Origin of the sequence: Pseudomonas sp. MYb60 (assembly GCF_002979555.1) — a bacterium.
Classification (GTDB): domain Bacteria; phylum Pseudomonadota; class Gammaproteobacteria; order Pseudomonadales; family Pseudomonadaceae; genus Aquipseudomonas.
This window is the reverse complement of record NZ_PCOZ01000006.1, coordinates 57,672-173,014: the sequence shown is the minus strand read 5'-3', so window position 1 is coordinate 173,014 and position 115,343 is coordinate 57,672. Positions and strand designations below refer to the sequence as shown.

Genomic DNA, 115,343 nt, shown 5'->3' with positions numbered 1-115,343 from the left:
AGCTTGCGGCTCTTCTTCTTGCCCTTGCCCATATTGGCAAACAGGCTTTGCAGCTGGTTGGTCATTTCTTCCATGCCCGGTGGGGCAGAGATATCGACACCTGCATGCTCGGCGACTTCGATCTCGATTTCCTTGTCATCCAGCTGGCCTTCACGCAGGCGCTTGCGGAACAGCTGGCGGGTGTTGGAATCCGAGGCCGGTGCGGCATCTTCGTTGAAACCCATGCGCGCCGGTGGCAGCAGGGCATCGAGAATGCGTTCTTCAGCGGCGTCTTCGGCGCGATGGCTGACCTTGGTCACTTCCTGTTCGCGGAACATTTTCAGGGCGGCGTCGGCCAGGTCACGAATGATCGATTCAACGTCACGACCCACATAGCCCACTTCGGTGAACTTGGTGGCTTCGACCTTGATGAACGGCGCGTTGGCCAGTTTGGCCAGGCGACGGGCGATTTCGGTTTTACCCACGCCCGTAGGGCCGATCATCAGGATGTTCTTTGGCGTTACTTCAACGCGCAGTTCTTCGGGCAGTTGCATCCGGCGCCAGCGGTTACGCAGCGCGATGGCAACGGCGCGCTTGGCATCGTCCTGGCCGATGATATGGCGGTTGAGTTCATGGACGATTTCGCGGGGAGTCATGGACATAGTGTTTGGCGGCCTCAAGCGTGAATAAGCCTACGGCTTACTCGGCGAGGTCCTGCTCCTCAATGGTCTGGTTGTGGTTGGTGAACACGCAGATATCGCCAGCGATACCCAGGGCGGTCTCGACGATCTCGCGGGCCGACAGGTCGGTTTTCTTCAACAGCGCGCTGGCAGCCGCCTGGGCGTAGCCACCGCCGGAACCCATGGCGATCAGGCCATGTTCGGGCTCAACCACATCGCCGTTGCCGGTGATGATCAGGGAAGCGTCTTTGTTGGCTACGGCCAGCATGGCTTCCAGACGGCTGAGGGAGCGGTCGGTGCGCCATTCTTTGGCGAGCTCGACAGCGGCGCGCACGAGGTGGCCCTGGTGTTTCTCCAACTGGCCTTCGAAGCGTTCGAAGAGGGTGAAGGCGTCGGCGGTAGCGCCGGCAAAGCCTGCGAGAACCTGACCGTGGTACAGGCGACGCACTTTCTTGGCGTTACCTTTCATCACGGTGTTGCCAAGGGAAACCTGGCCGTCGCCGCCCATGACGACTTTGCCGTGGCGACGTACTGAAACGATGGTGGTCAAGGGGAGAGTCTCCACGCAGCGGGGCGAAAATGCCCTGGTGGAAGTAGATATGGGGGTGGTGGGGATGATTTCAACTGCAGGGGTTTATGGCGGACGAGTGGTGCTCAATGTTCTGACGCGCATTTCAGAGCGCTGCAAAACAAAATGTGGGAGGGGCAAGCCCCTCCCACATCGGTATTGCTGTGTTCTCAGAGTCAGCGGCTCTGGCGTTGTTGTAACAACAGGTTGCTAAAGCCCGCGCCGGCCAATTGTTTCTGCGCCACGGTGAGCTGTTCACGGTTGCTGAACGGCCCCACCAACACGCGGTACCAGGTCGCGTCCTTCACGGTGCCGGACTCTACTGTCACGGTCTGGCCCAGCAGGATGATCTGCGCACGTACACGATCGGCGTCCGCCTGTTTCGGGAACGAGCCCGCTTGCAGGAAGAACTTGGTCACCGGTGCGGCCTTGGTTTCGGCCACTGGCGGTGCGGGCGGCGGCGTGATGCCGGCCAGCGCGGCCTGGGCGCGCGCGGTGTCGATCTTCGCGGCTTCGGCTGGAGTGACCGGGGTGGTCGGCACTTGCGGCGTCGGCAGGGTTTTCTCCGGCACGGCGTCAGGCGGCACGATCACTTCCGATTCCGGCAGCAGGGTGTAGAAGTCGTACTTCGGCTTCACCGGTGCAGTAGGGCTCGGCGCGGTCTTGTTGGCTTCGGCCATTTTCGTGGCCTTCTGCTGCTCCTGCTTGACCCGCTTGACGTCATCGCCCTTGCCCGGGTCCAGCTTCATCAGGAACACGATAAACGCGCCGACCGTAAGGCCGATCGCCATCCACAACCAGCCCGGAATCGGCTTCTTCGCCGGGGCCTGATAGCGGCTGGCGCCGCGCTTGGGTGCAGGTTTTTTCTTGGCAGCCAACTTACATACGCTCCAGAGTTTCCAGGCCCAACAATTCCAGGCCTTGCTTTAGGGTCCGTCCAGCCAGTGCGGCAAGGCGCAGGCGGCTTTGCTTCTGGGCTTCGTCGTCGGCACTGAGGATGGGGCAGTTCTCGTAGAAGCTGGAGAACAGGCCGGCGACTTCGTACAGGTAGGTGCACAGGATGTGCGGCGTGCCTTTCTCGCCAACGCTGTTCAGCACTTCGCCGAATTGCGCCAGTTTGGCGGCCAGTTCCTGTTCGTGCGGGGCGTCCAGCACGATTTTGCCTTCGACTTCGCTGAAGTCCTTGCCCAGCTTGCGGAACACACCGGCCACGCGGGTGTAGGCGTACAGCAGGTACGGCGCGGTGTTGCCTTCGAAGTTGAGCATCAGTTCGAAGTTGAAGCTGTAGTCGCTGGTGCGGTGCTTGGACAGGTCGGCGTATTTCACCGCGCCAATGCCCACCACGCGGGCGATGTTGCGCAGGTCGGCCTCGGCCAGCTCCGGGTTCTTTTCCTTCACCAGGTTGTAGGCACGGTCCTGGGCTTCATTGAGCAGGTCGATCAGCTTCACGGTGCCGCCGTCACGGGTCTTGAACGGGCGGCCATCGGCGCCGTTCATGGTGCCGAAGCCCATGTGTTCCATGTGCATCGGGTGGGTGACGAAACCGGCGCGACGGGCGACTTCGAACACCTGCTGGAAGTGCAGGGCCTGGCGCTGGTCGACGAAGTACAGCGCACGATCCGCCTTGAGCACGCCGCTGCGGTAGCGCACGGCCGCCAAGTCAGTGGTGGCATAGAGGTAGCCACCATCGGCCTTGACGATGATCACGGGCAACGGCTCGCCATCAGCGGTCTTGAATTCTTCGAGGAACACGCACTGTGCGCCGTTGCTCTCCACCAGCAGGCCCTTGGCCTTGAGGTCATTGACCACATTGATCAGGTCGTCGTTGTAGGCGCTTTCGCCCATCACGTCGGCCATGGTCAATTTGACGTTGAGCAGCTCGTAGATTTCCTGGCAGTGGGACAGGGAAATGTCGCGGAAACGGTTCCACAGGGCCAGGCACTCGGCGTCACCGGCTTGCAACTTGACCACCAGGCCACGGGCGCGATCGGCGAATTCTTCGGATTCATCGAAGCGCTTCTTGGCGGCGCGGTAGAAGTTTTCCAGGTCCGACAGCTCGTTGCTGGTGATCGGGTTCTCTTGCAGGTAGGCCATCAGCATGCCGAACTGGGTGCCCCAGTCGCCCACGTGGTTCTGGCGGATCACGGTGTCACCGAGAAACTCCAGGACCCGCGCCACGCCGTCGCCGATGATGGTGGAGCGCAGGTGGCCCACGTGCATCTCTTTGGCCAGGTTCGGCGCCGACAGGTCGATGACCACACGCTGGGCGGCGCCGGCCTTGTGCGCGCCAATGTTGGCATCGGCCAGGGCAGCGTCCAGACGGGCAGCCAGGGCCTGGGTGTTCTGGAAGAAGTTGATAAAGCCCGGGCCGGCGATTTCGGCCTTGGTGACGCTTTCGTCAGCCGGCAGCGCGGCGATGATTTTTTCCGCCAGGTCGCGGGGCTTCATGCCGGCAGGCTTGGACAGCATCATTGCGATGTTGCTGGCGAAGTCACCGTGGGTCTTGTCGCGCGTGTTTTCCACCTGGATCGCCGGCGTCAGGCCTTCAGGCAACACACCTTCGTTGACGAGTTGGGTGAGGGCTTGCTGGATCAGCTGGCGAATGGTGTCTTTCATGGTGTTCTCTGTGTACCGCAAGCGGCTGCGCGTGATGCGCAGGTGGAAAAACTGGGCATTATCCGTGGCGAGGGCGGGCTTGCCAACCTTCGAGGGACCTATGGCCAGGCTTAATACAAATCTACCGGGTCTACATCCAGCGACCATCGCACCTGTCGGCCGCTGGGCATTTGCTCCAGGGCAAGCAACCAGCTACTTAATAGTCGATGCAGCGGTGCGCGAGACGTCGCCTGCAAAAGTAGCTGAGCGCGGTAGCGGCCAGCGCGGCGCTCCATGGGGGCCGGTACCGGACCAAGCAGCTCGATGCCGCTCAGACCCAAGTCGCGGAGCAATCCTTCGGCGGTGCTGCACGCCTGATCCAGAAAACTTTCGGCCTGCCCCGGTTTGTGCGCTTCGGCGCGTAGCAGGGCCAAATGGGAGAACGGCGGCAGGCCGGCGGCGCGGCGTTCGCTCAGCGCCTGTTCGGCGAAGGCAAAGTAGCCTTGTTCGGTCAGCTGAATCAGCAGCGGATGGTCGGCCAGGTGCGTCTGGATAATCACCCGGCCCGGCTCCTCGGCCCGGCCTGCGCGGCCGGCGACCTGCACGATCAACTGCGCCATGCGTTCGCTGGCGCGGAAGTCGCCGGAGAACAGTCCGCCGTCGGCATCGAGGATCGACACCAGCGTCACCCGTGGGAAGTGGTGGCCTTTGGCAAGCATCTGCGTGCCGATCAGGATGCACGGCTGCCCCTTCTGGATGGTGGCGAACAGCTGGTTCATCGCGTCTTTACGCGACGTGCTGTCGCGGTCGACCCGCAGCACCGGGAAATCCGGGAACAGAATGCCCAGGCGTTCTTCAGCCCGCTCCGTACCTGCACCCACCGGGCGCAGATCGACTTTGCCGCATTGCGGGCAATGGCGCGGTACCCGTTCCACATGGCCGCAGTGATGGCAGCGCAACTCACCGTAGCGCTGGTGCACAGTCATGCGTGCATCGCAGCGTTCGCACTCAGACATCCAGCCGCAGTCATGGCACAGCAGCGTCGGTGCAAAGCCACGGCGATTGAGGAACACCAGCACCTGCTGGCCGGCGGCGAGGGTCTGGCCGATGGCTTGTTGCATCGGCCCGGAAATACCGCTGTCCAACGGGCGGCTTTTGACATCCAGGCGTAGGAAGCGCGGTTGCTTGGCCCCGCCGGCGCGTTCGTTCAGGCGCAGGAGGCCGTAGCGACCGGTGTAGGCGTTGTGCAGGCTCTCCAGGGAGGGCGTGGCGGAACCGAGCACAATCGGGATGTCTTCCTGGCGCGCGCGCACCAGCGCCAGGTCGCGGGCGTGGTAGCGCAGGCCTTCCTGCTGCTTATAGGAACCGTCGTGCTCCTCATCGATGATGATCAACCCGGGGTTTTTCATCGGCGTGAACAGGGCCGAACGGGTGCCGATAATAATGTCGGCCTCGCCATCGCGTGCCGCCAGCCAGGCTTCCAGGCGCTCACGGTCATTGACCGCCGAGTGCACCAGGGCGATGCGGGCGTTGAAGCGCTGCTCGAAGCGCGCCAGGGTCTGCGGGCCGAGGTTGATCTCGGGGATCAGCACCAGTGCCTGCTTGCCGGCCTGCAGGGTTTCGCGGATCAGTTGCAAATACACTTCGGTCTTGCCGCTGCCGGTGACGCCGGCGAGCAGGAACGCGTGGAAGCTGTCGAAGCCCGCGCGAATCGCTTCATAGGCGGCACGTTGCTCCGGGTTGAGTGGCAATTCCGGCTGTGCCAGCCAGTGTTCGTGGCGTGGGTCGGGGGCATGCTTGCGAATCTCCACCTGCACCAGGCCTTTGGCGAGCAGCAGGTCGAGGCTGTCCTTACTCAGCATCAGCTTGCTTAACAGCTGATGGGCCACGCCGTGGGGATGCTGGGCCAGGGTGGCGAGGGCTTCTCGCTGGCGCGGGGCACGGGCGATGCGCGGGTCGTCCAGGCGTGCGCCGGGGACCATCGACCAGAAACGCTCCTGACGCGCTTCAGCCAACTCACCCTGGCGCAGCAGCACGGGCAGCGCCCAGCTCAACGTGTCGCCGAGGCTGTGCTGGTAATACTGGGCGGTCCACAGGCACAGCTTGAACAGCGCCGGCGGCAGCGGCGGTGTGTCATCGAGCATGGCCAGGGCGGGCTTGAGCTTCTCGACGGGTACTTCACTGTGGTCGGTAACTTCCACCAGGATGCCGATCATTTCCCGTTTGCCAAACGGCACGCGCACGCGCATGCCCGGCTGCAATTGCGCCCGCAGCACGCCAACCGGCGCCCGGTAGTCGAACAGGCGGCGCAAGGGCGAGGGCAGGGCGAGGCGCAAAATGGCGTCGGGCACGCGGGGGGTCTCATCTATCAAGGCAGGCGGTGGCGCAGGGGCGGGAGCCTAGCAGACAGGGGAGGGCTTGGGGTAGCCGATGGTTTTCTGATGAAAGGACGGTTTGCGCCCCAAGCGCCGCTTGCGCGATTGAAAAGGTCTGTTAGAATTCGCGGCCTAATTACGTGCGGTATTCGACAATAGTGTCGAGTGGCGGCACGCTAGCCCGAGGAAGTGCCATGAAAGCCGATATCCATCCAGCGTACGAAACCATCGAAGTAACCTGCAGCTGCGGCAACAAGTTCGAAACACGTTCGAACCTGTGCAAGCCACTGGGTACTGACGTATGCAACGAGTGCCACCCGTTCTACACCGGTAAGCAGAAGACTCTGGACACCGGCGGCCGCGTACAGCGCTTTGCTGACCGTTTCGGCGCTTTCGGCAAGAAGCCTGCTACTCCAGCAGAGTAAGGCTGAAAAGCCCCCTGGGCTTTTCCTGCTGAAAAAAGAGGCGTCCCTTGTGGACGCCTTTTTTGTGCCCGGAATTTGGTCCCAACCAAGCAAAATGACTTATTTATAATTAATTGTAGACATTTTTTTCGTCGATTGTGAACAGTTGAGCCCTTGTATCCCGTGGCCTTAGACCAAAGTACGTCGCTTTGGGGCCTTGACACCGGTGACTGCCCAGTCTTGTAGGGACTTTGCGACACGCGTATCCTCGGCGGTCCGTCGACCAACAGTAAAAGCGGAATGCCGATATGTCTGATTTGAAAACTGCCGCTCTCGAATATCATGCCCATCCTCGTCCAGGAAAGCTGAGTGTAGAGCTCACCAAAGCCACCGCCACTGCCCGCGACCTGTCGCTGGCCTACAGCCCTGGCGTGGCCGAGCCTGTGCGTGAAATCGCTCGCGACCCTGAGCTGGCGTACAAGTACACCGGCAAAGGCAACCTGGTTGCAGTGATTTCCGATGGCACCGCGATTCTTGGCCTGGGTAACCTCGGCCCACTGGCATCCAAGCCAGTCATGGAAGGCAAGGGCGTGCTGTTCAAGCGCTTCGCCGGCATCGACGTTTTCGACATCGAAGTCGATTCCGAGAGCCCGCAGGCTTTCATCGACACCGTAAAGCGCATTTCCATCACCTTCGGTGGCATCAACCTGGAAGACATCAAGGCACCTGAGTGCTTCGAGATCGAAAAGGCCCTGATCGAACAGTGCGACATCCCGGTATTTCACGATGACCAGCACGGCACCGCGATCGTTACCGCCGCCGGCATGATCAACGCCCTGGAAATCGCTGGCAAAACCCTGTCTGACGCCAAGATCGTCTGCCTGGGTGCTGGCGCTGCGGCCATCTCGTGCATGAAGCTGATCGTGAGCATGGGCGCCAAGCTGGAAAACATCTACATGGTCGACAGCAAGGGCGTGATCCAGTCCAAGCGTACCGACCTGAACCAGTACAAGGCGATGTTTGCCCACCCGTCCTCCAAGCGCACCCTGGCTGACGCCCTCGACGGCGCAGACGTGTTCGTCGGCCTATCCGGCCCGAACCTGCTGAGCGCTGAAGGCCTGAAGTCCATGGCGGCCAACCCGATCGTGTTCGCCTGCTCCAACCCGGACCCAGAGATCTCGCCAGAGCTGGCTCACGCCACCCGCAGCGACGTGATCATGGCCACCGGCCGTTCGGACTACCCGAACCAGGTCAACAACGTACTGGGCTTCCCATTCATCTTCCGTGGTGCCCTGGACGTTCGCGCCAAGCGCATCAACGAAGAAATGAAAGTGGCGGCTGCCAACGCCCTGCGTGAACTGGCCAAGCTGCCGGTTCCTCAAGACGTGTGCGACGCCTACGGTGGTGCCAAGCTGGAATTCGGTCGTGAGTACATCATCCCGAAACCAATGGACAAGCGCCTGATCACCCTGATCTCCGATGCCGTGGCCAAGGCCGCTATCGAGACCGGCGTGGCCACCCTGCCGTATCCGAAGCACTACCCGCTGCAAAGCGTTGAGGATGTGTTCAACGGCTAAGCCGTTGTAGCGCACCCACAAAAAGCCCCGGCTCTTGCGAGTCGGGGCTTTTTGCTGTGTGGCGATTAACTCACCTCTTGTGGAGAGCCCAATGTGGGAGGGAGCAAGCCCCCTCCCACATTTAGGCCTCATAGGCTTGAGGCCTTGGTTAGAACAGATCGATCGGCGCCGCTTCATCTGCCGGTAGCGGGCTGCCCGGTGCCACGCCATTACCCAGCTCGTTGACCGACGGCGGCGTGTCTTCGCTCTTGAACAACTCGAAGTACGCATTCGGCGTGCTTGGCGACGCCGCACGGCCGCTGATCGGGTCGATCCGCAGGCTGAGGATGCCTTCCGGCTCCGGTTGGGTGTGCAGCGGCTTGTCCTTCAGCGCGGCGCCCATGTAGCTCATCCAGATCGGCAGCGCGACCGTGCCGCCGAACTCGCGACGGCCCAGGCTTTCCGGCTGGTCATAGCCGGTCCACACGGTGGTCACGTAGTCGGCGTTATAGCCGGAGAACCAGGCGTCCTTGGATTCGTTGGTGGTACCGGTCTTGCCCGCGATGTCCGCACGGCCCAGGGCCAGGGCGCGGCGGCCGGTGCCCTTCTTGATCACGTCCTGCAGGATGCTGTTGAGGATGTAGGTGGTGCGGCCATCCACAATGCGCTCGGCCACGGCGGGCGCTTGCGGCTCGGCCGGGGTCGTGGCATCGGCCATCGGTGCTGTTCCTGGAGTTGGCTCAATGGTGATGCCGCCGTTAGTCGGTGCGGCAACGCCGTCGCTCGCAGCGATGCCATTGACCACGTCGCCTGGTACCCGTGGCGGGTTGGCGGTGAACAGGGTGTCACCGTTGCGGCTCTCGATCTTGTCGATCAGGTACGGTGCGATCTTGTAGCCGCCGTTGGCAAAGGTGCTCCAGCCGGTGGCGATTTCCATCGGCGTGAGGGTCGCGGTGCCGAGGGCCAGGGACAGGTTGGGCGGCAGGTCCGACTTGTTGAAGCCAAAGCGCGTGATGTAGTCGATGGTCTTGCCGACGCCCATCGCCTGCAGCAGGCGGATCGACACCAGGTTGCGCGACTTGTACAGCGCCTCGCGGATGCGGATCGGGCCGAGGAAGGTATTGGTGTCGTTTTTCGGACGCCAGACCTTGTCCAGGTATTCGTCGACGAACACGATCGGTGCGTCGTTCACCAGGCTGGCGGCGGTGTAGCCGTTGTCCAGCGCGGCACTATAAATGAACGGCTTGAAGCTCGAGCCCGGCTGGCGCTTGGCCTGGGTGGCGCGGTTGTAATTGCTTTGCTCGAAGGCGAAGCCACCCACGAGGGCGCGGATCGCGCCATTCTGCGGGTCCAGCGAGACCAGGGCGCCCTGGGCCAGCGGCACCTGGCTGAATTTGAGGCTGTCGTCCTGCTGGCGTTGCACGCGGATCAGATCGCCCACCTGCGCCACATCGGACGGCTGCTTGGGCAGCGGGCCCATGCTGTTGGTGTTCAGGAACGGTCGCGCCCACTTCATGCTGTCCCAGCCTACGTGGGCTTCGCCGGTGCGCGTCAGGACCTGCACGCCGTCTTTCTTCACCTGAGTGACGATGGCGGGCTCCAGGCCGCTGATGGCGCGCTGCTTGCCCAGCTCGGTGGTCCAGGCGCTGAGGGTCTTGCCTGGCAGGCGCGATTCCGGCCCGCGGTAGCCATGACGTTGGTCGTAAGTGATCAGGCCCGAGTGCACCGCCTCATTGGCGATTTCCTGGGTGTCGCTCGGGACGGTGGTGGTGACGCGGAAACCTTCGGTGTAGGCCTCGCTGCCATAACGTCCGACCATCTCGGCACGCGCCATTTCAGCAATGTAGGGGGCGTTCACTTCCGGCGTCGGCACGTGATAACTGGCGTTGAGCGGCTCGGACACTGCGCTTTCATAGGCAGCCTGGTCGATCTTGCCCAGCTTGTACATGCGCCCCAGGATCCAGTCGCGACGCTCTTTGCTGCGCGCCGGGTTGGCCAGCGGGTTGAAGCGCGACGGCGCTTTCGGCAAACCGGCGATCATCGCCATCTGCGCCAGGCTGGCGTCACGGATCGACTTGCCGTAGTAGACCTGCGACGCCGCCTCGATACCGTAGGCGCGGTTGCCCAGGTAGATCTTGTTGACGTACAGCTCGAGGATCTCGTCCTTGGTCAGCTGGCGTTCGATTTGCAGGGCCAGCAGGATCTCGGTGGCCTTGCGCGAAAAGCTGCGCTCGCTGGTGAGGAAGAAGTTCTTCGCCACCTGCATGGTGATGGTGCTGCCGCCGGACTGGATGTGTCCGCTCTTGACCAGTTGTGTCGCCGCACGCACCAGGCTGCTGGGGTCGACGCCATAGTGGTTGGCAAAATTATCGTCTTCGGCTGAGAGCAGGGCGCTGATGAAATTGGGCGGAATGTCGGCAAAACGAATCGGTGTGCGGCGCATTTCGCCGAACTCCGCGATCAGTTTTTCATCGCTGCTGTAGACCCGCAAAGGAATCTGCAACTGGATACTTCTGAGGGCCTCTACGGAGGGCAAACCCGGACTAAGGTAGAGGTAGGCCCCGCTGAGCACGAGCATCAGCCCGCAAACAATAGCGACTATGGAGTACCCGAAAAACTTCAGCAGACGAATCAAGGCTTTTGGATTTCCAGAGAAAAGAAAGAGTTAGGCGTCGGGGCATGCATGGCAAACGATGGATCAACCCGAGCTGCAGATAAATAGCGGGAAAAAACGCTGGGCATTAAAGCATTTTTCGGCTTCGGACGTCATTCGCGCCTGCGCAGCCAGCCGACCGAATGCGCGGTGCCCGGCGCCATTCAGGCGGTATGACAGGCAAAGTTTTAGGGAGTTTTATGGGAAAGGGATTTTTCGGCATAAAAGACCGCACCCTGTTGGGTGTCGATATCAGCGACGCGGCCATCCGCCTCGTCGAATTGGGGCGTTCAGCCAAGGGCTACAGTGTCCAGGCTTACTGCGAGCAGGCATTGTCCGCCGATGCGGTGGTCGATGGCACGCTGCTGGACCTTGAAGGTGTCGGGCGCACGCTGCACAGTGCCGTATCTCGCCTGGGTACCTCCGTCCGGGGTGCGGCCACTGTCGTGGCCGGCCCTTCGGTCATTACCCGGGTGATCGAACTGGCGGCTGGCCTCAGCGACGATGAGATGGCCTGGATGATCCAGATGGAAGCGGACCAATACATCCCCTATCCGCTGGACGACATGGCCCTCGATTTTCAGGTACAAGGACGTTCGGCCAGGGATCCTGCGTTGGTGGAGGTGGTTCTGGCAGCGTGCCTCAAGGAACAGGTGCAGGCCCGCGTGGCCGTTTTGGCCCTGGCCGGGCTGGTGCCGAAGGTGGTCGACGTCGAAGCGTTTGCATTGGCGCGCGCTTGCGGTCAGGATTTCGCCAGCTTCACGCCGGGCCGTCGCGTCGATGGTGCACAATGGGCGGTGGATGCCCGGGGAATGGGAGTGGCTTGCGGGTTGGCCCTGAGGAGTTTCGCTTGAAGACACGAATCAACCTTTTGCCATGGCGCCAGGCGCTGGCAGAGCGGCGGCGCAAGTATCTGCTCGCGTTTCTGCTGGCGTTCGTCTGCGTGGCGCTCGCCGCCGTGTGGCTGGCGGACCAGGTGATCGATCAGGCAATCGACCGGCAGGTGACACGCAATAGCCACCTGGACAAGGAAGCAACCGTCCTCGACTCGAGCATTCGCACGCTCGATGACCTGCAGCTGCAAAGCCAGCAACTGGCAGAGCGCATGAAGGTAGTGCAGGACCTGCACGAAGCCCGGTCATCCAGCGCCCAGCTGTTGGACCAGTTGGCGCGGGCAGTGCCCGAAGGTGTGCACTTGCATGAGGTGGTGGCAAAGGGCGACACGGTGAGCATCAGCGGCAGCGCTGAATCCAGCCAGGACATCGCCCAATTGATGCGCCGCCTGGAAGCTGCCGAAGGCGCCCATTCCACTCGCTTGCAGCATGTGCGCACCGATGGCGCGCGCGGCAACAACGAGTTTCAGTTGATGGTGCGCCAGGGAGAGTCCACCGAGGCTCAGCCTTGAGCCTGCCCAGGCTCAATCTTTCCGCACTCACTCACAACGCTGCAAAATGGCCACTCCCCGGCAAGGTTCTGCTGGGCTGTGCGCTGGCCTGTGCGGTTTTTGCGGTGGGTGACCTTGTGTACCTGAGCCCCGCACGGGAGCGGTTACAAACGGTCGAGACGCGGGAGGAGGCCCTGCAACAGCAATTGGCGCACAAGAAAACGCTGGCAAGCGGCCTTGAGGCGCGTCTGCATCAGTTCCAATCGATGCAGTCGGCGTTCAACCAGCTGTTGCAGCCGTTGCCGGATGAGTCCGAAATGCCCGGCCTGCTGGACGATATCGCCCGCTTGACCTTGGCCAACGGTTTGCTGGTAGAGGGTGTGACCCCGCTGGATGAAAAGCGAGGCCCGCTGTTCACTGAGCAGCCGGTGCAAATAGGTGTCGCAGGCGGGTATCACGACCTGGCGATGTTCGTCAGTGCGCTCGGTGGGCTGTCGCGCATCGCGACGGTGCATGACCTGGTACTGCGCCCTGATGGCAATCTGCTGAGGCTGGAAGTGTTGGCCAAGACGTATTGGCGAGCGCAGCCGGGTGGCTGGGCGGGCGAAGTTGCCGAGCACCGGCCCTCGTTTGTCTACGACCCGGCCGGCTTGCGGGATCCTTTCCTGCCGGTGGCGTTGCAGGTCGATCATGTGCCCGGCCGGGCGGCCCAGCCGCCGGACCTCACCCGGCCTCGCGGAGTTCTGGAGAGCGTGGCGGTCGATCAGTTCGAAATGGTCGGCACCCTGTCTCGCGGGACGCAGGTTTTTGCCCTGCTGCGTGCGGCCTCCACCGTTCATCGCGTCGCGGTCGGCGACTACCTGGGGCTGGACCATGGTCGGGTCAGCGCAATCCATGATGGCTACATCGAACTGGTTGAACACGTTCCCGACAAACAGGGCGCGTGGCTGGAGCGCCGTCGAACCCTGATGTTAAACGTCAACTCATAACGGAATCGAAGCAATGAAAAGGACTTTCTCGTCCTTCGGTGTGGCGCTATGGATAGCGTTCACGGCACCGATGGCGTTGGCTGTGCCCGCCCGCGTAGACCTGATCCAGCTGCCACCTCCTGGGAGCGCGGCATCGGGCAACTACAGTGGCGACAAGCTTAACCTCAACTTCCAGCACATCGAATTGCGCGCCGTGTTGCAGCAAATCGCCGATGTAGCCGGCCTTAACCTGGTCGCCAGCGACGAGGTGCAAGGCTCGATCACCTTGCGCCTCAAGGATGTGCCCTGGGACCAGGCGCTTGATCTGGTCCTGCAAGCCAAGGGTCTGGATAAACGCGTCAAGGCCGGGGTGTTGCTGGTGGCGCCCGCCGAGGAATTGGCTGCCCGCGAACTGCTGGTACTGGAGTCACGCAAGCAAATGGCCGACCTGGCGCCCTTGCGCCGGGAGCTGTTGCAGGTCAACTACGCCAAGGCGTCGGACCTGGCCAAGTTGTTCCAGTCGATGACGGGCCTGGAGGGCTTTACCGATGAGCGCGGCTCGGTGGCGGTGGACGATCGCACCAACACTATCATCGCCTACCAGACGGGTGAGCGGCTGGAGGAACTGCGGCGGATCGTGGCGCAACTGGACATTCCGGTGCGCCAGGTGATGATCGAAGCGCGGATCGTGGAGGCCAATGTGGACTACGACAAGAGCCTCGGTGCGCGTTGGGGAGGGCGGCTCAATCGCGGCAACTGGGCCGCGGGCGGCCTGCCGAAGCCGCTGCCCGACGGTGCGCAGATGCCGGAAAATCCCCCCAGCTCGCCGTTCGTGGACCTGGGCTCGCTGACCGGCACCTCCGGCCTGGGTATCGCGTTCATCACCGACAACCTGCTGCTGGACCTCGAGCTGACGGCCATGGAAAAAACCGGCAACGGTGAAATCGTCTCGCAGCCCAAGGTGGTGACATCCGACAAGGAAACTGCACGCATCCTCAAGGGCACCGAGATTCCCTACCAGGAATCCAGCTCCAGTGGTGCCACCTCCGTGTCGTTCAAGGAGGCCTCGCTGTCCCTGGAGGTCACGCCGCACATCACCCCGGACGACCGCGTGATCATGGAGGTCAAGGTCACCAAGGACGAGCCCGACTACCTGAATAAGCTCAACGACGTGCCGCCGATCAAGAAGAATGAGGTCAACGCCAAAGTACTGGTCAAGGATGGCGAGACCATCGTGATTGGCGGGGTTTTCTCCAATACCCAAAGCAAAGTGGTAGATAAAGTGCCATTTTTGGGCGATGTGCCGTATCTTGGCCGCCTTTTCCGGCGCGATGTGCTGGCGGAGAAAAAATCCGAGCTGCTGGTATTCCTGACTCCGCGTATTATGAATAACCAGGCGATTGCTGTGAGTCGTTGATTCTGTGCGAAATTTGATTCTTGTAGGACCGATGGGGGCTGGAAAAAGCACCATCGGCCGTTTGCTGGCCAAAGAGCTGCGCCTGCCGTTCAAAGATTCCGACAAGGAAATTGAATTGCGCACGGGTGCCAATATCCCATGGATCTTCGATAAGGAAGGCGAACTGGGCTTTCGTGACCGCGAGCAGGCGATGATCGCCGAGCTGTGCGGCCTCGACGGCGTGGTATTGGCCACGGGTGGTGGTGCCGTGATGCGCGAGGAAAACCGCCGGGCGCTGCATGCCGGGGGTCGGGTGGTCTATCTGCATGCGTCGGTCGAGCAGCAGGTCGGCCGCACCGCCCGCGATCGCAATCGCCCGCTGTTGCGTACCGCCAACCCGGAGAAGACCCTGCGGGACCTGCTCACCCTGCGTGATCCGCTCTACCGGGAAATCGCCGATCTGGTGGTGGAAACCGATGAGCGGCCGCCGCGTATGGTGGTCCTCGACATTCTCGAGCGCCTGCATCGGCTGCCACCCCGTTAAAGCCAGGCCAGAAATGCGCTATCCTCGGCGGCGCGTCATCACCCCTCGGGGTGTGGCGTAGAGCCATCAGGCAGCGTCGGATCGCGACGTTGCCGATCGTCACACCATCTCTAACGCGGGGACACATGCAGACACTTAAGGTCGATCTAGGCGAGCGCAGCTACCCGATCCATATTGGTGAAGGTCTGTTGGACCAACCCGAGTTGCTCACCCCGCACATTGCCGGGCGGCAAGTGGCGATCATCTCCAACGAAACGGTCGCGCCGCTGTATCTTGAGCGTCTGAGCCGCAGCCTGTCGGCATATTCGGTGATCTCTGTGATCCTGCCCGACGGCGAAGCCCACAAGAACTGGGAAACCCTTCAGCTGATCTTCGATGGCCTGCTGACCGCTCGGCACGACCGCCGCACCACCGTGATCGCCCTGGGCGGCGGGGTAATCGGTGACATGGCCGGCTTCGCGGCAGCCTGCTACCAGCGCGGCGTGGATTTTATCCAGGTGCCGACCACCTTGCTGTCCCAGGTCGATTCGTCGGTGGGCGGCAAGACCGGTATCAACCACCCGCTGGGCAAGAACATGGTGGGTGCGTTCTACCAGCCGCAGGCCGTGCTGATCGACACCGCGACCCTCAACACCTTGCCGCCGCGCGAGTTGTCGGCGGGCCTGGCGGAAGTCATCAAGTACGGGTTGATCTGCGACGAGCCGTTCCTGGCCTGGCTGGAAGAGCATGTCGATGCGCTGCGCAACCTCGACCAGGTCGCCCTTACCGAAGCGATTTCCCGTTCCTGCGCCGCCAAGGCGTTGGTGGTGAACGCCGACGAGCGGGAGTCCGGTGTGCGCGCCACCTTGAACCTCGGCCACACCTTCGGCCATGCGATCGAAACGCACATGGGCTATGGTGTGTGGTTGCATGGGGAGGCCGTAGCAGCTGGCACGGTGATGGCATTGGAGATGTCGCATCGCCTGGGCTGGATCAGCGCCCAGGAGCGTGATCGCGGTATCCGCCTGTTCCAGCGCGCCGGTTTGCCGGTCATTCCGCCTGAGGAGATGACCGAGGCGGACTTCCTCGAACATATGGCGATAGACAAGAAAGTGATCGACGGTCGACTGCGACTGGTGCTGCTGCGCCACATGGGCGAAGCGGTGGTGACCGACGATTATCCAAAAGAGATTCTACAGGCCACGCTGGGAGCGGATTACCGCGCCCTGGCTCAGCTGAAAGGTTAATAAGATCGCGATGACTAGTTTGCATGCCGACGAGGCGTTCCTCGGCCATTACCAGCTAAGCCACGACCCATTTGCTCCACGGGTGCCTGGTTTCAAATTCTTCCCGGCGCAGCGCAAGCCAGTGCTGGGGCAGTTGCACCATCTCGCCCGCTACAGCCAGTTGCTGCTGGTAGTCACTGGCCCGTTGGGCAGCGGCAAGACCTTGCTGCGCCAGGCCCTGGTGGCGAGCACCAACAAGCAGTCGGTGCAGAGCGTGGTGGTGTCGGCCCGCGGGGCTGGCGATGCGGCCGGCGTGCTGCGCCAGGTCGCCCAGTCGCTGGACGTGGCGACTGCCGAGCCGAACGCAATCCTCAAGCAAGTGGTGCAACTGGGCCTTACCGGCCAGGAAGTCTATCTGCTGGTGGATGACGCCGAGCAGCTCGACGAGTCCGCCTTGGAAGCGCTGCTGGCACTGGCCGCGGGTACGCCGGAAGGCCGCCCCCACGTGTTCCTGTTTGGCGAGTCGTCGTTGATCGCCGACCTCGAGCAGATCAGCGGCGAGCAGGAGCTGTTCCACGTCATCGAATTGCAGCCGTATGAAGAGGAAGAGACCCGCGAATACCTGGCACAACGCCTTGAGGGCGCCGGGGCCGGTATCGAACTTTTCTCCGCACAACAGATCTCTGATATTCACGAAAGCTCCGACGGCTGGCCTGGCACCATCAACCAGGTTGCCCGCGATGCCATGATCGAAGCCATGATTGCCAGCCGCTCTGCGGTCAAGCGTCCAAAGATGGGGTTCACTATGCCGAAGAAGCACGTATTGGCAATTTCTGCCGTTGTCGTGGTCGCTGTTGCCGCTGCCTGGTTGATCCCGGGCCGCAGCAAGGCGCCGACCACCGCCGGCGCGCCAACCGAACAGGCGCAGTTGCCACTGGGCAAACCCACGCCAAACGTTGAGTTCGCCAACTCCGGCCAGCCGACCAACCTGCCGATGGTCGGCCAGCCCGTCATGCGCGGCCCGCTCGCCGAAGAAGCCGGTGGCATCTCCGAAGGCGACGACGGCGTGCCGGTGGAAGGCTCCAGCGCTACACCGCCGACCGTGACCACCACCGCGCCGCCTGCAGGCGTGCCAGCCGGCCAGCCAGCTGCGGTTGCCAAGCCGACGCCGGCCCCGACCGTCGCTACTGCCAAGCCAGCGCCTGTGACCAAGCCAGCCGCGCCAGCCCCGGCGGCCAAACCAGCTCCGGCGCCGGTCACCAAGCCTGCTGAGAAACCCGCCGCCACCGTCGCCAAGGCCGGTGCTGCGGGCAGCGGTTGGTATGGTAGCCAGCCTGCCAGCAACTTCGTGGTGCAGATCCTCGGCACCAGCTCGGAAGCCAACGCCCAGGCGTTCGTGAAAGAGCAGGGCGGCGAGTACCGTTATTTCAAGAAAGTGCTCAACGGCAAGCCTCTCTACGTGATCACCTACGGCAACTTCTCCAGCCGTGCAGCCGCCGATTCTGCTATCAAGGCCTTGCCAGCGAAGGTTCAGGCTGGTAAACCTTGGCCTCGCACTGTCGCCAGCGTTCAACAAGAACTGGCAGCAACTCGCTGAAGATCCGGCGGCCTTACCCAGGCCGCCCTCCCGGCACCTCAAAAAAAATCGCATGGCGTGCAGTCCCCTAAGGGCCGCGCGCTTTGTGGTGTCTGCGTCACAGTAGCTTTTGAGTCGTAGCGGTCAGAATTAAAAAAGTTTTGACTAGCACAGCATATCGCTTTAAACCTTTCATAAATGCGACATAGATTTGCGACATTTCGTCGCTAAATTTGTGAGCGTCTGTGTCGGTGTGTACAATGACCTCCCTTTTGCCCCCGCTAAGCCGGCGTACGTTCGGCGTGGAAGGTAACCGGTTGAATTGAAAAGAAATTTGCCTCGATATAAGAGGCAGCCTGGTGAGAAAGTGTCTATGAAAGCAGGTCTGTACCAACCCGATGAATTCAAGGATAACTGCGGTTTCGGCCTGATAGCCCATATGCAGGGCGAGCCCAGTCATACCCTTTTGCAAACGGCCATCGAGGCCCTGACCTGCATGACCCACCGCGGTGGGATCAACGCCGACGGCAAGACCGGTGACGGTTGTGGCTTGCTGATTCAAAAGCCCGACCAGTTCCTGCGCGCTGTCGCCAAAGAGCAATTTGCGGTCGAACTGCCCAAGCAGTACGCCGTGGGCATGGTGTTCTTCAACCAGGACCCGGTGAAAGCCGAGGCCGCCCGCGCCAACATGAACCGCGAAATCGCCGCTGCCGGCCTGCAACTTGTCGGCTGGCGCAAAGTGCCGATCGACACCAGTGTGCTCGGCCGTCTGGCCTTGGAGCGCCTGCCGCAGATCGAGCAAGTGTTCATCGCCGGCGATGGCCTGAGCGACCAGGACATGGCGATCAAGCTGTTCACCTCCCGTCGTCGTTCGTCGGTGTCCAACGCCGCTGATACCGAACACTACATCTGCAGCTTTTCCCACAAGACCATCATTTACAAAGGCCTGATGATGCCGGCGGACCTCACCGCCTTCTATCCAGACCTGAGCGACGAGCGCCTGCAAACCGCAATCTGCGTGTTCCACCAGCGCTTCTCCACCAACACCTTGCCGAAATGGCCGCTGGCCCAGCCATTCCGCTTCCTCGCCCACAACGGCGAGATCAACACCATCACCGGCAACCGCAACTGGGCCGTGGCCCGTCGCACCAAGTTCGCCAACGACCTGATGGACCTGGAAGAGCTCGGCCCGCTGGTCAACCGCGTAGGCTCCGACTCCTCCAGCATGGACAACATGCTCGAACTGATGGTCACCGGCGGCATCGACCTGTTCCGTGGCGTGCGCATGATCATTCCGCCAGCGTGGCAGAACGTCGAGACCATGGACCCGGACCTGCGTGCGTTCTACGAGTACAACTCGATGCACATGGAGCCGTGGGACGGCCCGGCCGGCGTCGTGATGACCGACGGCCGCTACGCGGTGTGCCTGCTCGACCGTAACGGTCTGCGTCCGGCGCGTTGGGTCACCACCACCAACGGTTTCATCACCCTCGCGTCGGAAATCGGCGTGTGGAACTACCAGCCAGAAGACGTCATCGCCAAAGGCCGCGTTGGTCCTGGCCAGATCCTGGCCGTGGACACCGAAACCGGTCAGATCCTCGACACCGACGCCATCGACAACCGCCTGAAGTCGCGTCACCCGTACAAGCAATGGCTGCGCAAGAACGCCCTGCGCATCCAGGCGACCATGGAAGACAACGACCACGGTTCGGCTTTCTACGACGTCGACCAGCTCAAGCAATACATGAAGATGTATCAGGTCACGTTCGAAGAGCGCGACCAGGTGCTGCGTCCGCTCGGCGAGCAAGGCTACGAGGCCGTCGGTTCCATGGGCGATGACACGCCGATGGCCGTGCTGTCCCAGCGCGTGCGCACGCCATACGACTATTTCCGTCAGCAGTTCGCCCAGGTGACCAACCCACCGATCGACCCGCTGCGCGAAGCCATTGTGATGTCCCTGGAAGTGTGCCTCGGTGCCGAGCGCAACATCTTCCAGGAATCGCCTGAGCACGCCTCCCGCGTGATCCTCAGCTCGCCGGTGATTTCTCCGGCCAAATGGCGCTCGTTGATGACCCTGGATCGCCCAGGCTTCGACCGCCAGATCATCGACCTGAACTACGACGAGAGCCTCGGCCTTGAAGCCGCTGTGCGTAACGTCGCCGACCAGGCCGAAGAAGCCGTGCGCGCCGGTCGTACCCAGATCGTGCTGACCGACCGCCACATCGCTCCAGGCAAGCTGCCGATCCACGCCTCGCTGGCCACCGGTGCGGTGCACCACCGCCTGACCGAGAAAGGCCTGCGCTGCGACTCCAACATCCTCGTGGAAACCGCGACTGCCCGTGACCCGCATCACTTTGCGGTGTTGATCGGTTTCGGCGCCTCGGCGGTCTACCCGTTCCTCGCATACGAAGTGCTGGGCGACCTGATCCGTACCGGTGAAGTGCTGGGCGACCTCTATGAGGTGTTCAAGAACTACCGCAAGGGCATCACCAAGGGCTTGTTGAAGATCCTGTCGAAGATGGGCATCTCCACCGTCACGTCGTACCGTGGCGCGCAACTGTTCGAAGCCATCGGCCTGTCCGAAGAAGTCTGCGACCTGAGCTTCCGTGGCGTGCCAAGCCGCATCAAGGGCGCGCGTTTCGTTGACATCGAAGCCGAGCAGAAAGCCTTGGCCAACGAAGCCTGGAGCGCGCGCAAGCCGATCCAGCAAGGTGGCCTGCTCAAGTTCGTGCACGGTGGCGAATACCACGCGTACAACCCGGACGTGGTCAACACCCTGCAAGCCGCTGTGCAGCAGGGCGACTACGCCAAGTTCAAGGAATACACCTCGCTGGTGGATAACCGCCCGGTGTCGATGATCCGCGACCTGTTCAAGGTGAAGACCCTGGACACCGCGATGGACATCAGCGAAGTCGAGCCGCTGGAATCGATCCTCAAGCGCTTCGACTCTGCCGGTATCTCCCTAGGCGCCTTGTCGCCTGAGGCGCACGAAGCTTTGGCCGAAGCCATGAACCGCCTGGGTGCGCGTTCCAACTCCGGCGAAGGCGGCGAAGACCCGGCGCGCTACGGCACCATCAAGAGCTCGAAAATCAAGCAGGTCGCGACTGGCCGTTTCGGTGTGACCCCGGAATACCTGGTCAACGCCGAAGTGCTGCAGATCAAGGTGGCCCAGGGCGCCAAGCCCGGTGAGGGCGGCCAACTGCCCGGCGGCAAGGTCAACGGTCTGATCGCCAAGCTGCGTTACGCAGTACCCGGTGTGACGCTGATCTCGCCTCCACCGCACCACGACATCTACTCGATTGAGGATTTGTCGCAGCTGATTTTTGACCTGAAACAAGTCAACCCGCAGGCGCTGGTCTCGGTGAAACTGGTAGCAGAAGCCGGCGTGGGCACCATCGCCGCCGGTGTGGCCAAGGCCTATGCCGACCTGATCACCATCTCCGGCTACGACGGCGGCACCGGCGCTTCGCCATTGACCTCGATCAAGTACGCTGGCGCTCCGTGGGAACTCGGCCTGGCCGAAACCCACCAGACCCTGCGCGGCAACGACCTGCGCGGCAAGGTGCGTGTGCAGACTGACGGCGGCCTGAAAACCGGCCTCGACGTGATCAAGGCCGCGATCCTCGGCGCCGAAAGCTTCGGCTTCGGCACTGCGCCGATGATCGCGCTGGGCTGCAAATACCTGCGCATCTGCCACCTGAACAACTGCGCCACCGGCGTGGCGACCCAGAACGAGAAGCTGCGCAAGGATCACTACATCGGCACCGTCGACATGGTGGTGAATTTCTTCACCTACGTCGCCGAAGAGACCCGTGAGTGGCTGGCGAAGCTGGGCGTGCGCTCCCTTGAAGAGCTGATCGGCCGCACCGATCTGCTGGAAATCCTCGAGGGCCAGACCGCCAAGCAACACCACCTGGACCTGACGCCGCTGCTCGGCAGCGATCACATCCCGGCCGACAAGCCGCAGTTCTGCGGTGTCGAGCGCAACCCGCCCTTCGACAAAGGCCTGCTGGCCGAGAAGATGGTGGAAATCGCCGGTTCGTCGATCAATGACGCCAGCGGTGGCGAATTCGCCCTGGATATCTGCAACTGCGACCGTTCCATCGGCGCACGCATCTCCGGCGAAATCGCGCGTAAGCACGGCAACCAGGGCATGGCCAGGGCGCCGATCACCTTCCGCTTCAAGGGCACTGCCGGCCAGAGCTTTGGCGTGTGGAACGCCGGCGGCCTGCACATGTACCTCGAAGGCGACGCCAACGACTACGTGGGCAAGGGCATGACCGGCGGCAAGCTGGTGATCGTTCCGCCTAAAGGCAGCGTCTACAAGACCCAGGACAGTGCCATCATCGGCAACACCTGCTTGTACGGCGCCACCGGTGGCAAGCTGTTCGCCGCCGGCACTGCCGGTGAGCGTTTCGCCGTGCGCAACTCCGGTGCCCACACCGTGGTGGAAGGCACGGGCGATCACTGCTGCGAGTACATGACCGGGGGCTTTGTCGCGGTATTGGGCAAGACTGGTTACAACTTCGGTTCGGGCATGACCGGCGGTTTCGCCTACGTGCTCGACCAGGACAACACCTTCGTCGACAAGGTCAACCACGAGTTGGTCGAGATCCAGCGGATCAGCGGCGAAGCCATGGAGTCCTACCGGAACCACTTGCAGCACGTGCTGGACGAGTACGTCGAGGAGACCGGCAGCGAATGGGGTCGCAACCTCGCCGAAAACCTCGATGATTACCTGCGTCGTTTCTGGCTGGTCAAGCCCAAGGCTGCCAACCTGAAATCGTTGCTTTCCAGCATCCATGCCAACCCGCAGTGATATGCGCCTGAAGAGTTTGATGAGGTTTTAACATGGCTGAACGTCTGAATAACGACTTCCAGTTCATCGATGTCGGGCGCAAAGATCCGAAGAAGAAACTGTTGCGTCAACGCAAGAAAGAGTTCGTGGAAATCTACGAACCCTTCAAACCCCAGCACTCGGCCGACCAGGCCCACCGTTGCCTGGGGTGCGGTAACCCGTATTGCGAATGGAAGTGCCCGGTGCACAACTTCATTCCCAACTGGCTCAAATTGGTGGCCGAGGGCAACATCCTCGCCGCCGCCGAGCTGTCGCACCAGACCAACACCCTGCCGGAAGTCTGCGGCCGGGTGTGCCCGCAAGACCGTCTGTGCGAGGGTGCCTGCACCCTCAACGACGGCTTCGGCGCGGTGACCATCGGTTCAGTGGAGAAGTACATCACCGACACCGCGTTCGCCATGGGCTGGCGCCCGGACATGTCCAAGGTCAAGCCGACCGGCAAGCGCGTCGCCATCATCGGTGCCGGGCCTGCCGGCCTGGGCTGCGCCGACGTACTGGTGCGTGGCGGCGTGACCCCGGTGGTGTTCGACAAGAATCCGGAAATCGGCGGCCTGCTGACCTTTGGTATTCCCGAGTTCAAGCTGGAAAAAACCGTACTGAGTCATCGCCGCGAAGTCTTCACCGGCATGGGCATCGAGTTCCGCCTGAACACCGAGATCGGCAAAGACATCACCATGGAGCAACTGCTCGAAGAATACGATGCCGTGTTCATGGGCATGGGCACCTACACCTACATGAAGGGCGGCTTTGCCGGTGAGGACCTGCCGGGCGTGTACGACGCGCTGGACTTCCTGATCGCCAACGTCAATCGCAACCTGGGCTTTGAAAAGTCGCCGGAAGATTTCGTCGACATGAAAGGCAAGAAGGTCGTGGTACTCGGCGGTGGCGACACGGCGATGGACTGCAACCGTACCTCGATCCGCCAGGGCGCCAAGTCGGTGACCTGTGCCTATCGCCGTGACGAAGCGAACATGCCGGGTTCGCGCAAAGAGGTGAAGAACGCCAAGGAAGAAGGCGTGAAATTCCTCTATAACCGCCAGCCGATTGCGATTGTCGGTGAAGACCGCGTCGAGGGTGTGAAGGTGGTCGAGACCCGCCTCGGCGAACCGGATGCCCGTGGCCGTCGCAGCCCGGAGCCGATCCCGGGTTCCGAAGAGATCATCCCGGCGGACGCCGTGGTCATCGCCTTCGGTTTCCGTCCAAGCCCGGCGCCGTGGTTCGAGCAGTTTGAAATCCAGACCGACAGCCAGGGCCGCGTCGTCGCCCCGGAACAAGGCCAGTACAAGCACCAGACCAGCAACCCGAAAATCTTCGCCGGTGGCGACATGGTGCGCGGTTCTGACCTGGTGGTGACGGCGATCTTCGAAGGCCGCAATGCTGCCGAAGGGATCCTGGATTACCTGCAAGTCTGATCCCGATCCCGAGCTGAAAGGGGATCAAAATGTGGGAGGGGGCCTGCCCCCGATTGCAGTGTGTCAGCCAATGAATTTGGTGACTGATGCACTGCCATCGGGGGCAAGCCTCCTCCCACATTTGTCTTGTGCTGTGTTCAAGACACCGCGACAAATAGACCCGATAGACAAAAGGCACGGCGCATTCCGTGCCTTTTGTGTCTGGCTCTGAGAAAATGCCCGCACTTTTTTTGCGGATGCCGACATGACTGCCCTCAAGAACGACCGTTTCCTTCGTGCCCTGCTCAAGCAACCCGTGGACGTCACCCCTGTGTGGATGATGCGCCAGGCCGGTCGCTACCTGCCGGAATACCGCGCCAGTCGCGCCCACGCCGGCGACTTCATGAGCCTGTGCATGAACCCGGAGTTCGCCTGCGAAGTTACGATGCAACCGCTGGACCGCTATCCACAACTGGACGCGGCCATTCTCTTTTCCGACATCCTCACCATCCCCGACGCCATGGGCCAGGGCCTGTACTTCGAGACCGGCGAAGGCCCGCGTTTCAAGAAAGTCGTCAGCACCCTGGCTGACATCGAAGCCCTGCCGATCCCGGATCCCCACAAGGACCTGGGCTACGTGATGGACGCCGTGAGCACCATCCGCCGCGAGCTCAACGGCCGCGTGCCGCTGATCGGCTTCTCCGGCAGCCCTTGGACGCTGGCCACCTACATGGTCGAAGGTGGCTCGTCGAAAGACTTCCGCAAGACCAAGGCCATGCTCTACGACAACCCGCAAGCCATGCACCTGTTGCTGGACAAGCTGGCGCAGTCGGTTACGTCCTACCTCAATGGCCAGATCATGGCCGGCGCGCAAGCGGTGCAGATCTTCGACACCTGGGGCGGCAACCTCTCGGCGGCGGCGTACCAGGAGTTCTCCCTGGCCTACATGCGCAAGATCGTCAGCGGCCTGATCCGTGAGCACGAAGGCCGCAAAGTGCCGGTCATCCTGTTCACCAAGAACGGCGGCCTGTGGCTGGAAAGCATCGCCGATGCCGGCGCCGACGCACTCGGCCTGGACTGGACCTGCGACCTCGGCGAAGCCCGCCAGCGCGTGGGCAACCGCGTCGCGCTGCAAGGCAACATGGACCCGACCGTGCTATACGCCAAGCCGGAAGCAATCCGCGCTGAAGTCGGCCGCATCCTGGCCAGCTATGGCAAAGGCACCGGCCACGTGTTCAACCTCGGCCACGGCATCACGCCGGAAGTGAATCCTGAACATGCAGGCGCGTTCCTGCGTGCGGTGCACGAACTCTCGGCGCAGTACCACGAGTAACACGCAAAACAACTGTGGGAGGGGGCAAGCCCCCTCCACATTGAACGCAAGAGACACTCAGGCCTTCGCTTGCCCCAATGGCGGTAACTTCGCCAACTTCAACGCCACCAACAACGCCCCCAGCAGCAACGCCACGATGAACGCGCCGATCCCGTTCCACTCCGCGTAGTGCCAGAAGAACCCGCCCGCCGTCCCGGCAACGCTCGAGCCCGCGTAATAGCAGAACAGGTACAGCGACGACGCCTGCCCCTTGGCTTTCACCGCGCGGCGGCCGATCCAGCTGCTGGCTACCGAGTGAGCGCCGAAGAAGCCGAAGGTGAAGATCAGCATGCCCGGCACGATCAGCCACAGTGGGGTGAAGAGGGTCAGGCTCATGCCGGCGAGCATCAGCACGATGGTGGCCCACAGCACGCGGCGGCGGCCGAGGCGGTCGGCCAGGGAGCCGATTTTCGCCGAGCTGTAGATGCCCGACAGGTACACCAGCGACAGCAAGCCGACCACCGCCTGGCTCAGGTCGTAGGGGTCGGCCAGCAGGCGGTAGCCGATGTAGTTGAACATCGTCACGAACGCACCCATCAGCAGGAAGGCTTCGAGGAACAACCACGGCAGGCCCGCGTCTTTGAAGTGCATGACAAAGCCATTCCACAGGCTGCGGGGCTTGAGGCTGCTGGCGCGGAAGTTGCGCGATTCGGGGAGGATTTTCCAGAATACCGTGGCGGCGATCAGGGCGAGGGCGCCGATGATCAGCATTGCGGTGTGCCAACTGACGAAGTCGATCAAGATGCCGATGATCAGGCGCCCGCTCATGCCACCGATCGCGTTGCCGCCGATGTACAGGCCCATGGCCAGGCCGATGTGTTGCGGGTGAATCTCTTCGCTCAGGTAAGTCATCGCGACCGCTGCCAGGCCACTCAGGGACAGGCCCACCAGCGCACGCATCAACAGGATTCCTTCCCAGGTCGGCATCAGGCCGCTGGCGATGGTCGCCGCCGCCGCGCAGAACAACGCCGCGACCATCACCGGCTTGCGCCCCAGCCGGTCGGAGATCGGCCCGGTGATCAGCAAGCCCAAGGCCAACATGGCGGTGGACACCGACAGGATCAGGCTGCTCTGTGCCGCATTGATCGAAAACTCGTGGGACAGCGCCGGCATCATTGGCTGCACGCAATACAACAAGGCGAACGTCGCGAACCCCCCACTGAACAGCGCCAGCACGGTGCGCATGAACATCGGCGTGCCTTTTTCGATGTAGGCGTCATTGAGCTGGGCCACCACCTCATCGAGGGCAGTGGACGGTACGGGTTGAGCGGGTGCAGCGACAGCAGCTTTCACGGGGACCTCGGGGAGGAAGGGCGTGCCAGAGTGGGCAATGCAAAAAAGAATATAGCTGGCTAATGATTCTTTCCAATATATTGTTCGACCTGTTTGATAGCTTTAACGACCTAATGAGGCGGGTATGGAATTACGTCACTTGCGCTACTTCATCGCGGTCGCCGAAGAACTGCATTTCGGCCGCGCCGCGCAGGTGCTGGGCATCTCGCAACCGCCGTTGAGCCAGCAGATCCAGGCGCTGGAGCAAGAGGTGGGCGCGCGGTTGTTCGAACGTACCAATCGTCGGGTCGAACTGAGCGAAGCCGGGCGATTGTTCCTGCACGAGGCCCGGTTGGTGCTGGCCCAGGTTGATAAAGCCGCGGACGTGGCGCGGCGCGCGCAATTGGGGGAGCTGGGGGAGTTGAAGATCGGCTTCACCTCGTCGGCCCCGTTCAACGCGAGTATTCCCAAGGCGATCTTTGCCTTCCGCCAGGCGTTCCCGGCGGTGCACCTGAACCTGCAGGAAATGAGCAGTACCGAAGTGGCCGAGTCGCTGGTGGATGAGTCGATCCAGGTGGGCCTGATGCGGCCGTTGCCGTTGCCGGATTCCTTGGGCGTGGTTGAATTGATGCGCGAGCCGCTGGTGGCCGTATTGAGCGCCGGTCACCCGTTGGCGCAAGGCAGCGAGCGCGGCCTGTACCTGGCGCAACTGGCTGAAGAACCGTTCGTGTTTTTCCCGCGAAGCTACGGCAGCGGGCTCTACGCACAGTTGATCAACCTGTGCCGGGACGCCGGTTTCAGCCCGCACTTCGCCCAGGAAGCGGGGGAAGCGATGACCATCATCGGGTTGGTGGCGGCGGGGCTGGGGGTGTCGGTGTTGCCGGCGTCCTACCAGCGCATCCGGATCGACGGCGTGGTGTATCGCACCTTGCTGGATGAGGAGGCGGTGACGTCGGTATGGCTGGTGCAGCGCAAGGGCGTCCAAACGCCGATGGCGCAGGCATTTGTGGAGCTGCTGACGCGCAAGTCCGCGCACTAACTCAAAGCGAACTGGATCGTTGGGGTGAGCGGGACACGCCCGCTCGCCACAGAGGTTGTGCCTGATTCTGGTTTTACTTCGACGTCCCCGCTTCAGCCACTCAGTTGCTGCGCAGCCCCGCCATGATGTCCCGATCCAGCATGCTCACCCAGCGGTTGTAGTTGCGATGGATCTTGCCGTCCTTGTAGCCCAGGTCGCGGCTGTCGCGGTAGGTGATGCTGTAGCTGTTGCGGGTGTAGCGGATGTCGATGGCGGCGTAGTACTGGTTGCGCACGGTGATCTCGGCCTGCACCAGTTGCGGGCTCAGGCGTTGCACGGTCCATTCGCGCTTTTGCAGGGCGTTGACGATCGCGGTCTTCATTTTTTCTTCGCTGACCGGAGTGCTGGCGAGGTCGTGCTGGGTGTTGAGGATCGGCTTGCTGGTACAGCCGGCGGTGGTCAGCAAAGCCAGGGTGATCAGGGTGGCGCGTAGCAAGGAAGACATTCCGTTTTCTCCAATCGATTTAAAAAGTCAGGACCAGCGGCGAAAGATCAGCGACGTGTTCACGCCGCCAAAGGCAAAGTTGTTGTTCATCACGTAGTCGTGGTGCATCTCGCGGAACCCGCCCTGCAGGTAGTCCAGCTCGCCGCATTGCGGGTCGACCGAATCCAGGTTGAAGGTGTGCACGTACTGGTTGCGGTTCATCATCTCGATGCTGAACCACGACTCCAGCGCGCCGCACGCTCCCAGGGTATGGCCGAGGAAGCTCTTCTGCGAGCTGATGGGCATGCGGCTGCCGAACAGGCTGCTGGTGGCCAGGGTCTCGGCGATGTCGCCCTGGTCGGTGGCGGTGCCGTGGCCATTGACGTAGCCAATGGCGTCCGGGGTCAGCCCCGCATCTTCCAGCGCCAGCTCCATGGCGCGACGCATGGTTTTCTGCTCCGGGCGCGTGGTGTGCTGGCCGTCGGCATTGCTGCCAAACCCGACCAGCTCGGCATGAATATGCGCGCCGCGTGCCAGGGCATGTTCCAGCTCTTCCAACACCAGCATGCCGCCGCCTTCACCGATCACCAGGCCATCACGGCCGCTGTCGTAGGGGCGTGGGCTGGTCTGCGGTGCGTCGTTTTTAAGGCTGGTGGCGTACAGCGCGTCGAACACCATGGCCTCAGTGGGGCACAGCTCTTCGGCGCCACCGGCGAGCATCAACGGCAGGCGCCCGAACTTGATCGCCTCGTAGGCATAGCCAATGCCCTGGCTGCCGCTGGTGCAGGCGCTGGACGTGGGAATCAACCGCCCGGTCAGGCCAAAGAAGATGCTGATATTCGCCGCCGTGGTGTGGGGCATCATGCGCACGTAGGAGTTGGCATTCAGCCCTTCGGCCACTGAGTTCAGCAGCATATTGCCGAACGCCTTGATCTCGTCCGTGCTGCCGGTGGACGAGCCGCAGGCCACGCCCATGCGCCCGTCCTTGATCGACTCGTCGCCCAGCAACCCGGCGTCCTGCAACGCCTGCTCGGCCGCCCACACGGCGAGACGCGACACCCGGCCCATGCTGCGCAGTTGCTTGCGTGTCCAGTGGGCGGGCACCACGAAATCATCAATCGGCCCAGCCAGGCGCGTGTTCAACTCGGTAAAACGGTCCCACTCGTCCATGCGCCGGATGCCGCTGCGGTTGGCGCGGAAATTCGCCGAGATGGTCTCCCAGTCGCCGCCCAGGGAGGTCATGCCGGCCATGCCGGTGACTACGACGCGCTTCATCAGCACAGGCCCCCGTTCACGGCCAGAACCTGGCGAGTGATATAGCCGGCCTCGGCCGACATCAGGAAGTTCACCGCGCCCGCCACTTCTTCCGGCGTGCCCATGCGCTGGGCCGGGATCATCTTCATCAATTCTTCCACCGGTACGTTTTCATCCAGCATGGCCGTATCGATCAAACCGGGGGCGACGCAGTTGACGGTGATCTTGCGCTTGCCCAATTCGATCGCCAGTGCCTTGGCTGCGCCGATCAGCCCGGCCTTGGAAGCACTGTAGTTGACCTGGCCACGGTTGCCGATCAACCCGGACACCGAGGTGATGCACACGATGCGCCCCGCGGCGCGACGGCGGATCATCGGCATCATCACCGGGTGCAGCACGTTGTAGAAACCGTCGAGGTTGGTGCGCATCACCACGTCCCAATCGTCCTCCGACAGGGCCGGGAACGCGCCGTCGCGAGTCAGGCCGGCGTTGAGCACCACGCCGTAATAGGCACCATGCAGTTCGACATCCGCTTCCAGGATGGCCTTGCACACCGCGCGGTCCGCCACATCGAATTGCAGCACGCGCGCCTTGCGGCCCAACGCCTCGATCTCGACCTGCACCGCGTCGGCTTCGGCACGACCGCTGCGGCAGTGCAGCACGATGTCATGCCCGGCCTGGGCCAGGCGCAGGGCAATGGCGCGGCCGATGCCACGGCTGGAGCCGGTGACCAGTACGGATTCAGTCATGGCGTTACGTCCTTCGATTCATCTAAATAGTTGGCCGCCTGGGGCGGTCGAAATACATTCAAGCGCGCGCTGGCCTGGATCCCGTCGCCGGTGAGGTGGCATTCGAACACACCCATGCCGTTGTCGTCTTCCAGAGAGCGCAGGCCGTGGATAGCCAGCTCGGCGCCTGCCGGAAACTGCGCGACATTGCACTCGAATTTACGGGTGCCGAGCAGGAAGCCCAGCTCCACGGCCTGGCCGTTCTGGCGCGCGCGGCAACCGGCATAGGCAGCGACACTTTGCGCCATCAGCTCGATGCCGACCCAGGCCGGCAGGCTGCCGTCCGGGCGGTTGAACAGGCCGCCGGGTTTTACGGTGGCGCGGGTGTGAATCTGCTCATCATCGAACGACAGCACCTGGTCGATCAGGATCATGTCGCCAGCGTGGGGCAGCAGTTCAGCGAGTGGCCAATCGATCATGGGGCCTCTCCGATAATCAGGCTGACATTGTTGCCGCCGAAGGCAAACGAGTTGCTCATCAGGCAGCGTTTTTCCAGGGTGTCGCCGCGGCGGGCCCAGTTCAAGGTCGGCAGCGCCGGGTCAGGCTGGGCGTCCCACACATGGGGCGGTACGCGGCCGTGGGTCAGGCTCAGCCAGCAGAACGCCGCTTCCAATGCACCGGCAGCACCGAGGGTATGGCCGCTCATGGGCTTGGTCGACGAGCAGGCCACGCCTTCGGTGAACAGGTGGGCGACGGCCAGGCTCTCCATGGCGTCGTTGTGTTGGGTCGCGGTGCCGTGCAGGTTCAGGTAGCCGATCTGCCCGGGCTGCAAATGGGCACTGGCCAGCGCCTTGCGCATCGATTGCAGCGCACCTTTGCCGCTGGGTTCGGGGGCGGAGATATGGTGCGCATCGCAACTGGCGCCGCTGCCCAGCAGAGCGATGGGGGCGGGTTCGCGACTCATGATGAACAGCACCGCCGCTTCGCCGATATTGATGCCGTTACGGTTCACCGAAAACGGGTTGCAGCGCTGATTCGATACCGCGTCCAGCGCGCTGAAGCCGTTGAGGGTCAATTTGCACAGGCTGTCTACGCCACCGCAGATGACCGCGTCGCAGATCCCTAGGTCGAGCAGGCGCCGGGCGCTCATCAGCGCGCGCGCACTGGAGGTGCACGCGGTGGAGATCACATAGGCCGGGCCGCTCAGTTGCAGCCAGTCGGCGAGGAAGTTGGCCGGGGCGCTGAGTTCCTGTTGCTGGTAGTCGTAGTCGCCGGGGAACTGATGTTCACGCAGGTAATGGCCGAGGCTGCGACTGGCTTCGTCGATGCCCGACGTGCTGGTGCCCAGCACAATGCCCACTCGCGACGGGCCGTAGGTGGCGATCGCCTGGCGTATCTCGCCTTCGATCTGCAGCGCTGCCTCGAGCAGCAGTTGATTATTGCGGCTGCTTTGCTGGCCCAGGTGCGCGGGAATGGCCGCCAGCGCGCCAGGCACACTGGCTACCGGCAAGACACGCTCGGGTACCCAGCCGCTTTCGGCGCGCATGCCGGAGCAGTCGCCGGCAAACAGGCTGCGGCTGACTTCGGCCTGGCCGCGGCCGAGGGCGCAGATCACGCCCAGGGCGTTGAGGTAGGCGGTCATTGCGCGGCTCCGAGCGGGGTAATGCGGTAACTCAGGGGCTGCCCGCTGATGTTCACGCTGAACACCTCGGAAGACTGGTAGACGATTTGCCAGTGACCCGGCAGGGTGCGTGTCAGGTCCCTGGCCTGGGCACCGGGATACAGCGCGCGCAGGTCATCGGCCGAGGCCAGTGCGAACAGCAACGCGGCAAACAGTTCGCGGGCCTGTGGATTGGGCGGCAGCAGACCATCGGCCTGCCAGTGCCCGTCGATGAGTTTTTGCCGCGCCTGGGGAATGCCCAGCGGGTCCATCATCGACCAGCGGATCCCGGCGCCTTCACGCTGGATCACCAGCAGCCAATCCTGACGCTGACCGTCGGCCAGGCGCTGCACGTGCAATTGCAGTGGCAACGCCAGGGCCGGGGTTTTCTCGGGCAGCGGTGGCTGGCTGGCGCACGCGCTCAGCATCAACAGGCAGCCGATCAACAGCAAACGCATCATGGTGCCGCACCCGCCAAGGGCTTGCGCGCCACGCAGTTCACCAGGGTTTCTTCGCGCTGGCCCACTGGCGGCGCCTTGCGCAGGCCCCAACGTTCCAACAGGCCAAAGTCACTGGAACGGCTCCACCACAAGTACGGGTACGAGACGTTCTGCGGGCCGAATTCAAAGCCCTGTTCGCGCAGCATCTGCAGGTACTCGTCGGCACTTTTCTGCACGTGCATGGGGTGGCGGAACAGCCAGCGGATCACCCAAGTGTCGATGTAGGCTTCGGTGGATTCGGCAAACAGCAGGTAGCCGCCCGGCTTGAGCACGCGGTAGAACTCTTTCAGCGCACGATGCTGCTCCACCAGATGGTGGAAGGTCTGGTGGCAGAATAGGATATCCACGCTCTCGTCTGCCACGTCGAGGGTCGCGCAGTCGCTGCCGACCAGCTCGATGTCCAGGCCCTGGCGTTTGGCTTCTTCGCGGCTCAGTTCCAGGCTGTGGGGGTCGGCGTCCAGGCCGATCAGGCGCGCGGGGGCGAACACCTGCTGCAGATACTGGAATGACTTGCCCTGGCCACACCCGGCGTCGAGCAACACCGGTGCTTCCGGCAGCGGGTCGCTGAACAGGCGGCGCAGGTCGTTGATTGCCACGCGCAGCACATGGTGCTGCCAGGTGTGGCTGCGCAGGAACCAGAAGCCGAATTTGGTTTCTTCGACGTAGTTTTTGCTCAGGTACTGACTGCTCATACCGGCTCACTCGCACAGATTTCCGACAACATCCGCAAGCGCCGCTTAGGCTCGCTGACAAACGGGTTGCGCTCATCCCACGCATAGCCGGCGAGGATCGAACAGATCATCCGGCGGATATCCGGCGAGCTGTCAGGGTGATAAATCACATCCTGGAAAGTGCCGGCGTACCAGCCTTCGACGTAGCAGCGGAAGGTGTCGACACCGCGCTTGAGCGGCTCGGCAAACTCGGTTTGCCAGTCCACGGTTTCGCCGCTCAGTTGGCGGTGCAGCAGGCCGGCAGCCATGCTCGCCGAACGCATGGCGATGGTTACGCCCGAGGAGAACACCGGGTCGAGGAATTCCGCCGCGTTGCCCAGCAGCGCAAAACCTGGCCCATGCAGGCTTTTGACGTTGGCCGCATAGCCACCGATGGTACGCGCCGGGGTATCCCACACGGCGTTTTGCAGCACGCCGGACAGGCTCGGGGTTTCGGCGATGAAGCCGCGCAGGCAGGCGTCGAGGTCGCCATCGCGGCCGTCGAAATGCTTCTTGGCCGCGACCACGCCCACCGAGCAGCGACCGTTGCTGAACGGGATGGTCCAGAACCAGACGTCCCGGTGGGTCGGGTGGGTGGTGACGAGGATCTTGGTGCGGTCGAAGCCCGGGTGTTCGATGCGGTCTTCAATGTGGGTGAACACCGCCTGGCGTACCGGGAAGTCCGACGGCAGGTCCAGGTCCAGCAGGCGCGGCAACACGCGGCCGTAGCCGCTGGCGTCGAGCACGAACCTGGCCTTGAGGTGGTATTCGCTGCCGTTTTCGCGGCGTACATGCAGGTAGCGGCTGTCGCCATTGAAATCGACGCCGACGATGGTTTCGCCGTAGCGGATCTCGACGCCTTGCAGCGCGGCCTGGTCGGCCAGCAACTTGTCGAACTCACCGCGTTGCACCTGGAAGGTAGTCGGTTTGCCGTTGCTGAACGTATCGCTGAAATCAAACGCGCTGTAGCGCTCGCCCCAGGCGAATGCCGCGCCGGTTTTCAGCTGGAAACCGGCGGCTTGCACGGCGTCGAGCATGCCGGCTTCTTCGATGAAGTCGATGCAGTGGGACAGCAGGCTTTCGCCAATCGAGAAGCGCGGAAAATGCTGGCGCTCGATGATCAGTACATCATGCCCTTTGCGCTTGAGCAGCGCGGCGGCGATGGCTCCGGACGGGCCGGCACCGATCACCACGACCTGGCGGCGTTCCATTTCAACTGTGGGCACGAGGGCTCCTTGCCGCATTGGCGATAATCCGATTCATAAGGCGTGTTTCTGTTGCCCGGCCCAAGGCGCCAGCATAAAGCTGAATGCCAGGCCAAGGCTGACCGATAAGCCGAAATTGCTCACGGCGGGCGTACTGGACACCGCCAGCAGGCCGAACGACAACCAGGTCGTCAACGCCGCCAGCAGTGTGCCTAAAAGACTGACCGCAGGCCCGCCGATCTGCTCGCGCATCAGGATCGCGTAGTCGACGCTGATGGCGGTGACCAGCAGCAACCCGAACAGGCTGAACAGCGTCAGCGGCTGGCCCAGCCAACCCAGGCTGGCGAGGCTGCACAATGCGGCCAGCAGCGGCAGGGCGACGATGCGCAAGGCACCGCCGAAGCCGAACGGCGCGATGAGCAACAGCACGATCAGCACGCACGACATCAACTTCAATTCGGCCGCACTGACTTGGGTGTCGGCGAACACCCGATTCAAATCCCCCAGGCGATCCACCAGTTGCACCCCCGGCAAATCCAGCGCCTGCACGCGCAACAGCGCCGGATTGTTCAGGCCTTGCAGGCTGACCATGGCCGCCACGCCGCCGTCCACCGGGCCCAGCCACAGCGTGCGCCAAGGCTCGGCCAGCGGGCCTTGCAGTGCGGCGTCAATGTCTTGAGTGGGCAGCGCCTGCAGGTGCGCGACTTCGGCGTGCAGCGCGCTGGCAGGAACGCCGAGGTCCAGCAGCGGTTGCCAGTGTTGCGCCAGGGTGTTCAGCGCATCGCGAAGCTGTTGTTGCTCGGCAGGCAGGCTGAGCAGTTGGTTGAGCGACAGGTAGCCTTGCAACTTGTCCATGTTGACCAGTTGGTCCAGCCGCTGGGCCAGCGCGCTCTCGCGCTCCAGCAACTGCTGTTGGTTATCGGCACGCACCAGGAAGAATTGGCTGGTGGGCTGGAACCCGGTAATCCGTGCCACGGCCTGCGCTTCTTGCAGCAATTGCGGCGGTGCGCCGATCCACTGGCGAATATCGTTCTTGCTGTTGAGCTGCCACAGCCCGCCGGCGCAAAACAGCAACAGCAGCGCCAGCAGTGCCGGGCTCGGCACGCGGGTGAGCAGGGACGCCCGCAGTTGCCACAAACCTTCGGCGATCCGCAGCGGCCACTGCGCCGGGCGCAGTTCCACGCCCTTGAGCAGCGCCGGCAGCAGGCACACGGCTGACAGGTAAGCGCCGACAAGCCCGGCGGCGGAGAACACCGCAATTTGCGTCAGCGCCGGAAACGGTGTCCAGGCCAGTGCCAGGTAGCCGATGCAACTGGTGGCCAGGCTCAGGCTCAGGCCCGGCAGCGTCAAGCGCAACGCCGGCCAGCTGCGCCAAGGCTTCAGGCTCCAGCTCTTGGACAGGTAATGCAGCGGGTAATCCACAGCCACGCCGATCAGGCTGGAGCCCAGCACCAGGGTCATCACATGCATGTGGCCGAACAGCGCCACGCAGGCGACCGCCCCAAACAGCATGCCCACCAGCACCGGTACGAAGGCCAGCAACACGCGCCAGCGGCGAAAGGCGAGCAACAGCAACAGCAGGATGCCGACCGTCGCACCGCCGCCTACCCAGGTGATCTCCCGTGTGGCCTGTTGCTGACCATTGGCCGCATAGAGCAGGCCGCTGGCGGCGAGCAGTTGTGCGCCGTGTTCGGCGGCCTGTTCGCGACTGGCCTGTAGAAGGTCCGCCACGTGTAGTGGCAGTTTCATATCGAAGGCATTGCCGGTGGTGCGCGCACGTAGCAGCACCCAACTCTTGCCGTCGGCGTCAGCGATCAGCGCGCCGCTGCCGATGTCCAGTTGCACCGAGCCGTGCTGCGGCTGGCTGTTCTGGATGCGTCCGGTGAGCCCCAGCCAATCGTCCTGGCTCGGCACCAGGCTGAAGCCGGTGAAGGGGTCGAACAGGGCTTGCACGCGTTGCTGGATGAACGCGTCGGGCTGGTGGATCAGTTGCTCACGGTCTTTGGCCGCGAGCATCGCCAGGCGTCCGCGCAGCAACTGTTCACGCAGTGCCGGCAAGTCGGCTTGCAGGTTCCATTGCACCTTTTCAAACAGGCCGCTGGCGTGCCATTGCTCACCCAATTGTTGTGCCACGGTCACGGCTTGCTGGCGGTCGGCATGACCCACCAGCACCAGTATTTCGCGGTTCAGTGGTTCCTGCATGCGCTGTTCGGCTTGCAGTTCCAGGGCGTCCGGCGTGTTGCCCGGCACCAGCTCCATCAGGTTGGCCGATAGCGGCGCGCCATGGCGCCACTGCCAGCCGGCCAGGGCCAGCACGGCCACCAGCAGGGTCAGGAACAGGCGCGGCAACAGACGCTCACTGGGCAAAGTCGTGTTGCTCCGCATCGCTCAGGGGCAGGTCGGCCTTGCTGTCCTGCATGCGCAGCACAGTGCTGTCGCCCTGGGTCTCCAGCAATTCGATTTTTTGCACCAGCGCGCCGCCGTCGATATTGATCTGGGTGAAGACTTGCTTGAGCAGCAGCGAGCGTGGGATCAGGGTCAATGTCCATTGCTTGGCCTCGCCTTGCAGCTGTAATTCAAAGTCACGCTGCAAACCGCTGCTGTCGCCCTGCAGCACGGCAAGGAATAGCCGGTTCTGCTCGGCGCCGGCGCTCTTGTTGGGCAGCAATTGCCAGCCATTGGCGTCACGACGGGCAATGCCTTGGGCGCTGATGCGGTAGTCCTGTTGCAGAGGCGTTTTCAGCAGCCACAGCAGACCGTGGTCTTTGGCCAGGACGAAGGTGCCTTTGCTGACGAGGGGTTGGGGCAGGGCGCGCAGGTGTTTTTCCTGGGTGAAGCTGCCGTGGATCACTGAGGGCTTGGCCAACTGATCGCTCAATTGCTGCAAGTCAAAGGCGTGCGCGCTAAAGCTCAAGAACAACCCGATCAATAATGTGGAAGCGGGCTTGCCCGCGATGAACCTGAGGACGCTGCGGATTATCAGGCGGATTGCGTTATCGTTGACGTCCATCGGGGGCACTCCCACATGGGATCTCATTTCAAGGCGACCTCTACGGCGTTGGTGAAGACGTTGGGGGAGGCCAACTGCATCTCGCGGCTGGCGACCTCCACTGCCACTTGGACGGTACTGGCACGGGTCAGGCGCTCGCCGCTGGCAAGGTCGGTAATCAGGTAATTGACCTTCAAACGGTTCTCCCACTCCACCAGGCTGGCGCGCACGTTGATGGTCTGGCCGAACACCGCGCCGCGCACGTAGCGCAGCTGCATGTCGATCACCGGCCAGGCGTAGCCCGACTCCAGCATCTGCGTGTAGTTGTGGCCGATCTTGTCGAGTAGCGCGCAGCGCGCCACTTCCAGGTACTTCACGTAGTGCCCGTGCCAGACGACGTTCATGGTGTCGACGTCAAAAAACGGCACGAGGATTTCAGTGTCGCAATGCAATACGCCGGCGCTACGCATGCAGCCTCCAGTGTTGCTCGGCGATGCGTTGCAGGCACAGGCGCAGCTCGCCTTCGAGGGCACGGTCTTCGATGACCGGCGGGAAGTCTTTTGCCAGTTCTTCATGCATCGCGGCCAATGCGGGTGGCAGCGGGCGTGCACCCTCGGCCTGGGCTCGCAGCCACACGCCCTGGTTGGCGGCCAGCAGGGTGGCGGCGGCGACCTGTTCGGTCAGCTCCAGCACGCGGATCGCATCGCGGGCGGCGATGGTGCCCATGCTCACCTTGTCCTGGTTGTGGCACTCGGTGGAGCGCGAGAACACGCTGGCCGGCATGGTGTTTTTCAACGCTTCGGCAGTCCAGGCGCTGGTGCCGATCTGCACGGCCTTGAAGCCGTGGTTGATCATCGCGCGATCGGCGGGCGCGCCGGACAGGTTGCTTGGCAGGCCATGGTTGTAGCGCACGTCCACCAGCAGGGCCAGTTGCCGGTCAAGCAGGTCGGCGACGTTGGCCACCAACGTCTTGAGGCTGTCCATGGCGAACGCGATGTGGCCGCCGTAGAAGTGGCCGCCATGCAGCACGCGTTCTTCTTCGGCGTCGATGATCGGGTTGTCGTTGGCGCTGTTGAGTTCGATCTCGATGAACGAACGCAGCCAGCTCAGGCTGTCGGCCAGCACGCCGAGGACGTGCGGCGCGCAGCGCAGCGAGTAGCGGTCCTGCAGGCGATGCAGGGGCGCGGTCGGCGCGTCGATGGCCAGGTCTTTGCGCAACCAGGCGGCGACTTGCATCTGACCCGGGTGCGGCTTGGCGGCGAACAGGCGCTCGTCGAAATGTTCCGGGTTGCCTTGCAACGCCACCACGTTCAACGCGGTGATGCGCGTGGCCAGTTGCAGCAGGTAGTCGGCGCGGGCGAAGGCGAGGCAGGCGAGGCCGGTCATCACGGCCGTGCCGTTCATCAGCGCCAGGGCTTCCTTGGGACGCAGCACCAGCGGCTCCCAGCCCAGTTCGCGGTGCACATCGGCGGCCTGGCGGCGTTCGCCACGGAACATCACGTCGCGCTCGCCGGACAGGGTCGCGGCCACGTAGGACAACGGGGTCAGGTCACCGCTGGCACCCACCGAGCCTTCTTCCGGGATCAGCGGCAGCACGTCGTGTTCGAGGAACGCGTGCAAGCGCTCCAGCAATTCCACGCGCACACCGGACACGCCGTGGCATAGCGACTGCAAGCGCGCGGCCAGCACGGCGCGGGTGGCTTGGGCGTCGAGCAACTTGCCCAGGCCGCAACCGTGGAAGGTGTACAGGTGACGGGGCAAGGCCTCGACGTGCTGCAACGGCACGGCCACCACGCAGGAGTCGCCGTAGCCGGTGGTGACGCCGTAAATCACGCCTTCCTTGTCCAGCAGCGAGTCGAGAAACTGCGCGCCCTTGGCGATGCGCTGGCGATACGCGGCATCACCCTGCAATTGGGTGGGCGCCTGACGGTTGGCCAGGGCCAGTACGTCTTCGATGCGCAGAGGGCGTTCGCCAAAGGTTACCGGCTCAAGATGCGTCGTCATCGGTCTTCCAGAAAGGGTAAAAGTTGAACCATTGTTGGGGGGCTTCCAGGCAGAACTGGCCCAGGCGTGCGGCGTAGCGCGCGGTCCACAGGGCTATGACCTGCTCGCGGGTGCTGCGTTTCCACTCGATCATGTCGGCGAAAGGCTCAATGCTCAGGCGATAGCGGCCTTCATGCTTGAGGCACATCAGCAGGTTCACCGGGCATTTGAGCAGCCCGGCCAGCAGCCACGGGCCCTGGGGGAAGGCGGCGTCATGGCCGAGGAAGTCCACCCGCACCGTGCGCCCGCCGTGCAGGGGCACGCGGTCGCCGGCGATGGCCAGCCACTCGCCGTCGTCCAGGCGCTGGCTGAGCAGCAGCATGGTCGCCGGGTCCAGCTCACTGACCTGGATCAGGCGCAAATGGGTCGCACCGGCTTCGCCGAGCAGGCGGTTGAATTGTTCGGCGTGCTTGGTGTGCACCAGCACGTTCATGGTGACCTGTTCGCCTATCTCGGCGAGGGCGCGGCACACTTCGAGATTGCCCAGGTGCGCGCCCACCAGCATCTGCCCGCGTTCGCCACGCAGTTGCCCGCGCAATTGCGCCGGGTCGTTGATTTCGATCTGCTCAAGACGCAGCTTGCCGTTCCACACGTCGAGCTTGTCGAGCAACGAGTCGGCGAAGGCCATGAACTGGCCGAAGACTTTCCAGTGGCTGGGGCGCAGTTCATCACGCCCGCTCCAGTCGGCCAGGCGCTGCTGGTATTGCCAGGCGCTCTGGCGCGCAGTGCGGCCGAACAGGAAAAAGTACAGAACGATGCCGTAGAGCACCGGGCTGAGCAGTCGGCGGCCCAGCACTTTGGCAGCGAATGCGGTGAGCTTCATCAGCCAGTAGCTGCCGCGCTCCTCGCGGTCGGCCCAGTGTTTGTTGCGGTCGCTCATGCCTGCCACCGTCGCCACAGGATCATCGGTGCGCGTACCAGCATGCCGAAGAACAGCCGCGTGTGCATGGCCGAGATGCGCACGTTGTCGCGGAACAGACGAAAGTGCGACAGGCCGTCGGCGGGGTAGTGCACCTGCGTCGGCAGCCAGCGCATCGGCTGGTTGCGCCACGCCAGGCGCACCAGGATGTCGGAGTCGAAATCCATGCGCGTGCCGATATACGCGCTGTTCATCAAGGCCAGCGTGGGGGCCAGCGGGTAGACGCGAAAGCCGCACATCGAGTCGCGGATCTGCAGCGACAGCGTGTTGATCCACACCCACACGTGGGTGAGGTAGCGCGCGTACAGGCGGCCTTTGGGCACGCTGTCGTCGTATTCGGGGTAGCCGCAGATGACGGCCTCGGGGTGCCGGCGCGAGGTGTCGAGGAAGGTCTCGACTTCACGCAGGTCGTGCTGGCCGTCGGCGTCCACTTGCAAGGCGTGGCTGAACCCCAGGCGCGCGGCTTCGCGGAAACCGGCCATGACGGCACCGCCTTTGCCCTGGTTGGTGGGCAGGGTCAGCAGGGTGACGTGGTCCAGGCTGGCCAATTGCGCCAGTACCTGCGCGCAAGCCGGGCTGCTGCCGTCGTCCACCAACAGGCAGGGCAGGCCGCTGTTCAACAGGCTGTGGACCACGGCCGGCACGGCGGCTTCGTGGTTGTAGACCGGGATCAGCGCGCAGGGGTTATGCATCGACGGTCTCCAGCAATATCCGGCCGCTGGAGCAGGCCGCAACCCCGTTGCGATAGGCGAAGTAAAGCTTGCCGCGTTCGCGGTCAAACCGCAGGTGCAGTTCAATTGCATCGCCGGGGCGTACCAGTTGCTGGAACTTGAGCACTTCCATGCCGGCGAAGGTTGCCGGCAAATCGAGCAATTGCTGGCCCAGGTTGAACGCCCATTCCACCTGCACCACGCCGGGCAGCACCGGGGTGACGGGGAAGTGGCCGCTGAAGTAGGCCAGGTCTGGCGGGACGCTCAGTTGCAGGGTCCATTCGCCATTGGCCTCGACCTGCGCCAGTACTTCCGGCGATTTAGGCCGGGGTGCCAGCAGCAGTGCCTCGACCTGCGCCTGGGGCAATTTGCCTTGGCTGGTCAGGGGTAGCTGCCTCAGCAATCGCCAGCGACGCGGTAGCGCCAGGGCTTCGCAATGCTGGCTCAAGTGCTGGCGCAGGGTTTGGGTGAGTGCGCGACGCCCCTGATTGCGCAGGGCATGCAGGCCTTCGCCACTCAGCACCACCAGGGCGCCGAGGGAGGCGCGGTTTTCCTGCACCACCCCCAGGCGGGTTTCGGCGACCCACGGGTGGGCCATCAGCGCCTGTTCGAGCATGGGCAGTGAGATGCGTTTTTCTTCCAGCTTGACGATGCGGTCCAGGCGGCCCAATAGCTCGAAACGGCCATCTGAATGAATGCGGGCGGCGTCGGCGGTCTGTTCAATGTGCCCTTGCGGCAGATAAGGCGATGCAATGCGCAGTGCGCCGTCGGCGTCCTGGCTCAGTTGCACGTCCGCGAAGGGTTCCCAGGGTTGCGCGCCCTGGCGCCAGGCGATGCCGCCGGTTTCCGAGCTGCCGAGGATTTCCGTCGGCCACTGCTGCAAGCGGTCGTACAGGCTGCCGGCGGCTTCCACCGGCAGCGCGCCACCTGAGGAAAACACCCGCGCTACGCGGCTCAGCGCGGGCCAGTCGAGGTTGTCGCCCATGCGCTTGAGCAGCGCCGGGCTGGCGACCCAGGCGAATGAGGTGTGTTCACGGCTGGCGCGCTGCAAGTCCTCGGGGAAGGCCAGTTGCGTGCGCACGAAGCGGCGACCGGCACACAGCGGCCACAACACGCGAAACAGCAGGCCGTAGATATGCTGCGTGGCGACGCTGCCGATGATGCACGCGTCCTTGAGGTCTGCGCCCCACAGGGTTTCCAGCGCCTGGACTTCATTGGCGAGCTGGCGCAGGGACTTGTCGATGCGCTTGGGTTCGCCGCTGGAGCCGGAGGTGCACAGGCTCAATTGGCAGGCGTCGAGGTCGAGGGCGGCGCCGCTCAGTGGAGCTTGGTAAAGCCCGTCGAGGTCGGCGGCTTCGGTCAGCCAGGCATCGACCGCGCCATCCCAGCGCTGGCGGGTCTGGGGTTGCAGGTCGGCCGCCAGCAGCACGCGGGTGCCGGCGCGCCAGGCGCCCAGCAGGGCAATCGCCAGCAGGCCGGCATCTTCCAGGTGCACGGCCAGGCGTTGGATGCCGCGCGCCTGCAAGCCCGCCGCCAGGCGCAGGGATTGCTCCCACAGTTGGGCATGATTCATCTCAGGTTCGGTGGTGACCAAACGCTGTTGCAGCGGCTCAAGCAGCACGTGCTCAAGTTTCAACCCATTCATACGCGGCCTCGAACCCTTTGTCGTACCAGCCATTCCACGGCAAACAACAACCCCATCAGCCCGTAGGCGATCAGGCCGTTGTACAACGTCCACCAGCTCAGCGGCGCCCATAGGGTGAGGGCGGCGGCAAGCAGGCCATTACACAGAAAAAACACGCTCCACACCACGGTCACCTGGCGTGTGTATACGATCGCGTGGGGCGGCAACTGCGGATCGGTGATGCGCGCCAGGCGCTCCACCATCGGCGGGCCATATTTGAGGCTCAGCCCGAACAGCGACAACATGAACGCGCTCACTAGGCTCGGGTACCAGCGCAACAGGTGCGGGTTGTCGAACCAGGCCAGCAGCAGGCAGAACACGATCACCGCCACCGCCATCCAGCGGCTGCCGGGGCGACGTGCACCGGTGAGCGCACGCAGCAGCCACAGGCTGCCCAGCAGCAGCCCGAATTGCCACGGCGCAAAGTGTTCGGTGCCGTAATACACCGCAAAAGGGTACAGCAGCCCCGCCAACAACAGGCCCAGGCCGATCAGCCGGCTCATGCGGCCGGTTGCACCAGGCGGTACACCGCCTCAACCACGTCGTTCACTGTGCGCACCGCCTTGAATTCTTCGGCAGCGATCTTCTTGCCGGTCTTGCGCTTGATGTGGTCGATCAGGTCCACGGCATCGATGCTGTCGATTTCCAGGTCCTGATACAGGTTGGCGTCCAGGGTGACGCGCTCCGGTGGCAGTTCAAACAGTTCCACCAAGGCTTCGCGCAGGGTGTTGAAAATATCGTCACGAGTTTGCATGGTCCGGTCTCAAGCTGCCTGTCGGGCCGTGACGAACGCCGCGAGGCTGGCCACGTTGGTGAAGTGATTGCGTGTGTCCTTGGCGTCGGCATCGATTTTTATGCCGTACTTTTTCTGGATCGCCAGGCCCAATTCCAGGGCATCCACCGAATCCAGGCCCAGGCCTTCGCCAAACAGGGTCTGATCGCTACCGATATCGTCGACGCTGATATCTTCCAGGCCCAGGGCCTCGATGATCAGTGTCTTTATGTCGTACTCAAGGCGTTGTTGGTCGCTCATCTTCGGCGAGCTCCTTAATAAAATAGTGGTGCAGGTAATCGTTGAGCTTGCGTGACGCCTGGGGCGCGGGCCCCAATGCGGCGAACGCCTGTGGTTCTATATCGGCACCCACGCGCAAACTGAAGTGCACACGGCATTTTGGGATGCGATACCAGGGTTCGGCCTTGGTCAGGGTGGTCGGGCTGACCTTGATCACTACGGGGGTGATGATTGTCGCACCCCGCAGCGCAATGGCGGCGCCGCCGCGATGAAAGGCGGGCGCTGCGCCCGGCGTGGTGCGGGTGCCTTCGGGAAAAATGATCAGCGTCTGGCCGGCTTGCAGGGCACCCGCGGCGGCATCGAGCATCTCGGCGCTGCCATCGTTGCTAATGTAGTCGGCGTCGCGCACCGGCCCGCGGGTGAAGGGGTTCTGCCACAGGCTTTGCTTGACCACGCAGTTGGCCTGGCGCACCAGGCCGATCAGGAACACCACGTCGATCAGCGACGGGTGGTTGGCGATGATCATCTGGCCTGGGCGGCCGAGCTTTTCTGCGCCTTCGACGGTGTAGGTGAGCACCCCGGCGCGCTGCATCAGGCGAATGAAGAACCAGAACAACCAACTGATGGTGTGGCGGGCGCGGCTGCGGTGTTTTTCGGTGCTGCCTGGCAGGCAACTGAGCAGCGGGAACACCAGCAAGCGCAGGCACAGCCCACCGAAACCGAACAGCGCGAAGCTCGCGGCGGTGGCGATCAGGCGCCAGTAATAGGCGTCCCGCGGCTTGTCGGTCATGGCTTGCGTTGCCAGTTCCATACACGGTTCTTCCAGGCATGTTGGCAGGCGCCCTGATCGGTGAGCAGGGTGCGCAGCAGGTTCAGGGCGTGGGGCCACTGGGTTTGAGTGGCTTGGACAGTGCCCGCGCTCAATTCCAGCTGCCATTCGTCGCCCGGCGTCAGCAACAGGCCGAGGGCATAGGGGAACGGCACATCCTGGATCCAGCTGGCATATGCCTCAGGCGGCTGCTCTTCGGTAATCACCAGCAGCACCGCCGGCGCGCCTTCGTCAAGCAGCGCGGCGGCTTCGAGCAGGCCGTGCTCCAGGCCGTCGCCGGCGGCGGCGAGGGCGGTCATTTCGGCGGTTTCGTTACGCAGGATCGACCACAGGCCGATCACTGCGTTATGCACCGACAGGCTGAACTGGGTAGGCGACAGCGGTTCGTCCTTCGCCAGGTCGCTGAGGATATCGAGGGTGCGCGGGGTTTCGCCGTGCCGGGAGATGAACACCAGCGGCAGGTCCGCGAGGCCTTCGGCCAGCGGCCAGCCCACGCTGAAGGCCATGCGCGCCAGGCGGCTGAGGCGCCGGCGCTGCATGGCAGGCAGGAACGATACATCGGGAGACAGTTCGCTGACAGGCAGCAACACCGGGGCCTGGCACCAGGCGTGCCAGTCGTCCGCGCTTTCCAGGCCAGGAGCCCACGCGCGCCATTGGGCGATGTTGAAAGTGATCACTGAGACGTTATCCCGCCCCTGCGGGCTTCCATGTGCGGCTTTTGGCCCCGAAATCCGGGACTGGGAGCAATAGCCGAATGGCGCGCATTATCCCGGTGCCGCGGGGTTCTAGCAAACTTTGGTAAAGAATTGTTCACGGCTGATTACGGTACGCAGGCGAAGGTGTGTGGATTGTCCTTTACCTGAGGCCGGGTTGGATTGTCGGACCGTTCTTTTTAATCTGTCGGTGTCGGACGATAGCCAGGGTGCCGATGTTGTGACGCGTGGATCATCGAGGTAGCTAACAGGCGCTTTTGCCCTCTACACTCGGACATTCATTGATACACGGAGGTTTTTCCATGCGGCGCGTGGTGTTCAATCAGAAAGGCGGCGTGGGCAAGTCCAGCATTGCCTGCAACCTGGCAGCGGTCAGCGCCAGCGAAGGCTATCGAACCCTGTTGGTGGACCTCGATGCGCAAGCCAACTCCACTCAGTACCTCACGGGCCTGACGGGTGACGACATCCCCATGGGGATCGCGGATTTTTTCAAGCAGACCCTGTCTTCCGGGCCGTTTTCGAAGAAGAACCGTGTCGATATCTACGAAACGCCGTTCGATAACCTGCACGTCATCACGGCGACCCCGGAGCTGGCGGACCTGCAGCCCAAGCTCGAGGCCAAGCACAAGATCAACAAGCTGCGAAAGCTGCTGGATGAATTGAGCGAAGACTACGACCGTATTTACCTGGATACCCCGCCGGCGTTGAACTTCTATGCGGTTTCAGCGCTGATCGCAGCTGATCGTGTATTGATCCCCTTTGATTGCGACAGTTTCTCGCGCCAGGCGTTGTATGGCCTGCTGGCCGAAATCGAAGAACTGAAGGAAGACCATAACGAAGGCCTAGAAGTGGAAGGCATCGTGGTCAACCAGTTCCAGGCCCGGGCGACGTTGCCGCAACAGATGCTCGATGAGCTGATTGCCGAAGGGTTGCCGGTACTGCCCGTGTACCTGGCCAGTTCGGTGCGCATGCGTGAGTCGCACCAGGAGAGCAAGCCGCTGATCCACCTGGACCCACGGCACAAGCTGACGCAGCAGTTCGTCGACCTGCACAACCTGCTGGAAAACGCGTGATCCGAAAGGCAGCGCGAACCTCAAGTTGAAATGCGATCCGTGTGGGAGGGGGTGTTGCCCCCTCCCACATTTGATCTGTGTCGCTTTCAGGGGCGGTTACACACCCTGGCTGCGCAGCCACGCCATCAGCTGTGGCAACGGGAACGCCCCGCTCTGGCGCGCCACTTCGCGGCCGTTCTTGAACAGAATCAAACTGGGAATCGAGCGAATCCCCAACTGGGCCGACAGCTGCTGATTGGCCTCGCTGTCCAGCTTGGCCAGCCGGCACTTGCCCTCCAACTGCCCAGCCGCTTGTTCGAACACCGGCGCAAACGATTTGCACGGCCCGCACCAGTCGGCCCAGACATCCACCAGCAACGGCAAATCGCCTTTTATCTGACTGGCATAGTCGCCCTGTTTCAGCTCGAACGGCTTGTTCAACAAAACCGGCTGTTTGCAGCGCCCACAGTTGGGCGCATCCCCCAGGCGTTCGCCGGGGATGCGGTTGAGGCCGTTGCAGTGGGGGCAGGGGATGACGAGAGGTTCGGGCATGGTTGGGCTCCAACAAAAACAGTCAGTGAACCTCAATGTGGAGTCGGGCGAAGACGTTATCAAGTTCTAAAGCGGTGTTGCATAGGCGCACAGATTTTTGCGTGCCGATTGCGCATACCTACCTAGGCTGTGAACGCGTGTTCGACACAGCGCCACCGGTCCGATCGGCTCTATAGCAAATTGCGATAGGGATGTTGCATGCGCGTGATTGAGGTCAATGATGCAGGAACATGGTTTGACCCAAAGTGATTTGCCTGGCGTCGGTGCTCAATCGGTTGTCTCAGAAATCCTTAGTGGAAAACGCCAGCTGAACGTTCGGCAGATTCGTTGGCTGGCGGAGTTCTTCAAGGTGCCTGTGGACATGTTCATCTGATCACGAGCAACGTGGAAGGTGATCTTCGGGATATGCCTCCTACGACGAACAACTAATCTCCAAATGCTTACCCCAGTCCGGCGGCCGCTGTGCGTATTGCTCCATGCCCGCTTGTTCCTCGAACGGCCTGGAAAGCACCTCATGCAGTCGCCGTACCTCGCTGTAATCCCCTGACTCGGCGGCCGCGATGGCGTTTTGCGCCAGGTAGTTGCGCAGGATATACAGCGGGTTCACCGCATGCATTCGCGCACGGCGCTGTTCCTCGTTGTGTTCACCATCCCGTTCAACGCGCGCCGTGTACTGCCCGGCCCAGGCATCAAACCCGGCCAGGTCCACAAAGTCATCACGCAACCGCGCCACGGCGAGCGCTGCCGATTCATCCCCCAGGCGGCGGAAGAACAGGGTGTAATCCACGCCGCTGTTCTGCATCAGCTTCAATAACCGTTCGACCAACTGCTGGTCATCGTCTTCGGCGGTGGTCAGCCCCAGGCGGCGGCGCATCAGGTCCAGGTAGTTAGCCTGGTAAAGCGGCAAGTACAGCCCAAGCGCTTCTTTCAAGGCGTCGACGCTGATGAACGGCGTCAACGCTTGCGCGAGTGCGCTGAGGTTCCACTGCCCGATCGGCACCTGGTTGCTGAAGGAATAACGCCCTTCATGGTCCGAATGGTTGCAGATGAAGTGCGCGTCGAAGTCGTCCAGGAACGCAAACGGGCCGAAGTCAAAGGTGATGCCCAGGATCGACAGGTTGTCGGTGTTCATCACGCCGTGGCAGAAGCCATAGGCTTGCCACTTGGCGATCAGCTCGGCGTTGCGCTCGACGATTTCGCGGAACATCGCCAGATACGGTTCAGGCTGTTCCTGACATTCGGGGTAGTGCAGGGCCAGCACGTGCTGCGCCAGCTCGGCCAGTTGTTCGTGTTTCTGGGTGTAGTAGAAGTATTCGAAATGACCGAAGCGAATGTGGCTGGGCGCCATGCGCAGAACCATCGCGCCACGCTCCTGCTTTTCGCGCCACACTGGCGTGTCGGAACCGATCACGCACAGTGCGCGACTGCTGGGGATGCCCAGTGCGTGCAGCGCTTCGGACGCCAGAAACTCACGGATCGACGACCGCAGCACGGCGCGACCATCGCCAGTGCGTGAGTAGGGCGTCATCCCGGCGCCCTTGAGATGCAGGTCCCAGTGCTCGCCCGCTGCGTTATACACCTCGCCCAGCAACAACCCGCGGCCATCACCCAGTTGCGGCGTGTACCCGCCAAACTGATGCCCGGAATAGACCATCGCCCGCGGTTCTGCCTCGGCCCACAGCGTGTGGCCGCCAAACAGCTCGGCAAATACCGGCGTCTGGGCCACCGTCGGGTCAAGGTCGAGCAGCGCCATGGCGGCATTGCTCGCTACCACCAGGCGCGGTGCGTCGAGGGGCTCAGGTAGAACGTGGGTTGAGAACGCGTCGCCCAGGCGTGCGAAGCGGTTGTCGAAGGTCAGTTCGTCGAGGGCTTTCACCGGCCATCTCCAGCAGAATGTCCGAGCATTCTGCTGGGGATAGCGCGGTTAGTCGAGTTTGCTCGGTGGCGGCTCCGGCGCATCCTGGACGTTGCCCGCTGGTGGCTCGGGCTTATCAGGGCCTTCAACGGGCGCCACGATGGTCTTGCGGTCATCTTCCACCGGCACCAGTTTGTATTCCTGGCCGTGCATGTTCTTGAGGTACACCTCCATCTGCCGGAAGGAGATGTTGATGTGCTGCTTCTTGAATTCACGGTTGATGTAGCGGTTGACCTCGTCCAGCACCGGGTTGCGGTCGCCCAGGTCGCGCACGTGCATGCGCAGTTCGTGGTCGAGGGTGCTTTCGCCGAAGTTGAGGAAATACACGTGGGGCTCGGGTTCTTTCAGGACCCGTGGGTTTTCCCTGGCGGCCTTGAGCAACAATTCCTTCACCAGGTCCAGGTCGGAGCCGTAGTCCACACCCAGTTTCAGGGTGACCCGGGTGATGGTGTCGGTCAGCGACCAGTTGATCAGTTGCCCGGTAATGAAGGTCTTGTTCGGGACAATGATGTCCTTGCGATCAAAGTCGGTGATCGTCGTGGCGCGGATGCGGATCTTGCTCACCGTGCCCGACAGGTTGCCGATGGTGATGGTGTCGCCGATCCGTACCGGGCGCTCGAACAGGATCATGATGCCGGAGATGAAGTTGGCGAAGATCTCCTGCATGCCAAAGCCCAGGCCCACCGACAGGGCGGCCACCAGCCATTGCAGCTTGTCCCAGCTCACGCCGAGGGTCGACAGCGTCGAGACGAAGCCCACCCCGGCAATCACATAGGACAGTAACGTGGTGGTCGCATAGGCGCTGCCTTGTGCCAGGTCCAGCTTGGACAGCACCAGCACCTCCAGCAAGCCGGGCAGGTTGCGCGCCAGGGCAAAGGTGATGCCGACGATGATCAGCGCGCCAAGCAAGTCGCCGATGCTGATGGGCACCATGCTGATGTTGGCGCCGGTGCCGCTGGTGTATTCGTAGAGCGTGACGTTATCCAGGTAGGAAAACACCGAGATCAGGTCGGACCACACCCAGTACAGCGCGGCGATAAAGCCGCCGAGCAAGGCCAGGCGGATCAGTCGCAACGACTGTTCGTTGACCTTTTCGATGTCCAGTGTCGGCTCTTCGATCACCACCTCGCCTTCGCCGGCCTCTTTGGCCGCCTGGCGTTTGGCCAGTGCCCGGGCATAGGCCAGGCGGCGTGCGGCGACGCTTAGCCAGCGCACGAAGGTGGCCTCGATCACCAGCCAGAACATCAGCAGGTACAGGGTGTTGATCAGTCGGTCACTGAGTTTCAGCGCGGTGTAGTAATAACCGAAGCACACCGCAACAAACAGAGCGATGGGCAGGGCGGTGAACACCAGCCCCACGGCCTTGCGGAACAGCGAGGCTTTTTCGTGGGTCGGGCTGTTGAGCAGCAAGCGGCCCAGCAGCCAGGCCATCAGCGCGTAGCAGGTGAGTACGACGCCGATACCGAGCACGTCGTCGGCCAGTGCCGCCGGCTGGTGTTCGGCGATGGCCACCACCGCCACCAGCGCCAGCACCACCAGACCGAGCTTGCGCACCCAGCCCTGGAGAAATTCGACCTGGGGTTTTTCCCAGCGGAAATGCAACTCGGCCACGCCGCCCGGCGCAAGGATGCGGTACGCCGTGTAGAACACCATCCACGCCTGGGCGATCTGCAGCAATGCCGCGCCGAGGTTGGCATTCTGCCCCCGCGCATCGATCTGCAGCGCATAGCCACACAGCGCCAGGCCCAGGGCCACCGGCATCGCCAGCAGGATGTTGATCAAAATCGCCTGGGGTGTATGCCACTGGCTGTCGCGCTTGAAGTGGCCGATGTCCAGGTGAACCTTGTTGAGGCGCTGGTACAGGTGCTTGCGCCGCCACAGCAGGGCGCCGATCAGCAGCAGCAGCGGCAGGAACAGCAGCGGGCGCTGGGTCAGGCCGTCATACAGTTCGCTGACGCTGGAGGCCCAGGGCAGGGTGGTGATCTGCTTGCTCAGGTGCGCTGGCACGGTTTCCAGCCACTCGGTGTCCAGCGGCTTGTTGCTGGGAATCCAGAACATCTGCTCGTCCAGCGTCGCGCGCAGGGTGGTGGCGGTGCTGAGCAGTTGTTTCTGGTTCAGTTGCAGGGTGATGGATTCATTCAGCAGGGCGCTCAGCTCACGGCTCAAGCGTTCCAGCAGGTCGCTGCGGGTGATCGCCAGTTCCAGCAGGGTGCGGCGCAGTTGCGGGGTGACGTCTTCCGGCGACTGGTTGGCGAGCAGGGTATCCACGTAGTTGCTGGGTGAGCTGATCAACTCGCGCTGCTGGTTGACCTCGAATTGGTACAGGCGAATGTTGGCGATGTCGTCCGCCAGGTCGCGGTCGACTGTCAGGCGCGGCAGGGCCTGCTTCTGTTTGTAGAGGATCTTGGACAGCAGCAGGCTGCCCTTGAGCACGTTGATCTGCTCATCCAGGGCCGAATCGCTCTGGGTCACCGTGTCCAGTTGCTGCTTGGTCTTGAGGTTCTTCTGGGTCAGGTCATTGAGGCGGTCGGTGCTTTTGAGCAGGTAGTCGGACAGCTTCAGGTTGGCCGCGCTCTCGGTGGCCAGCAGGCTGCTGCCGCCGGCTTTTTGCGCCTCGATGGACTGTTGGGTGACCGTTTGCTGGGACTGGGCCAGGCGCTTTTGGTTGATCAGGGTTTGCAGGTCCTGGATCTCTTGTTCCAGGCGTGCGGTTTTCTCCTGGATCAGGTCGTGCTGGCTGTTGCCCAGGTCTTGCAGCTGGCTGTTGCCGGCCAGTTCCTGGCGGCGCAGGGGGATCAGTGCGTTGAGGGCGGCGAGTTCGGCGTTGAGCTGGTTGCGTTGGTCGCCGGTAAGGGCCTTGCCGTTGTCCTTGCCGGCCTTGAGGATCGAGTTGATTTGCAGGATGCGCGTCTGGCTGCTGCTGATCTCGGTCTGGGCGCGCTCGGGGCGGGTCTGGGCGGCGATGGTCAGGCTGTTGGCGTCGGCCAGCTCCTTTTGCAGGTCGCCCTGCTGGGTGCTGCGCTGCACCAGCAATTGCTCGAGCTGCGGCACCGGCAGGCTGGCGTAACGCTGGGCCACCGGGATGACTTTGGTGGCCTTCAGGCGCGTGAGTTCACGCTGGTTGTCGGCGGTCTGGCGCGGCGCGTCGTCCAGCTGGCGCTTGAGGTCGGCCAGGCGCTGCTCGTAATCCTGTTTGTTGCCCAGGTAGGTCAGGGTCTGCTGCAGGATGGTCTGCAGCGCCTTCATGTCGGCGTCCGGCAGCTTGCGGTCGGGCAACTTGTCCAGGGTTTGCTGGATGGCATCGGCGCTGGGCGGGTCGGCCGCGTGAACGGTACCGACGCAGAGGGTCAGGCCCAGCAGGGCAGTGGCGAGAAACGTGCGCAGGGTAGGCATAGAGACCGGTCTTGCAAGGTGAAGAATCGGGGCGTCGTCGCCCCGCAGTTTAGAGGAAGAGTCCGGGACCCGGGCGACTTCCTTCGGGGAATCTGACGCCCACTTTGCCGATCTTGTTCCCGTCCATGACCGCGACGGTCCAGATGGTGTTGTTCCACTCCACCTGGTCGCCGACGATCGGCGCGCCACCGACTTTCTGGGTGATGAAGCTGCTCAATGGCATGTCCGGGTCGATGCCTTCGAGCTGGAGGCCATACAGGGCGGAGACCGCGCCCAGCTGGGCATCGCCTTCCAGCACGAAGTCGCCGAAGAAGCGCAGGTCGAGGCCGCGTTGCGGTGCCTGGCTGAACAGCTTGCCCAGGGCCGGGAGGTTGTGTTCGTGGCCGATCACGCAGAGCAGATCATCCACTTCCAGCACCGTACTACCCGACGGATGGAGCAGTTGCTGGCCTCGAAACAGGGCAGCAATCCGCGTGCCCTCGGGCATCTTCAGCTCGCGCAGGGCGGCGCCGATGCACCATTTCTCGGCGCCCAGGCGGTAGACGAACAGCTCCCACTCGCTGGTGACGTGCACTTCCAGCGCGGCGCGGGAGATGGGCGCCGGGTCCGGCGGTACGGTGACTTTGAGCAGCTTGGCCACCCACGGCAGGCTGGTGCCCTGTACCAGCAGCGAGACCAGCACAATGAAGAACGCCAGGTTGAAGTACAGCTGCGCGTGCGGCAGGCCGGCCATCAGCGGGAACACCGCCAGGATGATCGGGACCGCGCCGCGCAGGCCAACCCAGGCGATAAAGGCTTTTTCACGCCCGTGGAACGCCTTGAACGGCAGCAGGCCGACCATCACCGACAGCGGCCGCGCGAACAGGATCATCCACAGCGCGAGGCCCAGGGCGGGCAGGGCGATAGGGAGCAAGTCGTGCGGTGTGACCAGCAGGCCCAGTACCAGGAACATACCGATCTGTGCCAGCCAGGCCATGCCGTCGAGCATGTGCAAAATGCCATGACGGCTACGCACCGGGCGGTTGCCGATCACCAGGCCGCACAGGTACACGGCGAGGAAGCCACTGCCGTGCAGGGCGTTGGTCACGGCGAAGACGAACAGGCCGCCGGCGATCACCAGGATCGGGTACAGGCCGGTGGCCAGGTTGATGCGGTTGACCATCTGCAGCATCAGCCAGCCGCCGCCCAGGCCGACGATGCCGCCGATGCCGAATTCACGTACCAGGTGCGTCAGCAGGCTCCAGTGCAGGCCGGTCTGGCCGCTGGCGAGCATGTCGATGAGGGTGACGGTGAGGAACACCGCCATGGGGTCGTTGCTGCCGGATTCGATTTCCAGGCTGGCGGTGACCCGTTCGTTGAGGCCCTTGCCGCCCAGCAGCGAAAACACCGCCGCGGCGTCGGTCGAGCCGACGATGGCGCCGATCAGCAGGCCCTGGATGATATTCAGGTCGAACAGCCAGGCCGCTGCCATGCCCGTGAGACCGGTGGTAATCAACACCCCCACCGTGGCCAGCGACAAGGCGGGCCAGAGTGCCACGCGGAAACTCGCTACCCGCGTGCGCAGGCCGCCGTCCAGCAGGATCACGGCCAGCGCGAGGTTGCCCACCAGGTAGGCGGTCGGGTAGTTATCGAAGATGATGCCGCCGCCGTCGACGCCGGCAACCATGCCCACGGCCAGGATGATCACCAGAATCGGAATCCCCAAGCGGGACGAAAGGGAGCTCACCAGAATGCTCGCACTCACCAGCAACGCGCCGATCAAGAACAGGCTGTTGATGGTCGTCGCATTCAAAGGCAGTACTCCATGAGCAAACAAGACGGGGCGCAAACTGACCATGCAGTCTGCGTGCCAGCGATTCTAACCTGTTGAATTGCTGCGCTGTCAAAAAGCTTTTAAAGACAGGCACAGATCTAAATGTGGGAGGGGGTTTGCCCCGATCGCGGTGGCCCAGCTATCGATAAGCCGGCTGACACACCGCCTTCGGGGGCAAGCCCCCTGCCACAATTTTGACCCCGTTGTTTCAGTCAGAGGCGGAAACGGCCGACCATCCCGTTCAAATCCACTGCCAGGCGCGACAGCTCACTGCTCGCCGCACTGGTCTGGCTGGCACCGGTGGCTGACTGCACCGACAGATCGCGAATGTTCACCAGGTTGCGGTCCACTTCCCGCGCCACCTGCGCCTGTTCTTCCGCCGCGCTGGCGATCACCAGGTTGCGTTCGTTGATTTCCACGATCGCGGTATTGATGGTGTCCAACGAGATCCCTGCGCCTTTGGCGATGTTCAGCGTCGATTCTGCGCGTTCGGTGCTGTTGCGCATCGAGTCAACGGCGTGCTCGGTGCCGGCCTGGATGCTGCCGATCATGCGTTCGATCTCGCTGGTCGACTGCTGGGTGCGATGGGCGAGCGCGCGCACCTCGTCGGCCACCACGGCAAACCCGCGACCCGCCTCACCGGCACGGGCGGCTTCGATGGCCGCGTTGAGGGCCAGCAGGTTGGTCTGATCAGCCAGGCCGCGAATTACGTCCAGCACTTTGCCGATATCGCGGGACTCAGTGGCCAGGTCGCCAATCAAGGTAGCGGTGGCTTGTACGTCGCCGCTCATGCGTTCGATGGCGCTGACGGTTTCCTGCACCAGGTCACGGCCGTCGCCGGCGGAAGCCGTGGCGTTGCGCGAGGCTTCAGACGTGCTCACCGCATTGCGTGCGACTTCTTCCACGGCACTGGTCATCTCGTTGACTGCCGTGGCGGCCTGTTCGATTTCGTTGTTCTGCTGGGTCAGGCCACGGGCGCTTTCGTCGGTGACGGCGTTCAGCTCTTCCGCCGCAGACGCCAGTTGGGTGGCGGAACCGGCGATACGCTGCAGGGTGTCGCGCAGCTTGTTCTGCATCTTGGCCATGGCGGCCAGCAGGCGACCGGCTTCGTCGTTGCCCTCGGCCTTGATCGGGCGTGTCAGGTTGCCTTCGGCGACTTCTTCGGCGGCTTCCAGCGCCTGGGCAATCGGTACCGTGATGCTGCGGGTCAGTAACCAGGCAAACAACAGGGTCAGCGCCGTGGCGAGTACCAGCAGGCCAACGACCAGGGTGAAGGCCTGGTCGTATTGGTCCTTGGCCTTTTGGTTAGTGACCAGGGCCATCTTGTTGTTGATGTCCAGCAAGCGCGCGAGCACCGCGTTGACCTGCTCGGAATTGCTGAGCAGGTCGCTGTTGACCAGTGCGCGCAAGGCCTCAACCTGGTTGGCCTGGGACAGGCTCTTCATGCGCGCTTCAATCTGGCGGTACTGGCCGAGCAGGTTGATATATTCGTCGTACGCGGCGCGCTCTTCGCGGCTGTCGATCAATTTCTCGTAGATGGCTTGGGCGGCGCGGATCTGCTGGTCGCGCAGTTCGAAGGTTTCCAGGGTCTTCTGCTGGACGTCCGGTTCGCGGTTGGTCAGCAGTCGATACGACAGCACGCGCAGGCGCAGGGTCAGTTGGGTGAACTCGTCGAGGGCGCGGATGCTTGGCACGCTGGACAGCGTGATCTCTTCGGCGGCGCCACGGATCTTGCTCATCTGGTTCAAGGCAAACACACCGAGAAACAACATCAGCGCGCCGATACACGCGAAGCCGAGAAAGGCGCGCGGCGCGATGTTCATATTACGAAGGGACATGCTGGAAACCTTGGGGAGAGCGCGATCCGTGCGGCCGTGAGACGGGGTGTGCTTCTCTATCGGTCATACGACTAAAGTCTAAAGGGCCGTGTGCGTTTTTGTCGCATCCGACGAGCTTCAGGAACCAGATCGGGGAATTGCAGTCACTAAGGCTCGAAAGTGCGGCCCGGCCCTGAAAAATCGGGCTGCGCGCCGGGGATAACCCTGGCATCCGAGGTGAATTTTCTTTATCGTCACCGCCCTTTGAAAAAGCCCGAGAAATCAAAATGTTAGAAGCATCCCTCAGCCAACTGGAACAACTGGTCAGCGACCTGGTACAGCAGAACCAGGATCTACTGGGCACCAACGAATCCCTCAAGGCCGAACTGGCGCGCGCCAAGGATGAGAACGACAGCCTGCAACTGAACCTGATGGAACAGGAAGAAAAACAAGGCGCCACTGCCGCCCGCATCCAAGCGCTGGTTGAGCGTGTGAGCGCAGGTCCTGTGAACGCATGAATGAAGGGATAAAGGTCGTTTCGATTCTCGGAGAGGATTACTCGATCAAGGCACCGGCCGGGGAAGAGAAAACCCTGCTGCACGCCGTGACCATGCTCAAGGCCTCCCTGGCCGCCACCAAGAAAAAGTACCCGACCCTCATCGGTGACAAATTACTGGTGCTGGCGGCGCTGAACCTGTGCGCCGAGCAGATCGAAATGCAGCAGGCCCATCAGCAGGAACTCGACCGTTACCAAGAGCAAGTCAGCGCCACGGTCGATGTGATTTCCAAGGCGATTGGGCAGCCGTAGAGGTTAGAACCACTCATCCTGCATGCCGAGGCACGTATCATCCCGTGCCTCCAGGATCGCCAGTTCATGATGGCAGCCCGGTACTTCCCAGGTCAGGAAGTAGCGGGCGGCCTGGAGCTTGCCTTTATAGAAGGCCACATCCGCCGCATTCCCCTTGGCCAACCCTTCTTCGGCGCGAATCGCCTGTTCCAGCCAGCGCCAGCCAATCACCATATGCCCGAATACCTTCAAGTACAGTGCCGAGTTCGCCAGGCTGCTGTTGACCTTGCCGTGGGCGAGATCCGTCAGCAGCCCGATGGTGACGCCTTGCAAGCGACTCACCAGCGTTTCCAGCGGCTCGCGCAGGGCGGTCAGCGAGGGATATTCCTGCGCCCGCGCGCCGGTTTCGGCGATCAGCCTGATCAGTTGCTTCAAGCCCGCGCCGCCGTTCTGCGCCAGTTTGCGCCCCAGCAAGTCCAGGGACTGGATGCCATGGGTGCCTTCGTGGATAGGGTTCAGGCGGTTGTCGCGGTAATACTGTTCCACCGGGTATTCACGGGTGTAGCCGTGGCCGCCGAGGATCTGGATCGCCAGTTCGTTGGCCTTGAGGCAGAACTCCGACGGCCAGGATTTGACGATGGGGGTGAGCAGGTCCAGCAGTTCATGGGCCTGCTTGCGCTGGGCCTCGTCTTCCAGGGTGGTGGTGTCGTCGAACAGGCGTGCGGCGTAGAGGCCCAGGTCGAAGGCGCCTTCGACGTAGGATTTCTGCGTGAGCAGCATGCGCTTGATGTCGGCGTGTTGAATGATCGACACCGGTGCGGTTGTCGGATCCTTGCTGTCCGGCAGGCGACCCTGCGGGCGTTCTCGGGCGTATTCCAGGGAATACAGGTAACCGGCATAACCGAGCATGACCGCGCCCATGCCCACGCCAATGCGGGCCTCGTTCATCATCTGGAACATGCAGCTCAGGCCCTGGTGCGGTTTACCCACTAGATAGCCGACGCAGTTGCCGTTATCGCCGAAGTTAAGCGCCGTCGATGTGGTGCCGCGCCAGCCCATCTTGTGAAACAGGCCCGCCAGCAATACGTCGTTGCGCTCGCCCAGGCTGCCGTCATCGTTGACCAGAAATTTGGGCACGATAAACAGCGAGATACCCTTCACCCCGGCCGGCGCGTCCGGCAGCTTGGCCAGCACCATGTGCACGATGTTTTCCGACAACGGGTGGTCGCCGCCAGAAATGAAAATCTTGTTGCCCTTGAGCCGATAGGTGCCGTCGGCTGCAGGCTCGGCGCGTGTCCGAATATCCGACAGCGATGAGCCGGCATGCGGCTCGGTGAGCGCCATGGTGCCGAACAAACGGCCGTCGATCATCGGTTGCAGAAAGCGTTGTTTCTGTTCGTCGGTGCCGAAACTTTCGATGAGATTGGCGGCGCCCATGGTCAGGAATGGGTAGGACGTGGACGCGGCGTTGGCCGATTGGAAGTGCGCGAAACAGGCCTGGGACAGCAGGGTGGGCAATTGCATGCCGCCAGCTTCGAAACTGCGCGCTGCGTTGAGAAAGCCTGCTTCAAGGAACGCGTCGACGGCGGGTTTGACTTCCGGGATCAGGATGGCGTTGCCGTCCTCATAGCGGGGCTCGTTTTCGTCGTTTTTGCGGTTGTGGGGCGCGAAGTACTTCTCGGCAATATTGCGCGCCGTACTGATTGCAGCGTCAAAGGTTTCGCGGTTGTGTTCGGCAAACCGCTCGCGCTGGGTCAGGCCCTCGGCATCGAGGACTTCGTACAGCTCGAAAGCCAGATTGCGGGAACTGAGCAGCGTCTCGGACATGGCGGCTTACCTCTATGGGAATAGGGCCGAGTCTAAGTGTGCAAATGAAGGGTGGATAGCAAGATTGATGTGGGTGATGGAAGGCCAGAATGTGGGAGGGGGCAAGCCCCCTCCCGCATGGGTTACTGCGTTTAGCCGATGGTCATCAGGCTGGCGTTACCGCCTGCTGCCGCGGTGTTGACGCTCAACGCCCGCTCGATCACCAGGCGCTCCAGCGCAATCGCCGTCTCGCCTTGCGACAAGCCATGCACGCCGACAATTGCACCGCTACGTTGCGCCACTTGCTGGCACACCGCACGCAATTGATCGGAATCACCGTGGTGCAGGACTGCGTCGAATACCACGTCGTCCTTGGTCCAGTCGGCCACGCGCTTGATCTTCGCCTGGATTTCCTTTGGCAGGCGTGGGAACAAGGCCTTGGTCAGGTCAGTCTCTGGCCATACCGCCGAACCGCCAACGGCCAATACCGCCGCCAGTTGGGTCAGCAGGTCACCTTCCACTTCCGCGAGTGACAACACGTGTTCGCGCGGCAGGATGGCGTAGCTGTTGCGCTCACCGGTCGGGCCCGCCAACTGGCGGGTGATGCCGCTTTGTGATTGCACGGCGAACTGGCTGCACAGGGCGCTCAGGTCGCTGAACTTATTGCTGTCGGCCCAGGCTTTCAGCGCAGTCAGCGGCTGGCTCATGGCGTCACGCAGGCGTACATCTGGCGCCGCCAAAGCATCGCCACGTGTGAAGGATTGCTCGATGGCATCCGTAGGACGTGTCGACAGCAGGCGGTACAGGTACAGCGGGCCACCGGCTTTCGGGCCAGTGCCCGACAGGCCTTCGCCGCCGAACGGTTGCACGCCGACCACAGCACCCACGATATTGCGGTTCACATAGACGTTACCGGCATTGACGTTGTCGATCACCTTGGCGATGGTCTCGTCGATGCGGGTGTGCACGCCCAGGGTCAGGCCATAGCCCGAAGCATTGATCTGGCCGATGAGCTGGTCGATCTCTTTGCGCTTGTAGCGCACCACGTGCAGCACCGGGCCGAAGATTTCGCGTTGCAGTTCGTCGAAGCTTTCCAGCTCGATCAGGGTTGGCATCACGAAGGTGCCGCGCTTGATTTCTTCGCCGTCGGCAATCGCCACCTGGTACACATTGCGGCCTTTGTCGCGCATGGCCTGGATGTGTTTCTCGATGCCGGCCTTGGCTTCGGCGTCGATCACCGGGCCGATGTCGACCGACAGGCGCTCCGGGTTACCCAGGCGGCATTCCGCCATGGCGCCCTTGAGCATTTCGATCACACGGTCTGCCGAATCTTCCTGCAGGCACAGTACGCGCAGGGCCGAGCAACGCTGGCCGGCGCTGTCGAAGGCCGATGACACCACGTCGATCACCACCTGCTCGGTGAGTGCCGAGGAGTCGACAATCATGGCGTTCTGGCCGCCGGTTTCGGCGATCAGCGGGATCGGACGGCCCTGGGCATCCAGGCGACCAGCGACATTACGCTGTAGCAAGCGCGCGACTTCGGTGGAGCCAGTGAACATCACGCCTTTGACGCGATCATCACCTACCAGGCGGGCACCGACGCTTTCGCCCTGGCCCGGCAGCAATTGCAGCACGCCTTCCGGAATACCGGCTTCCAGCAGGATGCGCACGGCCTGTGCAGCCACCAGCGGGGTTTGTTCGGCTGGCTTGGCCAGTACCGGGTTGCCGGCGGCCAGTGCAGCGGCGACTTGGCCACTGAAGATCGCCAGCGGGAAGTTCCACGGGCTGATGCACACCACCGGACCCAGCGGGCGGTGGGCGTCATTGGTGAAATCATTGCGTGCCTGCACGGCGTAGTAGCGCAGGAAATCCACGGCTTCACGCACTTCGGCGATGGCGTTGGCAAAGGTCTTGCCGGCTTCGCGAGCCAGCAGGCCCATCAGCGGCTGGATCTCGGCCTCCATCAGGTCGGCGGCGCGTTCCAGGATGGCGGCACGTTCGGCGGGCGGGGTGGCCTGCCAGATCGGGCCGGCGCTGATGGCGCATTGGATGGCGTTGTCGACGTCTTCGACCGTGGCCTCTTGCACGTGGCCAACCACGTCACGCAGGTCGGACGGGTTCAGTACGGGCGCCGCTGGCTGCTCGCTGGAAGCGCAGCCGAGCATCGGCGCCGCTTTCCAGTTGTTGTGGGCGGTCGCCAGCAGGGCGCAGGACAACGACGCCAGGCGGTGTTCGTTGGCCAGGTCGATACCGGCCGAGTTGGCGCGCTCGCTGCCGTACAGGTCGCGCGGCAAAGGGATGCGCGGGTGCGGCAAGCCGAAGCCGCCCTCCTGCGTGGCCATTTGCTCAATGCTGGCCACTGGGTCGGCCACCAGCTCCTGAATCGAGATGGACTGGTCGGCAATGCGGTTGACGAACGAGGTATTCGCGCCGTTTTCCAGCAGGCGACGCACCAGGTAGGCCAGCAGTGTTTCGTGCGTGCCGACCGGGGCGTACACGCGGCAGGGACGGTTCAGCTTGCCTTCGGAAACCTTGCCTACAACCTGCTCGTACAGCGGTTCACCCATGCCGTGCAGGCACTGGAACTCGTACTGGCCCGGGTAATAGTTCTGACCGGCGATATGGTAGATGGCCGACAAGGTATGGGCGTTGTGCGTGGCGAACTGCGGGTAGATGACTTCCGGTACCGACAGCAGTTTGCGTGCGCAGGCGATGTAGGAAACGTCGGTGTACACCTTGCGGGTATACACCGGGTAGCCCTCCAGGCCTTCGACCTGGGCGCGCTTGATCTCGCTGTCCCAGTACGCGCCTTTTACCAGGCGGATCATCAGGCGATGGCGGCTGCGGCGCGCCAGGTCGATGACATAGTCGATCACATACGGGCAACGCTTCTGGTAGGCCTGGATCACAAAGCCGATGCCGTTCCAGCCGGTCAGTTGCGGCTCGAAGCACAAGCGTTCGAGCAGGTCCAGCGACAGCTCCAGGCGGTCGGCTTCTTCGGCGTCGATGTTCAGGCCGATATCGTATTGCTTGGCCAGCAGGGTCAGGGACAGCAGGCGCGGGTACAGCTCATCCATCACACGCTCGTACTGCGCACGGCTGTAGCGCGGGTGCAGTGCCGAGAGCTTGATGGAGATGCCCGGGCCTTCATAGATCCCACGGCCATGGGAGGCTTTGCCGATGGAGTGAATGGCTTGTTCGTAAGAGGCCAGGTATTTCTGGGCATCGTGTTCGGTGAGGGCGGCTTCCCCGAGCATGTCATAGGAATAACGGAAGCCCTTGGCTTCGAACTTGCTCGCGTTGGCCAGGGCTTCGGCGATGGTTTCGCCGGTGACGAACTGCTCGCCCATCAGGCGCATGGCCATGTCGACGCCCTTGCGGATCATCGGCTCGCCGCTCTTGCCGATGATGCGGCTCAGGGACGAGGTCAGGCCCGCTTCGTTATGCGTGGACACCAGTTTGCCGGTCAGCAGCAGGCCCCAGGTGGCGGCGTTGACGAACAGCGACGGGCTGTTGCCCAAGTGCGGCTGCCAGTTGCCGGTGCTGATCTTGTCGCGGATCAGCGCGTCGCGGGTGCCCTTGTCCGGGATGCGCAGCAGCGCTTCGGCCAGGCACATCAGGGCCACGCCTTCCTGGGACGACAGGGAAAACTCTTGCAGCAGGCCCTGAACAATACCGGCACGGCCGCCAGCACTCTTCTGATTGCGCAGTTTCTCGGCAATGGTGGCGGCCAACTTGTTGGTGGCTTCGGCCATCGGCGCTGGCAGGCGAGCCTGTTCGATCAGCATCGGGACCACTTCCGGCTCGGGGCGGCGGTAAGCGGCAGTGATCGAGGCGCGCAATACCGATTGCGGCAGGATACTTTCAGCAAATTCCAGGAAGCACTGGTGGGCGTGGTCGGTCTGGACTTCGCCGGCGTCGTCAGCGTCCTTGTTGCTCAAGCCATTGAGCTCGGTAAGGGTTGCACCACCCTCGAGTTTCTCCAGGTAATTGAAAATCGCCTGCTTGATCAGCCAGTGTGGCGTGCGATCAATGGAGGTCGCGGCAGCCTTCAGGCGTTCGCGGGTCGGGTCGTCGAGTTTGACCCCAAGGGTGGTCGTAGCCATTTTGTTATCCTCATGGGTGCCACTACCGAGTGGCATCAGCTGGCGGCAAGATTAGCTTTGCGGTGACAGAGGTGCAACCGGGTGCAACCCTTTTTATCCATGAAATTTTCGAAGGGTTGCATGAATTAAAACCACCCTCGACGAAATACGCGTCGCCTTGGTGCATTTGCTTCTGAGACCCCATGTTCTTGCTCCGAAAAGGAGCAAAAACAGGGCCTTTTCTTCAAAACACATCAGGGTGCAACTTATTCTCCAGAAACTGGTTGCACCTTATTTGCTTTGTTGAATAGCATTCGCGCCCAAGGTGCAACCAGTTTAAAAGTTTGGTTCATCGGCTGGCGGCTTTCCTGGGGAAACGCCAGTCATAAATGCGCGGCATGCAGTTACGTCTACCTGCTTCCAGTGGGTGTCGTCTGATAGACCGCCGCTACATAAAAACAAAGCCAGGGCGTCACTCATATGAGCGTTAGCAATCCAACCCTGATCACGTTCGTGATCTACATCGCAGCAATGGTGCTGATCGGCTTCATGGCCTATCGCTCCACCAATAACCTTTCCGATTACATCCTTGGCGGTCGCAGCCTGGGTAGCGTGGTCACGGCCCTGTCGGCCGGCGCTTCCGACATGAGCGGCTGGTTGTTGATGGGCCTGCCGGGCGCGATCTACATGTCCGGCCTGTCGGAAAGCTGGATCGCCATCGGCCTGATCGTCGGTGCCTACCTCAACTGGCTGTTCGTGGCCGGTCGCCTGCGGGTACAGACCGAACACAACGGCGACGCCCTGACCCTGCCGGACTACTTCTCCAGCCGTTTTGAAGACAAAAGCGGCCTGCTGCGGATCATCTCCGCTGTCGTGATCCTGGTGTTCTTCACCATTTACTGCGCTTCCGGCATCGTGGCGGGCGCCCGTCTGTTCGAAAGCACCTTCGGCATGTCCTACGAGACCGCCCTGTGGGCCGGTGCTGCCGCGACCATCGCCTACACCTTCGTGGGTGGTTTCCTGGCGGTGAGCTGGACTGACACCGTACAAGCCACCCTGATGATCTTCGCGCTGATCCTCACGCCGATCATCGTGCTGCTCGCCACCGGTGGCGTCGACACCACGTTCCTGGCCATCGAAGCCCAGAACCCCGACAACTTCAACATGCTGAAGAACACCACCTTCATCGGCATCATCTCGCTGATGGGCTGGGGCTTGGGTTACTTCGGCCAGCCGCACATCCTCGCGCGTTTCATGGCGGCGGATTCGGTGAAGTCGATCGCCAAGGCGCGTCGCATTTCCATGACCTGGATGATCCTGTGCCTGGGCGGCACCGTGGCTGTAGGTTTCTTCGGCATCGCTTACTTCTCGGCGCACCCGGAAGTGGCGGGCCCTGTGACAGAGAACCACGAGCGTGTGTTCATTGAACTGGCCAAACTGCTGTTCAACCCATGGATCGCTGGCGTGCTGCTGTCGGCCATCCTGGCGGCCGTGATGAGCACCCTGAGCTGCCAACTGTTGGTGTGCTCCAGTGCCCTGACCGAAGACTTCTACAAAACCTTCCTGCGCAAGAACGCTTCCCAGGTTGAACTGGTGTGGGTCGGCCGCCTGATGGTGCTGGTCGTCGCCCTGATCGCCATCGCCATGGCTGCCAACCCGGAAAACCGCGTACTGGGCCTGGTGAGCTACGCCTGGGCCGGTTTCGGCGCTGCGTTCGGTCCTGTGGTGCTGATCTCGGTGATCTGGAAAGGCATGACCCGTAACGGCGCACTGGCCGGTATCCTGGTCGGCGCGATCACCGTGATCGTGTGGAAACACTTCGAACTGCTGGGCCTGTACGAAATCATCCCAGGCTTTATCTTCGCCAGCCTGGCGATCTACTTCGTGAGCAAGATGGGCGCACCGACTGCCGGTATGGTCGAGCGTTTTGATGCAGCGGAGAAAGACTACAACCTCAACAAGTGATTCGCCGGGCGCTGAGCGTTCGATGAGTTAAAAAAAACGGCCCGCGTCCTACGGACGGCGGGCCTTTTTTGTGTGCGATTTGGCACGTCTCGAAGACGAATCCGGCACGACTCTGTAGGGATTTATTGATGTATCCGGGGCGTGCTCATTGAAATCCATTGCGATGAATGCGGTCAGGACGCGTTGGCCGATTACCGGTCCTCGGAGTTGGCGACATAAGCACCGCCCGGCACGCCGCACTGCACCAACGCCCGCGTAAAAGGTAAACTTCGCCCCCTGCGCAGGAGCAACCATGAATTATCGTCACGCCTTTCACGCCGGCAACCATGCCGACGTCTTCAAACACCTGACCTTGACCCGCCTCATCGCCCTGATGTCGCGCAAGGAGCAGCCGTTCGCCTACCTCGACACGCATGCCGGTATCGGGCTGTATGACTTGCAGGGCGACCAGGCCAATCGCACCGGTGAGTACCTGGAAGGCATCGCCCGGCTGTGGGGTGCAAGCGACTTGCCGGCACTGACCGCCGACTACATGCGCGTGTTGCATGAGATGAACCCTGATGGCCAGTTGCGCTACTACCCGGGCTCGCCAGAGCTGGCGCGGCGCCTCACGCGTCCACAGGACCGTGTGTTGCTCAATGAAAAGCACCCGGACGATGGCGTGCTGCTCAAGGACAATATGAAGGGTGATCGCCGCGTCAAAGTGCACTTGGGTGAAGGCTGGCATGTGCCCCGCGCCCTGCTGCCGGTGCCGGAGAAGCGCGCGTTGATGCTGATCGACCCGCCGTTTGAAAAGCTCGACGAGATGCAGCGTTGCGCCGCTTCCCTCAAGGAAGCCGTGGGCCGCATGCGCCAGACGGTTGCGGCCATCTGGTACCCGGTGAAGGACCAGCGCATGTTGCGACGCTTCTACCAGGACCTGGCCGGCACCGGCGCGCCGAAATTGCTGCGTGTGGAGTTGCTGGTGCATCCGTTGGACACACCCAACACCCTGACCGGCTCAGGCCTGGCGATCGCCAACCCGCCGTGGGGTCTGGAAGAGGAATTGCGTGAGCTGCTGCCGTGGCTGTCCAAGAAGCTTGGGCAGACTCAGGGCGGGTGGCAGATGGATTGGCTGATCGCTGAGTAACCTGTAGGAGCGAGCTTGCCCGCGAAAAACGTCAACGATAACGCGTGTTTTCAGACGAAACGTGTCGCGCTCAGGTTTTTCGCGAGCAAGCTCGCTCCTACAAGGATTTTCAGATCGGGCAGGTCACGCCGGTGCCGCCGATGCCGCAGTAGCCCTGCGGGTTTTTCGCCAGGTATTGCTGGTGGTACGCCTCGGCGAAAAATACCGTCGGCGCCTGGTCGATTTCGGTGGTGATGCTGCCCAGGCCGGCCTTGGTCAGTTCGCCCTGATAGGCCTCGGCACTCGCCTGCGCCGCTGCCAACTGTTCCGGGGTGGTCGCATAGATCACCGAGCGGTACTGGCTGCCGATGTCGTTGCCCTGGCGCATGCCCTGGGTCGGGTTGTGCAGTTCCCAGAACATCTTCAACAGGTCTTCGTATTTCACTTTGGCCTGGTCATACACCACCAGTACCACTTCGCTATGGCCGGTCAGGCCCGAGCAGACTTCTTCGTAGGTCGGGTTCGGCGTGAAACCGCCGGCGTAGCCCACCACGGTGCTGACCACGCCATCGCGCTGCCAGAACTTGCGCTCGGCGCCCCAGAAGCAACCCAGCCCGAAGATTGCAAAACCTACGTCATCCAGGAATGGGCCCAGCAACGGGTTGCCGTTGACGAAGTGCGTCTCCGGCAGCGACATCGGGGTTTCGCGGCCAGGCAATGCTTGTTCTTGAGTAGGAAGCACGTTTTTGTTCACCAGAATTTCCGAGCGCAAGACCATGATCAGTCCCCTCAGTCAGATTGAGTAATGTAAGAAGTCAGACCGCCAGTGTGCCCGAGTGTTACAGCGCTGTCAGGCGATTGGCCCGCGCGGGTAACGTTTGAGCATCGCCGGCAGCTCTGCCCCGGGGATCGGCCGGTCGAACAGGTAGCCCTGGCCCACATCGCAGCGATGCCGGCGCAGGAATGCCAGTTGCTCGGCAGTCTCGATACCTTCGGCCACCACCTTGAGCTTGAGGTTGTGGGCCATGGCGATCACCGCTGAGGTGATTTCCATGTCGTCCTGGTTGTCCGGGATTTCGTGGATGAAACTGCGATCGATCTTAATGATGTCGATGGGGAATTTTTTCAAGTAGCTGAGCGACGAATAACCAGTACCGAAGTCATCCATGGCCAGGGTCAGGCCGAAACTCTTCAGTTGATCAAGCTGCAGACGCGTGTCTTCCGTGGCTTCCAGCAGCAGGCCCTCGGTGAGCTCCAACTCCAGCAGGTTGGCCGGCAGGTCTTCCTCCTTGAGGATGGTGGCAATCGAGGCCACCAGGTCCGGGTCGGAGAATTGCTTGGGTGACAGGTTGATCGCCACCTGCAGGTCCCCGAGGCCGGCGGCGCTCAGTTGCTTGCTCATGCGGCAGGCCTGGCGCGCGATCCATTTGCCGATGGGAATGATCAGGCCGGTTTCTTCCGCCACGCTGATGAACTGATCGGGGCGGATCATGCCTTTTTCCGGGTGGTTCCAGCGCAGCAGCGCTTCCATGCCCAGCAAACGCCCGCTGCGCAGGCACAGCTTGGGCTGGTAGAACACATCCAGCTCATTCTGGGTGAGCGCGCGGCGCAGGTTGTTTTCCACGAACAGCTTGTAGCTGGCCTCGGCGTTGAGCGCTTCGGTGAACACCTGGACCTGGTGCTTGCCGTTGGCCTTGGCCTTGTGCAGGGCCAGGCCGGCGTTGCGCATCAAGGTCTGCGGGTCGCGGCCATGCAGCGGCGCGCAGGCCAGGCCTACGGAGCCGGTGACACTGATCAACTGGTTGTCGACGAACATCGGTTTATCGAGGGTCGCGAGCAATTGGCAGGCGACCTGCTGGCCGCTTTCCAGGTCGGTGTCGTCCAGCAGCACCGCGAATTCGTTACTGGCAAACCGTGCCAGGCTGCCGCCGGCGCTGAGGCTGTTGCGCAGGCGTCGGGCCAGGCTGATCAGCAGCTTGTCGCCGGTCTGGTGGCCGAGGCTGTCGTTGATCCGCTTGAAGTTGTCGATGTCCACCAGCAGCAGGCTGATCGGACTGTCGCTGTCGCGGGCGAAGCGTTCATCGAGGTTGCGGATGAACGCCGGACGGTTGCCCAGGTTGGTCAGGTTGTCGGTGTAGGCCAGGCGCTCGATGCGCTGCTGGGCCAGCTTGCTTTGGGTGATGTCTTCGTAGATGCCGATGTAGTGGGTCAGCTCACGGTTGTCGCCGTACACCTTGGAAATCGACAACTGGCCCCAGTAAGGTTCGAGGTTCTTGCGCCGGCTCTTGAACTCGCCTTGCCAGCTGTTGCTCTTGGCCAGGCTGGACGGCGCGTCGAACAGCAACTCGCTGAGGTTCTCCAGCGCCGGCAACTGGGCCAGGCGATGGCCGTGAACCTCTTCGGCGCTGTACTGGGTGATCGCGGTAAAACTCGGGTTGACGTATTCCACCACGCCGTCGCAGTTGACCAGCAGAAAAGCGTTGGCACTTTGCTCCACGGCTCGCTGAAACAAGTGCAGGGCGCTGGTGGCCGCGCGGCGGTTGTGATTGTTGATCACTTGCGCGAACTGGTCCGCCAGTTCGCCGGCGAAGGCAATTTCATCCGCCTGCCAGGTACGTGGCTTGCCGCCCTGTTCCAGACAGAGCACTCCGACCACCTGGCCATCCACACGAATGCTGGCGTCGAGCAAGGCGTGAATATCCTTGGAGCGCAGTTCATCAGCCAGCTCATGGGTGCGCGGATCGCGCAGGGCATGGGTGGCGTCGATGGCACGGCTGCTGTGCAAGGCTTCGAGGTAGTCCGGGTAGGAACTGGCGTCGATGGGCGCGGGCAGATAGTGCTGCTGCCCGGCGCGTGTATAGGCCGCAATCGGTACCAGGCGCTGCTCTTCGAGATGCCAGATGCGTGCGCTGTCGACTTGATAGATTTCGCACGCACTGCGGGTGATCAGCTCGGCGGCTTCCTGCAGCGAATTGTGCGTGGTGTAGCGCTGGCGGGCCAGCAGCAGGATCAACTCTTGCTGGGCGCGCACCCGTTCCAGGTGCTGCAACTGCTCCTGTTGCGCGCGCTGGTTGAGTTCCAGGGCGATCTGCAGGCGGCTGTTCTGGCTTTCCAGGTCCGTCGCAGGGAGCGGAGCAGGCACATCGCTGAAGTGGCCGTCGACCACCATCACATAGCCACGCAGCAGGTGGCGATTGTGTTGTTTGTAGGCCTCGCCGGTTTCCAGCACGCTGAGGGGACCGCCATGGGTGTGCAGGGTGTAGCGCACCTGGTAATGCGGACTCAGGGTGAGTTGTTGCTGGATAGCATCATGCAGCTGATAACGCGCCTGAGGTTCCATCAGGCTGGCATACGGCGTGCCGATCATGGCGCACAGTTCGACCGCCGGCAGGCCGAATTGGCGTTCGCAATTGGGGTCGAGGTACAAGAGAGCCCAGCTCGCCTCATTCAGCCGCTCGAAACGCAGCATACCGAGGCGCGAAGGCACCGGTAACTGCGTCACTACCTCGGCCGCCATACGGGCGACATCGGGTTGGCTTTTCATGGGGGGAACTCACTTGAAATAACGCGCACGGCGCCGGGGCTCACGCCCTCTTTTCTGTTGCCTGCGGCAAGGTTGCATCATGCGGCGCGGGCTGACAAGAGAGGATGAAGGCTAAGTGCTATAAGGGGGTTATCGGCCGCGCGGGGGATTTCTGTAGGAGGGCTGATGGAAGGTGTACAAACCTGTTCTGCGTGTATATAAAAAAAGCCCCGCCAAGAGGCGGGGTTGAGGTACGAGCGTGGCGCTCGGAAATCAGTGCAACCAGGCCTCCCTGTTGAGAGGGAGGCCCGTTGTGGCTTACAGCAGGATGGTGCGGATGTCGTTGAGCAGTTGGCTCAGACGCTGCGTGAAGCGTGCAGCAGCGGCGCCGTTGATCACACGGTGATCGTAGGACAGCGACAGTGGCAGCATCAGCTTCGGCTGGAATGCTTTACCGTCCCAGACCGGCTGGATGGTCGCTTTGGACACGCCCAGGATCGCCACTTCCGGCGCATTGACGATTGGCGTGAAGCCAGTACCGCCAATGTGACCGAGGCTGGAGATCGTGAAGCAAGCGCCTTGCATATCGTCGGCGGTGAGCTTCTTGTCGCGGGCCTTGGCAGCCAGCGCAGCCGCTTCGGCAGCGAGTTGCAGCAGGCTCTTCTGGTCGACGTTCTTGATGACCGGTACCAACAGGCCTTCAGGGGTGTCTACCGCGAAGCCGATGTGCACGTACTTCTTGCGAATGATCGCCTTGCCGCTTGGCGCCAGCGAGCTGTTGAAGTCCGGCAGTTCCTTGAGCAGGTGGGCACAGGCCTTGAGCAGCAGTGGCAGCACGGTCAGTTTCACGCCGGCCTTTTCGGCGACGGCTTTCTGCGCAACGCGGAAAGCTTCCAGGTCGGTAATGTCGGCCTGGTCGAACTGGGTCACGTGCGGAATGTTCAGCCAGCTGGCGTGCAGGCTCGACGCGCCGATTTGCATCAGGCGGGTCATCGGCACTTCTTCGGTTTCGCCGAAGCGGCTGAAGTCCACGGTGCGGATCGGCGGAATGCCCGAACCGCCAGTAGCGCCGCCGGCAGCCGGAGCTTCCTTGGCTTTCTGCATCATGGCCTTGACGTAGACCTGCACGTCTTCTTTCAGCACGCGACCGTGTGGGCCGGTGGCCGATACAGCGTTCAGCTCAACGCCGAACTCACGGGCCAGCTGACGCACGGCGGGGCCGGCGTGAACCTTGGCGCCGCTTGGCGCAGGTGCGGCAGCAGCAGGGGCTGCAGCGGCCTCGGCTTTTGCAGCAGGCGCAGGTGCGGCGGCAGCCGGTGCAGCTTCAGCCTTGGCGGCTGGAGCGGCGGCCGGTGCTGGCGCAGCAGCAGGTGCAGCGCCTTGTACCTTCAGCTTGAGGATGAAGTCGCCAGTGCCGACTTCATCTTCCAGCTTGACCGCAATGCTTTCCACCACGCCGGCAGCCGGCGAAGGGATTTCCATGGAGGCCTTGTCGGACTCCAGGGTGATCAGCGATTGGTCGGCTTCGACGGTGTCGCCAACCTTGACCAGCAGCTCGATGATCTTGGCCTTGCCCGATGAGCCGATGTCCGGGACATGAATGTCCTGAACAGAGGCTGCAGCCGGCGCAGCAGCCGGGGCCGCTGGGGCCTCGGCAGCAGCAGGCTTTTCAGCAGGCGCAGGCGCAGGCGCAGGTGCAGCAGCGGCAGCAGGAGCCGCCGCAGGGGCCGCATCAGCGGCGCCTTCGATTTCCAGCTCCAGCAGTTCGTCGCCTTCTTTCAGGCGGTCGCCCAGCTTCACTTTCAGGCTCTTGACCACGCCGGCCTTGGGAGCAGGGATTTCCATGCTCGCCTTGTCCGACTCCAGGGTCAGGATGCTCTGGTCGGCTTCGACGGTGTCGCCGACCTTCACAAACAGCTCGATTACTTCACCTTCACCGCTGCCGATGTCAGGTACGCGAATGAGTTCGCTCACAAAAAATCTCCTCAGCAGTCCAGTGGGTTGCGTTTTTCCGGGTTGATCCCGAACTTGACGATAGCGTCTGCTACCACCTTAGGTTCGATCTCACCACGGTCAGCCAAGGCTTCCAAGGCTGCCAACACCACAAAGTGACGGTCAACTTCGAAGAAGTGACGCAGCTTCTTGCGGCTGTCACTGCGGCCGAAACCGTCGGTGCCCAGGACTTTGAATTCCTTGGACGGGACCCACTGGCGAATTTGTTCAGCAAACAGTTTCATGTAGTCGGTCGATGCGATCACCGGACCTTTACGGCCATTCAGGCACTCTTCAACGAAGGTGAGCTGTGGCTTCTGGCCAGGGTGCAGGCGGTTGTGACGCTCTACGGCCAGGCCGTCGCGACGCAGTTCGTTGAAGCTGGTAACGCTCCACACGTCAGCGCCAACGTTGAACTCTTCACGCAGGATCTTCGCCGCTTCGCGCACTTCACGCAGGATGGTGCCGGAGCCCATCAGCTGTACGTGGTGTGCCGCTTCCTTGGTGTCTTCTTCGAGCAGGTACATGCCCTTGATGATGCCTTCTTCCACGCCAGCCGGCATTGCAGGCTGCTGGTAGGACTCGTTCATCACGGTGATGTAGTAGAAAACGTCCTGCTGCTCTTCGGTCATCTTCTTCATGCCGTCCTGGATGATCACCGCCAGCTCATAGCCGTAGGTTGGATCAAAGGTGCGGCAGTTCGGGATGGTGGCAGCCAGGATGTGGCTGTGACCGTCTTCGTGTTGCAGGCCTTCGCCGTTCAGCGTGGTCCGGCCGGCGGTGCCGCCGATCAGGAAGCCACGGGTACGGCTGTCGCCTGCAGCCCAGGCCAGGTCGCCAATGCGCTGGAAGCCGAACATCGAGTAGAAGATGTAGAACGGCAGCATCGGCTGGTTGTGGCTGGAGTACGAAGTACCGGCAGCGATGAAGGAGCTCATGGCGCCCGCTTCGTTGATGCCTTCTTCGAGGATCTGGCCCTTCTTGTCTTCCTTGTAGAACATCACCTGGTCTTTATCGACTGGCTCGTAGAGCTGGCCGACGGAGGAGTAGATGCCCAACTGACGGAACATGCCTTCCATACCGAAGGTACGGGCTTCGTCCGGGATGATCGGTACGATGCGCGGGCCGATGTCCTTGTCCTTGACCAGCTGCGCGAGGATGCGCACGAAAGCCATGGTGGTGGAGATTTCACGGTCGCCCGAGCCATCGAGGATAGCCTTGAGGGTGCTCAGGTCTGGCGTCGGTACGCTGAAGCTGTTGGCGCGACGCTGTGGCACGAAACCACCCAGTGCGGCGCGGCGCTCGGCCAGGTAACGGGCTTCGGCGCTGTTCGGCTCTGGCTTGAAGAACGGCAGGTTCTCCAGCTCTTCGTCCTTGACCGGAATGTCGAAGCGGTCGCGGAACAACTTCAGGCTGTCGACATCGACTTTCTTGGTGTTGTGCGCAGTGTTCTTCGCTTCGCCCGCACCGGTGCCATAACCCTTGATGGTCTTGGCCAGGATGACGGTCGGTTGTTCTTTGTGGTTGACCGCTTCGTGATAAGCCGCATAGACCTTGTACGGGTCGTGGCCGCCACGGTTGAGTTTCCAGATCTCGTCATCGGACAGGTCTGCAACCATGGCCTTGAGTTCAGGCGTGTTGAAGAAGTGTTCACGGACGAACGCGCCGTCTTTGGCCTTGTAGTTCTGGTACTCGCCGTCGATGACTTCGTCCATGCGACGTTGCAGGATACCGTCGACGTCCTTGGCCAGCAGTGGGTCCCAGAAGCGGCCCCAGATGACCTTGGTCACGTTCCACTGGGCACCGCGGAACACGCCTTCGAGTTCCTGGATGATCTTGCCGTTGCCGCGAACCGGGCCGTCGAGGCGCTGCAGGTTGCAGTTGATGACGAAGATCAGGTTGTCGAGCTTCTCGCGGCCGGCCAGGGAGATGGCGCCCAGGGATTCCGGCTCGTCGCACTCGCCGTCGCCCAGGAAGCACCAGACTTTCTGCTTGCCTTCAGGGATGAAGCCACGGGCTTCCAGGTACTTCATGAAGCGTGCCTGGTAGATCGCTTGAATTGGACCCAGACCCATGGAAACGGTCGGGAACTGCCAGAAATCAGGCATCAGCCAAGGGTGCGGGTACGACGACAGGCCGTTACCGTCCACTTCCTGGCGGAAGTTGTTCATGTGGTCTTCGGTGATGCGGCCTTCCATGAACGCACGGGCGTAGACGCCTGGGGAGGTGTGGCCCTGGAAGTAGATCAGGTCGCCGCCGTGTTCGTCGGTCGGGGCCTGGAAGAAGTAGTTGAAGCCGATGTCATACAGGGTTGCGCTGGAAGCGAAGCTGGAGATGTGACCGCCCAGGTCCGAATCTTTCAAGTTCGTGCGCATTACCATCGCCATGGCGTTCCAACGTACCAGCGAGCGAATGCGGCGTTCCATGAACAGGTCGCCAGGCATGCGTGCTTCGTGGGTAACGGGGATGGTGTTGCGGTATGGCGTAGTGATGGCGTAAGGCAATTGCGAGCCGCTGCGGGTCGCGAGTTCGCCCATACGGGTCATCAGGTAGTGAGCACGGTCTTCGCCTTCTTTGTCGAGAACCGATTCCAGGGCGTCCAGCCATTCCTGGGTTTCGACGGGATCGAGGTCTTGCATGGCTTGCTCCAGGGCGGAAAGGCTACCAGAATCGGTTGCCTGAAGTTTGCGACTGGCCTTGTGGGCAGACGACATAAATTCTTGGATGGCCGAAGGTTGCTTCGGCGTCCTGTAGTTTTACTACAAATCGTCGGCCATTTCAGCCTTTCGAATGTATATACGAGTAGTAAAACTACACAAGACTGAGCGGATTGCTCGGTCTGGCTGGTGAGCATAATCGTTAATGTTGATTTTTTGCGAACAAGAAAAGGTAAAAGTTTAATGTTGCCTGCCAAAATTAATGAATTTTCAGCTATTTCTAACTTTTGTTCGACAGTCCTTCCGCGAGCGTGGTTCTTGCGCTTACCGCAACAAGCCATTTACGCGCCGATCAAGGATAGACCATGAGCCTTCCAACACTGGCCCAAATGCCGGCCATTCTCTTGCCTTTCGTCAGTCGGGCCGAGCAGTCATTTCGTGACGCGGTGGCCGCGCTGGGCGACGATCATGGACTTTCCCTGTGGTCCCCGCAACGCTGGGCCGACTTTGCCCGCGTGTGCGCCGCCAGCGATTTCGTCATTCAACAGAGTGTGCGTGACCCTTTGATGTTGCTGGAGCTGGCGGCCTGGGGCGAGCTGGACCGCGGCTACGCGCCCGGCGAGCTGTGCGGGCAGATTGCTGGCGCCGTGCAACAGGCTGAAACAGAAGAACAGCTGGGCAGCGTGCTGCGTCGCCAGCGTACCCGCCAGCAGGTGCGCATCATCTGGCGCGACCTGACACGCCAGGCCGACCTGGTGCAAACCTGCCGCGACCTGTCGGACATGGCCGACGCCAGCATCGACCAGGCCTACCAGTGGCTGTACCAGCGCCATTGCACGCAGTTCGGCACGCCCACCGGCCGGCGCAGCGGCGAGGCGCAGCACATGGTCATCCTCGGCATGGGCAAGCTTGGCGCGGTGGAGCTGAACCTGTCGTCGGACATCGACCTGATCTTCGCCTACCCCGAAGGTGGCGAGACCGTAGGGGTGAAGCGAGCGCTGGATAACCAGGAGTTCTTCATCCGTGTCGGTCAAAAACTGATCAAGGCCCTCGACCCGATGACCGTCGATGGCTTTGTGTTCCGGGTCGACATGCGCCTGCGGCCTTACGGATCGTCCGGCTCACTGGTGCTCAGCTTCAATGCGCTGGAGCAGTACTACCAGGACCAGGGCCGCGACTGGGAACGCTACGCCATGATCAAGGCCCGCGTCGTGGCCGGCGACCAGGTGGCTGGCGCGCAACTGCTGGAGATGCTGCGCCCGTTCGTCTATCGGCGTTACCTGGATTTCTCCGCCATCGAAGCGTTGCGCACCATGAAGCAGCTGATCCAGCAGGAGGTGCGGCGCAAGGGCATGGCCGACAACATCAAGCTGGGTGCCGGTGGCATCCGCGAAGTGGAGTTCATCGCCCAGGCGTTCCAGTTGATCCACGGCGGCCGTGACCTCAGCCTGCAACAGCGCCCGCTGCTCAAGGTGCTCGGCACCCTGGAAGGCCAGGGCTACCTGCCGCCGGCGGTGATCGCCGAACTGCGCGATGGCTATGAATTCCTGCGTTACACCGAGCACGCGATCCAGGCGATCGCCGACCGCCAGACCCAGATGCTCCCGGACAGCCCCGAAGACCAGGCGCGCATCGCCTTCATGCTCGGCTTCGACGATTGGGCCGCGTTCCATGAGCGCCTGATGCATTGGCGCGGCCGGGTGGATTGGCACTTCCGCCAGGTCATCGCCGACCCGGATGAAGAGGAAGGCGAAGAAAGCGAATTGGTCGTGGGCGGTGAGTGGTTGCCGCTGTGGGAAGAATCCCAGGACGAAGACGCCGCCTGCCGCCAGCTCGCCGAAGGTGGCTTTGCCGACGCGCCCAAGGCCCTCAAGGCCCTGGCCGGCCTGCGCAGCAGCCCGCAATTGCGCGCCATGCAACGCCTGGGGCGCGAGCGCCTGGATGCGTTCATTCCGCGCCTGTTGGCCCAGGCCGTCGAACACGCCAACCCGGACCTGGTGCTGGAGCGCGTGTTGCCGCTGGTGGAAGCGGTCGCACGACGTTCGGCTTACCTGGTGCTGCTCACGGAAAACCCCGATGCCCTGCGTCGCCTGTTGACCCTGTGCGCCGCCAGCCCGTGGATCGCCGAACAAATCACCCGGTTCCCCCTGCTGTTGGACGAATTGCTCAACGAAGGCCGCCTGTTCAAACCGCCATTGGCCCCGGAGTTGGCCGCCGAATTGCGCGAACGCCTCACGCGCATTCCCGAGGATGACCTTGAACAGCAGATGGAAGCCCTGCGCCACTTCAAGCTGGCCCATCGCCTGCGTGTCGCCGCGTCGGAGATCGCCGGCAGCCTGCCGTTGATGAAAGTCAGCGACTACCTCACCTGGCTCGCCGAGGCGATTCTTGAACAAGTGCTGGCCCTGGCCTGGCGCCAGACCGTGGCACGTCACGGCTCGCCGCAGCGGCTGGACGGCACGTTGTGCGATCCAGGCTTTATCATTGTCGGCTACGGCAAGGTCGGCGGCATCGAACTGGGCCATGGTTCGGACCTGGACCTGGTGTTCATCCACGACGGCGACCCCCAGGCCGAAACCGACGGCGCCAAGCCCATCGACGGTGCGCAGTTCTTTACGCGCCTGGGCCAGCGCATCATTCACCTGCTGACCACTCAGACCAACTCCGGCCAACTGTACGAAGTCGACATGCGCCTGCGACCGTCCGGTGCTTCCGGGCTGCTGGTCAGTTCGCTGGGCGCCTTTGAGCGTTATCAGGAAAACGAAGCTTGGACCTGGGAACATCAGGCCCTGATCCGTGCGCGCGTGCTGGTGGGCAGCCAGGATGTGGGCCAGGCGTTCGAGCAGGTGCGGGCCAAGGTATTGGGGCGCGAACGTGACCTGGCGACGCTGCGCCAGGAGGTCAGCGAGATGCGCGCCAAGATGCGCGACAACCTGGGCACCCGGAGCACGGCGGCCGGCACTGGCGCCAATGCGTTCGAGGCCACGGCGCTGTTCGACCTCAAGCAGGACGCCGGAGGTATCGTCGATATTGAATTTATGGTGCAATACGCCGCTTTGGCGTGGTCTGCGCAACATCCATCGTTGCTGCGCTACACCGACAATATCCGCATCCTGGAAGGCCTGGAGCAGGTGGGGTTGATGCCCGCCGCCGATGCCCATCTGCTGCGCGAGGTGTATAAGGCCTACCGTTCCGCTGCGCATCGCCAGGCCTTGCAAAACGAGGCGGGGACGGTTGCCGGTGATCAGTTCGCCGACGAGCGGCGCCAGGTGATGCGAATCTGGCAGGCGCTGGGGTTAAGCTGAAACACTATTACGGCGGGGAGGCATAAGCCTCCCCGCATCGTTTGTGGAAACTACATGAATATTCTGATCGTTGGGCCCAGTTGGGTCGGTGACATGGTGATGGCGCAGACACTGTTCCAGTGCCTCAAGCAGCGTCATCCCGACTGCCAGATCGACGTGCTCGCCCCTGAGTGGAGCCGGCCGATCCTCGAACGCATGCCCGAAGTGCGCCAGGCCTTGAGCTTCCCGCTCGGCCACGGCGCCCTGGAATTGGCAACGCGCCGTCGCATCGGCAAATCCCTGGCCGGCCAGTACGACCAGGCGATCCTGCTGCCCAACTCGCTGAAATCCGCGCTGGTGCCGTTTTTTGCCGGCATCCCCAAGCGCACCGGCTGGCGCGGCGAGTTCCGCTACGTGTTGCTCAACGACGTGCGCACGCTGGACAAGGCCCGCTACCCGTTGATGATCGAACGCTTCATGGCCCTGGCCTACGAACCGGGTGCCGAATTACCGACGCCGTACCCGCGTCCGCGCTTGCAGATCGACCCGGTCACCCGTGACGCGGCCCTGGCCAAGTTCGGCCTGACCCTCGACCGTCCGGTGTTGGCGCTGTGCCCGGGCGCCGAGTTCGGCGAGTCCAAGCGCTGGCCGGCGGAACATTACGCCAAGGTCGCCGAGACGAAGATCCGCGAAGGCTGGCAGGTGTGGCTGTTCGGGTCGAAAAAGGATCATCCGGTGGGTGAAGACATTCGCCAGCGCCTGATTCCCGGCCTGCGGGAAGAAGCGGTCAACCTCAGTGGCGACACCTCCCTTGCCGAGGCCATCGACCTGCTGTCCTGCGCCGATTCGGTGGTGTCCAACGACTCCGGCCTGATGCACGTGGCCGCCGCGCTGAACCGCCCGCTGGTGGCGGTGTACGGCTCCACATCGCCGGGTTTCACCCCGCCGCTGGCCGACCAGGTCGAAGTGGTGCGCCTGGGCCTGGATTGCAGCCCGTGTTTTGAACGTACTTGCCGGTTCGGCCACTACAACTGCATGCGCCAGTTGCTGCCGCAGCCGGTGAACGAAGCCTTGCAGCGGTTGCAGGGCTCAGCGGTCGAGGTCCGATAGTTTGCGCGTTCTGGTAATCAAGACCTCATCCCTGGGCGACGTGATCCACGCCTTGCCGGCACTCACCGACGCCGCGCGGGCGATCCCCGGCATTCGCTTTGATTGGGTGGTGGAAGAAGGCTTCGCCGAGATTCCGACCTGGCACCCGGCGGTGGACAAGGTCATCCCGGTGGCGATTCGCCGCTGGCGCAAGAACCTCTGGCAGACCCTCAAGAGTGGCGAGTGGCGGCGCTTCAAAAAGCAGATCCAGTCGACCAAATACGACTTGGTGATCGACGCCCAAGGCCTGCTCAAAAGCGCCTGGCTGACCCGCTACGTGCGTGCCCCGGTGGCCGGCTTCGACAAAAATTCGGCCCGTGAACCCATCGCCGCACGGTTTTACGCGCGTCGGCTGGCCGTTGCCCGTGGGCAGCATGCGGTGGAGCGCCTGCGCCAGTTGTTCGCCGTCGCCCTCGGCTATGACTTGCCCCAGGCCTTGGGCGATTACGGCCTGAAGGTCGACACGCTGATCGGCCTGCCGCCGAAAAAGCCCTTCGTCTTGCTGCTGCACGGCACCACCTGGGACACCAAGCACTGGCCCGAAGCCTACTGGCGCGAACTGGCCGAGCGCATGGGGCGCCTGGGCGTGGACGTGAAGTTGCCGTGGGGCAATGCCGCCGAAAAAGCCCGCGCCGAGCGCCTGGCCCAAGGCCTGAGCAACGCCGAAGTGCTGCCCAGGTTGAACCTGGCCGGCGTCGCCCGCGTGCTGGCCGGCGCCCGCGCCTGTGTGGCAGTCGACACCGGCCTCGGCCACCTGGCTGCGGCGCTGGACGTGCCGACCCTTTCGCTGTTCGGCCCTACCAACCCGGGCCTGACCGGCGCCTATGGCAAGGGCCAGATTCACTTGGGCAGCGACTTCCCCTGCGCACCCTGCCTGCAAAAGCACTGTACCTATCAACCGACGGCCGACGACCTGCGTCGGTTCGACATCAAGCGCGAGTCGCCCCTGTGCTTCACGCGCCTGAACCCTGAGCGTGTGGCAAGCCGGCTGAGCACGTTGTTACTGGCTGAGGAGCTGCACTGATGCAACTGGCTTTTGTGCTCTACAAGTACTTTCCCTTCGGCGGCCTGCAGCGCGACTTCATGCGCATCGCCCTGGAGTGCCAGCAGCGCGGCCATCAGATCCGGGTGTATACGCTGATCTGGGAGGGCGGCATCCCGCCCGGCTTCGAGGTGCTGGTGGCGCCGGTCAAGGCGTTCTTCAACCATCGGCGCAACGAGAAACTCAGCGCCTGGATGGCCGCCGACCTGGCCAAGCGCCCGGTGGACCGCCTGATCGGCTTCAACAAAATGCCCGGCCTGGACGTGTACTACGCCGCCGACGGCTGCTTCGAAGACAAGGCCCAGAACCTGCGCCACTCGCTGTACCGCTACTTTGGCCGCTACAAGCACTTTGCCGACTACGAGCGCGCGGTGTTCGCCAGGGACGCCAAGACTGAAGTGCTGATGATCTCCGAGGTGCAGCAACCCTTGTTCATCAAGCATTACGACACCCCGCTGGAGCGTTTCCACCTGCTGCCGCCGGGCATTGCCCAGGATCGCCGCGCGCCGCCGAATGCGGCCGAAATTCGCGAAGGGTTCCGTCAGGAATTCAACCTGGCCGATGACGACCTGCTGCTGGTGCAGATTGGCTCCGGCTTCAAGACCAAGGGTGTCGACCGCAGCCTCAAGGCCGTTGCCGCGCTGCCGGCGGAACTGAAAAAACGCACGCGCCTGTTTGTAATTGGCCAGGACGACCCCAAAGTATTCCAACTGCAAAGTGCCACGCTGGGGCTGGGGGACAACGTGCAATTCCTCAAGGGTCGCAGCGATATCCCGCGTTTCCTGCTGGGCGCCGACCTGTTGATCCACCCGGCGTACAACGAAAATACCGGCACCGTGTTGCTCGAAGCCGTGGTGGCCGGGTTGCCGGTGCTGGTCACGGCGGTGTGCGGCTATGCCCATTACATCGCCGAAGCCGAGTGTGGCCGGGTGCTGGATGAGCCGTTCGAACAGCACCAGCTCAATCATTACCTGACCGACATGCTCACCGACACTGCACAGCGCGCGGCCTGGAGCCGCAATGGGTTGGCCTTCGCCGAGACGGCCGACCTCTACAGCATGCCGCAGCACGCGGCGGATGTGATTCTGGCGGAGCCAAAACGATGAAGTTGATTCTTGCCGAACCGTTCAAGACCTTGTGGGACGGGCGTGATGCCTTCGCCGAAGTCGAGAAGTTGCAAGGTGAAGTATTCCGTGAACTGGCGGCCCGTCGCACCCTGCGTACCGTGGTGGAAGGTCGTCCGTATTTCGTGAAGATCCACCGTGGCATCGGCTGGGGCGAAATCTTCAAGAACCTGATCACCGCCAAATTGCCAGTGCTGGGGGCGGGCCTTGAGTGGTCGGCGATCCATCGACTGCAAGCACTCGGCGTACCGACCATGACCGGCGTGGCCTTCGGCGAAAAGGGCAGCAACCCGGCGGACCAGCACTCGTTCATCATTACCGAAGAGCTGGCGCCGACCCTCAGCCTGGAAGATTTCACCGTCAACTGGGTGGCCGAACCACCCGCCCCGGCGCTGCGCCATGCGCTCACCCATGAGCTGGCGCGCATGGTCGGCGACATGCACCGTGGCGGTGTGAACCATCGCGACTGCTACCTGTGCCACTTCCTGCTGGACACCTCCAAACCCGTCGACGCACGTGACATCAAGCTGTCAGTGATTGACCTGCACCGTGCCCAACTGCGCGCGCACTTGCCGCTGCGCTGGCGCGACAAGGACCTCTCCGCGCTGTACTACTCGGCGCTGGACATCGGCCTGACCCGCCGCGACAAACTGCGCTTTCTCAAAGGCTACTTCCGCCAGCCGCTGCGCCAGATCCTGGCCGAGCAATCGGCGTCCCTGAACCTGATGCAGCGCAAGGCCGACAAGCTTTACGCGCGCAAGCAACGCCTCGGGGATGCCATCTGATGGCGGGCTGGAACCTGGAACCTGCCTACGCGGGCCTGTCGGAAGATTTTGGCAGCCTTGAAGCCGTGTTCGCCCTGCAAGGCGAGCAACTGACCCGCGACCCCCTGTCGGAAGTGATCCGCGTGGAGCGTGGCGGGGTCAATTATTACGTCAAGCGCTACACCGGCGCCGGCAAGGGCCTGCGGCGCTACCTGGGCAAGCCCCGGGTCAAGTCCGAGTGGCAGAACCTCAAGCGCTTCGCCAAGTGGGGCATTCCCACGGCGGACGTGGTTGCCTGGGGCCTGGAGCGCAATGGCCTGGCCTACGACCGTGGTGCGATGATCACCCGCGAGTTGCCGCGCACCGAAGACCTCTCGGCCCTGGCCGACCGTAACGATGCGCGCCTCAAGGACCGTAAATGGGTGGATGTGGTCAGCCGCCAGTTGGCCGAATACACGCGCACCATGCACGACAATCGGTTCACCCATAACGATTTGAAGTGGCGCAACCTGCTGATCGACGACCAGCAGACCCTCTACCTGATCGATTGCCCCAACGGCGATTTCTGGCGCGGGTTCTGGCTCAAATACCGCATCACCAAAGACCTGGCCTGCCTGGACAAGGTGGCCAAATATCACCTGTCGGCCACCCAGCGCCTGCGCTTCTACATGCAGTACCGCCAGCGCCGGCACCTGAGTGCAGCGGACAAACAGCGTATTCGCCATGTGGTGAAGTTTTTCGAGGGACGTGAATGAGTGATTTCCTGGCGGCTGAAGACCGTGCCCTGCTGGAGCGCCACGGCCTCGCCACGTTCGACGCCCTGTGGGCCAAGCAATTGGACGCGGTGGACGAGCCCAACACCAGCCGTGGTGGCTGGAGCAGCGTGTTCCGCCTGGAGCTCGACGGCCATGGGTATTACCTCAAGCGCCAGAGCAACTACCTGACGCGCAGCCTGCATCGGCCGTTCGGCGAGCCGAGTTTCTCGCGGGAATTTCGCAATATCAGCCGTTATCGCAAGCTCGGCATCCCGGCGTTGCAGGCGGCGTTCTACGGTGAGCGCAAGGTCGCCGGTGAACACCGTGCCATGCTGCTGACCCGTGCACTCGACGGCTGGAATGACCTGGATTCGCTGCTCGAGCACTGGTCGTCCCTGAGCGAAGCCCAGCACCAGGCCATCCTGCTCGCCTGTGGGAAACTGGCGCGCCAGCTGCACGGCGTCGGGCAGGTGCACGGTTGTTTCTACCCCAAGCATATTTTCTTGCAGGCCACCGGCGACGGTTACGCCGCGCAGCTGATCGACCTGGAAAAAACCCGCCCGCTGCTGTTCGGCCTGCGTGACCGGGTCAAGGACCTGGAACCGTTGGTGCGCCGTGCGCCGCAGTGGAGCGATGCGCAGATCAGCCTGTTGCTGGCGGCCTACCTGGACCAGCCGCAGGACAGCTCGCTGGTCGCCAGTTGGCTGCAACGCCTGACCGCTCGCCGTAGCCATAAGGAAAACCGCTGATGCGCCTGTCCGAGCTGAAAACCGCCGGCCGCACACCGAGCCTGCCGCTGACCCTTGAGCTGGCGGATGCGGCGGGTCCCGGCCAACTGCAACTGCTGAGTCTGTTGCGGGTGCTGCCCGGTGAGCGGTACGTCGGCGCAGCGGTATGGCGCGGTCGGCCGGTGCTGGCCAAGTTGCTGGTGGGCAGCAGGGCGGCGCGGCATTTTCAGCGTGAACTCACTGGCGTGCGTCAGTTGGCCGAGCAAGGCCTGACCACACCGTTACTGCTCGCCGATGGCTTGCAGGAAGGCGAGGGCGGCTGGCTGCTGTTCGAGTTTCTCGAAGGCGCACACAGCCTGGCCGAGGCCTGGCAAGCGGTCGAAGGGTTGCCGCCGCTGGCGGATGAGCAAACCGCAGTCCTCGCCGAAGCGCTGGGCGCGATTGCACAGATGCACACCAAAGGCCTGTGGCAAGAGGACCTGCACCTGGACAACTTGCTGCGCCATGACGGCAAGCTCTACCTGATCGACGGTGCCGGCATTCGCGTCGAAGTCGCGGGCAAGCCACTGTCGCGTCAGCGCGTGCTGGAAAACCTCGGGGTGTTCTTCGCCCAGTTGCCGAAAAACCTCGCACCGTTTACCGAAGAGCTGCTGGTGTACTACCTGCTGAGCAACGGTGAACACGCGTTGCCGCTGGAAGCCCTGGAAAAACAGGTGCGCAAGGTCAGCGCTTGGCGGTTGAAGGATTTTCTCGGCAAGGTCGGTCGCGAGTGCACGCTGTTCAGCGTGGTGCGTGGGGCCTTTGCCTTGCGTGCGATTCGTCGTGAAGAAGAGTCCGCCATGCTGGCGGTGCTGGATCAGGCCGACGCGCTTTTGGACCAGGGCCACCTGTACAAGACCGGCGGCGCCGCCAGCGTCGCCAAGGTCGACGTGGCCGGCCGGCCGCTGGTGATCAAGCGCTATAACATCAAGGGCTTCGCCCATTGGCTCAAGCGCTTCTGGCGCCCGAGTCGCGCCTGGCATTCCTGGCGCGAAGGCAACCGCCTGGCTTTCCTCGGCATCGCCACGCCCAAGCCGCTGGCGATGCTCGAAAAACGCTTCTTCTGGCTGCGCAGTCGCGCCTATTTGGTTACCGAATACCTGCCGGGCCCGGACATCATCGAGCGCTTTGCCCCTTACGTTGAAAACGGCGACGCCCCGGAAAACGAGCTGCAGGCTCTCGACCACCTGTTCGCTGAACTGATCCGCGAACGCATCAGCCATGGCGACCTCAAGGGCCACAACCTGTTCTGGGACACGGATCGCTGGTCGCTGATCGACCTCGACGCCATGTGCCAGCACAGCACCGACACCAGCTTCGCCCCAGCCTACGCCAAGGACCGCGCGCGCTTCATGCGCAACTGGCCGCAGGAGAGTGCGTTGTTTCAACTGATTGATCAGCGGTTGCCCAAGCAGGTCGCCGAGTTTCGCCAGGGATAACACGGTGTAAGTGTGAGAACGGGCTTGCCCGCGAAAGCGTTGGGTCAGTCAACAGAGTGGTGCCTGATACACAGCCTTCGCAGGCAAGCCAGCTCCTACGTTTGATCGAGTCGTGCCAGCTGGTTTGGCTGGCAACTGTTGCGTGAGCAACAGCAAATGGGCAGTTGGTGGCTGTTAACGACAGGCTGTTTTCTCGGGTGCGTTGTATCTATCTGATTTAGATCAATAAAATTCATGGCACGGGCTCTGCAATGCTCCGGTGAACCCCTTCATCGGTTGCCCAGGAGCCTCGCATGCCCTCCAGTCTTTCTTCGCTGTCCCGTTTGATCTGCCTCGGCGCTGCCCTGCTGCTGGGGGGCGTGGCCCAGGCGGCCGAGGGCGATGATGCCGTGCCGTCCCTGGCCGGCAAGCGCATTGCCGTGAGCATGACCGGCACCAGTCACTATTTCGATATCAAGGCTTTCCAGGCCCAGGTCGATGAGATCAAGCGGCTGGGCGGCACACCGATCACCCTGGATGCCGGGCGCAATGACAAGAATCTCGTGACCCAGTTGCAAACCGTGGTCACCCAGAAGCCCGACGCGGTGATCCAGACCCTCGGCACCCTCAGCGTCATCGACCCCTGGCTCAAGCGCATCAGCAAGGCCGGCATCCCGCTGTTCACCATCGACGCACCGTCCCAGTACAGCCTCAACAACACCACCTCGGACAACGTCGCCACCGGCAAGGCGCTGGCCGATCAGTTGATCAAGGACGCGGGCGGCAAGGGCAAGATCCTGGTGTTCAACGGCTTTTATGGCGTGCCGGTGTGCGCGATCCGTTATGACCAACTGAAGCTGGCGCTCAAGGATTACCCACAGCTGGAAATCATCCAGCCCGAGTTGCGCGACGTGATCCCCAATACCGTGCAGGACGCCTATTCCCAAGTCTCGGCGCTGCTCAACAAGTACCCGGCGGGCAGCGTGTCGGCGATCTGGTCGGCGTGGGACATCCCGCAACTGGGCGCGAGCAAGGCGCTGATCGACGCCAAGCGCACCGAGATCAAGACCTACGGCGTGGACGGCACTCCCGAAGTACTGGCACTGCTCGGCCAGGCCAATTCGCCGGTCGGCGCGGTGGTCGCCCAGCAACCGGCGCTGATCGGCAAGACCGCCGTGCAGAACGTGGCCCGCTACCTCGCCGGCCAACGCGATCTGCCCAAGGAAACCCACGTGCCGACCCTGCTGACCACCGCCGGCAACCTTGCCCAGGTCCAGCAACTGCGAGGTGACTGATGGCAGCGTTGTACCTGCAGAACCTGCGCAAGCGCTTCGGCGCCACCCTGGCACTGGATGACGCCAGCCTCAAGGTCGAGCGCGGCACCATCCACGGCCTGGTGGGCGAGAACGGTGCGGGCAAGTCGACCTTGATCAAGGTGCTCGCCGGCATCCATAAGGCGGACGCCGGGCAGGTGAGTATCGACGGCCAGGCGTATGCCGCGTTGACGCCGCGTCAAGTGGATGCGCTGGGCGTGCAGTTCATCCACCAGGAACGCTTGCTGCCGGCGAGTTTTACCGTCGGCGAAGCGCTGTTTTTTGGCCACGAACTCAGGCGCGGCCCGTTTGTGGACCGGCGTCGGCAGCAGCGTGAAGCTGACCGCCTGCTGGCCGAATACTTCGACCTGCAATTGCCTGCCGGCGCGCTGGTCGGCGAGCTCAACAGCGCCGAGCGCCAGGTGCTGCAGATCACCCGCGCGCTGATACGCCAGCCGAAAATTCTAGTGTTCGACGAGCCCAGCGTGGCGTTGGTCAAGCGTGAGGTCGACCAGTTGCTGCGTATCGTCAAGCGTCTGCGCGACCAGGGCTTGTCGATCTTGTACATCTCCCATTACCTGCAGGAAATCGACAGCCTCTGCGACGAGGTTACGGTGCTGCGCAATGGCCGCGATGTGGCGGTGGTCGAGCCCCGCCACACGTCCAGCAGCGAGATTGCGCGGTTGATGGTCAACCGCGAGGTGCAGGAAATGTATCCCAAGGCCAAGGTCGCATTGGGCGAGCCGTTGCTGCAGGTGCGCGGCTTGAAGCTGGCGCGGCGCTACCGCCAGATTGACCTGGAGGTGCGGCGCGGGGAAATCGTCGGGCTCACCGGCCTGGTGGGTTCGGGGGCCAAGGAATTGTTCAAGACGCTGTTCGGTGTCGAGCGCGCCGACAGCGGCAGTATCCACCTGGACGGACGTTTGCTGCGCCTGCGCTCGCCGGGCGAGGCGATTGCCGAGGGCATTGCGCTGGTGCCCGAAGAACGCCGCAGCCAGGGCATCGCGCCGGTGTTGTCGGTGCTGGAAAACCTGACACTGGCGGGCCTCGGCCGCTTCACGCGCTGGGGCCTGTTGAGTCGGCGCAAGGAGCACGCGGAAAGTGTGCGGCTGATCGATGAGCTGGCGATCAAGACGCCGGGGCCCCAGGCCGCCGTCAGCCAGTTGAGCGGTGGCAACCAGCAGAAAGTCGCGCTGGGCAAATGGCTCAGCCGGCGCTCGGCGGTGTACTTGCTGGACGAGCCCTGTGTGGGCGTGGACGTGGGCGCCAAGGTGGAGATCTATCGCTTGATCGGACGGCTGGTGGAAGAGGGGGCGGCCGTGTTGGTGCTGTCGTCGGATTTGCCTGAATTGCTGGGCATCAGTGACCGGATTCTGGTGCTGCACCGCGGCGAGATCGCCGGTGAATTCCACGCCGGCGAGGCCGACAGCGACCGCTTGCTGGCCTGCGCCACCGGTGCCGTGCCGGTGGCACCCAACCCCGTGCGGGAGCTCGAACATGCTTGAGGCCATCTTGCGGCGCGGTTCGGTCGGCGTGTTCCTGGCGATCCTCGCGGGCTTTGCCGTGGCCGCGCCGAACTTTTTGTCCCTGGGCAACCTGGCCAATGTGTTCAGCCAGTCGGCGATCCTCGGCGTGCTGGCTTTCGGGCTCACCTGCGTGATCATCGGCGGTGGCTCGAACGTAGTGGCCGGCGGCCTGGACCTGTCGCTGGCGGCCAACCTGGGCTTGTGCGCGGCGGTGTTCAGCCGGCTCAACAATGCCGGCGTCGAGCTTTGGCTCACGTTATTGCTGACCCTGGCCTGCGGCCTGACAGTGGGCCTGCTCAACGGCCTGGCCGTGGTGGTGCTGCGTTTGCCGCCGCTGTTGGCGACGCTGGCGAGCATGAACGTGCTGGCCGGACTGGAACTGGTGCTCACGGAAAACACCGTGGTGTCTACCGACTCGCCGCTCTTGGACCTGCTCAGCGGTGGCGCCTGGCTGGGCGTGCCGGCACTGGCCTGGGTGCTGCTGCTGACGGCCGCGGTGCTGACGCTGCTCATCCAGCATTCGGCCTACGGGCTGCGTTTGCATGCCGTCGGCGAATACCCCCAGGCCGCCGAGGCGGCGGGTATCCGGGTGCCTGGCTACGTGTTGTCCAGTTATGCGCTGTCGGGCCTGTGCGCGGCGGTGGCGGCCTTGTGTTCGGCAGCATTTTTCAGCGGCAGCACCACGGGTTCCGGCGACATGCTGCTGTCGGTAGTGGCCATTGCCTTTCTCGGCGTGGTGTTTTCACGACGGCTGGTGGCGAGCATTCCCGGCACTTTGCTGGCGGCCTTGCTGATCGGTTTTCTGATCAACGGTTTTCAGTTGCTCAACCTCTCGAGCTTCTGGGTCAACGGTGTACAGGGCGTGCTGATCCTGCTGGTGGTGGCAGCGTCCAGCGCCTTGAGTCGGAGGGCCAGCGCATGAACCCGCGTGCGTTGTTACCCCTGGCCCTGCCGTTGGTGTTCGCCCTGATCGTGCTGGTATTCGCCGTGCAGGCGCCGGGCTTCTTGAGCAGCGGCAACCTCAAGAGCCTGGTGCTGAACAATTTCGTCTTGCTGGCGATTGTCGCCATCGGCATGACTTACGCGGTGGCGGCCGGTGGCATCGACTTGTCCGTGGGTACGGCGCTGGATTTCGCCAGTTTCAGCTTTGTGGTGCTGCTCAACGGCGGGCATGGCTGGGCGTTTGCGGCGACCGGTGCGCTGGCGGCTGCGCTGCTGGTGGGGGTGGTGAACGCGGGATTGATTGCCGGGCTGCGCATCAGCCCGTTCCTCGCGACCCTGGGCACCCTGTTTATCGGCACCAGTGCCCAGCAATTGCTCTCGGACGGCGGCCAGCCGATCTACATCGTTCAAGGCTTGAAGCCGGAGTTGAGCGGGCTGACACCCTTGTTGATCGTGCTGGGATTGGCGCTGTTCTACGGTTTGGCGCTGGCACGCGGGCGCTTGGGGCGGGAGTTGTTGGCCCAGGGCACGCAGCCGTTGCTGGCGTACTACTCGGGGTTGTCGGTGCGGCGCATCGTCAGCGTCGTGGCATTGGCGACTGCGCTGGCGTGTGGGGTGGCGGGGGTGTTGCTCAGCTCGACGGTCAGCGCTTACGTGCCGCTGTCCGGCAATGCGTTTCTGCTCAATGCGATTGGCGCGGTGTTTATCGGCACCACCCTGAGTCGGCAGGGCCGGGCGAATATTCCCGGGACCCTGCTGGGGGTGTTGTTCATCAACGTGATCGCCAACGGCCTGCTGTTGATCGGCTGGAATTTCTACTGGCAGCAGGTGGCGACCGGCGTGCTGATCTTCGGGGTGCTGACGTTCAGCTTTGCCAGTCGCCGCCTGCTGGAGCGGGCCTAGGGTTACTCGGCCTTGACCAGGGTGTTGCGCATCTTGGTACCGTTGGTGTTGCTCTGGGTGGTGAAGAAATACCCATAATCTTGCAGGTACATTTCGGTACTGGTGGCCTGGTATTGGCCGCCGGTAGCGCTGCAACTCAATTCCTTGGCGTTGCCGCTCAGTGACGAATTGATTTTGCTGGCCGGCAGTTCGCGCTTCACCACGCAGGTGGTAGTGCGCTCGAGAACGCGGTCGTCTTCGGCAGTATTGCGGTTCAGGTCCTTGGAGCGGTAGCCCAGCGTCGCGCCCACCGGCATCTGCTGCCAGTCGCCGGTAAAGCCGAGTTCCTGGATATGGCTGGCGGCCGAGGTGCTCACACCGTGCAGCTCGAATTGGCTCTGGAAGGTCAGGGTGATCAGGCCGCGGAACGTGGTCAATGCAGAGGACGAGTATTGGGTGACGTGGCGCACCTTGAACTGGCCGCGCTCGGCGCCCGGCTCAATGTATTGGTTGCTGCGCATCGGGCTGTAGCCCATGTCACGGTCCTGGACCAGATGGCGAAGAGCCTTGCTGGCGGTAGGCATGTTCAGCGCGCTGATCGCCGCGTTCACCTCGGCCGAGAGCGGTGGCGGCGTCAGGGTTTGCTGGGCCTTGGTGCGCGCCGTGGCGACGGGCAGTTGAGTGAGCGTGGGTGAACAGGCGGCGTTGAGCAGCGTCTGGGTGTCGGCGTCAGCGCTGTTGAACGGTTTGTCCTGGGGCGCGCGCTCGATGTTGCCAAAGGTCACGATGTTGTTCTGGTTGAGGCCGAATGACGCCAGCGTGCGGTAGGTTTTCTGGTTGCAACTGACCTGCCAGTGCGTGCGGGTTTGCGCGTATGGCATCTTCCTGAGTTTGTCGGTGAGGATGACGGGTTCGTCCACCGAGCCCCAGACCTGTACGCGATCTCCGACCGGCTTGAGGCTGGCGCGGTCGATCAGCAACTGGCGCTGGGTGGACGTGCTGCCGACCAGGCGCCAGTCGGGGCGTGGGGTGTTGGCGCAGGCCGCCGCAAACGCGCTGTTCTGCTTGAGGTAAGCGACGACCGGCGCGGTCAGGTTACGCATCACCGTGAAGCGCGTGGGCTGACCGTTGGCCGCCAGGGTGCCGGGTGATTCAAGAAATTGCAGGCTCGCGTCCGCTGCGGCGCACGAAGCACGCACCTGGGCGATGTCTGGCACGCTGGAGCCTTTGCTTGGGGTGACTTCGACCTGATAGCTGAGCTGGTCGCCGTCGCGCAGGATCGATTCGGCCAGCGGCGGTTGTTTGAGGACTTCGGCGAAGATCGGTTCGACCTTGGTGGACGTGTGGGCGCAACCGCCGAGCAAGCCGAGGGCGACAACGATCGAGAGGCGTTTCATGTGCGTTCCTTGCTAAAAGATGGGAGGGCCTTGCGTGGTCAAGAGGTGGCAGGGGCTTGGCTCCCTCCCACCTTCGACCGGGGTATGTTCAGAATTGGTATTCGGCGCCGGCGCCGGCATACCACGAGCGGCCGGGGGCGGCTTCGTAGTAGCGGTTGTTGCTGTCGCCGACGATCACCGAGCCGACGTACTGGCGGTCCAGGAGGTTATCCAGGCGCAGGGTCTGGTGGAAGGTCCAGTGCTCGACTTTCTGTTCGAAACGCGCGCGCCAGTTGAATACGCTGTAGGCCGGCGCGGCGCGTTGGCTGTTGGTGTCTTCGACGTAGACCTTGCTGCGGTACATGCCTTCGAGGGCGGTGCTGACCCAGTCGCGGGGCTTCCAGTTGAGCTCGGCGAACAGGGTGGTTTGCGGCACGCCGGGGAGGTAGTTGCCTTTGTCGACGGCCGTGCTGCCGCCGCTGACGAAATCACTGTCGTAGGTAGCTTGCAGGCGGGTGTAGGCGAGGTGGGTGCTCCACTGTTCGCTGAGCTGGCTTTCGATGCCCAGTTCGAAGCCGCGGCGCAGGGTGCGGCCGGCGTTTTGGTAACTGGTGCGACCTTGAAGTGATTGACTGACCACCAGCTCATCCTCGGTAGTGATCTGGAACACGGCGGCATTGATCCGAGTGTCATTCACCTGAGCCTTCAATCCCACTTCGTATTGGGTGCTTTCTGACGGTTTGAGGCCGAAGTTAAAGCCCTCGACGTTCCCCGGCGCGTATGCCAGCTCCGCTTGGGTAGGTGTTTCGAAGCCTTTGCCCGCACTGACATAGCCATGCAGTTGCGGCGTGAATGCGTACATCACGCTCATTGATGGGGTGTTTTTCTGGTAAGACTTGTTGCCGCTGGCGTCGCCGTTGCTCAGGAATTGATCGTCAACGTCCAGCTCCATGGTGCTGTGACGCACGCCGGCTTGCAGGGTCCAGTCACCCAGTGCCCAGTTGGCCTGGATATAGGGGTCGAGACTGCGCGCGGTGTCGATTTCATCGCGGCGCAGTTGGCCTTTCACGCCAAGGGTGGTGCCGCTGTAGTTCTGGTAGCCGTGGCGGCTGTCTTCGCTCTGGTCGAAGTCCAGGCCAGCAATGATCATCAGCTCGCCTGGTGCCCCTTCTACAGGTTGTATCCAGCGCGCGCTGCCGCCGTAGAACTTGCGGTCGAATTGCACCACACCGCCGCCTCGCTCGTTGGCGGGTGCGCCCCTGGGAATCGACAGATACTGAATCACACTCCGCCGCCCCGTATACCCATTCACCTGCAACGTTGCATCGCCGAAATACCGCTCGTAATTCATCCCCAATTGCTGGTGGTCGATGCTTTTGCGCGTGTTGTACGTCAGCGCATTGGGTGCAACCGAGCGTGGGTCGGCCTTGTACGCAGCCCAGCTCTGGCCGAGCGGGTCCTGCGTGCCGTTCTGCTCGAGGCTGCTGTAGATCAGTGCAAGCTTGCTGTCGTCATCCGGCTGGACGTTGAGCTTGGCGAAGGTCTGGTCGCGGCGGGCGCTGCTGTGGTCGCGGTAGCCGTTGGTGTCCATGCGTGAGGCGTCGAGCACGAAGCCTGCACCGTTGGCCGCGCCCTCGGCGGTGAGGTGGTTTTTGTTCAGGCCGTCGCTGCCCACCAGGGTTTCGGCGCCGATGCGCGGCGGGCCCTCGCCATCGCGAGAGAACATCTGGATTACGCCGCCGGCATTGCTGCCATACAAGGTGGCGGCCGGGCCGCGCAGGACTTCGATGCGCTCGGCGGTGTCGAGGTTGAAAGTAGCGGCCTGGCCCTGGCCGTCCGGGGTGCTGGCGGGGATGCCGTCGGCAATCAGCTTGAGGCCGCGCACGCCAAACGCCGAGCGGGCGCCAAAGCCGCGGGAGGAAATCTGCAGATCCTGGGCATAGTTCTGGCGGTTCTGCACCACCAGGCCAGGCACGCGGGACAACACCTCAGAGGCGTTGATGCCCAGTTGGCCGTCGCTGATCTGTTCACGGCTGATGCCGTCCACCGAATACGGTAGATCAAAGGTCGGGCTGGCGCTGCGCGAGCCGGTGACCACGCTCGGGTCGAGTACCAGCGGCGTATCGTCGCTCATCGCGGCGCTGCAAACACCGAGCAGGCCGGTCATGAGGGAGAGGTGAACAGGACCAAGCATTTTCATCAGAGAACCAGGCAAAGTGCGGCAAACGCGGGATTCTATCGATTCTGTCACTGTTTAACGAATCCTCTGGCGGTGTCTTTAGACGTGTCCTACGTGACTTTAGACGCAATCTTGCAGATTGCGCCCAATCTGCTAGCCACTTGCCGCTAACAGCTCCCCATTGCTTTTACGCTATAATCCCGCCCTTTAGCTGTTTCTCGCCCAGGCGGAAACGCACTTTTTTCAGGCGCGACCCGCCTGCATGCAGACTAAAAGAGGCTAGACCCCAGTGGCATTGACGATTCTTGGCCTGTCCGGCGCCCTTAGCCATGATCCTTCCGCAGCCTTGTATATCGACGGCAAGCTGATCGCGGCCGCCGAAGAAGAGCGCTTTGTGCGCGACAAACATGCAAAGAACCGCATGCCTTACGAATCGGCGAAGTTCTGCCTGGAACAGGCCGGCATCAAGCCTTCCGACGTTGACGTGGTGGCGATCCCGTTCGCACCGATCAGCCTGTTCGGCGAGGCGCGCTGGCACTACGCCAAGCGTTACTGGTACGCCCCGGACCGCGCCCTCGACGCGATCCTGATGGGCAACCGTCGCTACAAGCGCTACCGCAACAAGATCGTCTGGTGCCTGGAGCAACTGGGCTTCGATCCGAAGAAAATCAAGATCGAACCGGTTGAACACCACTTGGCCCACGCATCCAGCGCCTACCACTGCTCTGGCTTCCAGGAAAAAACCGCGATCCTCGGCATCGACGGTAAAGGTGAGTACGCGACCACGTTCTTCGGCTACGGCGAGAACGGCAAGATCCACAAGATCAAGGAATTCTACGACCCGGATTCCCTCGGCGGCCTGTACGGCGCAATCACCGAGTTCCTCGGTTTCGAGATGCTCGACGGCGAGTTCAAGGTCATGGGCATGGCGCCGTATGGTGACGCGAGCAAATACGATTTCTCGCGCCTGGCCTCGTTTGAAAACGGCGAGTTGGTGATCAACACCGACTACGCCAACGTCATCGGCCTGCGTCGTTATAAAGAGAAGGGCAAGGGTTTCTACTTCTCGCCAAAACTGATCGAGTGGCTGGGTCCCAAGCGCGAAGGCGATATCGCCGACGAGCCCTACATCCATTACGCGGCCAGCATGCAGGCGCTGTTCGAGAAACTGGCGCTGCAGATGATCGACCACTATTTGGGCGACATCCTTAAAGACACCGGCAAGCTGGCCTTCGCCGGCGGTTGCGCGCTGAACGTCAAGCTGAACCAGAAGATCATCGCCCGCAGCGACGTCAAAGAGCTGTTCGTACAGCCGGCGTCCGGCGATGCCGGTACGGCGGTGGGTGCAGCGGCCTACGTGTCCCACGCCCGCGGTGTGCCGGTGGAGAAGATGGAACACGTCTACCTCGGCCCGTCCTACAGCAACGAAGACGTGATCGCGGCGTGTGCCAAGCACGAGAGCCAGCCTAAGTGGCGCAAGATCGACAACATGCCCCAGCGCATCGCCAAGATCATGGTCGACGGCAACCCGGTTGCCTGGTTCCAGGGGCGCATGGAGTTTGGCCCGCGCGCCTTGGGCGGTCGTTCGATCATCGGTTGCCCAAGTGCTACCGGCGTGGCTGACCGCATCAACCACCAGATCAAGTTCCGCGAGCGCTGGAGGCCTTTCTGCCCGTCGATGCTCGACACCGTGGCGCCACAGATGATCAAGGTCGATCACCCGGCGCCGTTCATGACCTTCACCTTTGAAGTGGCCGAAGAGTGGAAAACCCGCGTGCCGGAAGTGGTCCATGAAGATGGCACGTCCCGCGCCCAGGTGCTCAAGCGCGAGTACAACCCGCGCTACTACGACATGATGAAAGAGCTGGAAGTGCTGACCGGCAACGGCGTGTCGCTGAACACCTCGCTCAACCGTCGCGGCGAAGCGATGATCTGCTCGCCCAAAGACGCGCTGGACATGTTCTTCGGCTCCGACCTGCAATACCTGATCATGGAAGACATCCTGGTCGTCAAGGACGGCGTGGACCCATATGACACGGTCGGCTGAGCGCCACGTCCTGCAGTTCTGCCACGGCTATGACGGGCCGTTCCTGGACTGCGCGCGGCAGTACGCCAGCCTGTTCGCAGGCTCCGGCTACAAGGTGACCACGGTGTTCCTCACCGGGGTCGCCGACCCCGAGGTGGCCGCCGGGTGTGCCAGTGACGAAGTGGTGTTCATGGCGTTCAGCTCCAAGGCCGTGCGTGGCCTGAAGCTGGGCGCCATTGCGCAGTTGCGCAAGATCGCCGCGTCACGCAACTTCAGTTTCTGCATTGCCCACCGCTTCAAACCGATCTACGTGGCCTTGCTGGCTACGCGATTGCCGGTGATCGGTGTGCATCACGCCTTTGGCGATTACCAGCGCCGCAGCCGCAAGCTGTTCGCCGGGATTTTCCGCAAGCGCCTGAGCCTGCTGGGCGTCTCCGATGCGGTGCGCGACGACATGCGCCGCTGCCTGCCGGCCTGGCCGCACACCCGTATCCAGACCCTGTACAACCGCATCGACGTGGACGCCGTGCGCGCGCTTCAGGTGCCGTTCGAGGAAGCGCGTGATGCGCTGGGTCTGTCGCCGGATGAATGGGTGGTCGGCAATGTCGGCCGCCTGCACCCGGATAAAGACCAGGCCACCTTGCTCAAGGGTTTCGCCCTGGCACTGCCGCAATTGCCGGTGCACAGCCGCCTGGCGATCCTCGGGCGCGGGCGCCTGGAGCAGGACCTCAAGGCATTGGCGCGTGAGCTGGGGATCGCCGACAAGGTGCTGTTCCTCGGCCAGGTGCCGGACGCGCGGCGCTATTTCCGCGCGTTCGATGTGTTTGCCCTGAGTTCCGACCACGAGCCGTTCGGCATGGTGCTGCTGGAGGCCATGGCCGCCGGCGTCCCTCTGCTGGCCACCGCATGCGGCGGCGCGAAGGAGGTGGTCGAGGGCGTGGGTATTCTGTTCCCCTTCGGCGATGCCGAGCACCTGGCCCAGGGCCTGGGGCATCTGGCTGCGATGGATCAACACCAGCAACGCCAGTGCGCCGACATGATGCTGGAGCGCCTGCACGCACGATTCTCGGATCAGGCGGTACGCGACACCTTCTGGCAACTGCCGCACGTAATTGAACTGACCGCGGGGGCCTGATGCTCAATCGATTCCAAGGCTGGCGCGAGCGTGGCTGGTCCGTCGTCGACGCGCCTGCCTACAGTGAAGCCTGGCAGCGTTTTGGCGGCAGTGTCGCCACTCACCCGCAGGTGATCGAGCGCCTGGCCGGGTTGGCCGACATCCCTGTGCGTTACCTGGCCTGGGAGCAAGGCGGCGAACTCAAGGCGAGCATTGCCACCTGGGGACGCGACCTGGCCTTGTCCAAGGACGTGCTCAAGCAGCAGGGCAAGAAGGGCCTGTTCGACCTGGGCAACGCCGAGCTGATCCTGCCGGCCGCCGCCGATGCACAGGTGCCATTGCGTCACCGCGCGCGCTACCTCGGTGCATTGAACCAAGGCCGCTTCAGCAGCCTCAAGCCCCAGGCCGAGCAGTTGGCCATGGCGCGTACACCCGAAGAATTGTCGAAGAAATTCCGCTACAACCAGCGCCGCGAACTGCGCCTGCTGGAAGAGGCGGGCGGCGTCGTGCGGCCGGTGAGCGAGTTTTCCAGCACCGAATTGGCGGCGATCTACTGCGACCTGTTCCTGCGCCGCTGGGGGTTTGTCGCCACGGGCGCCGAGCGCATGGCCGAGGTCATCGAGCTGCTGCGTGAGTTCCTGATCGGTTCGGTGATCTTCCTCAACGATGCGCCGATTGCCGTCCAGTTGGTCTACCGGGTCGAGTCGCCGGAGTGGATCAGCGTGGAGTACGTCAACGGTGGTGTCGATCCCGCTACCCGCGATTTCAGTCCGGGCAGCGTGCTGAGTTTCCTCAATACCCAAGCGGCCTGGGAGCAGGCACGTGAGGTCGGCAAGCCGCTGCGCTTTTCGTTCGGGCGGGCCGACCGCGAGTACAAGGACCGTTGGTGCAACCCTGTGCCGGTGTTCAAGTCATGAGTGATTCGTCGAGCCGCAAGCAGGCGCTGCTCAAGCGCCATCGTCGCCACAAACGCATTGGCCTGCTGGTGGGGCTGCTGCTGATCATCGGTGCGGGCGTGCTGCTGGCCTGGTGGCTGGTGCCACTGCTGATGGTGCTGGCCTGGGTGGCCCATGAAGCCTGGTTTGCCGACCATCTTTTCTACACGCCGAAGGACGACTACCAGTACCAGTTTCCTGTCGGCACCGAGCAGCCTGGGGTTGCCCTGCAGGGCGACCGGTTGGTGCCGGGCCAGGCATTGGCATTGGCGGGTGATGAAACGCTGGTGCTGGCGCTGCGGATCAAGAGTGGTTGGCTGGGGCGCTTTATCGACCCGTTTATCGAAGTGTCGGGGGGTGAGCGCACGGATCGCCAGGCGTTCGAGCGTGGCGTCGCCGGTTTGCGTTACCTGAACCTGACGGGCCAGGCGCAAGCCTTGGTCGCGGGGAACCTGCGGGTACGCGGCCGTTTCTGCCGGGTGCAGGGCGAGCCGGTGCTGTCAGTATTCCGTCACCCGGACCTGCGCAATCAACGGGTGATGGTCATCGCGCCCCATGCCGACGATGCCGAACTGGCAGCCTTCGGCCTGTACAGCCAGGCGCCGCAGCCCTGGATCGTCACGTTGACCGCCGGCGAGATCGAGGCCGAGCATTATCAGCAGATGGGCTTGGGCAAACCCGAGGCGGCGCGTTTGAAAGGGCGCCTGCGGGCCTGGGACAGCATCGCCGTACCGCGCTGGGCGGGTGTGCCTCAGGAGCATTGCTACCAACTGGGTTATTTCTGCCTGCAACTGCCGGCAATGAAGGCGCAACCCGAGCGCCCGATCGCCTCAAGGGAGGCTGATTTGAGTGATATTCGCGCGTTCCGCCGCCTGAACCCGTCAACGTTGCCAGCCGATATCGATGGCCAGCCGACCTGGAACAATCTGCTGGCTGACCTGCGGGCATTGCTGCTCAAGGCGCGCCCGGAGGTGATCGTATTGCCCCACCCGGTGCTCGATCCCCACCCGGACCATATCTGCTCCCAGCAGGCGGTGCTTGAGGCCTTGGAAGGGCTGGAGTGGCAGCCCGCCACGCTGCTCGGCTACGCCAACCATCTGCATGACAACGACCGTTGGCCGATGGGGGAGGCGGGCGCTGGTGTCGCTTTGCCACCATGCTTTGATTCGACGTACACTTTGCATCCTTTTTGCATGACGCTCACCGATGAGCAGCAATGTGACAAGGCAATGTCGCTTGGGATGATGCATGACCTGCAACCGAGGATGCCGTTCAAACGGCGGGTGCGGCGGGTGATACAGCGTCTGCTGGCGCGTCGGGCGATTTCACCCTGGGGAGAAAACGAGTTTTTCCGCAAGGCCGTCCGACGCCATGAGCTGTTCTGGCTCATCCAGCATAAATAAGCGTTAAGCAAAGTGAGGGGGCACTGAGTGCCCCTGTAAATGACAGTGAGTCCCCCGTGATCAATCCGTGCCCGCGTATTCTTTTTGTGATTCCCTATTTTGGCCATTGGCCATTTTGGATGCCGTTTTTCCTCGAGAGCTGCCGCCGCAACGCAGATATCGATTGGCTGTTGTTCAGCGATTGCCCGTTACCGGCCAACGTCCCGGACAACGTGCGGATTGAACACATTTCCTTTGCCGATTATTGCGCGCTGGTGTCTGAGCGCCTGGGCATCCGCTTCGCCCCCCAAGCCGCCTACAAACTGTGCGACATCAAGCCGGCGCTCGGCTACATCCATGCTGATCGCCTCGAGGGCTATGATTTCTGGGCATTTGGCGACCTGGACTTGATCTACGGTGACCTGCGCAAGTATTTCACCGCCGATCGCCTGGCCGGTTATGACCTGTTCTCGACCCACGAGCGCCGTGTGGCCGGGCACCTGTGCCTGATGCGCAACACGGCCAGAAAGCGTGAAGTGTTCAAGCAGATCAAGGATTGGCAGACACGTTTCACCGATCAGGCGCATCATGCGCTGGATGAGGGCGCGTTCAGCCGGATCTTCCTGTGGCGCAAAAACCTGCCCAAGCCGTTGTTCAATCTGGTCGGCAAGCTCAACCCGTGGCGACGTCGCAGCGAGTTCGTCGAAGCGTTCAGTACGCCCGGTGGCGTGATCAAATGGCACGACGGCTCGGAGCGTTTTCCCCATCAATGGTTCTGGAACAATGGCCGTCTGACCAATGACCGGGACGGCGAGCGGGAATTTCCCTACTTTCATTTTGTCTGTTGGAAACGCAATCAGTGGCCGTTGGTGGAGACGCCCAGCCCTGAACACATTCAAGCGTTGGCCGCTGCACCGTCCTGGGTTGTTGACGCCACAGGTTTCCATCGAGGAGCGTTATGAGTCGGCCTTTCAAGGTCCTGCAGTTGCAGCCTGACTACAATGTCAAATCCCATGATTTTGCCGATCTGGCCGAACAGATCGTCAAGGCATTGCCGACTGATCGCTATGAAGTGACGGCCGCGTTCCTGCGCGGCCGACCGGGGCCGGGCGAACCGGTGAGCCGGGCCGGCACGTCGGTGTACTTCGAGTTTTCCGACAAGGCCCTGAAGGGCATGCGCCTGATGGCGATGTGGCGGCTGTATCAGTTTTGCCGCAAGGAAAAGTTCGACGTGGTGGTGTGCAACCGCTTCAAGCCCGTCAACATGATGTTGCAGTTGAATCGCTGGTTGAAGATCCCACTGTGTATCGGCATTTCCCACGGCTTTGGTGAATACGATCGCCTCTACCGCCGCAAGCAGGCCCAGCGCCTGATCGACCATCATTGGCGGTTTGTCGGCGTGTCGCCGGCGGTCAAGCAGTACCTGCTGGATTGCCAGTGCGGATTCACCGACAGCAATACCTACGCCATCACCAACGCCATCGATATCGAACAGACCGATGCGTTGCAGTATTCCCGCGAACACGCGCGGGAAATGCTCGGGCTCGATCCCTCGGTACGTTTGATTGGCGCGCTGGGCCGTCTGGTTCCGGTCAAGGGCCACACCTATTTGCTGCAAGCCTTTGCAACGATCAAGCACAAGTACCCCAACGCACAGCTGGCTATCATCGGTGCCGGGCGTGAAGAAGCGAATCTGGCCGCCGAGATCGAGCGGCTGGGCCTGACAGGCCGCGTACACTTGCTGGGCTTCCGGGAAAACGCTCTGCGTTATGTGCGTGCGTTTGATATCTGGGCAATGCCCTCGCTGGCCGAAGGGCTCGGCCTGGCGCTGCTGGAAGGCATGAGCGGGCGCCTGCCGGTGATCGCCTCCAGCGTGCCGGCCATGCTGCCGCTGATCGAAGGGGCGGGCGGCCTGGCCGTCGAGCCGGCCAACGTGCCGGCCTGGGCACAGGCGCTGGACACCTACCTCGGGCTTTCCGATGAAGCGTTGGCGCTCAAGGGTGAACAGGCTTACCAGTACCTCCAGACGCACCATGATATTGAGGTGTTCCGTCAGGAATACCTGGAACTGATCGAGTCGGGCTTGGCTCAAGCACGCAGAGAAAACGTATGAATCAGAGTCAACCGTTGGTCAGTGTGATCATCGCGTCGTACAACCATGCTCCCTATATAGAAGAGAGCATCCTGAGTGTGTTGAACCAGACCTATCCCAACATTGAACTGCTGGTGATTGACGACGGCTCTACCGACGACAGTGTCGAGCGCATTCGCACGCTGCAGGAAAACCACCGTTTCGATTTTCGCGTGCAACAGAACCAGGGCCTCACCAATACGCTCAATGGCGCCATTGCACGCTCCAACGGGCCGCTGATCGTGCCGTTCGGCTCGGACGACATCATGATGCTCGACCGCATCGCGACGCAGGTGGCCTATATGGACGGCAAGCCTGAGGTGGGGATTTGCGCGGGCAACATCGAGCTGATCGATTCCCAGGGCGAGCTGTTTCCCGAAAGCCGCCAGCGCCGCGATGTGCCGTTCCGGCGCCTGGATTTCGACGACATGTTCCTGGAGCGCAAGCCTTATCCGCCGGCGCCGACCCTGATGATCCGCCGTGAAGCCCTGGAAGCGGTTGGCGGCTTCGACCCGGAAATTCGTCTGGAAGACTTGCTGATCGAGTTGAAGATCACCCACGCGGGCTACTTTATCGACGGGTTGAGCGTGGTGATGGCGCGCTATCGCAAGCACGCCACCAACTCCTACAAGAACCACCGCTTCATGATCGACAACATCCTGCGCACCTACGCGTTGTTCAGCGATCATCCGCTGTACGACGAGGTGCGCTACAAGTTTCTCAGCTCGATGTTCCTCAAGACGTCCAACCGCAATCGTCAGTTGGCTCGTGAGTTGTTGGCGCAGATTCCGTTCCGCGCCTGGAACAAGAAGACCTGGCGCGGCCTGGCCCGCTTGTACTTCTCCCCGCTGGAAAAAGACTGAGGCCAGGCGCGAGCCCCTTTACTTGCTGGCGGGGCTCGCTGCTTGCACCAGCGGCCGGGCCGATGCCCGGGCCTGCTCGCGGATCTTCAGGGTGGCTTGTGGCGACGCAACGGCGGCGTAGCCTTGCATCAACTGTTCGAAGTGGCTCTCGAACAGCCAGCTGCGATCCTGCGGATAGCGCTGCATGTGCTTGAGGTTGCGCTGGCGCAGGGTATTGCGCAGTGCCGACGGGTAGAGGCGCATGTCCGCCACATCGATCAGCCCGAACTCCCCATCCTCCATGAACAGTACGTTGCCCAGGTGCAGCGAGCGGAAGTACACGCCTTGCTCGTGGAGCTGGGCCATGTACCGACCGAATCGCTCCACCAGGGCGCCGCGCAGACTGCTGTCCAGGCTTTGCAGGGTCTGGCGCAGGGTCAGTCCCGGCAACGGCTGGTAACTCACGGCGGTGCTGCCGTCGCGCAGGCTGTAGAGGTCGAGGATCGTCGGCGCGGCAATCCCGTGTTCACGCAGTTGCACGCTGTTGCTGGCAAAGCGTTCCGAGTACGGGTTGAACCGGCCGGAGGTGTACCAGCGGCGGGCGCGGAACAGCTTGAGGAAGCTGCCGTCCTCCAGGCGCAGGACTTTGGGGCCCAGGCCATCGGCTTCGATCACATGGGCGTTGCTGCACAGCTGGTCGAACGCTTGTGGCGTAGGGGTCTTGACCGGCGTGGCGAGCAGGCTGCGACGGCGCTGGGCGATGCTCAGGCCGGCCAACAGCGCCAGCGGGATCCACAGCAGGAACCAATGCTCCTTGGGCCGCGAAAGAATGCCGCCGCCTTCGGTCAGGCCGGCACCGATGCCGTAGGCCAGCAAGGCGGAGGCCAGGATGAACAGCGGCTGCAGGCGCTCCTTGTAGCCCTTGAACAATCCCCAGGCCAGCATGAACGCCCACGGCAGGAAGCCGATGATGCCCACGTAATACAGCACGCCAATGGCGAAGCTATGGGGCTCGCGGTAGGTGTTGCCGTCTGACAGCGTCAGCGACGGTTCTGAGTCGTAGCTGTGGCCAATCAAGGGATGCTCGGCCACGTGGTGGAGGGCCTTGCCCCACAACTCGAAGCGGAACGAGCTGCCGCGGTTGGTAATGAGTTCCGGATAGAACAGCAGCAGCCCCGCAGTGCCGAGCACCAGGCCGGCAATCAGCAGCGCCGAGCGGCGATTGCGAATGGTGAAACTCATCCACAACGATGCCAGCACCAGGGCCACCAGCGGTGTCCTGGAGCCGGTGGCGAGCACGGCCGCCGTCATGATCGCGAGTGCCGGCAGACTGAACAGCAACACCTGCATGCGCTTGCTGGTCATGCTGATATAAAGCCAGTAGACACAAAAGAAACCGAACAGGTGGGAACTGAGCAACGGGTTGTCGAGGGCGCCCAGCCCGCCGACCATGCGCGCGCCTTCGGTGAAGTGCTGGATAAAGGCAACTAGGTTGCAGGCGCTGACCACCAGGGCGACGACCGCTGCGGCGAAGAACACCGGTTTGAACACGTCACTGCGGTAGTGCAAGAGCAAGGCGCAGCCAGCGAACAGCATGAAGGTGTGCAGCGGGCGTTTGAACAATTCGAAGTCGGGATGCTGCCCCGGGCTCCAGAACACACTGATCATCGCCCAGATGGAAAACGCCAGGAAGGCCAGTGCCAGAGGCTCGCGCAACAGGTGTTTGCATTCGGCGGGGCGCAGGCACAGCAGCAAAAGGGCCGGGGCGCTGAACAGGCCGTAATAGAGTTTGTGCAGGCCGCTGCGGTTGCTCAGGAAGAACAGCGAGCTGAGGAGCAGGAACAGGCCAATGGGCAAAATCCACAGGGCCAGGAAGTCAAAAACGCGATTTGAGCCATACATAAGGCGCTTGGAGTGCATACGGTAAAAAGCCATTCCGGAAGAGAAAGCCGAGCATCTTACGATGATGGCTAAATAATATCTCCGGTCGGATCCGACCGGGTCGCAGGTCATGCGGGGTGCAAGTACAACAGAGAAGCTGTGCTAAAGTCAGCCTCCTTTTTCAAAACGCCGCGTGATATGACCGACTCCAGTCCGAGCGCAAGCCCTTCGAGCTTGAAAATATACTTCCGTCTGCTCAGCTACGTCAGGCCCTACGCGGGTCTGTTCGCATTGAGTATCGTCGGATTTCTGATTTTCGCGTCGACCCAGCCCATGCTGGGGTACATCCTCAAGTACTTCGTCGACGGTCTGTCCAACCCGCAAGCCGTGCTGTTCCCGACCGTGCCTTACCTGCGCGACCTGCAATTGCTGCAGGCGGTGCCGCTGCTGATCATCCTGATCGCCGCCTGGCAGGGCCTCGGCTCGTTCCTCGGCAACTACCTGCTGGCCAAGGTTTCCCTGGGCCTGGTGCACGACCTGCGGGTGCAGTTGTTCAACAACTTGCTGACCCTGCCGAACCGCTATTTCGACAACCATAATTCCGGGCACCTGATTTCCCGCATCACCTTCAACGTGACCATGGTCACGGGCGCGGCCACCGACGCTATCAAAGTGGTGATCCGTGAAGGCATGACGGTGATCTTCCTGTTCGCCTCGCTGCTGTTCATGAACTGGCGCCTGACGCTGGTGATGATCGCCATCCTGCCGCTGATCGCGGTGATGGTCAGCACGGCCAGCAAGAAATTCCGCAAGCAGAGCAAGAAGATCCAGGTGGCCATGGGCGACGTGACCCACGTGGCCTCGGAAACCATTCAGGGTTACCGCGTGGTGCGCAGCTTCGGCGGCGAAATCTACGAGGAAAAACGTTTCCTCAAGGCCAGCCAGAGCAATACCGACAAGCAACTGCGCATGACCCGCACCGGCGCCATCTATACCCCGGCGCTGCAACTGGTGATCTACACCGCCATGGCGGTGCTGATGTTCCTGGTCCTTTACCTTCGCGGTGATGCGTCTGCCGGTGACATGGTGGCCTACATCACCCTGGCCGGCCTGTTGCCCAAGCCGATCCGCCAACTGTCCGAAGTCAGCTCGACCATCCAGAAAGGCGTGGCCGGTGCCGAGAGTATCTTCGAGCAACTGGACGAAGAGGTCGAAGTCGATCGCGGCACTGTCGAGCGTGACAAAGTCAGCGGCCACCTTGAAGTGCGCAACCTGAACTTCACCTACCCCGGCACCGAACGCCATGTGCTCAAGGACATCAGCTTCACTGCCGAGCCTGGGCAGATGATCGCGCTGGTGGGGCGTTCGGGCAGCGGCAAGTCGACCCTGGCCAGCCTTATCCCGCGTTTCTATCACCATGAGAGCGGCGAAATCCTGCTCGATGGCGTGGAAATCGAAGACTACAAGCTGCTCAATCTGCGCCGTCACATCGCCCAGGTGACCCAGCATGTCACGCTGTTCAGCGACACCGTGACCAACAACATCGCCTACGGCGACCTGGCCGGCGCGCCACGGGCAGACGTTGAAGCGGCGGCGGCCGATGCCAATGCCAAGGACTTCATCGACCAGTTGCCCAAGGGCTTCGACACCCAGGTCGGCGAAAACGGCGTGCTGCTGTCCGGTGGCCAGCGCCAGCGCCTGGCCATTGCCCGTGCCTTGCTGAAAAACGCGCCGCTGCTGATTCTCGACGAGGCCACCTCGGCCCTCGACACCGAATCCGAGCGGCACATCCAGGCGGCACTCGACAAGGTCATGCAAGGCCGCACCACCCTGGTGATTGCGCACCGCCTGTCCACCATCGAGAAGGCCGACCTGATCCTGGTGATGGACGACGGTCGTATCGTCGAGCGCGGCACCCACGGCGAACTGCTGGCCCAGAACGGCTACTACGCCCGCCTGCATGCCATGGGCCTCGATGCCCCGGCGCCTGCTGACATCACCTGATCCGACCGGTGCTCACTGGCTTGATGTGAGAGGGGGCTTGCCCCCGATAGCGGCGTGCCAGCGAGCAGAAATGCTGGCTGGACCACCGCCATCGGGAGCAAGCCCCCTCCCACATTTGCCCTGCGGTGGACACAAGCCTGCGTAAACCCTGTGCTAATATCGCGCCCCTGTTCATTTTGTAGTGGGTTGCTCCATGAAGTTGTCCATGCCGCGATTCGATCAAGCCCCTGTCTTGGTGGTCGGCGATGTCATGCTCGACCGTTACTGGCATGGTGGTACCTCACGGATTTCCCCTGAGGCGCCGGTGCCGGTGGTCAAGGTCGAGCAAATCGAAGACCGTCCAGGCGGCGCTGCCAACGTTGCTCTCAATATTGCCGCCCTCGGCGCGCCGGCCTCCCTGGTGGGTGTGACCGGCGACGACGAAGCCGCCGACAGCCTGGCCAACAGCCTGCGCGGTGCCGGCGTGCGCGCGCTGTTCCAGCGCATCGCCCATCAGCCGACCATCGTCAAGCTGCGGGTCATGAGCCGTCACCAGCAATTGCTGCGTATCGATTTCGAAGAACCCTTCGCCACCGACGCCCTGGCCCTCAGCGGCCAGGTCGATGAGTTGCTCGAAGGCATCAAGGTGCTGGTGCTGTCCGACTATGGCAAAGGCGCCCTGAAGAACCATCAGGTATTGATCCAGGCCGCCAAGGCCAAGGGCATTCCGGTGCTGGCCGACCCCAAGGGGCGGGATTTCTCGATCTACCGTGGCGCCAGCCTGATCACCCCGAACCTCAGCGAGTTCGAAGCCATTGTCGGCGGTTGTGCCGACGAGCACGAACTGGTGAGCAAGGGCGCGGCGCTGATGGCCGAACTCGACCTGGGCGCCTTGTTGGTGACCCGTGGCGAGCACGGCATGACCCTGCTGCGTCCTGGCCATCCAGCCATGCACTTGCCAGCACGTGCCCGTGAAGTGTTTGACGTCACCGGCGCCGGCGACACCGTGATCTCCACCCTGGCCGCGTCCATCGCCGCCGGCGAAGAATTGCCCCACGCCGTGGCCCTGGCCAACCTGGCAGCTGGCATCGTGGTGGGCAAGCTGGGTACCGCGGCCATCAGTGCGCCCGAATTGCGCCGCGCCATCCAGCGCTCCGAAGGGTCGGAGCGTGGCGTGCTGGGCATCGAGCAATTGCTGCTGGCGATTGACGATGCCCGTGCGCACAACGAAAGCATTGTGTTCACCAACGGCTGCTTCGACATCCTGCACGCCGGCCACGTGACCTACCTGGAGCAGGCGCGCGCCCAAGGCGACCGCCTGATCGTTGCGGTCAACGATGATGCGTCCGTCAGCCGCCTCAAAGGCCCTGGGCGTCCGATCAACAGTGTTGATCGACGCATGGCGGTGCTGGCCGGCCTGGGTGCGGTGGACTGGGTGATCAGCTTCCCTGAAGCGACCCCGGAAAACCTGCTGGCGCAGGTCAAGCCGGACGTGCTGGTCAAGGGCGGCGATTATTCCGTGGACCAGGTGGTCGGCGCGGACATCGTCAGCGCCTACGGCGGCACGGTCAAAGTGCTCGGCCTGGTGGAAAACAGCTCGACCACCGCCATCGTCGAGAAAATCCGCAACAATGAATAAACGCGTACTGGTGACCGGTGGTGCGGGCTTTATCGGCTCGCACCTGGTCGATGCGTTGCTCGCCAAGGGCTACAGCGTGCGGGTGCTGGATAAGCTGTCCACCGGCAAGCGCAGCAACCTGCCGCTGGATGACCCGCGGCTCGAACTGCTCGAAGGCGATGTGGCGGACGCCGCGCTGGTGGCGCAGGCCGCCGTTGGCGTGAGCGCCGTGGTGCATCTGGCGGCAGTCGCTTCGGTGCAGGCTTCGGTGGATGACCCGGTCAGTACCCATCAGAGCAATTTCGTCGGTACCCTGAACCTCTGCGAAGCCCTGTGCAAGGCCGGGGTGAAGCGGGTGGTGTACGCCTCCAGCGCGGCGGTGTACGGCAACAACGGCGAAGGTGCTTCGATCGATGAAGACACCGCCAAGGCACCGTTGACGCCCTATGCGTCTGACAAGTTGGCCGGTGAGCACTACCTGGATTTCTACCGTCGCCAGCATGGCCTGGAGCCGGTGGTGTTTCGCTTCTTCAACATCTTCGGGCCGCGTCAGGACCCGTCTTCACCGTATTCCGGCGTGATCAGCATCTTCAGCGAGCGTGCCCGCCAGGGCTTGCCCATCACCGTGTTCGGCGATGGTGAGCAGACCCGCGATTTCATGTATGTGGAAGATCTGGTGGCCGTGCTGGTGCAGGCCATCGAAATCAAGGACGCACCGCTGGGTGCCATCAACGTCGGCTGGAACCGCACCACCACGCTCAAGCAGGTGCTGCAGGCGTTGGAAGAAGCGGTCGGCCGGTTGCCGGTGATCACTTACGGGCCGGCACGTTCGGGGGATATCAAGCATTCGCGGGCGAACAACCAGCGGTTGTTGGCGAGCTTCACGCTTCCCGAACCGACCCCCTTGAAGATCGGCCTGGAGCGCCTGCTCAACGGCTGAACGCACTCCAGTGTGGGAGCAGGCTTTGCGTTAGGCCTTGGCTTTTTTCTTCGGCACGATCCTGCGCAGTACTCGCTGTGCCAGGCGCTTGAGTTTCGACTCTTTCTCCGGCTCGGCCAGCCCCTGTTGGCGCAGCCAGTCCTTCCAGCGGATCCGCTCATCACGCACCAGCCAGCCTTCCTGCTTGGCGAAGCTTTCCGCCAGGTACAAGCCCCGGGTACTGGCCGGGTAGAGCTGGTCTTTCTTGACCGTGTACAGCTCCGCCAGTGGCTGGCCGTCCTTGAGTGGCATCAGGTACAGGTCCGGACGCTTGCGGTCCAGGCGTGCCACCAACTGGTCGCCCTCCAGGCGCTCGTCCACATGGAACAGGCTCAGGGACTTGGCTTCCCGTGGCACTTCCAGGCGCAGGTCATAGATCAACTGCAGCGACGCGGTGGGCAGGTGCACGTAGGCGCGCGGGCGCTCGATGAGTTGGGTCGTAGCGCAACGCACCGGGCGCGCGGCGCCGGACAGCGGGCTCAAGCGAAACGGCAGGGCCTCGCGATAATGCAACGCGGCGGAGTAGGGCGCTGGCAGCCAGGTGTCGTTGAAGCGCCCGCTGAGCCAGCCTTCGGGCGTCTCCAGCAGGCACTCTTCGGCAATTTCCTGGATGGCGGTGTGCAGCGGCAGGTTCAACTCGTGGGCCGGAACGTAGCCGGAGATCAGCTTGAGCACCACATCCCCACGGTCCTGGCGACGCTGGCGTACCAGCACCCAGTAATCGCGGTTTTGCCAGTGCAGGGTCAGGCGCACCGACACGCCGAGGTTCGCCAGTTCCAGGGCAAAACGCTCGGCATCGGGTACATCGACGGGTTTGCGGCGTTGCAGGGTCTGGGCGAAGTTGAGCGGCATGCCCACGCTCTGGTAGCTCAGGCCCTCGGGTGTGGCTTCGACGTGCAGCGGCAGTGTCTTGAAGTTGCTGGGGTTCTTTCTTATGAGCGTGCGCGGCATGTCGGCTCCTTTCTGCGACGGGGTCGGCCGCGTCGGCGGCATCAGAGTTGACGTATAACCTGGGCAGCGGTTGCCACGTTATGGGCCAGGTGCAGCGGATTAATGGTGCCGACAATAGCACTGGCGACGCCGGTTTGCGCAAACAACAAGGCGAAACTCTCGCGTATTGGATCCATTCCAGGGTCCAGGCAAACGTGCCCGCTCGCCAGGGCCTTTTTCACCAGGATGCCCTTGCCATGCGCTTGCGCATACTCAATGACGGCGTTCTCGGCCTGTTCGTTCAGATTGTAGGTGACCATCGCGCAATCGCCCTGTTCCAGAGCCTTCACGCCGCCTTCGACGGTCTTGCCGGAAAAGCCGAAACCGCGAATCTTGCCTTCCTGTTTCAGCTCGGCCAGGGTCTGGTAGACCTCGCAGTCGTTGAGAATGTGCAGGTCGTTTCCGTCGGAATGCACCAGCACCAGGTCGATAAAATCCGTTTCCAGTCGTTTCAAGCTGCGCTCGACGGACATCCGGGTGTGAGCGGCGCTGAAATCATGACGGGACACGCCGTTTTCGAATTCTTCGCCGACCTTGCTGACAATCACCCAGTCCTTGCGCTGATCGCGCAGCAGCGGGCCCAGGCGTTCTTCACTCATGCCATAGGCCGGCGCGGTGTCGATCAGGTTGATCCCCAGTTGCCGAGCTTGGCGCAGCAGCATGCGCGCGGCGTCGTCGTCGGGAATCTGGAAGCCGTTGGGGTATTTCACCCCCTGGTCGCGGCCCAGCTTTACGGTGCCCAGGCCCAGCGGTGAAACCAGCAGGCCGGTGCTGCCCAATGGGCGGTGCAAGTCGTGCAGGGTCGGCAGGCTCATGGCAACAGTTGCTCCCAGGCAGGTACGCCGATGGCGGGCTTGGGCAGCGCCGGCAGCGGCTCGGGGGTGGTCGGGCGGATACCGTCGCGTTCGAAGGCATTGATTACGCGATCGGCGAAGTCCGGTGCCAGGGCCAGCTTGGTCGGCCAGCCCACCAGCAGGCGGCCCTCTTCGGCGACGAAGGCGTTATCGGGACGGCTCAGGCCCGATTGCAGCGGCTCGGCACGGTCGACGCGCAGGGTCGCCCATTGGGTCTGGCTCATGTCGATCCAGGGCAGCAGTTGCGCCAGCTCTTTCTGCGCGGTGGCGATTTGCTCTTCGGCGGTGCGGGCCACGCCGTCGGATTCGGCAATGTCACCGCCCATGTACCACACCCAATTGCCGTCGGCGGCCGGGTGGGTGGTCACGGTGATGCGCGGCTTGGTGCCGCCGCCCAGGCAATGGGCATACAGTGGCTTGAGGCCGGGGCCTTTGGCGATGATCATGTGCAGCGGGCGTTTTTGCATCGCCGGCTGGCTCAGGCCCAGGGCGGTGAGCAGGTCGGCAGTACCGCCGCCTGCGCTCAACACGATGCGCTGGGCGCGGATCTCGCGGCCGTCGACTTTCAAACCCACCAGCTTATTGCCTTCGAGCAGCGGTTCGATGTGCTGCCCGGCGAGCAGGCCGTCGCCGGCCAATTGCGCCAGGCGCTCGATCAGGCTTGGCACATCCACCACCAGTTCGGCCAGGCGGTAGACCTTGCCCTTGAAGCGGCGGTCTTGCAGGGCTGGCGGCAGGTCGTCGCCCTTGACCTGGTCCACGCGCCCGCGCACCGCCTTGCTGGCGAAGAAGCTGGTGAGGTTGCCGGCGAGCGTGCCGGGGGACCACAGGTAGTGCGCTTCGGAGAGCAGGCGCACACCGGTCAGGTCGAGTTCGCCGTTGCCCGCCAAGGCTTCACGCCAGCGGCGCGGCATGTCGGCAATCGCTTCGGACGCGCCGGTGAGGGCACCGTGCAGGGCGTATTTCGCACCGCCGTGGATAATCCCCTGGGACTTCACGCTCTGACCACCGCCCAGGGTGGCATTTTCCACCAACACCGTGGAAAACCCCTGGCGGCGCAGGCGCGCGTTCAGCCAGAGGCCGGCAACCCCGGCGCCGACAATCAGGACGTCGGTGGAAATAACGGTTGGCATGGGCGACCTCAGTGTTCTAGACAAGAGGCGCAGTATACAGGCTGTTGAGGGGCGGTCAGTGCCCGGCGGTTTTCGAGAACAGTTGAATCACCACCACGCCCAGCACAATCAGGCCCATCCCCAGCATCGCTGGCAGATCGAGCTTTTGCCCGTAGATGAACAAGGCGGCGATGCTGACCATCACGATGCCCATCCCGGCCCACACGGCGTAAGCCACGCCCACCGGCACCGTGCGCACCACCAGGGTCAGCATCCAGAACGCCACACCGTAGCCGACGATCACCAGCAGCAATGGGATAGGCGTGCTCCAGCCCTTGATGGCTTTCATGGAAACGGTGGCGATCACTTCCGAGCAGATGGCGATGGCCAGGTAGCAGTAAGCAGCGTTCATGGGCAGATCCTTCGAGTAGAGCCATTCAGATAGGCTGGCATTCTAGAGTGCTTTCAGATGGGGTAAAGTCATTACCTATCTGAATGGGAGATGGGTTGGACATGAGTATGCACTGGGATCTGGAACAGATGCGCCTGTTCGTCAGCGTCGCCGAACAGCGCTCGTTCTCGGCGGTGGCGCGCGGGCAGCGCAAGGCGCAGTCGGCGGTGAGCAATGGCATCGCCCTGCTGGAGGCTGACCTGGGTGTGAGCCTGTTCGAACGCAGCAGCGGCCGCCAACCCCGTCTCACTGAAGCGGGCACCGTGTTGCTGGAGGAGGCGAGGGAGGTCCTGCGTCAATGCGAGCGCCTGAACGGTCGGGCGCTGTCGTTGATGCGTGGCGAAGAAGCCTGCCTGCGCCTGGCCCAGGACGAGGCGATGCTCTACCAGCCGGTGCTCGACAGCCTCGACGCGTTGGCCGGCCAGTTTCCCAACCTCGAAGTGCAGATTTCCAGCGCGGCTCAGGGCGATGTCGCACGCAAACTGGTGGAGCGCAAGGCCGACCTGGGCATGCTGTTCTATCACGACCAGATCCCCGAAGCGCTGGAGCGCCGCGTGGTGGGCAGTGTGGAGATGGTCACCGTGTGCGGTCGCAACCATCCGCTGGCGCGCCAGAAAAGCGTGGATTGCCAAGGGCTGGCGCAATACCGGCAGTTGCTGATGTCGACCCAGACCAGCGTCTATCCCGGCAGTGAGGCCGCCAGCCCGCAGGTGTGGCGCGCCGACAGCTTCTACGTGCTGGCCGAATGGCTGACCCGTGGCCTGGGCTGGGCCTGGCTGCCTCGGCATGTGGTGCAATACCCGATCTACCAGAACCAGATGGTCGAGCTGGACAGCGAATGGACGCCGCCGGCGCTGGTGGTGGAGCTGGTCTGGCGCCGCGACGAGCCCCTTGGACCGGCCGCGCGCTTTTTGGCTGAACGTTTTGCCGAGTGCCTACGGGCGATTGATTGAAAAAGCCGATAAACTCCGCCGCCATGAATAGAACTCTCTACAGCTGTCTGTTTTACCTGGCGCTGCCATTGGTGGCTTTACGTCTGTGGCTGCGTGCGCGCAAAGCGCCGGCCTACGCCAAGCGCGTGAGCGAGCGTTTCTCCTATGGCTTGCCGGTGTTGCAGCCGGGCGGGATCTGGGTGCATGCGGTGTCGGTGGGCGAGAGTATCGCCGCCGCGCCGATGGTGCGCGGGCTGCTGGCGCGTTATCCGACGCTGCCGATCACCGTCACCTGCATGACGCCCACCGGGTCCGAGCGGATCCAGGCGTTGTTCGCCAATGAGCCGCGCATCCAGCACTGCTATTTACCCTATGACGTGCCCTGCGCGGCCAAGCGTTTCCTCGATCGCGTACAGCCGAAACTGGCGGTGATCATGGAAACCGAGCTGTGGCCCAACCATATCCATGCCTGCGCCCAGCGCGGAATTCCGGTGGCGTTGGCCAATGCGCGGTTGTCGGCGCGTTCGGCCAAGGGCTACGGGCGTTTTGCCAAGCTCACCGCGCCGATGCTGGCCGAGATGAGCCTGTTCGCGGTGCAGACCCAGGCCGAAGCCGAGCGTTTCCTCAGCCTGGGTGCCCGCCCGGAAACCGTCGAGGTCACCGGCTCGATCAAGTTCGACCTGACCATCGACCCGGAACTGCCCGCCCGGGCTGCAACTCTGCGTGAGCAATGGGGTGCCAGCGAACGCCCGGTGTGGATCGCCGCCAGTACCCATGAAGGCGAAGATGAGGTGGTGCTCGCGGCCCATCGGCAGTTGCTCGAGAGCTATCCGAATGCACTGCTGATCCTGGTCCCCCGGCACCAGGAGCGCTTCGGCCCGATGTTCGAGCTGTGCAAGCAGCAAGGCTTCGCCACCGTGCGCCGCTCCACGGGCGAGCCAGTGACCGCGCTAACCTCGGTGATGCTCGGCGACACCATGGGCGAGTTGCTGTTTTTGTATGCCCTGGCCGACAGCGCCTTCGTCGGTGGCAGCCTGGTCGCTACCGGTGGGCACAATCCGCTGGAGCCGGCTGCGTTGGCAAAACCGGTGATCATGGGGCCGCATGTGTTCAACTTCCTCGAAATCACCGCGATGATGCGTGAAGCGGGTGCGTTGCGAGAGGTGGACGACGCTGAAGGATTGGCCGAAGCCGTAAGGCAGTTGTTCGAGCTGCCGCAGGATGCGCGCAAGATGGCGCAGGCGGGGTTGGCGGTGATGCAGGCCAACCAAGGCGCTTTGAAGCGCCTGTTGGATGGCCTGGCCAAACTCATCACCCCCTGACAACAGCGGTCAAAAAATGTGGGAGGGGGCTTGCCCCTGATAGCGGTGGATCAGTCACATCTACAGTGCCCGACACCCTGCTATCGGGGGCAAGCCCCCTCCCACATGTGGTTTTGCAGTGGTTTCAATATCCAGGGCGGGCTTTGAGTTGTTCGGCGGCGGCCTTGGCGAGGTCCGGCGGCAGGAAATCGCGGTCCGGGTTGTAGTCAGCCTTGAGGTAACGCGCCAATTCCTGCAAATCGCCTGGATTCAGCGTCCCCGCTGCCTGCTTCAAACGCAGGTTGTCGAGGATGTAGTCGTAGCGGCTGTTGTTGTAGTTGCGCACCGAGGCGTACAGCTGGCGTTGTGAGTCCAGCACATCGACGATGTTGCGCGTGCCGACCTGGTAACCGATTTCCGTGGCTTCCACCGCGCTCTGGTTGGAGATGATCGACTGGCGGCGCGCCTGCACCTGCTCCACATCGGTGTTGACCGCACGGTGCAGGTTGCGGGTGTTTTCGACCACTTGGCGGCGCAGGCCTTCGCGCTGTTGCTCGGTCTGGCCCAGGCGCGAGTAGGACTCACGCACTTGCGAGCTGGTCAAGCCACCGCTGTAGAGCGGGATATTCAGGCGCAGGCCGATGGTGCGCTGCTCCACATCACCGCGATACGGCGTGCCGAAGGCATTCGGGTTGCTGAAACCGAGGGCGTCGTTGTCGCCTTTTTCGTACTGCGCCACCGCGTCCAGCGTCGGCGCGTGGCCGGCCTTGCGCTGCTTGAGGGTTTCTTCGGCGGCGGTGACCGCGTAGTTGCTGGCCAGCAGGTTCAGGTTCTGGCGCCCGGCGGTCTCGACCCAGGCCTTGGCATCATTGGGCAGCGGCGGCAGCACCGGCAGGGTGTGGACCACGCCCTGGATCGAGTTGTACTGGCGGTTGGTCAGGGTGATCAAGGCTTCGAACGCGTCCTCGACCTGGCGGTTGGCCAAAATCCGGTTGGCGCGGGCGGTGTCGTAGCTGGCCTGGGATTGCAGCACGTCGGTCTTGTCCGACAGGCCGACGTCGAAGCGCTCGTTGGACTGGTCCAGCTGGCGCTTGAAGGCATTCTCTTCGGCCTTGGTCGACGCCAGGTTGTCCTGGGCACGCAGCACGGCGAAGTAGCTTTCGGCGCTTTGCAGAATCAGGTTCTGTTCGGTGGCTGACAGTTGCAGCGCAGCCTGTTCATTGGTGGCGTGTGCCGCTTGCAGTTGGAACCAGCGGTCGGCGCGGAACAGCGGCTGGCTCAAGGTCGCGCGCCAGGAGTGGGCGTCGCGGTTGGCGGTGGCGGCCGGGGTGTCGATCTGGGTGCGCACGTTGTTGATGTCGGCCGCGCCCGACAGGTTCGGCAGCAACCCGGCGCGGGCCTGGGGCACCACTTCTTTTTGCGCGCCGTACTGGGCGCGGGCGGCGGCCAGGTCGGCGTTGTTGTTGACCGCTTCCTGGTAGACGCTGACCAAATCAGTGTTGGCGGACAAGGGCGCTTCGGCTGCCCAGACCATTCCGTTGGTCGCACAAGACACGGCGAGAGCCAGTGAGAGTTTGCGCAGCATGAGGCGATCCCTAGTGTGAAGAGTACGAATGTAATTCCAGCCCCCGAGTGTAGTGGTGCGATCACCACACAACAATCCTGCAAAAGAGCCATTTATCACGCCGAATGCACCACCATTGGCAATTTGCCCGCGCCATGGTCTAGACTGGCCGCGTTCTTGTCGGGGTGCCTTGTTGGAAGGCTGAGATCGGTAAATACCGGATCCCGTTGAACCTGATCAGGTTAGCGCCTGCGTAGGGAACAAGATTTCTCGTCACCCGGCGAGTCCTCTTGTGCTTCGTCCGGGATGCTGTTCATTTATTGAGCAGCCCTCGTGCGCCAAGCACAGCACTGGTTTCAGTGCATCCGTCCGTCACAGGTTCGCTCCGACAAAAATCCACCGCCTGGATCAGTTGGAGAGCCCGTGATGAGCACAGACATAAAAAGTACAAAACTGAAAAACACCGTGCACCTGAGTGAATCGGCCAAGGTCGACTCCGGCTCCGTGCAGCCCTTTACCCGCTCGCAAAAAGTCTACGTACAGGGCACCCGCCCGGACATCCGCGTGCCGATGCGCGAAATCAGCCTGGACGTGACCCCCACCGACTTTGGCGGTGAAATCAACGCGCCGGTCACGGTGTACGACACCTCTGGCCCCTACACCGACCCCAACGTGATCATCGACGTGCGCAAAGGCCTGGCCGACGTGCGCTCGCCGTGGATCGAAGTGCGCAACGACACCGAGCGCCTGCCAGGCCTCAGCTCGCACTTCGGCCAGCAGCGCTTGAGCGATGCCGAGCTGACCGCGTTGCGTTTTGCCCACGTGAAAAACCCGCGCCGCGCCAAGGCCGGCGCCAACGTCACGCAGATGCACTACGCGCGCAAAGGCATCATCACCGCCGAGATGGAATACGTCGCCATCCGCGAAAACATGAAGCTCGAAGAAGCCCGCGCCACAGGCCTGCTTGACCAGCAACACGCGGGCCACAGCTTTGGCGCCAGTGTGCCGAAGATCATCACCCCCGAATT

The 115,343-nt window shown here is 62.7% G+C and carries 87 protein-coding genes, 4 pseudogenes and 1 riboswitch (2 of these 92 cut by a window edge); of the genes and pseudogenes, 44 read left to right on the top strand and 47 right to left on the bottom strand.

Going from position 1 to position 115,343, the window contains the following annotated elements:
* The 5 genes from hslU to CQ041_RS12295 all read right to left on the bottom strand — a co-directional run.
* Positions 1–641 carry the 5' end (the start) of an ATP-dependent protease ATPase subunit HslU gene (hslU, locus tag CQ041_RS12315; RefSeq protein WP_105522106.1) on the bottom strand. It extends 697 nt beyond the left edge of the window, so 641 of the gene's 1,338 nt are visible here — the first part of the coding sequence; it begins with the start codon at positions 639–641; the stop codon falls past the left edge of the window.
* Between the two features lie 37 nt (positions 642–678).
* Positions 679–1,209 carry an ATP-dependent protease subunit HslV gene (gene hslV, locus CQ041_RS12310; RefSeq protein WP_003171209.1) on the bottom strand — a complete coding sequence of 177 codons (531 nt, stop codon included), beginning with the start codon at positions 1,207–1,209 and terminating at the stop codon, positions 679–681.
* Between the two features lie 194 nt (positions 1,210–1,403).
* The gene (locus CQ041_RS12305) at positions 1,404–2,105 is read right to left on the bottom strand and encodes an SPOR domain-containing protein (protein WP_105522105.1); all 702 of its coding nucleotides are present in this window, start codon (positions 2,103–2,105) and stop codon (positions 1,404–1,406) included.
* A gap of 1 nt (position 2,106) precedes the next feature.
* Complete coding sequence (gene argS / locus CQ041_RS12300) at positions 2,107–3,843, bottom strand: arginine--tRNA ligase (protein WP_105522104.1); 1,737 nt, start codon at positions 3,841–3,843, stop codon at positions 2,107–2,109.
* A 110-nt stretch (positions 3,844–3,953) separates the two neighbouring features.
* Complete coding sequence (locus tag CQ041_RS12295; RefSeq protein WP_105522103.1) at positions 3,954–6,173, bottom strand: primosomal protein N'; 2,220 nt, start codon at positions 6,171–6,173, stop codon at positions 3,954–3,956.
* A gap of 218 nt (positions 6,174–6,391) precedes the next feature.
* On the opposite strand from CQ041_RS12295, the gene rpmE reads away from it, so the two are divergent.
* Both rpmE and CQ041_RS12285 read left to right on the top strand, forming a co-directional pair.
* Entirely contained in the window at positions 6,392–6,622 is a 231-nt protein-coding gene (rpmE, locus tag CQ041_RS12290) for a 50S ribosomal protein L31 (protein WP_049710411.1), read from the top strand.
* Between the two features lie 287 nt (positions 6,623–6,909).
* The gene (locus tag CQ041_RS12285; RefSeq protein WP_105522102.1) at positions 6,910–8,178 is read left to right on the top strand and encodes a malic enzyme-like NAD(P)-binding protein; all 1,269 of its coding nucleotides are present in this window, start codon (positions 6,910–6,912) and stop codon (positions 8,176–8,178) included.
* Positions 8,179–8,326: 148 nt separating this feature from the next.
* Here the strand turns inward: CQ041_RS12285 and CQ041_RS12280 are convergent, their stop codons facing one another.
* Positions 8,327–10,789 (bottom strand): penicillin-binding protein 1A, encoded by a 2,463-nt coding sequence (locus CQ041_RS12280; RefSeq protein ID WP_371923015.1) that lies wholly within the window; start codon positions 10,787–10,789, stop codon positions 8,327–8,329.
* Positions 10,790–11,010: 221 nt separating this feature from the next.
* On the opposite strand from CQ041_RS12280, the gene pilM reads away from it, so the two are divergent.
* From pilM to hemE, 10 genes and pseudogenes are all read left to right on the top strand, one after another.
* Positions 11,011–11,664: a type IV pilus biogenesis protein PilM gene (pilM, locus tag CQ041_RS12275; protein WP_105522100.1), complete on the top strand. Its 654-nt coding sequence runs from the start codon at positions 11,011–11,013 to the stop codon at positions 11,662–11,664.
* Positions 11,661–12,215, top strand: a complete 555-nt coding sequence (locus CQ041_RS12270; RefSeq protein WP_231501159.1) for a PilN domain-containing protein — start codon at positions 11,661–11,663, stop codon at positions 12,213–12,215. The genes pilM and CQ041_RS12270 overlap by 4 nt, the downstream gene beginning before the upstream one ends.
* Positions 12,212–13,183 carry a pilus assembly protein PilP gene (locus tag CQ041_RS12265; protein ID WP_105522098.1) on the top strand — a complete coding sequence of 324 codons (972 nt, stop codon included), beginning with the start codon at positions 12,212–12,214 and terminating at the stop codon, positions 13,181–13,183. The genes CQ041_RS12270 and CQ041_RS12265 overlap by 4 nt, the downstream gene beginning before the upstream one ends.
* Before the next feature lie 142 nt (positions 13,184–13,325).
* Positions 13,326–14,579, top strand: a pseudogene (locus CQ041_RS12260) (type IV pilus secretin PilQ); the annotation flags it as partial.
* Between the two features lie 4 nt (positions 14,580–14,583).
* Positions 14,584–15,102, top strand: a complete 519-nt coding sequence (aroK, locus tag CQ041_RS12255) for a shikimate kinase AroK (protein ID WP_105522096.1) — start codon at positions 14,584–14,586, stop codon at positions 15,100–15,102.
* 125 nt (positions 15,103–15,227) lie between these two features.
* Positions 15,228–16,328 (top strand): 3-dehydroquinate synthase, encoded by a 1,101-nt coding sequence (aroB, locus tag CQ041_RS12250; RefSeq protein WP_105522095.1) that lies wholly within the window; start codon positions 15,228–15,230, stop codon positions 16,326–16,328.
* Positions 16,329–16,338: 10 nt separating this feature from the next.
* Positions 16,339–17,904, top strand: a complete 1,566-nt coding sequence (locus CQ041_RS12245; RefSeq protein ID WP_105522094.1) for an SPOR domain-containing protein — start codon at positions 16,339–16,341, stop codon at positions 17,902–17,904.
* A 352-nt stretch (positions 17,905–18,256) separates the two neighbouring features.
* Entirely contained in the window at positions 18,257–22,702 is a 4,446-nt protein-coding gene (gene gltB, locus CQ041_RS12235) for a glutamate synthase large subunit (RefSeq protein WP_105522093.1), read from the top strand.
* A 32-nt stretch (positions 22,703–22,734) separates the two neighbouring features.
* Entirely contained in the window at positions 22,735–24,153 is a 1,419-nt protein-coding gene (locus CQ041_RS12230) for an FAD-dependent oxidoreductase (protein WP_101265717.1), read from the top strand.
* 244 nt (positions 24,154–24,397) lie between these two features.
* The gene (hemE, locus tag CQ041_RS12225) at positions 24,398–25,465 is read left to right on the top strand and encodes a uroporphyrinogen decarboxylase (RefSeq protein ID WP_105522092.1); all 1,068 of its coding nucleotides are present in this window, start codon (positions 24,398–24,400) and stop codon (positions 25,463–25,465) included.
* Between the two features lie 57 nt (positions 25,466–25,522).
* On the opposite strand, the gene CQ041_RS12220 is transcribed toward hemE, so the two are convergent.
* Positions 25,523–26,740, bottom strand: coding sequence for an MFS transporter (locus tag CQ041_RS12220; RefSeq protein WP_371923014.1), 1,218 nt, complete (start codon positions 26,738–26,740; stop codon positions 25,523–25,525).
* A gap of 181 nt (positions 26,741–26,921) precedes the next feature.
* Here CQ041_RS12220 and CQ041_RS12215 point away from each other — a divergent pair, with 181 nt between their 5' ends.
* On the top strand, positions 26,922–27,815 hold the full coding sequence (locus CQ041_RS12215; protein WP_105522090.1) for a LysR family transcriptional regulator: 894 nt from the start codon (positions 26,922–26,924) through the stop codon (positions 27,813–27,815).
* Between the two features lie 100 nt (positions 27,816–27,915).
* Here the strand turns inward: CQ041_RS12215 and CQ041_RS12210 are convergent, their stop codons facing one another.
* Genes CQ041_RS12210 through CQ041_RS12115 form a run of 20 tightly spaced genes read right to left on the bottom strand, consistent with a single transcriptional unit; the run spans position 27,916 to position 45,198 of the window.
* Positions 27,916–28,299: a hypothetical protein gene (locus CQ041_RS12210; protein WP_105522089.1), complete on the bottom strand. Its 384-nt coding sequence runs from the start codon at positions 28,297–28,299 to the stop codon at positions 27,916–27,918.
* 27 nt (positions 28,300–28,326) lie between these two features.
* The gene (locus tag CQ041_RS12205; protein ID WP_105522226.1) at positions 28,327–29,553 is read right to left on the bottom strand and encodes a beta-ketoacyl-ACP synthase; all 1,227 of its coding nucleotides are present in this window, start codon (positions 29,551–29,553) and stop codon (positions 28,327–28,329) included.
* Entirely contained in the window at positions 29,553–30,281 is a 729-nt protein-coding gene (gene fabG / locus CQ041_RS12200; RefSeq protein ID WP_105522088.1) for a 3-oxoacyl-ACP reductase FabG, read from the bottom strand. The genes CQ041_RS12205 and fabG overlap by 1 nt, the downstream gene beginning before the upstream one ends.
* Positions 30,278–30,739, bottom strand: a complete 462-nt coding sequence (locus CQ041_RS12195; protein ID WP_105522087.1) for a hotdog family protein — start codon at positions 30,737–30,739, stop codon at positions 30,278–30,280. The genes fabG and CQ041_RS12195 overlap by 4 nt, the downstream gene beginning before the upstream one ends.
* Positions 30,736–31,902: a beta-ketoacyl-[acyl-carrier-protein] synthase family protein gene (locus CQ041_RS12190; protein ID WP_105522086.1), complete on the bottom strand. Its 1,167-nt coding sequence runs from the start codon at positions 31,900–31,902 to the stop codon at positions 30,736–30,738. Before CQ041_RS12190 ends, CQ041_RS12195 begins: the two co-directional genes overlap by 4 nt.
* Positions 31,899–32,381: a hypothetical protein gene (locus CQ041_RS12185; protein WP_105522085.1), complete on the bottom strand. Its 483-nt coding sequence runs from the start codon at positions 32,379–32,381 to the stop codon at positions 31,899–31,901. The genes CQ041_RS12190 and CQ041_RS12185 overlap by 4 nt, the downstream gene beginning before the upstream one ends.
* Positions 32,378–33,112, bottom strand: a complete 735-nt coding sequence (locus tag CQ041_RS12180; protein ID WP_105522084.1) for a class I SAM-dependent methyltransferase — start codon at positions 33,110–33,112, stop codon at positions 32,378–32,380. Before CQ041_RS12180 ends, CQ041_RS12185 begins: the two co-directional genes overlap by 4 nt.
* Positions 33,109–34,356, bottom strand: a complete 1,248-nt coding sequence (locus CQ041_RS12175; RefSeq protein ID WP_177429384.1) for an NAD(P)/FAD-dependent oxidoreductase — start codon at positions 34,354–34,356, stop codon at positions 33,109–33,111. Before CQ041_RS12175 ends, CQ041_RS12180 begins: the two co-directional genes overlap by 4 nt.
* 33 nt (positions 34,357–34,389) lie before the next feature.
* Positions 34,390–36,720 carry an MMPL family transporter gene (locus tag CQ041_RS12170; RefSeq protein WP_105522082.1) on the bottom strand — a complete coding sequence of 777 codons (2,331 nt, stop codon included), beginning with the start codon at positions 36,718–36,720 and terminating at the stop codon, positions 34,390–34,392.
* The gene (locus CQ041_RS12165; protein WP_105522081.1) at positions 36,692–37,345 is read right to left on the bottom strand and encodes an outer membrane lipoprotein carrier protein LolA; all 654 of its coding nucleotides are present in this window, start codon (positions 37,343–37,345) and stop codon (positions 36,692–36,694) included. Before CQ041_RS12165 ends, CQ041_RS12170 begins: the two co-directional genes overlap by 29 nt.
* A 23-nt stretch (positions 37,346–37,368) precedes the next feature.
* Entirely contained in the window at positions 37,369–37,794 is a 426-nt protein-coding gene (locus CQ041_RS12160; RefSeq protein ID WP_105522080.1) for a thioesterase family protein, read from the bottom strand.
* Complete coding sequence (gene hutH, locus CQ041_RS12155) at positions 37,787–39,328, bottom strand: histidine ammonia-lyase (protein WP_105522079.1); 1,542 nt, start codon at positions 39,326–39,328, stop codon at positions 37,787–37,789. Before hutH ends, CQ041_RS12160 begins: the two co-directional genes overlap by 8 nt.
* Positions 39,312–40,247, bottom strand: a complete 936-nt coding sequence (locus CQ041_RS12150; protein WP_105522078.1) for a glycosyl transferase — start codon at positions 40,245–40,247, stop codon at positions 39,312–39,314. Before CQ041_RS12150 ends, hutH begins: the two co-directional genes overlap by 17 nt.
* The gene (locus tag CQ041_RS12145; RefSeq protein WP_105522077.1) at positions 40,244–40,978 is read right to left on the bottom strand and encodes a glycosyltransferase family 2 protein; all 735 of its coding nucleotides are present in this window, start codon (positions 40,976–40,978) and stop codon (positions 40,244–40,246) included. Before CQ041_RS12145 ends, CQ041_RS12150 begins: the two co-directional genes overlap by 4 nt.
* Complete coding sequence (locus CQ041_RS12140; protein ID WP_105522076.1) at positions 40,971–42,641, bottom strand: acyl-CoA synthetase family protein; 1,671 nt, start codon at positions 42,639–42,641, stop codon at positions 40,971–40,973. Before CQ041_RS12140 ends, CQ041_RS12145 begins: the two co-directional genes overlap by 8 nt.
* Positions 42,638–43,183, bottom strand: coding sequence for a hypothetical protein (locus tag CQ041_RS12135; protein WP_105522075.1), 546 nt, complete (start codon positions 43,181–43,183; stop codon positions 42,638–42,640). Before CQ041_RS12135 ends, CQ041_RS12140 begins: the two co-directional genes overlap by 4 nt.
* A complete protein-coding gene (locus CQ041_RS12130) occupies positions 43,180–43,434 on the bottom strand; it encodes an acyl carrier protein (protein ID WP_105522074.1) in 255 nt (84 codons plus the stop codon). Before CQ041_RS12130 ends, CQ041_RS12135 begins: the two co-directional genes overlap by 4 nt.
* A gap of 9 nt (positions 43,435–43,443) precedes the next feature.
* Positions 43,444–43,713, bottom strand: a complete 270-nt coding sequence (locus CQ041_RS12125) for a phosphopantetheine-binding protein (protein ID WP_105522073.1) — start codon at positions 43,711–43,713, stop codon at positions 43,444–43,446.
* Positions 43,691–44,503: a 1-acyl-sn-glycerol-3-phosphate acyltransferase gene (locus CQ041_RS12120; RefSeq protein WP_105522072.1), complete on the bottom strand. Its 813-nt coding sequence runs from the start codon at positions 44,501–44,503 to the stop codon at positions 43,691–43,693. The genes CQ041_RS12125 and CQ041_RS12120 overlap by 23 nt, the downstream gene beginning before the upstream one ends.
* Positions 44,479–45,198 (bottom strand): beta-ketoacyl synthase chain length factor, encoded by a 720-nt coding sequence (locus tag CQ041_RS12115; RefSeq protein WP_105522071.1) that lies wholly within the window; start codon positions 45,196–45,198, stop codon positions 44,479–44,481. Before CQ041_RS12115 ends, CQ041_RS12120 begins: the two co-directional genes overlap by 25 nt.
* 338 nt (positions 45,199–45,536) lie before the next feature.
* Here CQ041_RS12115 and CQ041_RS12110 point away from each other — a divergent pair, with 338 nt between their 5' ends.
* The gene (locus CQ041_RS12110; RefSeq protein WP_105522070.1) at positions 45,537–46,307 is read left to right on the top strand and encodes a ParA family protein; all 771 of its coding nucleotides are present in this window, start codon (positions 45,537–45,539) and stop codon (positions 46,305–46,307) included.
* A 96-nt stretch (positions 46,308–46,403) separates the two neighbouring features.
* Here the strand turns inward: CQ041_RS12110 and trxC are convergent, their stop codons facing one another.
* Positions 46,404–46,838 (bottom strand): thioredoxin TrxC, encoded by a 435-nt coding sequence (gene trxC, locus CQ041_RS12105; RefSeq protein ID WP_105522069.1) that lies wholly within the window; start codon positions 46,836–46,838, stop codon positions 46,404–46,406.
* A gap of 208 nt (positions 46,839–47,046) precedes the next feature.
* Between trxC and CQ041_RS12100 the strand changes: the two are divergent.
* Positions 47,047–47,211: pseudogene (locus CQ041_RS12100) on the top strand (type II toxin-antitoxin system HigA family antitoxin); the annotation flags it as partial.
* A 39-nt stretch (positions 47,212–47,250) separates the two neighbouring features.
* On the opposite strand, the gene selO reads toward CQ041_RS12100, so the two are convergent.
* The 5 genes and pseudogenes from selO to CQ041_RS26815 form a co-directional block, all read right to left on the bottom strand.
* Complete coding sequence (gene selO, locus CQ041_RS12095) at positions 47,251–48,714, bottom strand: protein adenylyltransferase SelO (protein ID WP_105522068.1); 1,464 nt, start codon at positions 48,712–48,714, stop codon at positions 47,251–47,253.
* Positions 48,715–48,762: 48 nt separating this feature from the next.
* Positions 48,763–52,146, bottom strand: coding sequence for a mechanosensitive channel MscK (gene mscK / locus CQ041_RS12090; protein ID WP_105522067.1), 3,384 nt, complete (start codon positions 52,144–52,146; stop codon positions 48,763–48,765).
* A gap of 49 nt (positions 52,147–52,195) precedes the next feature.
* Positions 52,196–53,938 carry a potassium/proton antiporter gene (locus tag CQ041_RS12085; protein ID WP_105522066.1) on the bottom strand — a complete coding sequence of 581 codons (1,743 nt, stop codon included), beginning with the start codon at positions 53,936–53,938 and terminating at the stop codon, positions 52,196–52,198.
* A gap of 233 nt (positions 53,939–54,171) precedes the next feature.
* Positions 54,172–54,771 (bottom strand): annotated as a pseudogene (locus tag CQ041_RS26820) (methyl-accepting chemotaxis protein); the annotation flags it as partial.
* Between the two features lie 303 nt (positions 54,772–55,074).
* Positions 55,075–55,731: pseudogene (locus tag CQ041_RS26815) on the bottom strand (MCP four helix bundle domain-containing protein); the annotation flags it as partial.
* Positions 55,732–56,063: 332 nt separating this feature from the next.
* On the opposite strand from CQ041_RS26815, the gene CQ041_RS12075 reads away from it, so the two are divergent.
* A complete protein-coding gene (locus CQ041_RS12075) occupies positions 56,064–56,294 on the top strand; it encodes a hypothetical protein (protein WP_105522064.1) in 231 nt (76 codons plus the stop codon).
* The gene (locus CQ041_RS12070) at positions 56,291–56,584 is read left to right on the top strand and encodes a cell division protein ZapA (RefSeq protein ID WP_105522063.1); all 294 of its coding nucleotides are present in this window, start codon (positions 56,291–56,293) and stop codon (positions 56,582–56,584) included. Before CQ041_RS12075 ends, CQ041_RS12070 begins: the two co-directional genes overlap by 4 nt.
* Positions 56,585–56,587: 3 nt before the next feature.
* On the opposite strand, the gene CQ041_RS12065 is transcribed toward CQ041_RS12070, so the two are convergent.
* The gene (locus CQ041_RS12065; RefSeq protein WP_105522062.1) at positions 56,588–58,390 is read right to left on the bottom strand and encodes an acyl-CoA dehydrogenase; all 1,803 of its coding nucleotides are present in this window, start codon (positions 58,388–58,390) and stop codon (positions 56,588–56,590) included.
* 131 nt (positions 58,391–58,521) lie between these two features.
* Positions 58,522–62,475 (bottom strand): trifunctional transcriptional regulator/proline dehydrogenase/L-glutamate gamma-semialdehyde dehydrogenase, encoded by a 3,954-nt coding sequence (putA, locus tag CQ041_RS12060; protein WP_105522061.1) that lies wholly within the window; start codon positions 62,473–62,475, stop codon positions 58,522–58,524.
* A gap of 459 nt (positions 62,476–62,934) precedes the next feature.
* On the opposite strand from putA, the gene putP reads away from it, so the two are divergent.
* Entirely contained in the window at positions 62,935–64,419 is a 1,485-nt protein-coding gene (gene putP, locus CQ041_RS12055) for a sodium/proline symporter PutP (RefSeq protein WP_105522060.1), read from the top strand.
* Positions 64,420–64,711: 292 nt separating this feature from the next.
* Positions 64,712–65,548, top strand: a complete 837-nt coding sequence (locus CQ041_RS12050) for a 23S rRNA (adenine(2030)-N(6))-methyltransferase RlmJ (RefSeq protein WP_105522059.1) — start codon at positions 64,712–64,714, stop codon at positions 65,546–65,548.
* Positions 65,549–65,657: 109 nt separating this feature from the next.
* Here the strand turns inward: CQ041_RS12050 and msrA are convergent, their stop codons facing one another.
* The 4 genes from msrA to aceE all read right to left on the bottom strand — a co-directional run bounded on the left by msrA (position 65,658) and on the right by aceE (position 73,681).
* Positions 65,658–66,305, bottom strand: coding sequence for a peptide-methionine (S)-S-oxide reductase MsrA (gene msrA, locus CQ041_RS12045; protein WP_105522058.1), 648 nt, complete (start codon positions 66,303–66,305; stop codon positions 65,658–65,660).
* Positions 66,306–66,377: 72 nt separating this feature from the next.
* Entirely contained in the window at positions 66,378–69,071 is a 2,694-nt protein-coding gene (locus CQ041_RS12040) for a bifunctional diguanylate cyclase/phosphodiesterase (RefSeq protein ID WP_105522057.1), read from the bottom strand.
* Between the two features lie 297 nt (positions 69,072–69,368).
* Complete coding sequence (gene aceF, locus CQ041_RS12035) at positions 69,369–71,024, bottom strand: dihydrolipoyllysine-residue acetyltransferase (protein ID WP_105522056.1); 1,656 nt, start codon at positions 71,022–71,024, stop codon at positions 69,369–69,371.
* Positions 71,025–71,035: 11 nt separating this feature from the next.
* Positions 71,036–73,681 (bottom strand): pyruvate dehydrogenase (acetyl-transferring), homodimeric type, encoded by a 2,646-nt coding sequence (gene aceE, locus CQ041_RS12030; RefSeq protein WP_105522055.1) that lies wholly within the window; start codon positions 73,679–73,681, stop codon positions 71,036–71,038.
* A 383-nt stretch (positions 73,682–74,064) separates the two neighbouring features.
* Here aceE and glnE point away from each other — a divergent pair, with 383 nt between their 5' ends.
* The 12 genes from glnE (at position 74,065) to CQ041_RS11970 (ending at position 88,686) form a co-directional block, all read left to right on the top strand.
* A complete protein-coding gene (glnE, locus tag CQ041_RS12025) occupies positions 74,065–77,004 on the top strand; it encodes a bifunctional [glutamate--ammonia ligase]-adenylyl-L-tyrosine phosphorylase/[glutamate--ammonia-ligase] adenylyltransferase (RefSeq protein ID WP_105522054.1) in 2,940 nt (979 codons plus the stop codon).
* Between the two features lie 54 nt (positions 77,005–77,058).
* Entirely contained in the window at positions 77,059–78,093 is a 1,035-nt protein-coding gene (gene waaF / locus CQ041_RS12020; protein WP_105522053.1) for a lipopolysaccharide heptosyltransferase II, read from the top strand.
* A 1-nt stretch (position 78,094) separates the two neighbouring features.
* Positions 78,095–79,156: a lipopolysaccharide heptosyltransferase I gene (gene waaC / locus CQ041_RS12015; RefSeq protein ID WP_105522052.1), complete on the top strand. Its 1,062-nt coding sequence runs from the start codon at positions 78,095–78,097 to the stop codon at positions 79,154–79,156.
* Positions 79,156–80,280 (top strand): glycosyltransferase family 4 protein, encoded by a 1,125-nt coding sequence (locus tag CQ041_RS12010; RefSeq protein ID WP_105522051.1) that lies wholly within the window; start codon positions 79,156–79,158, stop codon positions 80,278–80,280. Before waaC ends, CQ041_RS12010 begins: the two co-directional genes overlap by 1 nt.
* Entirely contained in the window at positions 80,277–81,083 is an 807-nt protein-coding gene (gene rfaP, locus CQ041_RS12005; protein ID WP_105522050.1) for a lipopolysaccharide core heptose(I) kinase RfaP, read from the top strand. Before CQ041_RS12010 ends, rfaP begins: the two co-directional genes overlap by 4 nt.
* Entirely contained in the window at positions 81,083–81,817 is a 735-nt protein-coding gene (locus tag CQ041_RS12000) for a lipopolysaccharide kinase InaA family protein (protein ID WP_105522049.1), read from the top strand. The genes rfaP and CQ041_RS12000 overlap by 1 nt, the downstream gene beginning before the upstream one ends.
* Positions 81,814–82,566 (top strand): lipopolysaccharide kinase InaA family protein, encoded by a 753-nt coding sequence (locus CQ041_RS11995; protein ID WP_105522048.1) that lies wholly within the window; start codon positions 81,814–81,816, stop codon positions 82,564–82,566. Before CQ041_RS12000 ends, CQ041_RS11995 begins: the two co-directional genes overlap by 4 nt.
* Positions 82,566–84,023: a lipopolysaccharide kinase InaA family protein gene (locus tag CQ041_RS11990; protein WP_105522047.1), complete on the top strand. Its 1,458-nt coding sequence runs from the start codon at positions 82,566–82,568 to the stop codon at positions 84,021–84,023. The genes CQ041_RS11995 and CQ041_RS11990 overlap by 1 nt, the downstream gene beginning before the upstream one ends.
* Before the next feature lie 293 nt (positions 84,024–84,316).
* Complete coding sequence (locus CQ041_RS11985) at positions 84,317–85,297, top strand: sugar ABC transporter substrate-binding protein (RefSeq protein WP_105522046.1); 981 nt, start codon at positions 84,317–84,319, stop codon at positions 85,295–85,297.
* Positions 85,297–86,820 carry a sugar ABC transporter ATP-binding protein gene (locus CQ041_RS11980; protein ID WP_105522045.1) on the top strand — a complete coding sequence of 508 codons (1,524 nt, stop codon included), beginning with the start codon at positions 85,297–85,299 and terminating at the stop codon, positions 86,818–86,820. The genes CQ041_RS11985 and CQ041_RS11980 overlap by 1 nt, the downstream gene beginning before the upstream one ends.
* Positions 86,813–87,763 (top strand): ABC transporter permease, encoded by a 951-nt coding sequence (locus CQ041_RS11975; protein WP_105522044.1) that lies wholly within the window; start codon positions 86,813–86,815, stop codon positions 87,761–87,763. Before CQ041_RS11980 ends, CQ041_RS11975 begins: the two co-directional genes overlap by 8 nt.
* Positions 87,760–88,686: an ABC transporter permease gene (locus CQ041_RS11970; RefSeq protein ID WP_105522043.1), complete on the top strand. Its 927-nt coding sequence runs from the start codon at positions 87,760–87,762 to the stop codon at positions 88,684–88,686. The genes CQ041_RS11975 and CQ041_RS11970 overlap by 4 nt, the downstream gene beginning before the upstream one ends.
* A gap of 2 nt (positions 88,687–88,688) precedes the next feature.
* Here the strand turns inward: CQ041_RS11970 and CQ041_RS11965 are convergent, their stop codons facing one another.
* Positions 88,689–90,062, bottom strand: a complete 1,374-nt coding sequence (locus tag CQ041_RS11965) for a surface-adhesin E family protein (RefSeq protein WP_105522042.1) — start codon at positions 90,060–90,062, stop codon at positions 88,689–88,691.
* Positions 90,063–90,150: 88 nt separating this feature from the next.
* Positions 90,151–92,241 carry a TonB-dependent receptor gene (locus CQ041_RS11960; RefSeq protein ID WP_105522041.1) on the bottom strand — a complete coding sequence of 697 codons (2,091 nt, stop codon included), beginning with the start codon at positions 92,239–92,241 and terminating at the stop codon, positions 90,151–90,153.
* Positions 92,242–92,509: 268 nt separating this feature from the next.
* Between CQ041_RS11960 and CQ041_RS11955 the strand changes: the two genes are divergently transcribed.
* From CQ041_RS11955 to CQ041_RS11925, 7 genes are read left to right on the top strand one after another with little or no spacing between them, the layout of a single operon-like run.
* Positions 92,510–94,267: a carbamoyltransferase gene (locus tag CQ041_RS11955; RefSeq protein ID WP_105522040.1), complete on the top strand. Its 1,758-nt coding sequence runs from the start codon at positions 92,510–92,512 to the stop codon at positions 94,265–94,267.
* Positions 94,251–95,381, top strand: coding sequence for a glycosyltransferase (locus tag CQ041_RS11950; protein WP_105522039.1), 1,131 nt, complete (start codon positions 94,251–94,253; stop codon positions 95,379–95,381). The genes CQ041_RS11955 and CQ041_RS11950 overlap by 17 nt, the downstream gene beginning before the upstream one ends.
* Positions 95,381–96,277: an antimicrobial resistance protein Mig-14 gene (locus CQ041_RS11945; RefSeq protein ID WP_105522038.1), complete on the top strand. Its 897-nt coding sequence runs from the start codon at positions 95,381–95,383 to the stop codon at positions 96,275–96,277. The genes CQ041_RS11950 and CQ041_RS11945 overlap by 1 nt, the downstream gene beginning before the upstream one ends.
* Positions 96,274–97,698, top strand: a complete 1,425-nt coding sequence (locus CQ041_RS11940) for a PIG-L deacetylase family protein (protein ID WP_105522037.1) — start codon at positions 96,274–96,276, stop codon at positions 97,696–97,698. Before CQ041_RS11945 ends, CQ041_RS11940 begins: the two co-directional genes overlap by 4 nt.
* 56 nt (positions 97,699–97,754) lie before the next feature.
* Positions 97,755–98,639, top strand: a complete 885-nt coding sequence (locus CQ041_RS11935; RefSeq protein WP_105522036.1) for a DUF6625 family protein — start codon at positions 97,755–97,757, stop codon at positions 98,637–98,639.
* Complete coding sequence (locus CQ041_RS11930) at positions 98,636–99,790, top strand: glycosyltransferase (protein ID WP_105522035.1); 1,155 nt, start codon at positions 98,636–98,638, stop codon at positions 99,788–99,790. Before CQ041_RS11935 ends, CQ041_RS11930 begins: the two co-directional genes overlap by 4 nt.
* Positions 99,787–100,671: a glycosyltransferase gene (locus CQ041_RS11925; protein ID WP_105522034.1), complete on the top strand. Its 885-nt coding sequence runs from the start codon at positions 99,787–99,789 to the stop codon at positions 100,669–100,671. Before CQ041_RS11930 ends, CQ041_RS11925 begins: the two co-directional genes overlap by 4 nt.
* A gap of 18 nt (positions 100,672–100,689) precedes the next feature.
* On the opposite strand, the gene CQ041_RS11920 is transcribed toward CQ041_RS11925, so the two are convergent.
* Positions 100,690–102,570: a bifunctional O-antigen ligase/aminoglycoside phosphotransferase family protein gene (locus CQ041_RS11920; RefSeq protein ID WP_105522033.1), complete on the bottom strand. Its 1,881-nt coding sequence runs from the start codon at positions 102,568–102,570 to the stop codon at positions 100,690–100,692.
* 159 nt (positions 102,571–102,729) lie between these two features.
* Here CQ041_RS11920 and msbA point away from each other — a divergent pair, with 159 nt between their 5' ends.
* The 3 genes from msbA to CQ041_RS11905 all read left to right on the top strand — a co-directional run bounded on the left by msbA (position 102,730) and on the right by CQ041_RS11905 (position 107,072).
* Positions 102,730–104,535, top strand: coding sequence for a lipid A export permease/ATP-binding protein MsbA (gene msbA, locus CQ041_RS11915; RefSeq protein WP_105522032.1), 1,806 nt, complete (start codon positions 102,730–102,732; stop codon positions 104,533–104,535).
* 193 nt (positions 104,536–104,728) lie between these two features.
* Positions 104,729–106,153 carry a bifunctional D-glycero-beta-D-manno-heptose-7-phosphate kinase/D-glycero-beta-D-manno-heptose 1-phosphate adenylyltransferase HldE gene (gene hldE / locus CQ041_RS11910; protein WP_105522031.1) on the top strand — a complete coding sequence of 475 codons (1,425 nt, stop codon included), beginning with the start codon at positions 104,729–104,731 and terminating at the stop codon, positions 106,151–106,153.
* The gene (locus CQ041_RS11905) at positions 106,146–107,072 is read left to right on the top strand and encodes an NAD-dependent epimerase/dehydratase family protein (RefSeq protein ID WP_105522030.1); all 927 of its coding nucleotides are present in this window, start codon (positions 106,146–106,148) and stop codon (positions 107,070–107,072) included. Before hldE ends, CQ041_RS11905 begins: the two co-directional genes overlap by 8 nt.
* A gap of 30 nt (positions 107,073–107,102) precedes the next feature.
* Here CQ041_RS11905 and CQ041_RS11900 read toward each other — a convergent pair whose 3' ends face one another.
* Genes CQ041_RS11900 through CQ041_RS11885 form a run of 4 tightly spaced genes read right to left on the bottom strand, consistent with a single transcriptional unit; the run spans position 107,103 to position 110,479 of the window.
* Positions 107,103–108,062: a metal ABC transporter ATPase gene (locus CQ041_RS11900; protein ID WP_105522029.1), complete on the bottom strand. Its 960-nt coding sequence runs from the start codon at positions 108,060–108,062 to the stop codon at positions 107,103–107,105.
* A gap of 41 nt (positions 108,063–108,103) precedes the next feature.
* Entirely contained in the window at positions 108,104–108,916 is an 813-nt protein-coding gene (locus CQ041_RS11895) for an aldo/keto reductase (protein ID WP_105522028.1), read from the bottom strand.
* Positions 108,913–110,088, bottom strand: coding sequence for an FAD-binding oxidoreductase (locus CQ041_RS11890; RefSeq protein WP_105522027.1), 1,176 nt, complete (start codon positions 110,086–110,088; stop codon positions 108,913–108,915). The genes CQ041_RS11895 and CQ041_RS11890 overlap by 4 nt, the downstream gene beginning before the upstream one ends.
* 55 nt (positions 110,089–110,143) lie before the next feature.
* The gene (locus CQ041_RS11885) at positions 110,144–110,479 is read right to left on the bottom strand and encodes a multidrug efflux SMR transporter (RefSeq protein WP_074848568.1); all 336 of its coding nucleotides are present in this window, start codon (positions 110,477–110,479) and stop codon (positions 110,144–110,146) included.
* Between the two features lie 101 nt (positions 110,480–110,580).
* Between CQ041_RS11885 and CQ041_RS11880 the strand changes: the two genes are divergently transcribed.
* Together CQ041_RS11880 and waaA are read left to right on the top strand one after the other, a co-directional pair.
* Positions 110,581–111,471 carry a LysR family transcriptional regulator gene (locus CQ041_RS11880; protein ID WP_105522026.1) on the top strand — a complete coding sequence of 297 codons (891 nt, stop codon included), beginning with the start codon at positions 110,581–110,583 and terminating at the stop codon, positions 111,469–111,471.
* A 23-nt stretch (positions 111,472–111,494) separates the two neighbouring features.
* Entirely contained in the window at positions 111,495–112,772 is a 1,278-nt protein-coding gene (gene waaA, locus CQ041_RS11875; protein ID WP_105522025.1) for a lipid IV(A) 3-deoxy-D-manno-octulosonic acid transferase, read from the top strand.
* 124 nt (positions 112,773–112,896) lie between these two features.
* Here waaA and CQ041_RS11870 read toward each other — a convergent pair whose 3' ends face one another.
* Entirely contained in the window at positions 112,897–114,336 is a 1,440-nt protein-coding gene (locus CQ041_RS11870) for a TolC family outer membrane protein (RefSeq protein ID WP_105522024.1), read from the bottom strand.
* A 150-nt stretch (positions 114,337–114,486) separates the two neighbouring features.
* Positions 114,487–114,592: riboswitch (TPP riboswitch) on the top strand.
* Positions 114,593–114,741: 149 nt separating this feature from the next.
* Between CQ041_RS11870 and thiC the strand changes: the two genes are divergently transcribed.
* Positions 114,742–115,343 carry the start of a phosphomethylpyrimidine synthase ThiC gene (gene thiC / locus CQ041_RS11865; RefSeq protein ID WP_105522023.1) on the top strand. The gene runs 1,303 nt beyond the window's last position, so 602 of the gene's 1,905 nt are visible here — the first part of the coding sequence; the start codon lies at positions 114,742–114,744; its stop codon lies beyond the right edge, outside the window.

Excerpts from the sequence above, each read along its gene's own strand:
- CQ041_RS11950 (WP_105522039.1), top strand. The coding sequence starts at position 94,251 with ATGACACGGTCGGCTGAGCGCCACGTCCTGCAGTTCTGCCACGGCTAT.
- CQ041_RS12010 (WP_105522051.1), top strand. The coding sequence starts at position 79,156 with ATGCAACTGGCTTTTGTGCTCTACAAGTACTTTCCCTTCGGCGGCCTG.
- CQ041_RS11890 (WP_105522027.1), bottom strand. The coding sequence starts at position 110,088 with ATGCCAACCGTTATTTCCACCGACGTCCTGATTGTCGGCGCCGGGGTT.
- CQ041_RS11970 (WP_105522043.1), top strand. The coding sequence starts at position 87,760 with ATGAACCCGCGTGCGTTGTTACCCCTGGCCCTGCCGTTGGTGTTCGCC.
- trxC (WP_105522069.1), bottom strand. The coding sequence starts at position 46,838 with ATGCCCGAACCTCTCGTCATCCCCTGCCCCCACTGCAACGGCCTCAAC.
- CQ041_RS12040 (WP_105522057.1), bottom strand. The coding sequence starts at position 69,071 with ATGAAAAGCCAACCCGATGTCGCCCGTATGGCGGCCGAGGTAGTGACG.
- waaA (WP_105522025.1), top strand. The coding sequence starts at position 111,495 with ATGAATAGAACTCTCTACAGCTGTCTGTTTTACCTGGCGCTGCCATTG.
- fabG (WP_105522088.1), bottom strand. The coding sequence starts at position 30,281 with ATGACTGAATCCGTACTGGTCACCGGCTCCAGCCGTGGCATCGGCCGC.
- waaF (WP_105522053.1), top strand. The coding sequence starts at position 77,059 with ATGAATATTCTGATCGTTGGGCCCAGTTGGGTCGGTGACATGGTGATG.
- putP (WP_105522060.1), top strand. The coding sequence starts at position 62,935 with ATGAGCGTTAGCAATCCAACCCTGATCACGTTCGTGATCTACATCGCA.
- CQ041_RS12070 (WP_105522063.1), top strand. The coding sequence starts at position 56,291 with ATGAATGAAGGGATAAAGGTCGTTTCGATTCTCGGAGAGGATTACTCG.
- CQ041_RS12130 (WP_105522074.1), bottom strand. The coding sequence starts at position 43,434 with ATGCAAACTCGTGACGATATTTTCAACACCCTGCGCGAAGCCTTGGTG.
- rpmE (WP_049710411.1), top strand. The coding sequence starts at position 6,392 with ATGAAAGCCGATATCCATCCAGCGTACGAAACCATCGAAGTAACCTGC.
- CQ041_RS12230 (WP_101265717.1), top strand. The coding sequence starts at position 22,735 with ATGGCTGAACGTCTGAATAACGACTTCCAGTTCATCGATGTCGGGCGC.
- CQ041_RS11880 (WP_105522026.1), top strand. The coding sequence starts at position 110,581 with ATGAGTATGCACTGGGATCTGGAACAGATGCGCCTGTTCGTCAGCGTC.
- CQ041_RS12120 (WP_105522072.1), bottom strand. The coding sequence starts at position 44,503 with ATGGAACTGGCAACGCAAGCCATGACCGACAAGCCGCGGGACGCCTAT.
- CQ041_RS12285 (WP_105522102.1), top strand. The coding sequence starts at position 6,910 with ATGTCTGATTTGAAAACTGCCGCTCTCGAATATCATGCCCATCCTCGT.
- CQ041_RS11925 (WP_105522034.1), top strand. The coding sequence starts at position 99,787 with ATGAATCAGAGTCAACCGTTGGTCAGTGTGATCATCGCGTCGTACAAC.
- CQ041_RS11920 (WP_105522033.1), bottom strand. The coding sequence starts at position 102,570 with ATGCACTCCAAGCGCCTTATGTATGGCTCAAATCGCGTTTTTGACTTC.
- hemE (WP_105522092.1), top strand. The coding sequence starts at position 24,398 with ATGACTGCCCTCAAGAACGACCGTTTCCTTCGTGCCCTGCTCAAGCAA.
- CQ041_RS12245 (WP_105522094.1), top strand. The coding sequence starts at position 16,339 with ATGACTAGTTTGCATGCCGACGAGGCGTTCCTCGGCCATTACCAGCTA.
- CQ041_RS12075 (WP_105522064.1), top strand. The coding sequence starts at position 56,064 with ATGTTAGAAGCATCCCTCAGCCAACTGGAACAACTGGTCAGCGACCTG.
- CQ041_RS11885 (WP_074848568.1), bottom strand. The coding sequence starts at position 110,479 with ATGAACGCTGCTTACTGCTACCTGGCCATCGCCATCTGCTCGGAAGTG.
- CQ041_RS12110 (WP_105522070.1), top strand. The coding sequence starts at position 45,537 with ATGCGGCGCGTGGTGTTCAATCAGAAAGGCGGCGTGGGCAAGTCCAGC.
- CQ041_RS12180 (WP_105522084.1), bottom strand. The coding sequence starts at position 33,112 with ATGAGCAGTCAGTACCTGAGCAAAAACTACGTCGAAGAAACCAAATTC.
- putA (WP_105522061.1), bottom strand. The coding sequence starts at position 62,475 with ATGGCTACGACCACCCTTGGGGTCAAACTCGACGACCCGACCCGCGAA.
- gltB (WP_105522093.1), top strand. The coding sequence starts at position 18,257 with ATGAAAGCAGGTCTGTACCAACCCGATGAATTCAAGGATAACTGCGGT.
- CQ041_RS12210 (WP_105522089.1), bottom strand. The coding sequence starts at position 28,299 with ATGTCTTCCTTGCTACGCGCCACCCTGATCACCCTGGCTTTGCTGACC.
- CQ041_RS12215 (WP_105522090.1), top strand. The coding sequence starts at position 26,922 with ATGGAATTACGTCACTTGCGCTACTTCATCGCGGTCGCCGAAGAACTG.
- CQ041_RS12160 (WP_105522080.1), bottom strand. The coding sequence starts at position 37,794 with ATGCGTAGCGCCGGCGTATTGCATTGCGACACTGAAATCCTCGTGCCG.
- CQ041_RS12135 (WP_105522075.1), bottom strand. The coding sequence starts at position 43,183 with ATGAGCCGGCTGATCGGCCTGGGCCTGTTGTTGGCGGGGCTGCTGTAC.
- CQ041_RS12190 (WP_105522086.1), bottom strand. The coding sequence starts at position 31,902 with ATGACCGCCTACCTCAACGCCCTGGGCGTGATCTGCGCCCTCGGCCGC.
- CQ041_RS12140 (WP_105522076.1), bottom strand. The coding sequence starts at position 42,641 with ATGAATGGGTTGAAACTTGAGCACGTGCTGCTTGAGCCGCTGCAACAG.
- CQ041_RS11990 (WP_105522047.1), top strand. The coding sequence starts at position 82,566 with ATGCGCCTGTCCGAGCTGAAAACCGCCGGCCGCACACCGAGCCTGCCG.
- hldE (WP_105522031.1), top strand. The coding sequence starts at position 104,729 with ATGAAGTTGTCCATGCCGCGATTCGATCAAGCCCCTGTCTTGGTGGTC.
- CQ041_RS11900 (WP_105522029.1), bottom strand. The coding sequence starts at position 108,062 with ATGCCGCGCACGCTCATAAGAAAGAACCCCAGCAACTTCAAGACACTG.
- CQ041_RS11945 (WP_105522038.1), top strand. The coding sequence starts at position 95,381 with ATGCTCAATCGATTCCAAGGCTGGCGCGAGCGTGGCTGGTCCGTCGTC.
- CQ041_RS11930 (WP_105522035.1), top strand. The coding sequence starts at position 98,636 with ATGAGTCGGCCTTTCAAGGTCCTGCAGTTGCAGCCTGACTACAATGTC.
- CQ041_RS11870 (WP_105522024.1), bottom strand. The coding sequence starts at position 114,336 with ATGCTGCGCAAACTCTCACTGGCTCTCGCCGTGTCTTGTGCGACCAAC.
- CQ041_RS11975 (WP_105522044.1), top strand. The coding sequence starts at position 86,813 with ATGCTTGAGGCCATCTTGCGGCGCGGTTCGGTCGGCGTGTTCCTGGCG.
- CQ041_RS11985 (WP_105522046.1), top strand. The coding sequence starts at position 84,317 with ATGCCCTCCAGTCTTTCTTCGCTGTCCCGTTTGATCTGCCTCGGCGCT.
- CQ041_RS11980 (WP_105522045.1), top strand. The coding sequence starts at position 85,297 with ATGGCAGCGTTGTACCTGCAGAACCTGCGCAAGCGCTTCGGCGCCACC.
- CQ041_RS11960 (WP_105522041.1), bottom strand. The coding sequence starts at position 92,241 with ATGAAAATGCTTGGTCCTGTTCACCTCTCCCTCATGACCGGCCTGCTC.
- CQ041_RS11940 (WP_105522037.1), top strand. The coding sequence starts at position 96,274 with ATGAGTGATTCGTCGAGCCGCAAGCAGGCGCTGCTCAAGCGCCATCGT.
- CQ041_RS12145 (WP_105522077.1), bottom strand. The coding sequence starts at position 40,978 with ATGCATAACCCCTGCGCGCTGATCCCGGTCTACAACCACGAAGCCGCC.
- rfaP (WP_105522050.1), top strand. The coding sequence starts at position 80,277 with ATGAAGTTGATTCTTGCCGAACCGTTCAAGACCTTGTGGGACGGGCGT.
- CQ041_RS11995 (WP_105522048.1), top strand. The coding sequence starts at position 81,814 with ATGAGTGATTTCCTGGCGGCTGAAGACCGTGCCCTGCTGGAGCGCCAC.
- CQ041_RS12000 (WP_105522049.1), top strand. The coding sequence starts at position 81,083 with ATGGCGGGCTGGAACCTGGAACCTGCCTACGCGGGCCTGTCGGAAGAT.
- CQ041_RS12125 (WP_105522073.1), bottom strand. The coding sequence starts at position 43,713 with ATGAGCGACCAACAACGCCTTGAGTACGACATAAAGACACTGATCATC.
- CQ041_RS12150 (WP_105522078.1), bottom strand. The coding sequence starts at position 40,247 with ATGAGCGACCGCAACAAACACTGGGCCGACCGCGAGGAGCGCGGCAGC.
- CQ041_RS12170 (WP_105522082.1), bottom strand. The coding sequence starts at position 36,720 with ATGCGGAGCAACACGACTTTGCCCAGTGAGCGTCTGTTGCCGCGCCTG.
- CQ041_RS11965 (WP_105522042.1), bottom strand. The coding sequence starts at position 90,062 with ATGAAACGCCTCTCGATCGTTGTCGCCCTCGGCTTGCTCGGCGGTTGC.
- aceE (WP_105522055.1), bottom strand. The coding sequence starts at position 73,681 with ATGCAAGACCTCGATCCCGTCGAAACCCAGGAATGGCTGGACGCCCTG.
- CQ041_RS12185 (WP_105522085.1), bottom strand. The coding sequence starts at position 32,381 with ATGATGCGTTTGCTGTTGATCGGCTGCCTGTTGATGCTGAGCGCGTGC.
- CQ041_RS12050 (WP_105522059.1), top strand. The coding sequence starts at position 64,712 with ATGAATTATCGTCACGCCTTTCACGCCGGCAACCATGCCGACGTCTTC.
- msrA (WP_105522058.1), bottom strand. The coding sequence starts at position 66,305 with ATGGTCTTGCGCTCGGAAATTCTGGTGAACAAAAACGTGCTTCCTACT.
- hutH (WP_105522079.1), bottom strand. The coding sequence starts at position 39,328 with ATGACGACGCATCTTGAGCCGGTAACCTTTGGCGAACGCCCTCTGCGC.
- msbA (WP_105522032.1), top strand. The coding sequence starts at position 102,730 with ATGACCGACTCCAGTCCGAGCGCAAGCCCTTCGAGCTTGAAAATATAC.
- argS (WP_105522104.1), bottom strand. The coding sequence starts at position 3,843 with ATGAAAGACACCATTCGCCAGCTGATCCAGCAAGCCCTCACCCAACTC.
- glnE (WP_105522054.1), top strand. The coding sequence starts at position 74,065 with ATGAGCCTTCCAACACTGGCCCAAATGCCGGCCATTCTCTTGCCTTTC.
- CQ041_RS11905 (WP_105522030.1), top strand. The coding sequence starts at position 106,146 with ATGAATAAACGCGTACTGGTGACCGGTGGTGCGGGCTTTATCGGCTCG.
- CQ041_RS12205 (WP_105522226.1), bottom strand. The coding sequence starts at position 29,553 with ATGAAGCGCGTCGTAGTCACCGGCATGGCCGGCATGACCTCCCTGGGC.
- CQ041_RS12065 (WP_105522062.1), bottom strand. The coding sequence starts at position 58,390 with ATGTCCGAGACGCTGCTCAGTTCCCGCAATCTGGCTTTCGAGCTGTAC.
- CQ041_RS12165 (WP_105522081.1), bottom strand. The coding sequence starts at position 37,345 with ATGGACGTCAACGATAACGCAATCCGCCTGATAATCCGCAGCGTCCTC.
- CQ041_RS12195 (WP_105522087.1), bottom strand. The coding sequence starts at position 30,739 with ATGATCGATTGGCCACTCGCTGAACTGCTGCCCCACGCTGGCGACATG.
- aroB (WP_105522095.1), top strand. The coding sequence starts at position 15,228 with ATGCAGACACTTAAGGTCGATCTAGGCGAGCGCAGCTACCCGATCCAT.
- pilM (WP_105522100.1), top strand. The coding sequence starts at position 11,011 with ATGGGAAAGGGATTTTTCGGCATAAAAGACCGCACCCTGTTGGGTGTC.
- CQ041_RS11895 (WP_105522028.1), bottom strand. The coding sequence starts at position 108,916 with ATGAGCCTGCCGACCCTGCACGACTTGCACCGCCCATTGGGCAGCACC.
- mscK (WP_105522067.1), bottom strand. The coding sequence starts at position 52,146 with ATGCCTACCCTGCGCACGTTTCTCGCCACTGCCCTGCTGGGCCTGACC.